The organism is Nostoc sp. DedSLP04, assembly GCF_034530775.1.
In the GTDB taxonomy this organism is placed as follows: Bacteria; Cyanobacteriota; Cyanobacteriia; order Cyanobacteriales; family Nostocaceae; genus Nostoc.
Genome location: NZ_JAVRCL010000024.1, coordinates 1 through 108,315 on the forward strand (window position 1 = coordinate 1; position 108,315 = coordinate 108,315).

The window sequence follows — 108,315 nt, forward strand, 5'->3', positions numbered from 1 at the left end:
TTTTCTTTTAATCCTTTTATTCAGAATACTCGGAAAGTGACAGAAGAGGGGTATAAGCCAAAAACCTTGTAGAGACATAGCACTGCTACGTCTCTACAAGGGTTTCGGATAACGCATATTTAATTTCTGGATATGACCTTCTCAGCAACGCCTGAACTCAAATTAAAATCGCTGCCCAATTCCCAGATGCACTTTGCTTTCTCCCTGGTCGTTAATGCCATAGTCAGCCCGAATTAAGCCTAGTGGTGAATTTAATCGCACTCCCGCCCCATAACTAAAACCATAACCTGGTTTATCCCGTACACCTGCCGGATCTCCTAATACAGTATCACCAGAACCTAAATCTGAGGCGAAGTCGGCAAACAATACACCGCCTACGATTGGTAAGACGGGAAAACGATATTCTGCGGAAGCCAACACGTAACTGCGACCACTGCCAACTTCTCCAGAATCGTAACCGCGCACTGAGTTGGAACCACCCAAGTTAAAACTTTCGTAGGGCGGTAAATTTCCAAGGACGGTACCAGCTTGGACATTCACCGCAAATACTTGTGGCTGTTTGCTGTTAAATAACTGCACTGGTAAATATTGGCTGTAGTTGGCTTTGAGACGATTGAGGGAAATATTACCTTCGCCGATGGGTATAGATTGTTCTGTACTCAGACTTAGAACGGAACCTTGAGTTGGATTGATGGGATTATCTCGTTTATCTTTGGTGGCGGTGAAGGATACGGTAGTTAGGTCGTCAATACCAGTTCCACTCGCAGAGAGGGGATTGCCCTGAACGTCAGTAGGGGTAATATTACCTTGGCGATCGCGAATACTAGTTCGGGTATAGTTTAATCCTAATGAGGTATTCCAATCGTCAATTGGTCGCTGCAAGCTGACACCACCGCCAATTTGACCTTCTCGCACTTTATCGCCGTTAGCTAGCTTAATCTTGTCATCAAAGGTTTCCGAAAGTTCCTGACTACGAAAACCATTTACAGTGTAGCCCAAGCGATCGGGGTTAGTTATTCGATAGGGGCTAATAAATTTGGTATTAAATTGTAAGTCTCGGCTACTTACCCCAACATTCACACCTAAAGTATCATTAACACCACCGACATTCTGATCTTGATAGCTGATTGTACCTACCAATCCTTGATCGGCATTGTAACTTCCACCTAAGTTAACACCACGCGCCCCAGTTTCTTTGAGTTGGTAGACTAAATCAAGTTTTGTCGCATCACCTTCTAAAGCAACATTCACAGTTTCAAATAAACCTGTACGATATAGCTGTTGAATGTCTTGTTTAACGACATTTTCTTGGAAAATTTGACCGGGTTTCAACTTGAGTTGTTGTTGTAAGAAATCTGCTTTGGTGCGTCCTCCGACGGGATTTCCCTTGCTATCAAGGGTTTTACCCTCATCGTTGACAAAGCGAAATTTGATATCACTCACCAAACCTTCAGCGACATTCACAGTGAGAATGCCTTGAGAACTGGGTTTAATTGATAGCACCCGCGCTAAGTTATAACCATTGTCGGCGTACCACTTGTTAATTTGTGCTACTGCTTGTTGCAATCCACTGGGACTAATAGTGGTTCCAATCTGAGATTGCAAACGTTGTTGAGCGACTTGATAGGTAAGTACTTTAGCACCAGATAATTGTAGCGATCGCACAATCACTGGTTGAACTTGGTATACTACATTCAATCCAGCCTGAGTGCTAAAGCTATTCACACTGACACTACTAAATAAACCTGTATTTAAAATTGCTGTTACATCTCTTTGCAGCTGGCTTTGACTGGTTTCTCCACCCACCTGGGTTTTTATTACCTGGCCAATGATTTGCTGTAATTCTTGATTGGCTCCCACCACCCGTACATCTGTAGCTCTGACTACCAAATCGCTTTCAGTAGCAGGAGTTTTGGGGGATGAAGGGGAAAAAGAGGGAGTGGGAAGAAGCGTTACTGATGAATTTCCCTTGTCTGTTGATTTTAAGACTACTGGGGAATTTTTGTTTGCACCTGTTTGCACGGCGACAGGATTTTGGGAAAATTGTTGTGCAACTATAGTTTCTGGGGAAGCAATTGTCTCTACCCGTGCGGGAGTGTCTTCAATTATCGGTACCACCAAGTTACCAGCTTTTGCAGTTGGAGTAAGGGTTTTAGCAGGTGCAGCCGTTGCTTGCTGAGTAATATTGCCAGTAGCTAATGTAGCTAATGTAAAAATTGCAGTAGCAGAAACTCGCATAAATATTTAACCTAATTAACTGGGAGTTATACTAATTTTGGATTTTAGATTTTAGATTTTTGATTAAAAGTATTGACCAAAAGGCTGTTCTAGAAATTTCAAACAATTACATTCCTATCCAAAATTGGTATTAGTTGTAGGGAAGTAAAGGAATAGGGAAATACTAACTTCCAGCTTCCTTGTCGATTTCTCTATTTATACCTCTTACCCAAACAGACAGTTAATTTTGATATTTTGTTTCTTATGAGTAATCTATCTCGGTCATCTTTAGCTTCTAACTCCCAATCCGCAACTTCTCCTTTGCGGTTACTTGTATTAAGTAATGGTCATGGGGAAGATGCGATTGCAGTTCGGATTTTGCAAGAACTCCAACGACAACCAAACCCACCAGAGATGTTTGCTTTGCCTCTGGTGGGTGAAGGACGTGCTTATGAACAGTTGGATATCCCCTTTATCGGTTCAGTCCTGAATATGCCTTCTGGCGGCTTTATTTATATGGATGGCCGCGAATTAGCGCGGGATGTACGCGGTGGTTTATTGCAACTTACCCTCAGCCAAATTAAAGCTATTCGCCGTTGGGTAAGTTCTCAAAAAAAATTAGGTAATAGAAGAGCGATTTTAGCAGTGGGAGATATTTTGCCGCTGTTGTTTGCAACATTTAGTGGCGCTAATTATGCTTTTGTCGGTACGGCAAAATCTGAATATTATGTGCGAGATGAAGCTGGATTATTACCACGAAAATCTAAAGACGCGGGTTGGGAAAACTTTTCTGGTTCAGTTTACCATCCTTGGGAACGTTGGTTAATGAGCCGTCGTCGCTGTAAGGCTGTGTTCCTGAGAGATGCGCTGACCACAGAAACATTAAAACAATGGCCAATTCCAGCTTTCTATTTGGGTAATCCGATGATGGATGGTCTAGAATCGAGGTTTTCACGCCAACAATTTTATAGTCAGAATATCCAACAGCAAGAGACAGTTCGACCTTTTGTAGTGACTCTTCTTCCTGGTTCTCGTCCGCCAGAAGCATACGCCAACTGGGAAACAATTATGATTGCTGTATCTGCATTGATGACAAGTTTTCAACAGCGAGATTCAATCTTTTATAGTTCTAACAAAGTAGTGTTTTTAGGTGCGATCGCTCCTGGTTTAGACTCTAATATTTTATCCCAAAGTGTACAATCCCAAGGCTGGCGCGCTGAATCAGCATCTCCTATCAAACTAAGCGATCCAAATGTCTTGACATTTAAACAAAGAAATGCTTATCTGCTATTAACACAACAAGCCTATAATGATTGCTTGCATTTGGGAGATTTAGCGATCGCAATGGCAGGTACAGCCACAGAACAGTTTATCGGTTTAGGCAAACCTGCGATCGCAATTCCCGGTAATGGCCCACAATATAACCTTGGCTTTGCTGAATCTCAAAGTCGTCTACTGGGATCGTCTTTGATTTTAATCGATCGACCAGCAGATGTAGCGAAGGTTGTACAATCCCTATTCAAAAACCCTGATAATTTGCAAATTATTACAGAAAATGGTGGGCGACGCATGGGTAAACCGGGAGCAGCACTACGTATTGCTAATTGCTTGCGGGAAAAATTGGGATAATGGGCAGTGGGTATGGGGCATTGTGGCAGGTTATTCTCCTTATCCCCTTTGTCCCCTCATCTCCCTTGTCCCTAATTCCTCACGCCACCAACCCAGAACGTAAGGCCCTCACAGCAGCTTGGGTACGGTCATCAGCACATAGTTTATTTAGAATATTACGAACATGGGTTTTTACAGTACCAACTGTAATGTAAAGTTTCTCGGCAATTTGACCATTACTACACCCAGCTACAATCAACTCTAGGATTTCCAGTTCCCGTTGAGTCAGAGGGTATGTTTCCAAAACTTGCTCGTATTCTGTCGCCAGCGCTTCAATTTTTACAGTCTTCGGCTTGTCAGAACCTTGACTTTCTCCAGGAATACCTTGGCGCATCTTCCGCAATACCACGTTGGCAATTGCCGGATCGATCCAAGAGTTACCGCCGTGAGTTGCTTGAATTGCCTCAGTTAATTTACTGATGCTGGTTTCTTTCATATAATAAGAATCAGCGCCAGCTGCAAAAGCTGCAAGTACAGCATCCTCTGTATGATCCATTGTCAAGATCAGAATCTTTGTAGTAGATTGCCCATTTTCAGCCTGGGAGCGTTTGAATTTCCGAGTGAGTTCGATGCCATCCATGTCAGGCAAGCCGATATCTACTACCGCTACATCTGGCTTTGCCGTTTCTAAAAGTTTTAACCCTTGAGTAGCATTTGCCGCTTCCCCAATTACTTTCAATGCACTATGAGACTGTAATGCTGCTCGTAGCCCCATTCGCGTTAAGTCATGATCTTCAATTAAAATAATACTAATTTCATTCATTGCTACACTCACTCTTGCGCTGTTTGCATCTTTCAAAATATTGCCTTTTGTAACTATTATCTATTATTTTCCCAAACTCAAGATAGATGATATTTCAACCTGTCTGCATCCACCGATAGAAATAACAAGTAGCCAAAATTTTTACATTTAGATAGAGGACAAATCTAGCTGGAGATATATAGATACTTACACAAAAAGTATGAAATATTGAAACGAATGCCAAATTGCTGTTCCTTGCTGATAATTCAGCTTTGAATTGTCATGTTGCATCCGTTAATTACTATTATTTTGGAGCAAACTTTAAAAAAAGCTTACGAAAATGAAAAAATTACACCGTGTGAAAGTTGCTTTACGAGAAAGTAAAAGATGGTTGGGAACGATTTTTAATCAAACCTTTGGATTCATCCGATTGATAGAGCCAATAGAGATCGTCATAGAAGGAAGGGAATCAGCCAGCGTTAAAATTTTCTGAAATCATAAACAACAAAGTAATTAGTAGTCCTTTGTAACGAACTTATCCGTCTGACTTTTCACAGGATATAATACAAGCCGCTCTGTGCGAACCTCTTCCCTTTTAGGTTTTGAATTTTTGCCTAACTTTTGTCGGGAACCTTTCTTCGGAATTAAACTTTGGTAATTTTGCGAACATCTATAAGTTCAATATAGCTGGATAAATACTAACACAGATGTGGCGATCGCTAAGAAAATTGTCGAATTTTCAGGAGGTAGGATTACTTCAGATTCACAAATAGGTATAGATAGTACTTTTTTATTTATTTAGTCTAACTAACCTGATAGTAAAACTGTTCAAGCTTATGGTACACGATAATGGGATGCAACTCTCACCAATGACTGACGACGGTGGCTTCCTCACTCATCTACAATTGTTTTAAGCTTGGTAAAGTATTTTATTTTACTTTATATCAGTGGTGTCTGGTTGTTAATTACTAATTTTTGCAGGACATTGGTCATTTGTTAGGAGTTTAGTTACCATCTGGTAAATTAACCAGATTGAATATCCAACAGACTCAATTCAACCCAAGGAAAGACTCGAAGGAGCGACCGACATACTACTAACGGAGGATAAGGAAGTTAATGCGATCAATGTCAAGCAGGTATTAAAGTGGTCTTATGCAAAATATCTTAATCAATCAAATTACAGGTTTTAGATGAAGGGAAATCTTATATTCTTTAGTTGGATAATCTAAAAAGATAAAAGATAAATATTATACATCAACCTATGTTTGGCGGCGAAAATTAAAACCGATGGAAGAGACGCTGAAAATTTTGGTTGTAGACGATGACGAAGTAGACCGGATAGCAATCTGTTCTGCCCTGACTAAAGCAGGTGTTCAGATAGAACTGTCTGAAGTAGGCAATGGTAATGAAGCATTCTCTGTCTTAAGCATTACTACTTACGATTGTGTTTTCCTCGACTATCGTTTACCAGATCGGGACGCACTAACCTTGATTCAACAGCTACGTTCTTCAGAAATTAAAGTTCCTTTAGTAGTTTTAACTGGTCAAGGAGATGAACAAATTACTCTCGAATTATTGAAAGCTGGTGCTACAGACTATCTCTCTAAGTCTAGAATATCCCCAGAAAGTTTGTCGCAAGTTTTACGGAGTGCGATTCGGATTTATCAAGCACAAATGCAGGTCGATTTGGCAAACCAGCACCTTAGAGAAACTCATGAACAACTCATTTGTAAGAACCAAGAATTGGAGAGACAACAGCAACAGATTCAAATGCAAAACTTCAAGTTATTGGAGGCATCACGTCTAAAATCACTTTTTTTGGCAACTATTTCCCACGAACTTAGAACGCCGATGAATGCGATTATTGGTTTTTCACAAATACTCTTGCGTCCTAAATTCGGTCAACTAACGCACCAGCAAGCAGATATGGTTGAGCGCATTTTGAATAATGGGAAGCATTTACTGATGCTACTCAATGAAGTTCTCGACTTTTCCAAGCTGGAGGGAGGAGGATTAGATTTAAAGGCAGAAAGATTTGATATATCAAAGGTAATCAATCTCGTTGTCAGTGAAATGCGTTCCCTAGCTGATGCTAAAAATCTTTCATTGTTAGTACAAACCGATTTGCAAAATCCTTTGATATTTAACGATCCAGTTCGTGTCAAACAGATTTTGATTAACTTGCTTTCCAACGCCATTAAATTCACAGAGTCTGGTGAAATCTGGGTTGAGGTTAAGGAACTACCTGGAAACCGAGTAGTAATTATCGTTCAAGATACAGGTATAGGCATAGCTCCCAGAGATTTTAAACATATTTTTGAAGCATTTCGGCAAGTAGATCAAACTATCACTCGCAAATATCCAGGTACAGGTCTGGGTTTGGCAATTATAGATTCGCTAGTGCGAATGATGGGCGGTAAAATATTTCTTGAGAGTAAATTGGGGGTGGGTTCAATGTTTAAAATTGAATTGCCACGTCAAATTACATTACCGACTGTAGCCGCAAATGCTCCAGCTTCACAGTTAGATAACGATGATTTTTTTTCTCCTGCGCCAAATCCTCATCAGTCATCTTCTCAAGCCAGAAAAGCACCAATAGAATATCCTAAATTTAAAAATTACTTCCAGAAAAACTGATAAAAATTTATAAATCATGTCTGTAGTTGAAAATAATAAAATTTATCGGATATTAGCAGTTGACGACACTCAAGATAATCTGATTTTGGTTCAAGCCATTTTAGAAAGTGAGGGGTATGAAATTGATTTGGCTTCAGATGGAATAAAAGCTTTACGGAAAATTGAGCAATCTCCACCCGATCTGATTCTGTTAGATGTAATGATGCCGGGGATAGATGGCTATGAAGTCACACGTCGGATTCGGAATAACCCTGCAATTTCTTATATTCCAATTCTATTAATTACAGCCTTTCATCAATCCAGCGTTGTCGAAGGTTTGGATGCTGGTGCTGACGATTTTATTCGTAAACCATTTGATACTGATGAACTACTAGCAAGGGTGCGATCGCTATTACGTCTCAAGCACAGTCTGGACGAACAACAAAAAATGGCCCGCCAACGGGAAGATTTTGTTTCCCGTCTGACTCATGATTTACGAACTCCCCTAGTAGCCGCCGATCGCATGTTGAATTTGTTTGAAATGGAAACATTCTGCAAAATTTCGCCGGAAATGAAACAAGCGATCGCAGTCATGATTCGCAGTAACCAAAATCTGATGGAAATGGTCAACACCCTATTAGAAGTGTATCGCTTCGAGGCGGGTAAAAAAACCTTGAATTGGGAGGAATGCGATTTATGTGAGATAGCTCAAGAAGTAGTCAGCGAACTAAGTCCTCTAACTAATGAAAAAGGCTTGACTCTGGAAATTGATACCCATCAATTAGATCCACTGAGTCCAAACGCTGCTATTATCATGGGCGATCGTTTGGAATTACGGCGAGTGTTAAACAACCTGATTGCAAATGCCATCAAATTTACAGATACAGGAGGCATAACAATCCGCATTTATGAAACATCATCTAATCCAGGAGATCCAGATTCGGTAATACTTGAGGTAGAAGATACAGGATATGGAATTGCGCCAGAAGATCGGGCAACAATTTTCGAGCGATTTCGCCAAGGCAGAAATAAACGCTCGGGTAGTGGCTTAGGACTACATCTATCCCACCGCATTATAGAAGGGCACGCAGGAACTATCAAGGTCGCGTCTGAAGTAGGGAAAGGTAGTTTATTTACTGTGCAACTACCTAAAAACACTTAAGTTTGTCTCCTTCACCACCGATTATTTTGTGGATATCTCCCAAGAAATTACATTTAATTTTGGATGTATTTTGATGCACCCAGCAAAAATAAAATTAGCTTAAATTATTTAGTTTAAATTATATAGATTAATTACAGCAGCATTTGAAGGTTAATTCAATCCAAATATTGCCAGATAACTTGCCTCTTCCAATATTTGTATACTCCCAACGGTAGATGTATTGCGCGACTAAAATAACTAAATCTACTTTTGTATCATTCTATAGATAGTAGAAATAACTATTTTACAAAGTTATTATTCAACCTATTAATGCCTGAAAAACGTGTATGCACCCTGGAATCATAACCCAGGGTCTTTTTTATAAAAACCTAGATAATCATCATTTTTTCATCATTGACTACTGTCCATGTCCACCCTATTAAGAGTTGAGGGTGGATATGGACAGCAGTTAAAAAGGATTATAAAGTAAACTAAAATACAGACCGTTTTCTTGTAATGTTCTGTCATTTGAGTCAACAGATACTAAAGGAATACCCCAGTCAAGACGAACGGTGAAGCGATCGCCCTGTGCCCAACGCAACCCCAGACCAACAGCAGCTAAAGTATTGCGATCGGGATTCTCTTTACCAGAACTGTTCCAGCCAACACCAAAATCCACAAAGGGGATAACCTGTAAGATGCTATTTATCTGAGGTAAGCGCAGAATCGGTACTTGAACTTCCGCAGAAACAAAAGTACCATTATCCGTCAGCAGATAATCTTGACGGTAGCCGCGAATGCTATCCTGCCCACCTAAGCCAAACTGCTCTATAGGCAAAAGTGTTGTAGATGCAAGTTGCGTATTTAAACGTAATAATAGTAAGGTTTCAGGAGCTAAAAGGCGGGCCCACTGTGCTTGCCCTTGCCAAGCAAAAAAACGGCTATCAGGAGCATCTTGATTAACCGTGGCATTCAACACATCTATGCCCAAACTGAATTGAGAGCGTAGGGCGATGACTTCCCGACTGTTACGACTCGTCCATTCTTGAAAAAATCGCAACGCAGATACCCTGGTGCGTCCCTCTTCATCAGCACCAGGCGAAAGTAGAGAAGGGGGAAACCCTCCTTCGCTCTCTTTTTGTAGTTTCCATGAGATATCACTTTCGCGCCGGGAGGCTGTCAACCCAAGAGCGAACTCTTGTGTAGGAGTTTGAATTATGGGCTGGCGGAATGTCAGTTCGTAGTAGCGAGAAGCTGATTCGATATCTAAAGTGTCGAAAGGAGGCTCAATAACATTGCTCGACGTAGTGCCATAGTTAAAGGTAAGCGTTCCGTTGCGGGGATTAAGAGGCAATGTGTAACTAGCGTCAAAGGAGTTGCTACCATCAGTATTGGTGTAGCCTACACTCAGACCATCTCCCAATCCAAGTAAGTTGGCTTCATTCAATCTTAACCCGCGTCGGAAACTGCCAACACTAGGCGATCGCCCATTATCAAGAACTATTTGACCGCTAAAGGTTTTTGCCTCACTGATTTTAACTTCTAAAAGACTCGTACCCGTTTGCGATCCTGCTGAGAGTTCAGCAGTCACGTTTTTAATCAAAGGATTAAGTTGCAAAAGTTGCAGGGCTTCTAATAAACGCTGGCGATTCAGAGGTGGTGATGTTGCGATTGCTAGTCGGCTACGGACATAATTCGGATTCAGCCGCCGAGTCCCAGTTACCTGAATATCTTCTAATTTACCTTCGACCACCTGAATTTTAAGAACACCAGATTGGATTGTTTGAGGTGGAATATAAGCACCAGAAGTAATGTAACCATTTTTGACATATAGCTCGGTGATTTTAGAACGTGCTTGATACACTTGGGTCAGTGAGATCGGTCGTTTGGTAAATTCAGCAGTGGCTTTGGCTAATTCTTGGGCACTGAAAACTGTGCTACCAACGACTTCAAAGCGTTCAACAACAATAGTTTGAGGAAAGTTGCCAGGGAGTGGTGTATCAGGTGTAGGAGTTGGGGCAGAGGGTGGAAGTAGTTCTGCTGGTGGGGGGAGTGGCTGTGGCACTTCCGGTGAGGGAAGTGGTGAAGGTGTTGTGGGTGGTTGGATATCCTGTGGTGGTGGAATTTGTTGTGATAGGATGAAATCACCACTTGGTAATTGTGTAGTATCAACAGCCTGAGCTTGCAGTGGACTTAAAAATGTACTGCTAAGTAATAGAAACATACTCAGCGGTAAGCAGGACACTATAAGATTCTGAGGGTATTTATCAATCATCGCACTGGACTATTTTTGTCAGTAACTATGGGATTATACGGGGACTGCTTCAGATGTGAATCTTACTTCATCTTTTGTCGTTAAAGTTGATGTCTTGAGCAAATCGCAATTTAAAAGCTAAATCATCTGGTGATTGCAGACTTAAAAGTATTAATGAGATATCTGGTGAAATTAAATTAATTATGCGTTGCCCAAAATCCTTGGTAAGCAAAATTTATGTAGTCAAAGGCTTTCCGTACCACTACGTGGAAGCAAACTATGCGTAGTATCTCCGTGCTTTTTTTACAGTTTAAATCTGATACCAAATTTCTGATGAGAGTGTGCTGCAATCAGTAGACGTCTTGCAAAAGTAACTTTTGCCTTGAAGTTGGGGAAAGGTGAAAGGTTAAAGGGTAAGGGAAAATTCCATCCTTTCCCCTTTACCCCCAAGAGTGCAAAAGTGCTTTTTGCAAGAGGTCTACTCCATACCACTTTCCTTAAACATTCCCATCAATTTACGTTTACGAGCGTGAGTTTGCATCAAGTTTTCCCGATAGCTTAACCAGTCAGCTTTCTTCCCAGATTTCAGGTAGGCATTACGCGCCTTTTTCAACCATTCAACCGCGTAATAATAGTATTCGGCTTTACCTGCATCCATAATCTTTTCGGCACGGCGACGAGCATTAGCAATTACCCAACCAGGATTATGAGGAATAGCAGCATCCATGACTCGGTGAATTAACTCTGAACGATCGGAACTTAGTTCGCTAGCGATCGCAATTGCATCATCAATTAGCCCTTCATACAAGAATATATCCACCTTGGCTGATTCTGTTCCCCAACCATTACAAGTACGGACAATTCTCAGCAGGTCTGTTTTGACACTTTCCCAGTTTTCCCCAGCCAATTCTGCCATCTTTTGGTAATCCACAAAGCAGGGCTTCATTTGAAAAGCCGCCTTGATTGCTGATAAAGCAGCTTCACTATTACCTAATTTAATAGCTAAATCACTTGTCCAAATTGCCAATTCATACTGACAATTACCCGGTAAATTTAATCCACTCTCGGCTATATCTAGTGCTTGCTGTAATGCTCCCTGAACGCTGAGTGTTTTCGCTAGGGCAAAGGCTTCTTCCATTGAGTTCATCTGGGTTTGAGCAGCATCAATTGCTTCTTCCACCCTGCCTAAACGCCCCAACATTGTCAGATATTGCTGGGTTTGCCCTTCCGCTTCTGCTAAATACAGGTATTCTTGATAACGTTCTTGACGTTCGAGAATTTTCAGGCGAATTAATGCCAAATCATCAGCATAATCTGGTACGTCTTCTTCCCATGCTCCCCTTTCAGTAATGTTACCTTGGAGAACTTGTACCAGTGGCGGATAATCCCAACCTTGGCGTAAAGCCTCCATAACTAGACCAAAATCAGCATTCCACTCATCTTGCCAAGCTTCCAAATTTATTTGAATATCAACTTTTTCTTCTGGAGTAAGTTCGGCGATTAGAATTGCTTCACACCAAGCATTATTTAATTCGCCGACAACTTCATCATTTTCAGCGCCGTATTCGGCAACATCATCCCAATTTTCCGCACAGGTAGAGGTAATCGCCTCCAAAATAGCGATCGCATTTTCACCTTCTCCCCGTTCGCTAAAATCTACCGCAGTTTGCACTACACTCAGCAAATCTTCGCCAATCGGGTCATCTTCGTATCCCTCCTCAAAGTAGCGCACGGTATCCTTGAGAATCTGCCGTACTTGCCGCCGAAAGGGAGCCGGATCGAGAGTATTGCGGCGCACGAATTTTATGGTTGTTTGATTGTCAGCAGGATTCGTCATCCAACTTACATGACGGTCAATCGCCTCAATTAGGGGGGGGTATTCCGCTACCAACTCTTGCAGTAGCCTTTGAGTTTCGATATAATTCAGGCGATTTAGTAGTTCTTCCAGGGTGGGGCGCTGCTCAATATTTTCTGAGTTACGCGCACAAACGAGCATCGTCGCTACAATGTGTTTGCACCAACCTTCATAGTTGTAGGCACAGGTGCATTTTACTGAGGTTAACCCACTGCTATCGAAATTCAGGCTGACATGATAAGGTCTAGCTTCAGTGCCTACAACATCTGCCTGAAGCAGATGACCGCGTTGGATAACGGCATTAACAGCACCAGCGTTATAATATGCCTCGCCTCGCTGGAAAGATTTGGCGTTGGCATGACGGCGGATAGTAAATTCACTAATTTGGGGAATAGACATCGAGCGATCGCCTGCGTAAATCTTCTGGATCAATCCTAAATCCAGCTTAGTGTTACGCTAACGCGCTGTAAAGAAAAAGGTGTGGCGATTCTGAATGAGACTGCAATTTCTATTCATTAACTAGCTCAGAACTGGAAATAAGTTTCATTGTCCTGCAAATACTCACTTAATTTATTGTCGCTTTTCTGGGAAAACCAACCCATATAATGAAAATATCCATATTTTCGCCAGAAGTGAGTGAATCATAATTTGAGTTAGCAATACCCAAACCTGAAATCAGTGAACAGTCAACAGTAAACAGTCAGGGTAATGTAAGGTAAGGGATTTAGAGTTCAGCGATAAAACTGATAACTGATAACTGTTAAAAGGGTTGCGCTGATTGTCGGTCAAGTTGAGAATAAATAGGCGAAGCAGACGGGGAAACTAACGTGAGTCAAGGATATGATTACGATTTAGTAATTATCGGCGCTGGTGTAGGCGGACATGGCGCAGCCTTACACGCCGTAAGTTGTGGTTTGAAAACAGCAATTATTGAAGCTGCTGATATGGGAGGAACCTGTATTAATCGGGGCTGTATTCCTTCTAAAGCGCTGCTGGCAGCATCTGGACGTGTGCGGGAGTTACGCAATGCCCACCACCTCAAGTCACTGGGAATTCAAATTGGTAGCGTAGAATTCGATCGCCAAGCGATCGCCAATCATGCTACCAATCTTGTCTCGAAACTTCAAGGCGACTTAACCAACAGTCTCAAGCGTCTAGGGGTCGATATCATTAGAGGCTGGGGAAAAATCGCTGGCGCGCAAAAAATCTCTATTACTGGAGACGGCGGTGAAAAAACCATTACAGCCAAAGACATTATCCTTTCGCCAGGTTCAATTCCTTTTGTGCCTCCAGGGATTGAAGTAGACGGTAAAACTGTCTTTACCAGCGACCAAGGTGTGAAATTGGAATCGCTACCAGAGTGGGTAGCAATTATTGGTAGTGGTTACATCGGCTTAGAATTTTCTGATATTTACTCAGCTTTGGGTTGTGAAATCACTTTGATTGAAGCCCTAGATCAGTTAATGCCAGGATTTGACCGCGATATTGCCAAACTTGCCGAACGGGTGCTAATTACTCCCCGCGATATTGAAACAAAAGTCGGGATATACGCCAAAAAAGTCATTCCCGGTTCACCTGTGGTAATTGAGTTAGCAGATTTCAAAACCAAGGAAGATATAGATGTCATTGAGGTAGATGCTTGTTTGGTGGCTACAGGACGCATCCCAGCGACCAAAAATCTTGGTTTAGAGTCTGTGGGTGTGGAACTCGATCGGCGGAATTTTATTCCAGTAGACGATCGCATGGCAGTACTATCAGCAGGTGAAGTCGTACCGCATTTGTGGGCAATTGGCGATGCTAATGGGAAGATGATGTTAGCACATGCGGCTTCTGCTCAAGGCATCATCGCGGTAGAAAATATAGTTGGGAGGGAAAGAATAGTAGACTATCGCAGCATCCCCGCAGCAGCATTTACCCACCCAGAAGTCAGCTATGTAGGCTTAACTGAAACAGCAGCTAAGGAGTTAGGACAAGCCGAAGGGTTTGAAATTGCCACAAGTAGGAGTTACTTCAAAGGAAATTCCAAAGCGTTGGCAGAAAATGAAGCTGACGGTATTGCCAAGGTGATATATCGCAAAGACACCGGAGAAGTCTTGGGCGTCCACATTTTCGGACTGCACGCCTCAGACTTAATTCATGAAGCCTCAGCTGCGATCGCCAACCGTCAATCTGTGCAAAGTCTCGCACATCTAGTTCACGCCCACCCGACACTCTCAGAAGTCCTGGACGAAGCTTATAAACGAGCCATTTAGTCATTTGTCCTCTGTCATTTGTCCTTTGTCAATAAACAAGGACAAATGATCAATGACAAATGACCAATGACTAATGACAAATGACCAATGACTAATGACTAGTGACTAATTATGCAAATCCGTCGCCGTTCACCTAACCCAGCTATTTCCGTGTCCATGTTACGTTATCAGGCTGCCGTACCTGATGCAGCGCCAAACAATATTTTGGAAGAAATTGTCTGGCATAAAGAAGTAGAAGTTGACCAAATGCGTGAAAGGCTGCCTTTACGGGAATTGCAACATCAAGCACTCTCTGCGCCACCAACCCGTGATTTTGTTGCCGCTTTGCGTCAAGGTAAGACAAAGCCAGCATTGATTGCCGAAGTGAAAAAAGCTTCACCTAGTAAAGGCGTTTTACGAGCAGATTTTGACCCAGTAGCGATCGCCCTGTCTTATCAGCAAGGAGGTGCTAGTTGTCTTTCTGTGCTGACAGATGTCAAGTTCTTTCAAGGTAGTTTTGACAATTTAGCCAAAGTCCGGGCTGCCGTAGATTTGCCCCTACTGTGTAAAGAGTTTGTCATCTATCCTTACCAGATGTACTTAGCGCGGGTTCAGGGTGCAGATGCTATTTTGTTGATTGCAGCTATCCTGAGCGATCGAGATTTGCAATACTTCCTGAAAATTGCTAATAACCTGAAAATGGCAGTTTTGATTGAAGTCCATAGTTTGGCAGAACTTGACCGGGTGTTAGCCTTAGATGGAGTCTCCTTAATAGGTATCAATAATCGCAATTTGGAAGATTTCTCTGTCGATCTGCAAACTACTTGCCAACTTTTGGCTGCAAGAGGTAGACAATTGCAAGAGAAAAATATCCTTGTTGTCAGCGAGTCAGGACTACACAACCCAGAAGATTTGAGTTTAGTGCTGACAGCAGGTGCATCTGCTGTACTCATTGGAGAATCTTTGGTAAAACAACCAGATCCCGGCGCTGCGATCGCTCGTATATTACCGAGGAATTTTTAAAATAAACACCCACCTGCCCTAAAAGGCGCAGGGCAACTGCACATAATAGTTAAGCAATTGGGCATACTATGCGTATACACGCAGCACTTTGCTATCAAATATCATCAATATCTTTGCCAAATCTTCATTGCTAATCAAACCAAAGCCATAAGCAACTAGTTATTTATTATGTAACAATTTATTAACAAGAAATAAACTGTAACTCATACAAAATCCCAAATATGAAATCAAAAGTTAACTTCATGGAGCAAATTCCTCTACCTTCGCCTATTCACTACGAACTTATACTTCAACTCTTAGAAAGACAAACTATGTTAGCAGTCAATGATAACCCAGATTTACGGCATCAGGTGAATCAGCTAATTATTACTCTCCGTAAAGCTGCTGTACAGCAAAAGCGACTAGAAGAAATTTGCGAGTTTTCCTCTGTAACTATCGATCACCGTTGGTCAATCAACCATCATAACGATAGCAAAGTTGTTGCCCCCGATTGAAAAAGATTGTCATCTTTATAAGATTTTAGTTCAGAGAAAGTTCATCTTGATTTAGACAAAACTGTAGATCGGTTAAAATAAAAAATTGATGAGATTCTCTCTCGAATTTGACGAAAGATGAAATACAACAGCATTGATGAACTCCTCAGAAATAATCAGGCTTGGGTTGCCGAAAAGCTAGCTCTAGATCCAACTTACTTTCAAGAATTATCTAACGGACAAACACCACCTTTTCTATACATTGGGTGTTCTGATAGTCGTCTGGCATTAACAAAATTTACCCGTACAGAACCAGGAGAGCTATTTGTACATCGTAATATTGCCAATCAAGTTTCTCTAACGGATATAAACTTTTTAGCCGTTTTAGAATACGCAATTTTACACCTAAAAGTGGAACACATTATCGTTTGTGGTCACTACGATTGCGGAGGAATTAAGGCAGCTTTAGAAGGGCGAACGATTGGAATTCTTGATAACTGGGTAAATCCAATTCGGGAACTGTATCTACAGAAACAAGAAGAAATTGATGCTTTGCCAACAAGAGAAGAACGTTTGAATCGCTTGGCAGAAATCAATGTTGTGGCGCAAGTAAAAAATATTTACCAAACTTCCATCATGCGTCAGGTACTCCATGAGCGAAAAGCGCCTATGGTTCATGGCTGGGTACTAGATATACACACTGGGTTAATCAAAGATTTAAACGTTTCAACTGTGCAATGGCAATTGCACATTTGCCCCTTGCTTTTAGAGTTTAGACTCTATGCCATGTTAACACATGAGAGTTAATTCGGTATTTTCAGCCACACCGAAGCCTGCATTATAGAGTTGATAAATCGTGTTTTTACAAATCTTATTTAGATATCGAGTTTTATTGGGCAGTGCTTACGTGTATTTAAAAAATAAAATAGTATTTTTAGAGTTTTTTGTTTATTAAAGTAATGTCAAGATCGGGTGATTACTGATAATAAAATCTAGCAATATAAGTTGGATTAAATGTCAGTGAAACTGAACATAAACAAGCATCAAATATTGACTTTTCTCTTTCAAGAGAACCTACAAACATTATAAGTATTAAGTAAATCTGATATTACGAATGAATATAGAACAGAAAATTTACTAATATTTTTTATAGAGGCAATTCATGAATTGCCTCTATTAGAATTAGTAACACCGATATGGATACGCTTAACCTACTCCGACAAAAAATTATTTCTTCGCAATTATCCACACTGCATGAATAATTCCAGGAATGTAACCAAAAAGCGTCAAAAGTATATTAATCCAAAAGTCTATACCAAAACCTACTTGTAAAAAAACTCCCAAAGGTGGCACGAAAATGGCACACAGAATCCGAACTAAATCCATTTAAACCTCCTGTTTATCTCAGAAAAGACAGCTTGTTGGCAAACTGATTCACCACTGTTCAAGCATATTTGTACATTTCAAAGATAACATTTCCTCTCTTCATCTAGATCGCGGTTTATATACGGTAAACCGCACTCAAGATTAGCCACCGCTAATTTTGACTTTGTAACCTAGCTTGGTCAAAATCTCAAGAATTTTCTGTTTGTGTTCGCCCTGAATTTCAATTTCGTTATCTTTAAGTGTCCCGCCTGTCCCACACTGGGTTTTTAACTGCTTCACCAAATCTGCTAAGGTTTCCGGTTTGGCTTGAAAACCGCTAACGACTGTGACGGTTTTGCCTTTGCGTCCTTTGCGGGAAGCTTGTACTTTCAAGTTTTGTTGTTGTGGGGGTAGTTCTGGAATTGGTCTTTCTGTGGCGGCGGAGTTGTCGTTGCCAAATTCACGGTAGACAAAGCTTTTGTCAGAAGATTGAGAATTGGAAGAAGACATAAATGAATGTTTAAGAAAAATTTCAAAAGCAGTGGAAAGTTCTACGCAACTATTCTACTGGGATACAATTTATAGGCTAACATTACACTTCCATACATCATAACCAAATTGACGTAATACTTGAATTAATCTTTCCTTCAGTAGAAAGTAGATTGAAATGGTTAAACTGATTCCAGAAAATGGCTTGTATATATCTATAATTCAACCTAATTTTACTTAAACCATCTCAAACTCTAATTGATGACTCTTGAGAAAATCATGGGTGAAATGATCCACCATATTTGTATCAGCCAGTTCCAAATTATAAAAATCCACAGCTTCATGGTCAAAATGAGGACCAGCGTGCCAAGTACCCTCATGTAGCTTGATAAAACAATTCCCCGGAATGCGGAAAGCAGCAATTTCTTCTAATGTTGGTTCACTCACATCATTATGAGGAGGACAAACTGCAATTAACCAATCCTTCCCTTCCAAAGAACCCAGACATTGAGTGCATTGCATATGGCGAGTAATTTTGTGGAACTTTCGTCCTATTTTCTCCAACCGCATAAGATAAAATCGTGGAATCCCGTTTTGCAGGTTTAACTGGGCATCTTCCCCATCGTAAGTTTTGCCATCAAGACTTGCAAAAATAACCTGTCCATAACGCCGAAAGTTTTCAGGAGTCACCCATTGCACTTGCAACTGTTGCACTGTCTTTGATGTGCTCATATCAAATCATTAAGAGAGATTATCTAAGTTTATTTTCGGCCATAATGACTGAATTTTACATAGTTATGATGGTGACTTCCTGAGTTTAAATGCCCTAAACTCTGAAAAAATAACCTCAGCTAGCTAGATAACTACGTACTTGTTCTTTTTGGCGCCGGAGGAGACTAAGAGCTTTTTGTTCTATCTGACGCACCCGTTCTCGACTAATACCCATGCGATCGCCAATCTGTGCTAAAGAAAGTTCATACCCATCCGTTAGACCAAAGCGCAGGGTTAATATTTCTCGCTGCTGGGGAGACAGCTTTGCCAATAAGTCTTGTAAGTCTTGGTGGAGAGATTCTTCAACGGCATAATCTTCGGGAGAAGGGCCATCATCCTCCAGTATGTCTTGCAATTCTGTATCTTGTTGTTCGCCAACTCGCGCCTCTAAAGAGAAGGGTTGACGAGCTAAGTACAAACACTCTCGAACTTGGCTAGGTGTCAAAGATAAGGCAGTGGCAATTTCAGCAGTAGTAGGAACGCGACCTAAGTGTTGAGATAATTCTCGCTGTACCCGTTTAATTTTGTTCAGTTTCTCAAAGACGTGGATAGGTAAACGAATTGTACGTCCTTGTTGAGCGATCGCCCGTGTAATTCCTTGACGAATCCACCAGTAAGCGTAGGTAGAAAACTTATAACCAAGGGCGGGATCGAATTTATCTACCCCTCGCTCTAAACCTAAAGTACCTTCTTGAATTAAATCCATAAATTCCAGATTACGGTGCTGGTATTTCTTTGCCACAGCTACCACTAACCGGAGATTAGCCTGAATCATTTTCTGCTTGGCCTGGTGTCCTAAATTTAGCTGTTGCTCTAGCACCTCCACACTTAACTCCACCCGATCTGCCCATTCTTGTAGCGTGGGTTCGTGGTTTAATTTGACAGCCAATTCTTCCTTAGCAGCTAATAAATTCATCATCTGCTGCACTTGTTGGGCAAAAATAACCTCTTGTTCGCGAGTCAACAAATCTACACGCCCGATCTCTTGCAGATAACTACGCACAATATCATCTGTAGATCGAGGCTTTTTATCTGCGGTTAAACTTTTTTTCTTCGTTTTTTGAACTTCGGTATGTGGAGATGTTAAGTTGCTCATGGTTATTTGCTCCTCTGTAACCTCATCAATTTATTGGTATCAAGTCTAGATATTCAGACCCACAGCCATTTCACACTGCTAATCATAGATATCTTGCAAAAGTACTTAACACCCCATCCTTTAATTTCCTTCCCACTTTTGGGGAAGGTAGACAAAGCTACGCTTTGGCGAGGTGGGTTTATTAGTTTGTAATTTATGCAAAAGGTCTAATCAATTTGCAACACTGATGAATTCTGGTCTATGATACATTACAAGTTAATTGTTGGAGATAATAAACCCAAAATCAACCTACCCCTTAATAATAACATCATCACCGATCACAAATCAAATACCTAAAGTATCATTAGCATATCCTTGGAAGTGATTACATTCCTCTATCATTGATTTTTGCATATTTTAAAATACAATTAATAATTAAATTTAGTCTAGTTATCCAATGCGTTTACTGTAAAAGTAAAAAATCCTGAGCCACAATTCTATTTTCTAAGAGATAAATTATTAATACCAATTTTTAAAATATCACAAAAACTTTATTTTTTTAATTTTTCATAGTCTACTTATCAATCAATGTAATCTCATTAAATAAAAATTTATTAAGTATAAAATATCCATTTCTTAACTCGTTTTTTTTGTAATACAATCTAAGCATATCAAGCCAGATATATAGTGGGCGATCGCTAAACATGAAAGAACTTCTCCTGCTTCCCTCTTTAATAACCGCTTTCTTTAAGAATATGGTCAAATACTTTAGTAATCAGGCATCTGGTGAAATTAATTATGCGGTATCCAGAACACTTGCACAGACTAGCACTGCTACATCTGTACATTCATTCTTACTCATATCTCTTTCCTGGGATTTAGGACGATCGAGAAGACGCAGATATCTGTGACAATTGCACTTATGTTATAATTTAACGCAGACATCTCTACTGGATGCGGTATAATCAACTTGATTACTTCTAGAGAAATTTTATGGACTAAAAGTGCTAACGTGGTAACACTAACATCAAGGATGATACTTGGCAAGACAGTAACACCCGCGATCGCCCTAACTAATATCCTCTTGAAGCGAAAAGATTTTTGTGTAAGGGTATCTAGTTGATTGTTATGCAGCATAGCTTAAACAACAACATTCCCACTTTTTGGAGAAGTCGGAAATAGTCTGAAACTCCTAATGAAGGAATATCTCACAGCTTTCTCGCTTACTAGTTTCAACTTTTAGTTGCACAAAAGCACAGTTATGTATTTACATAGATGGTTGGCTGATTGCAAATATTTTTAGGAAAATGGTATGATATTAAAGTTTTAATCTAACTCTTCAACTATGACTTTAGTAGATATTGGCTAAGAAAAGCATTCACCTCATTGGCACATAACCCAACATTAACTATTTTTCCTGCAATTCTGAGAATATCTAATCCTTTACCATTATTGCGGTGGTCTGGATCGAGTATAGATACATATATTTCATGTATCCGACAATCTTTAGCGATCGCTAAAGCACATGCAGGTGTGCGTCCATGAAAAGAACAAGGTTCAAGAGTTACATACATTTTCAACGAGTTGAAAGCTTTGCCTTGAATCTGTTTAAGTGCGTCAGCTTCAGCATGGTGTTTTCCTGGTGCTTGCGTGTATCCTTGAGCTACGATCTCTTGGCCATCTACGATGGCACAGCCTACTGGTGGGTTCGGCAAACATTCCGGCAAAGCTTTTCTACTTTGAGCTAAAGCAGCCAGCATAAATATTTCATCCATATTTGAGCTTAAATTATCTAGATAAATCACATAACCAAGAATTAGCTATTTTTTGTTAAAAAAGTTCCCATATCAAAATTTAGTAACTGTCACACTAATACCAGAATCCAGTTTCGGAACCTTGAGATATTCAATTGGTTCAGTACTTGGAGTCTTGATTGGCTCCTGACATTGCTTAAAAAAAGCGCTTGGGTTATTGATGAACTCAAGCGGGTTAATTTTTTGGCATCCTCGCTCCTGCATTAGCGAAATTGATTCAGCAGTTTGTTTTGAATTATTAGTCTGTCCGAGAAAATTACTCCATGTAGTATTAATCGTAGCTGGTTCTGTCAATAAAACTCCAGCGCGATCGCGATCGCCTATTGTTATGGAAACATTTTCTTGATTAGCATAGGCACTCTTACTGAAAGTGAGTGCGCTAATCACAACGGCTAAGATAATAGAAGAGGATTTCATCATTCAATCTCTCAACATTTAATGTCAGTTTAATAATTACAATTGCCTAGATACAAAAACCAAGAAATAGCAGCCTAGCTTGAGTACCTTAGATTAACACAGGTAATAATAAATATAGGGAAATTTTATTAAAAATATAGTAAAATCTGACGGAAGTTTGCCTACGTTGAACAAGTTGTTTGAGCTATTTGTCTGCTTAATTGAGATAGTAGCTGGATTTTTGCTATTTTGTACTAGTCTGATGTAAACTAATTTTTTGCTCTAACCACGCTGTTATTTGATACTCCTTTGCTAGGCTACGTTAAATCTAAGCTGAAGCCAATTTACTTACTAGCCGTCTATATTTCATGCGTGTTACCATACAGGTACATTTATATTAAAAAATGTAATGTGTTTTTACATAAAGGCAAATTAAACTGATTGCGAACCTTTATAGGTTCAAGGCTCAAATCATGCAATTTTATGATTGCTAGTCCTGTATTATTCCCAAAATTGACTATTATTTAGAGCAAGAATTAATTGTTAATTAAAGTTTTGAACTAGCTTATGTAAAGATTCATCCAGTCTTTATAAGTATGTGTTTTCACTGTCCAAAGTCTATCTCTGAAGTGCTTCCATTGTTTATAGAATGGCACAATTGCTCTATTCCTTACCCTGAAGGAATTAACTCCTCTTGTCTTTTCAAAATCAGCAAACCGAGACTGAATATATTAGTATATTGTATAAATTTTTTGTAAAGATATAAAAATCAATGTTCTTACATAATATGATAGTGATTGTTAGCTTACTAATCAATACTTGTATTAGTAGTAAGACAAAACGAAATTAACCAAAATTAAGCCCTAAAAATGTAAAGTAACTAAATCAAGGATAAAATTGTGATTTATCCTGTTTTTGCTCTCACTATAATATCAATTTAAGTTAAAATTGCGGCTTACAAAAGTATATAGGTTACTTCAGATATTGAAGAAATCAGCAGCAATATATTAACTAAGAATTAACGCAAATATTAATATCGCAAACTAGACTTCATTAGCACTGTAATCAAAATTCTGAGAACAATTTTCTGTAAATAAATAGTCTTTTTATAAAAGTTTAGATATATTATGACGATGGAATCTTTACCCAGTTTTGAAGAAGTAAATATTCAGAAATACTTAGAAGTTATTCGACGGCGTTGGCTACCTCTAGTTGGAATTTTCACTATATCTGTTAGCCTTGGATGCTTGTATGCATTTTCACTAAAACCTTCATACAAGGCAGAAGGAAGTTTGATGATTAAAACAAATCGCTCTTCTTCACTCACAGGCTTACCAGATGACATAGGACGCCTAGAAGCTTTAAATGTGAACGACAATCCCCTGGAAACTCAGGTGAGAGTTATTGGATCGAATCCAGTAATTGAGAAAACGATTAATTCCCTCAATCTTAAAGATAGCCAAGGCAAACTGCTCTCGATTCCCGATTTGGCAAAACAACTAAAAATAGAAGGAATTAAAGGCACTGATGTTGTACAACTTTCTTATAAAGGTGGCGATCCAGAACTAGCTGCCAAAATCGTTAATGAAGTTATTGACAGTTATATCGATCTAAATATCAAGGCTAATCAGAATGAAGCGCGAACAGCCAAACAGGTTCTTGTAACGGAAGTACCTAAAGCTGAGGAAGTTGTCAGAAGAGCCGAATCAAAACTGCGGCTATTTAAAGAAACGAATAAAGTTGTTGTTTTGGAACAAGAAGCAGCTGCAGCAGTCGATACCATTTCTAAGTTAGGAAATCAAATTTCTCAAGCTTTAGCTCAACTAGATGATGTGAAGGGTCGTCTAGAACAGTTAAGCAGTGAAGCTCAGATAGATTCACGGCAAGGTGTAATCGAATCTGAATTGAGTCAAGCACCTGGAGTTCAGAAAGTGCTAGCCCAACTTCAAGAAACAGAAAGCCAACTTGCACTAGAGCGTACCCGTTTTTCACCTGAACACCCTACAATTACTAACTTAGAAGAAAAAGTCTTAGCTCTTAAGAACTTGTTAAAAGAGCGGACAGGACAAGTAGCTGGTGGAGCACAGATAACACAGGGAAGTTTACAGGTTGGACAACTGCGGCAAAGCCTAATTGCAGATATTACTCGTGCTCAGGCAGAACGTGTTGGTCTGGAGAGACAAATTGTCACACTCAAACAACAGCAAAATGCCTATATCAAACGAGCAAATAATTTGCCAAGGCTAGAACAAAGTCAACGAGAGCTAGAACGGAAACTGCAAGCAGCTCAAACGACTTACGAAACACTCTTAAAGAAACGCCAAGAGATTGATATTGCACAGAATCAAAAGATTCCTAATGCTCGTGTTATTTCCTATGCTTTAACCCCTGATAAAGCAGAAGGGCCTCGGAAAATGCTGTTTATTATTGGTGGAGCAGGAGTTGGTTTTTTCTTAGGTATCATTGTCGCCTTTACTTTAGATTTGATAGACCGCTCAGTGAAGACCGTCAAAGAAGCCAAAGAAGTCTTGAGATACAGTGTTTTGGGAGTGATTCCTACACAAGGTAGAAATGGTAAAGATCATTCTTCTATACCAGGACTGGATAGAGCCATTCCCAAAGTTATTGGCAGAGATATTCCTTACTTCCCTGTTGGTAATGCATATCAAATACTACAAGTGAACTTGAAGTTCCTCTGTTCTGATAAACCGCTCAAAAGCATTGTAATTACAAGTTCCGTTGCCAAAGAAGGAAAGTCTGACGTATCTGCAAATTTAGCTGTGACTATGGCTCAGGCGGGGCGTAGGGTGTTATTGGTGGATGCAGATATGCGTCATCCCATACAGCATCATATCTGGGGGCTAACAAATACAATGGGATTAAGTAATGTACTAATTAATCAAGCTTCTTTAGATACAGTTGTTCAGGAAGTCATGCCTAATCTGGAAGTTCTTACTTCTGGAGTTTTGCCTCCCAATCCAGTGGCAATGCTAGATTCTCAACGTATGGCAACATTAATTAGTAACTTTGGGAGAGATTACGATCTTGTAATTTTTGATACTCCTCCATTGTCAGGAATAGCAGATGCTGCTGTTTTAAGCACTTTGACTGACGGTATCTTATTAGTCGTTCGTCCTGGAGTGGTTGACTTGAACAGTGCAAATGCAGCTAAAGAGTTTTTAACTCAGTCAGGTCAGAAGGTATTAGGAATAGTCATCAATGGTGTGAATAATAAAAATGAACCTAATAATTATTTTTATGACACTAAAAAACGACAAATTGAACAAGATTTGGTATTTTCTAGCAGCTTAACTAAATTTCGCCAAGAGCGTTAAGTTTTTTTATAAATTGTGAAAGCTAGCATCACTACAACTATCTCAATCTAATTTTTTGACTATAGTAATAATGGATAAAACTAAAATTAAAACTTCTTGTTTAATTAATAATTACAATTATGCTGAATTTTTATTTGAGGCAATTGATAGCGCTTTAAATCAGACAGTCAAATTTGATGAAATTATTATTGTTGATGATGCATCTACAGATAATTCTGTGGAAATTATCAATAAATTTACTCAAGTAGCTAATGTTAAGGCTATTTTTAAAGAACAAAATCAAGGACAATTATCATCTTTTAATGAAGGTTTTTTAGCTGCTACTGGTGACATTCTATTTTTTTTAGATGCCGATGATATTTATGAACCTCAATATTTAGAAAACGCCCTAAATTTTTACAATAGACGCAGTGAATGTGATTTTGTATTTTGTGCGTATAAAAAATTTGGAGCAGTAGAAGGCATATTTCAAGACGATCTAGTTGATTTAGATTTGGGTTATTCAGTAATTAAAACTTTATATAATGGTGAATGGATTGGTTCTATAACTTCAACATTATCAATACGTAGAGAAATAGTCAGAAAATTTTTACCTATTCCAAATTTAGAAGATTGGCGTGTAAGGGCTGATGACTGTTTGGTATGGGGAGCTTCTTTGGTGGGGGCTAAAAAGTTTTATATGTCTAAACCTTTAGTAAAGTATAGAATACATGATAATAATAAATATCATAATAATACTTTTTTAAAGGTAGACAAAAACTATGAATACAAAAGATTCTGGAAACGTAATTCACTGTTTAATTACATTATGCAAAAAAACAATTTTAGCTCTCCATTATTTTTAGCTTTTACATCTATCAATGAGTTCCAAACAATACCATGCCCAAAATATAAAGATTTTCTTATTTACTTGAAAATAATATTTTTATTTGAGCATAGTTTGTATTGGAAAATCAAAGGCATTGTTTTCTTATTTAGCTATTTCTTTAAAATTTTGATCGATGGTAAATTAAAAACCTTGTAGGTGATAAATAATGTGAGTTTTGGAATAAATAAACTTTATTTTGTATATGAGAATATTATAAATTTACATAAGCGAGATTGATAGGTATAAAAAATATCATATGATTAATTTATAAAAATAATGTTAAGCAAATTAAAAATTAAAAACTTATCGAAATTTAAATCTCGTTCTGGGCTGCGTGCAATTATTGCTAATACAGGTTGGTTATTTGCTGATCGCATTCTACGTATGGGTGCAAGCTTAGTTGTAGGAGTATGGGTAGCACGTTATTTAGGAGTGCAACAGTATGGTCTATTTAACTATGCTTTAGCTTTTGTTGCCTTATTTAGCCCAATTTTTACTCTCGGACTAGACGACGTAGTAGTTCGCCATCTTGTTCGTCAATCATCAAATAAAGAGGAAATTTTAGGAACTACTTTTTGGCTAAAATTTTTGGGTGGAATTGCTTCTGTTTTATTGGCAGTTAGCACGATGTTTTTCTTAGGTGAGCATGAAACACTAAAGATATGGCTAGTGGCAATTTTAGGAATAGCAGGAGTTTTTAGGGCATCTGATACTATTGAACTGTGGTTTCAATCACGGGTACAGTCGAAATACAGTGTAATAGCTAAAAACACAGCATTTCTACTAAATACTGTCATTAAAATCGCACTAATTTTAACAAAAGCACCATTGCTAGCTTTTGCTTTGGTAACATTAGCAGAATTTGCAATGAGTGCAATTGGTTTACTGATTGTTTACCAAGTCAAAGGATCTTCTTTGTGGTTATGGCGTTGGAGCATTGCGGCGGCCAAAACTCTTTTGAAAGAGAGTTTACCTCTAATTTTTTCGGGGTTCGCCATCATGATTTTTATGAGAATAGATCAGGTGATGTTAGGTCAAATGATCGGAGATAGTGAGGTTGGAGTTTATTCTGCTGCTGTGCGTATTTCTGAAATTTGGTATTTTATTCCAGGGGCTATTGTTTCTTCTGTTGCTCCGGCAATTTATGCAGCAAAAGAAAAATCAGAAAGTCTTTACTATCAGCGAATAGGACAATTATTCAGTCTAATGACATGTATATCTTTAGCAATTGCTCTTCCAATGTCCTTTTTATCTGACAAGATAATTATAGTGATGTTTGGAAGTGGATATGCAGATGCAGGAGCAATATTAGCAGTTCATATTTGGACTTCTTTGTTTGTATTTATGGGTCTTGCAACATCACCTTGGTTTATTGCTGAAGGTTTGAACCACGTTTCTTTAGGTAAAACTTTATTTGGAGCAATACTAAACATTATTCTCAATTTATTACTTATTCCTAAATATGCAGGACTTGGAGCTGCGATCGCAACAATAATATCTCAAGCTGCTGCTGCTTTTATATGCAACGCATTTGATTCCAGAACACAAAAACTTTTTAAGATTCAGGTGCGCTCGCTTATTCATTTTTACAAATACTGATCGTTATTATTTAACTTTTATATGATGCAAACACCAGTAACTTTTATTATTTTTAAACGCCCCCAAATAACAGAAAAAGTTTTTGAAGCCATTCGCCAAGTAAAACCAACAAAACTTTTTGTAATTGCAGATGGGCCCCGCACTGACCGCGAAGGTGAGGCAGAAAAATGTGAAGCGACTAGGGCAATTATTGAGAAAGTTGATTGGGATTGTGAAGTAATAAAAAATTACTCTGATATTAACTTAGGTTGTGCAAAACGGGTATCAAGTGGTTTAGATTGGGTCTTTAATAATGTTGAAGAAACAATTATTTTAGAAGATGATTGTATCCCTCACCCAACTTTTTTTAGGTTTAGCGAGGAACTGCTGGAAAAATATAGAAATGATACCAGAATCGCCACAATTTCTGCTCAAAATCTTCAACTTGGACAAAAACGTACAAATTATAGTTACTATTTTTCTCGCTACAACCACTGCTGGGGTTGGGCAAGTTGGAGACGTGCTTGGCAACATTATGATTTGACTATCAAACTCTGGAAAGAGGTGCAAGCAGAAAACCTTTTACATGACATTCTTATAGATCAAAAAACGGTAAATTCTTGGCAACGAATATTTCAATCTGTTTATGACAATCCTACAGGTATAACCTGGGATTACCAATGGACGTTTGCTTGTTGGATGCAGGGAAGCTTAAGTATTATTCCCAATGTCAATTTAATCTCTAACGTTGGTGTTGGTGCAGACGCAACTCATTTCAATTCAAATCAAGAATTTTCTTTTATCAATATGCCCATGCAGGCGATGGAATTTGCCTTAAAGCATCCACCATTTATTGTCAGGAATGTAGAAGCAGATAAATTTATACAAAAAACAGTTTATAAAGCAAATGTATTAGATATTCTTAAAGAAGAAGTAAAGAAAAGATTGAATTATTCAACGATAAAAAATAGAGCAATCAAATTTCAGAAATGAAAATAAAACTAACAGAAAAAATATTAACTATTTTGCTACTACTAATTTCTGTAGGGGCATTAACAATACACCCTGCACAAGAAGTTTCAATGTCTACACTTGGAGGTGATAAGCTAGATACCTTGTTCAATATAGTTTCATATTTAATCCTATTTTATTTCCTAATTTTATACTGGAAAGGTTTTATTTATGTAATTATTAGAAGTCCACTACAGTTTTTATTACTAGCAATAGTTATATTTTCTCTTTTATGGTCAGAAGACCTAAGTTCTAGTCTCACTTATTTAAGAGGTCTAATCCGAATATATTTTCTTGCCATCTATTTAGCAATGCGTTATCCCCTTAAGGAACAAATTAAGCTGATAGCTTGGGCACTTGGGGTAGCTGCATCATTATCTATGCTATTTTCTGCATTCGTACCAGGTTATATTCACGAATCACCTGAGTTACTAGGTATGTGGAGTGGAATTTATGGTCATAAAAATGAATTAGGTTACATGATGACTTGGAGTGCAGGAGTTTTTTTGCACCTGGCTCTTAGTGGTCATCGATATCGTTGGTTGATGTGGGCATTATGTGGGATATCTATATGTCTAATTATCCTTTCACGTTCAACAACATCTTTAACGATTTTATTGACAATGATATTACTTTTACCTGTCTATAGATCCCTGAAGAAAACTAATTATAAGTTACAAGTTATTACGATCACTTCAACTTTGATGTTGCTGATGATTTCTTCAATATTACTTCTCAATAATGCCGAAACTGTAGTTGGTACTTCTGGTAAAGACCTTACCTTCAATGGACGCTCTGATCTCTGGGAGCTAGTAATTTCTAAGATTTTGGAGAGACCTTGGTTAGGTTATGGATTTTCGGGATTTTGGACTAGTAATGCTGCATCCAAATTAAGAGCTACTTACGATTGGGCAAGTAACGCCCATAATGGTTTTTTAGAATTATTATTAGAATTGGGATTCTTAGGGTTTTTGACTTTTGCAGCAGGGTTTGTCCGGTTTTTCGTAATGGCACTGACTCGAATTATTTCTATCGCTAAAAAGCCAGAAGATTATTGGCCAATGCAGATGCTAATTATCATTGTCATAGTGAATTTTTCAGAAGCCAGATTATTAACTCCTAGCTGGAATTGGTTAATGTATATCACCACATCATTATCTTTGACTATTGAATCTCAACGAAATTATAAAAACATTTTATTCAATTAGTTTTTATGACAATCAGAAATAGTTTTAGTGAATACTAAGTTAATAAAAATGAAAATTTTACATATTAGTACCCATGATATTAGTGGCGGTGCAGCTAGGGCTGCATATCGTTTACACACAGGTTTACAGAATATAGGACTACAGTCACAAATGTTAGTACAGGAAAAATCTAGTAATGATAAAACAATAGTTGCACCTAAAATTAGACTGTTTCAAGGCATCGCTAAGGCAAAGCTGACAGTTGAAAGTTTGCCATTAAAGCTTTATCGTCAAAAGAAAAATACCCCATTTTTTACTCAATGGTTGCCAGATAGAGTTATTCCTAAAGTTGCTCAGATTAATCCAGATATAATCAATCTGCATTGGATTAGCGGAGGTTTTATGCAAATAGAAACCTTTGCTAAACTGAAGCGCCCTTTAGTTTGGACTCTCCATGATATGTGGGGGTTTACTGGAGGATGTCACGTTACTGGAGAATGCGATCGCTACAAAGTATCCTGCGGGGCTTGTCCTCAACTCAACAGTGGTAATGAATGGGATTTATCCCGTTGGGTATGGCAACGCAAAGCAAAAGCTTGGAAAAATTTAAATTTAACCCTGGTTTCACCAAGTTCTTGGCTAGCAGAGTGCGCTTGTTCCAGTTCTTTATTCCAGAATTTGCGAATTGAGGTAATTCCTCACGGATTAGATACTCAAAAATATCGACCGATTAATCAATATTTTGCCCGCGAAGCACTCAATCTACCTCAAAATAAAAAGCTGATACTATTTGGAGCTATAGAAGCGACAAGCGATAACAATAAAGGATTTCATTTGTTGCAACCAGCTTTACAAGAATTGAGTAAATCTGGCTGGAAAGATGACTTGGAAGTTGTGATTTTTGGAGCATCTCAACCCGAAAATCCACCTGATTTAGGCTTCAAAACCCACTATTTGGGACACTTACACGATGCTATATCTTTAGCAACTGTTTACTCAGCTGCTGATGTAATGCTTGTACCATCTCTTCAAGAATCTTTTGGACAGACAGCTTCAGAATCATTCGCTTGTGGTACTCCAGTTGTGGCGTTTAATTCTACTGGCTTAAAAGATATTGTCGATCATCAGCAGAACGGCTATTTGGCTAAACCTTATGAAGTTGAGGATTTTGCCAAAGGAATTACCTGGGTTCTTGAAAATGAACAGAGATTACAAAAACTTTCATTTTATGCACGTGAGAAAGCCGAGCAAAAATTTACCCTGGAACTTCAAGCACGTCGTTATTCAGCCTTGTTTCAGGAAATATTGATGATAGCAAATAAATCTTCATTGAGTAATTAACTTATTAAATCAATACTTCATACTATGTCAATACCTATAGCTTTTATAATTTGTACAGAACCTGGTCGTTTAGAAGGTCAATCTTTGATGCTTGCAGAAAGTATTCGTAAGTTCTGCGGCGAATTGAAAAATACACCTATATATAGTTTCCATCCTAGAGTAGGTGAACCGATTTTAAAGCAAACCCAACAAGCCTTTGAAGCATTGCAGGTGACTCATCAACAAATCCCGATAAATCGAGAATTCCATGAATATTATTTAGCTAATAAACCCCTAGTTTGTGCCTATGCAGAAGAAAATATCGATGCAGAAATATTGGTTTTTTTAGACAGTGACAAATGCTTTTTTTCTGAACCAAAAGAATTTTTATTGCCCGTAGATTGTAATGTGCGGATGCGTCCTGAGTATGGACAAGGAATTGGTTCTACAGGTTTGCAAGATCCTCAAGAATGGTATTGGCAAAAACTATATGAAGTACTGGGAGTAAAGCGTGAGGTATTTGTTGACACACCCATTGGTAATAAAAGAATCAGAGCCTACTGGAATTCTGGTTTGATTGCTGTAAGAAAAAGTGCAGGTATATTTAGAACTTGGAAAGATAACTTTGAAAAAGTAATGCGCTTGGATATTACTCCTCCCCAGGGTATTTATTTTGTTGAGCAGTCTGTTTTGTCTGTAACTTTATGTGCCTTGGAAGAAAACGTTGAACATCTTCCCCCTAATTATAGTTATCCATTACCTTTACATAACCGTTTATCAAAAGAACTACAAATTAAACATTGGGATGATATTGTATCCATTCATTATTTCAACTTATTTTTTTATAACGATTGGCATGGGCAAATAAAAAATTTGAAAAACTTTAATGTCAATTCAAAGAAATATCAATGGTTATCTGAAGAGGTTGTCAGACTTAATATGCCTCGTGTATCAGTTTGGCATAGATATTTGTTGGGAGTCAGAAGAATGGAACAAAAACTAAAAAGCTTTAACTTAGATATTAATTTCAGTAGATGGATAGAAAACAGGGCGAAATTTTAAACTGAAATCACGATATATGAAAGTTAAAATTTTGGTAATTGAGATTATGAATAAAATCCATCCAAAACGTATCTAAATTTATTATTTAGATTAACTCTTTTTGTACATATTATTATCAGGAAAATGAGATGAAGAAAGCGAATATAGCTGTAATTATGACATGTTATAACAGACGGAATACAACTCTTGCCTGTCTAAATGCTTTATATCAGCAAAAAAATTGTTGTGATGTTTATTTAACTGATGATGGGAGTTCTGATGGGACTACAGAGGCTGTTAAAGCAGAATATCCAGAAGTACAAATTCTTCAAGGTAATGGCAATTTATTTTGGGTGGGAGGAATGCATCTAGCTTTTAGTGAGGCAATCAAATATCAATACGATTATTATCTGTGGTTGAATGATGACACATTTTTTGAAGCCAATGCTGTGAGTAAACTATTACAGGTTCATCAAAATTTGACAGAACTTGGTTATCGAGACTCAATTGTAGTTGGTTCAACTAAAGACTCAATTACAGGAAAAGCAACCTATGGAGGAGCGGTAAAATCTAAAAAGTGGTATTCTAATAAATTTGAATTTTTAGAACCAAGCTCCGTTATCCAACAATGCGATGCTATGTATGGTAACTGCGTGCTAATTCCTAAAAGTGTTGCTGCCAAAGTTGGTAATATTGATACAGCTTTTGTTCATAGTTTAGGAGATTTAGATTATGCTCTGAGAGCGCGTAAATTGGGTTGTAAAATATGGGTAGCTCCTGGGTATATTGGTACTTGCACTAAAAATTCTATCCGCAATAGTTGGGCAGATACCAATTTAAATCTCTTAGAACGCTTGAAAAAAGTACTACAAATCAAAGCTTTTCCATTGAAATCATGGACTATATTTTGTAGCAGACACTCTGGGCCATTTTGGATATTGTACTGGTTCTTACCCTATATTAGAGCAATTATTGGTTATAAAAATTTAGCAACTTCTCCGACATTTTCTGAGGATATTAATCAAAGTAACTCAGAAGCTTAATAATTGCACGATAGTTATTGATAGATGGTATTTAGAGAAATTATAACTATCTTAATCATTTGATAAATGTAATTTAAAATTATAAAATAACCACTAATTATTTTATGGGTAAACGCTTACTGATTGTTTCAACCCTCGATTCTAGTCAGCCATTTGGTGCATTTACTAGACCTTTTTATCTAGGACAATATCTTACTAAATACTTTGATGTTTTTCAGCTAGGTTTAGATTGTTCATCTGTTAATTATGCACCTTCTTTTTCTACTGGATCGAGAAGCTTGAAGTCATATATTCAATCCATAGAAAAGTGCATTGACGAGTTTTGTCCAGACATTGTGTATGCTCAAGAAACACTACCTGGATTGGCTGCTTTAATTTCACTAAAGCTTAGAAAACACAGTAGCTCCTCTCTTGTCTTAGATTTTCATACATTTTCGCCTTATGAATACTGGATGCGCTTGTTTTCAGTTGCCAATCCTTTCAAAGAGTTTGCACAATGTATTAAGACATATATTGCTCAGGGAATTTTAATATTTTCTGGTAGTCCAATTATTGCAGCAGGTGAATCAATTCCTAAACTAATTTCCCAATGGTATGGAAAAACTCCACAACAAATTTATTCTATCGGGAATGGAGTTACTGAAGACTTACTCAATACTGAAGTTTTTCCAGATAAAGACCCCTATCAGGCATTCAGACCAGCTAAAATAGTCGTTATCATTGCTCCCAAAACATTTCAATTTCCAACTAATGATATGTCTGTATCAATGGCTATTGAGGTTGCTAAATACCTTGAAAATTATCAGGAAAAAGTACATTTTGTTGTCATTGGTAGGGATAGTAGCGATATTTCAGAACCAATACCCTCTAATATTTCTTGTTTAGGCTTTTTACCTAAAAGGGAAGATTTTATCGCCCATTTGAAATATGCAGATATTGCTTTATTGCCATTTTCAAAACAAGCAGTAGCAGGTGGCGCTCGCAATAAAGCACTAGATTATTTCGCTAGTAGAAAATTAGTTGTATCAACGCCAGAAGGTTTGCGAGGTTTAGAAGAATTTCGCCACTTGGAACATCTGTTAGTAACAGGATACTCTAGCGAAGAAGTCGCTAACACAATACTGGATGCTGTTTCAAATATTGATAAATATCAATCACTTGTAGATACAGCATATAGTTTAATTACCGAAAAGTATTCGTGGAATGCAAAAGCACAAAATATCGCAGACATCCTTCTAAGGATAAGTGCTTTTTAGTTATATTCAAAAAATAAGTTTTAACTAAAAAACTGAGATATTTCAATATTTAAGTACTTTCGTATTGAAATATTGCTGATTGATTTTACAATATTTACCTTGACTTTGAGATAACATCTCATATTTATCAAAAGAAAAATAAGATATGAAAAAGCGATTTTCTTATAAAATTATTGGTGCTCAAGTAGATGCACTATCTATCCTTGACTTAAATTCATTGATTAAAGAATCTATTGATCGGGATGAAAAATGGATTATTGCTAATCACAACTTACATAGTCTTTATCTCTTCCATAACGATCTAAAAATGCAAGCTTTTTATTCCAAGGCAGAATATACCCATATTGATAGTATGCCTTTGGTGTTTATTGGAAAGCTATTGGGTTTTCCAATTAAACGCGAACAAAGAGTAACCTATGCTGACTGGGTATGTCCTCTAATGGCAGAAGCTGCTACTAAAGGCTGGCGTGTATTCTATTTAGGTTCAAAGCCAGGAGTTGCTGAAACAGCAGCAAATATTTTATGCCAGAAATTTCCTGGTTTACAGATTGCTTGCGCTCATGGCTATATTGATATAGATAAAGATAGTCAAGAAAATCTCGCCACTGTAGCTGCAATTAATGCTTACAAACCTCATATATTAATGGTGGGAATGGGTATGCCACGCCAAGAGTATTGGATTTACGAAAATCTTGAACATCTTCATACCAATACTATTTTGACTAGTGGAGCCTGTATGGACTATATAGCAGGAGCAATACCTACTCCTCCTCGCTGGATGGGAAAGGTGGGATTAGAATGGTTGTATCGCTTGTTGTCTGAACCGAAAAGACTTTGGAGACGTTACTTACTAGAGCCTTGGTTTGTTGGCACATTATTTTTACGAGAAATTTGGAGTATCTCAAGTAAACGAAAAAAAAATAACCTCCTGGTATTTATAAGTACGAAATTTCAAAAGTTCGTAGCTTGATCGAGTCTCTTAGACTCTTACCAGTAGGTCGCTCAATTTGTCACGAATTTATGAAATGTTGTACTAAGGTTTAATGATTGATTAGTCAGGAAGCCTTATTCAACTTTCATAATCGTGAATAACTAAAAATATTTGCATTTATTTTGTTTAGAATAATACTTAAAAATCCTATAGCAGTTCCCGGCATAGTGAGGTACATTTTCAAAGCTACTAAGCTTGGTAAACAAGATTTGGGTGTACCTCAGTTGCTGAGTAAATACTATGTTTATGCCTAAGTGGAGTATTAAGTTGATTCCTGAAAAGCCTGGGCTATAGCATCGCGAGCTGGTTTAGATTGCAGGTTCTCATCGAAGGGAAGCGGACGCAGAAATTTCCAGAGACTTGGATTGTTTCTAAAGGTTTTTCTTGGCATCCATTCAGGGTGACGTATCCAGGTATGACGGTCGGTAAGTCCCCATGTAATCACAGTATCGACTTGATTCTCAAAGCACAGGTCAAGATATCGCTTGTAACTATCGGCTACCATTTGGTCTAGGCTTTTGATACTATCGGGTAGCGGGGTATCAATGATAATATCTAATTCTGTAATTATTGGTTTCACTTCAAGATCGTTAAGCCGTTTTAAGACCGAATTAAGTCCTTTCTCGTCAAAAGGATATGCAGTAGAAAACCATAGATGTGATTGGAGACCTGCCCCATCAATTTTTACGCCACTATTCTTCAGATATTCGACCATTTTTAAGAAACGATCTGATTTCCATGTAGCGCCTTCGATGCCGAAATCGTTTAAGTAAAATTTCTTGCTGTTATCAATTGAAGCGGCAATTAAAAATAAGTCTCGAATCAATTCTGGTTTTACCCCTTTACGCAAACCGATTGTTGCATTATCAGTTTCATTTTCACTATCAGCAATAATTTCATTGGCAATATCCCATGACTTTAAAACGGGACTATTGCGATAATGCCCCATGACTCCTTTGACATGGCGTTCGATCATCTTAAGTGTAGGAGGGTATGTTGCCCAGTCTGGTCTTCCCATATGCCAGAAAAGAGTATGCCCGTGCAATTCTATCTTATGTTTTTGGCAGAAATTAGCGATCGCATCTGCTGATTCAAAGGTAAATTGTCCTGGCTGTGGTTCAGTGGCGTCCCATTTTAATTCACCATTCGGTGTCACAATCGAACATTCACGAGCCATGAGGTCCGCGTAATCCTTATCTTTGAGCAAAAATTCACTAGAAATTGCTGCACCATAACGCTTTCCTTTGGCGGCAGCTAATTGCCGAAGGGGAGAATTTAAATTTTTACTTGTATAATCTGCTGCAATAGCATTCGTGTTTTGGTCTTGTTTTTGGTTATCCTTTTGTAAAAACCCCATAGTTAATAAGGCAGAAAGGGTTGTGTATCCTGCTCTCCTTAAAAAATTTCTCCGATAAGTCATAAATTACACTTAATAAAAAATCCATTGATTATTATTTTACCGTATAAAAATATATTGATTCTTATTTGACCATTCTACCTCCAGAATTTACGGAGTTTTTCCAAATCAAATCATAGTTTCATACTTAAGTGGCAAAGATGAAAATTGAGAAATATTACATCTAGGGCAAAACTAGATTAAACTATAACGCATGTTCGATTTAGATCGAAAGTTATGGGGTGATGAAACAATTGATTTTATGGAACAATGTGCGTTATTAGGCAAAATGCTTACGGCATATTTGCCGCAACATAGGGTAATAGTGAAGAGTTAGATTTGATAACTAAATAACAAAATATTTATCTTTAACAATTATTAATTATTTGATATTTATTGATGGCTAATAATTTGTTTATCCGCGATTAACTCAGTAGATAAAAATTTTATAGAGAGTAAAAAATATTGTTTAAAAGCTATCAAAAAAGCTTTTAATAAAGGGTTAGTTGCATTAGTAATTGCAGCTACTGCTATTACGGGTGGAATTATTGTTTATGGGATTTCTCAGTTTGGGTTAGTTGGTCAACCTGAGAAATCTGAGCCAGTAGAAACCACGCCCAAAAGTCAAAAAGTGGCTGCGTTAGGACGACTAGAACCGGAGGCTGAGGTAATTAGCTTGTTTGCGCCCTTGGCATTGGATGGCGATCGGGTTAAAGCCGGACAGGTGGTAGCAATTTTAGATGCACGCGAGCGATCGCTTGCAAACTGCTGTACTACAAGCCCAACAACAAGTCAGAGTTGCTCAAGCTAAACTCGCTCAAGTGCAAGCTGGAGCAAATGCAGGAGAAATTCAGGCCCAGCAGGCAAGTGTTGAACGTCTCCAGGCCCAATCCCAAGGAGACAGAATAGCGCGAAGCTAGCTAAAGAACAAGGATGTACGATTTTGCTAGTTACCCACGACAATCAATCCTCGATATTGCCGATCGCATCATTTATATTATATGGAAGATGGTCAACTGAAGACTGGCAGCAAGTAATACCAATTCGTAGTTCGTCAAACTTACTTAAGAATGGCTGTTTAAAAGTCATTTATAAAGTCAAACTCAAGATAAAGTCGAATTTAGTAAGCAAAATACCTAATTGCTTTCTCAAAATACTTAAATGCTTTCTCAAAATACTTCAATGCTTGCTCATTTCAGTAGATTCAGCAAGTAAAAAGGCATATTGCTTTATCAAAATGCTTAAATGCTTTCTCATTTCGGTAGATTCAGCAAGCAAAAAGGCATATTACTTTCTCAAAGTGCTTAAATGCTTTCTCATTTCAGTACATCGCGCATTCATTTTGGCGTATCGTTGAGCCATTAGCTAGCGATGTCTACGACGGGCTACGCCTACGCCTTCAATTCATTCAACAAGAATCCTGCAACGGCTGACTGTACTAATATAGTTGTGTAAATTAGGTTTCTAACTCTTGTGATGTCAACTCAGTTTTCATGGACTAAACAGTGGTATCCTATTATTCCTTTAAGCTACTTAGATAATTTGAATCCTACTCCTATCACTCTTCTGGGGAAAAAATTGGTGATTTGGAGAGACAAAAATCAAAAGTGGATAGTAATGGATGATGTTTGTCCTCATAAGTTGGTGCGACTATCTATGGGAAGCGTCACTGAAGATGGAAACTTAATGTGTAGACATCACGGTTGGTGTTTTGATGGTGAAGGTAAATGCACTAAAATTCCCATGTTGGCTGGTAGCCAAGCAGAAGTAACTGCTTGTGATAGTTTCAGGTCAAGAGTTACAACATATCCTACACAAGTTATCCAAGAATTGCTTTGGGTATGGGCAGATGATAGTTCAACAGCCTTTGAGGATTGTAATTCAAAGCAGCCAGCTACCATCCCTGCATCAGAACTAGATATATCTTCCTCCTCCTGGCAGATGACAGAAGTTCCGGTTGGTTACACTGTGTCTGTTGAAAGTACTTTTGATCCTTCTCATGCAGAATTTCTTCATGAAGGAATAGGTCTTTTTTCACCTAAAACAGCTGTGCCTATGGAATATTTTGAATCTGTTGGAGAAATATCTGCTCAAGAAGGTTTTACTCTCAAACATCAAGGCTACAATCTCTTCAACAAAGATATGGAGGCGATACGAAAGTTTACTCCACCCTGTTCTAATACTACTATATATCGTTACCCCAACGGCAAAACTAATATTTTTCAGTTGTATTTTGTTCCTACACAACCAGGTTATTGTAAGTATATTGGCAAGTTGATTTCTGATGGAAGTGCAGTTAAAAGAAATTTTTGGTTTAAGATTCTCCCAAAGGATTTACAAACTGGGTTACAGCACTTATCCACATACAAGCTAAGTGACCAAGATTTATCAGCTATGCATTCGCAGGAAGTGAATCAGTCATCATTAGATAAAAAATGGCAAAAGGCATACTTTATGCCTTCTCCTTCTGACGTAGGTATTATAACTTTCAGAAAATGGCTAGATGAATTTGCTGGAGGTAGTCCTTCATGGCAAGGATGCCAAGAAGGCAGTATTAAACAATTGAATGATGAACAACTATATGACCGATGGCATAGACATACAAAGCATTGCCCAAGTTGTCGTAATTCTGTGGTTTTTCTAGAAAAGGTACAAACCTTTAGTAATATTGGCATTCTGGTATTTGCACTATTAACACTAGTTTTTGTTTCAATAGGTGTGAACGTAAGTCTAGTGATTATATCAACAATAATTGCATTCTTGAGTTATTTTTTATCAGATAAATCTAACAATATCAAACAACTTTTTTTTAGTAGTATTCCCCAGAGAGGTTTACCTTTGGTTAAACTTTATGGCAGCAATAAGAAAATCTATGAATAAGGAATCGCCTCAGTTCATCAGCCATATTGTTTCCAGTTTGCGGTCAATTGAGGGAATTATAGCGATCGCACTGGGTGGTTCGCGGGCACGAGGCAACCATACCCTAAAGTCAGATGTAGATTTGGGGATTTATTACAATCCAGAAAAACCGCCCGATTTAATTGCTCTAAATCGCCTCGCCTGTGAGCTTGATGATAACCATCGCGTAAATTTGATTACTGCGATCGGCGAATGGGGAAAGTGGATTAACGGTGGTGGTTGGCTAAAGGTTCAAGGTGTAGGTGTGGATTTTCTCTATCGCGATTTGGTGAAGGTAAATCGTGTCATTGATGATTGCCATAACGGACGCATTACTATTGATTATCAACCAGGACACCCTCATGGGTTTGTGTCCTCTATTTATATGGGGGAAATTGCTCTTTGTCAGCCACTTTACGACCCCGATGGTGTTTTAGAAGCTTTGAAGGTAAAAACAAAACCGTATCCAGTTGGGCTGAAACAGGCAACTATTGATACTTTCGCCTGGGAAATAAGTTTTTCGCTGTTGGTCGCAAAAAAGGCGATCGCACGCGATGATGTTGTTTACGCAGCAGGTTGTTGTTTCCGCAGCGTGGCGTGTATGAATCAGGTTTTATTTGCGCTCAATGAAGATTACCTGTTGAATGAAAAGGGAGCAATCGCAGTTGCTAATAGGTTTGCTATTTGCCCGCAAAACTATCAACAACGGCTTGAGCGAGCGTTTGCACTTTTAGCTGCCGATGCAAAATCAATAACTGAAGCGATCGCGATTCTTGAGGCGATTGAGGATGATTTGAGTCAATGGTATGGAAATCGGCGATTAGTAATGTAATATTCCCGTCCCTATACCCCACAAAAAAGAATAAATTATCTAAAAGTCTTTTAAAACAAAGACTTTGGTCATTGAGTACATTATTAATACATATTAATAGATGCAGTATTGCAGATGAGATATTAATAGATGCAGTATTGATTGAAAGTTAATTTAAGAGCCTAAAGGTATCAACAAACTATGCTTTAAACACGGAGTAAATCCTACCGTGAAATTTTTAATGCAAATAATACACTTACTTTCTAGTACTGGCTATTTCTGATTCTTATATTCACGTGTTCTGAATAATGCAGCTTAAAGGCGGGGACAAAAATCATATTATGAACAAAACCTTTGCAACCATCGACGGGAATGAGGCTGTCGCCCGTGTTGCTTACAAATTAAATGAAGTGATTGCCATTTATCCCATCACCCCCTCTTCAGCAATGGGTGAATGGGCAGATGCTTGGTCAGCAGAAGGTCGTCCCAACCTCTGGGGTACTATTCCTAGCGTCGTGCAGATGCAGAGCGAAGGGGGAGCGGCTGGTGCTGTACATGGGGCTTTGCAAACAGGTTCTCTGAGTACCACCTTCACGGCATCTCAGGGATTATTGTTGATGATACCCAACTTCTACAAAATTGCTGGTGAGTTGACTAGCGCCGTGGTTCACGTTGCCGCCCGCTCTTTGGCTACTCATGCTTTATCAATTTTTGGCGACCATAGCGACGTAATGGCAGCTCGTGCGACTGGCTTTGCTCTGCTGTGTTCCGCTTCGGTGCAAGAAAGCCAAGATTTTGCTCTTATTGCTCATGCTGCTACTTTAGAGGCGCGAGTCTCCTTTATGCATTTCTTTGATGGCTTCCGCATATCACATGAAGTGCAGAAAGTCAAACTGCTTTCAGATGATGATTTGCGATCGCTCATCCACGATAACTTAATACTCGCTCACCGCAGCCGCGCCCTTACCCCAGATCGTCCAGTATTGCGCGGGACTGCCCAAAACCCCGATGTCTACTTCCAAGGACGTGAAGGTGCTAACCCTTATTACAACGCCTGTCCAGAAATTGTCCAACGGATCATGGATGAATTTGGAGAACGCACGGGAAGGCATTATAAAATCTATGAATATTACGGCGCTAAGGATGCCGATCGCGTTATCGTTCTGATGGGTTCAGGTTGTGAAACCGTCCATGAAACAGTAGATTACCTGAACGCCCGTGGTGAAAAACTTGGTGTAGTGAAAGTGCGACTTTACCGCCCCTTTGATGTCCAAAGGTTTGTTGCAGTATTACCAGCTAGTGTACAAGCGATCGCAGTTCTCGACCGCACCAAAGAAGCAGGTAGCGCTGGTGAACCTTTGTATTTAGATGTAGTGGCTGCTATTCATGAGGCGTGGGGAGATAAAAGAGCAGGGGGAGCAGGGGAGGCTGGGGGAGAAAATACTTGCTCATCCCCTAAAGTCGTTGGTGGTCGTTACGGTCTTTCTTCTAAGGAATTTACTCCGGCTATGGTGAAGGGCATTTTTGACAATCTTGCTCAAGCTAAACCGAAAAATCACTTTACGATTGGGATTAATGACGACGTTAGTCATACTTCTTTGAGCTTTGACCCTAATTTCTCTACAGAATCGGATAATGTTGTTCGGGCAATGTTCTATGGGTTAGGTGCTGATGGTACAGTTGGCGCTAATAAAAATTCTATTAAGATTATTGGTGAAGAAACTGACAATTACGCCCAAGGCTACTTTGTCTACGATTCCAAGAAATCTGGCTCGATGACTGTCTCTCACCTCCGCTTCGGTAAAGAGCCAATTCGCTCTACCTACTTGATTAACCAAGCTAACTTTATTGGTTGTCATCACTGGGGATTTTTGGAACGCATAGATATTTTGAAGTCTGCTATTCCTGGAGCAACTTTGCTGCTTAACAGTCCTTATGATGCAGATACCGTTTGGGAATATCTGCCGCTAAAGGTGCAGCAGCAAATTATCGATAAGCATTTGAAATTATATGTGATTAATGCTAGCCAAGTTGCCCGTGACAGTGGCATGGGTGGCAGAATTAACACCATTATGCAAGTATGCTTCTTTGCTTTAGCGGGTGTCTTGCCGCAAGAAGAAGCGATCGCTAAAATCAAACAAGCAATTGACAAGACTTATGGTAAAAAAGGTGCAGAAGTTGTCCGTATGAACCTGCAAGCTGTAGACAACACCTTAGACAACTTGCATAAAGTAGATATCCCACAAACAATCCACATTTCTAACTCCTCACTTCTAACTCCTAACTCCTCACTTAACTCTGCTCCCGAATTTGTGCGAGAAGTTCTGGGTAAAATCATGATTTGGGAAGGTGATGACTTACCTGTTAGCAGACTACCATTTGATGGTACTTTTCCTGTAGGTACTGCCAAGTGGGAAAAACGTAACGTTGCCGAAGAGATACCTGTATGGGAACCGGATGTCTGCGTTCAATGCGGTAAGTGCGTCATGGTTTGTCCCCACAGTGCCATCCGTGCAAAGGCTTATCAAGCGGATGAGTTAATTAATGCACCAGCAACCTTTAAATCAACTGGTGCAAAAGATAAAGACTTTGCCAATCAAAAATTTACCATTCAAGTTGCCCCAGAAGACTGCACGGGATGTACGATTTGTGTAAATATTTGCCCTGCTAAAAATAAATCTGAGCCATCGCTGAAAGCAATTAACATGGCAAAGCAGTTGCCTTTACAAGAGCAAGAGCGGAAGAACTGGGATTTCTTCTTGAATTTACCTAATCCTGACAGGCGATCGCTAAAATTAAATCAGATTCGTCAACAACAACTGCAAGAACCTTTATTTGAATTCTCTGGTGCTTGTGCAGGTTGTGGTGAAACACCTTATCTAAAATTATTAACACAATTGTTTGGCGATCGCGCCGTCATTGCCAATGCAACAGGTTGTTCTTCAATATATGGTGGGAATCTTCCTACAACTCCTTGGACAACTAACGCCCAAGGACGCGGCCCCGCGTGGTCTAATAACTTATTTGAAGATAACGCCGAATTCGGTTTTGGCTTTCGTCTTTCCCTCGACAAACAAGCTGAGTTTGCGGCACAATTGTTGCAACAACTGGGAAGTGGGGAAATAGTTTCTGAGGATTTAGTTCAATCTATTCTCAAAGCTGAACAAAAATCTGAGGCTGACATTTGGGAACAGCGCGAAAGAATAGAACTGTTGCAGCAGAAGTTAGATGAAATCGTAACTTTCGATCCTAATCTCAAATCTAAAATCCAAAATCTCAAATCCCTTGCAAATTACTTGGTGAGAAAAAGCGTCTGGATTGTTGGTGGTGATGGTTGGGCTTATGATATTGATTTTGGTGGTATCGATCATGTAATTGCTAGTGGTCGAAACGTCAACATTTTGGTGATGGATACAGAAGTGTATTCTAATACAGGCGGTCAGTCTTCCAAAGCCACGCCACGAGCCGCAGTTGCTAAATATGCCGCTAGTGGTAAGCCAGCACCTAAAAAAGACTTAGGGATGATTGCGATGACCTACGGAAATGTCTACGTAGCAAGTGTAGCCCTTGGTGCTAGAGATGAACATACCCTGAAAGCATTTTTGGAAGCAGAAGCTTATGATGGGCCATCACTGATTATTGCTTACAGCCATTGCATAGCCCACGGTATCAACATGACCACAGGGATGAATCATCAGAAAACTTTGGTAGAATCAGGTCGTTGGTTGCTGTATCGGCATAATCCAGAGTTGCTTAACCAGGGTAAAAATCCATTGCAATTGGATATGCGATCGCCTACGCAATCTGTAGAACATTCGATGTATCAAGAAAATCGCTTCAAGATGCTCACCAAGAGTAAACCCGACGTTGCCAAACACTTATTAGAACAAGCCCAAGCTGAAGTAGATACACGTTGGCAAACGTACCAATATCTGGCAAAACGCGATATTCTCTGAATATTAACCCTAATTTTAGTTATAAAAATTGCGACTTAACTAACTCAAGTCGCAATTTTCGTTATAAAAACCCATTTTTTTTGTTACAAACATCAGAATTTTTGTTACAAAAAACCATTTTGGTTACTAAATTCATTATTTTTGTGACAAACATTAGAATTTTCGTTATAAAAAAACCATTTTGGTTACTAAATTCATTATTTTCGTGACAAACATCAGAGTTTTCGTTACAAAAGCACCATTTTAGCTACTCAAATCGTTATTTTCGTTACTAACGCTATGGTTTAAGGTGTGTTGAACCCAAACTTTAGTCAACAAACGCGCAAATGTTGGGTTTCATTCCTCAACACAATCTATAAAAAGAGTGCAATGTCTACGATGGACTGTGACGCTCGAATGCAAGAGCCTGTTGCAAACCAGACTCACTAACGCAACTCTTGGAGACGCTGCGTGTAGCTTGTTTCCCCGTAGAGATACGCTATCGGTGACGTAAAAACTTTATATAGCACTTCCTAAAATTCACTATAACTTTATCAAAATCACACCCAGCCTCTTGACAATGCTTAGATATTTATAAGAGTATTTAAGTGATTTAACGGTTATCAAAGTAATTTTTGCTTGCAAAGTCAGATCGGTTAACTAGCTGACACCAAAAGAGCACTATCAATACAATTCGTAATTGTAATCTTGTAATTCGTGATTAAATTTTATAATTACGAATTACAATTACGAATTACAAATTATTCAATTACTGCGATCGGTCAGATGTGGCAGCAGAGAGGCATCAAAGAGAGTAAGCGGGGAAATATTAATAGATAGCTCAATTTTAGAAGAGAGCAGGTGCGATCGCCCAATCTACAACGCAGTAACAAATTGACAATTTAATGGCAGTGCGGTAAAGGCTGGAAGAGCAAATTAGATTAGGATTTTCGTAAAAAATTCTGACCAAGCAGCTTGGTACTCAGCCTCATAGTACAGATTGGTGTAAATGAGCCACCCTTATAAAATGTCTAAAATCCTTATGCAATGGGAATTACGAATTACCCGTTCATGCAGCGTCTTGTAGAGAAGCGGTACAAGTGTCTTTGCTAATGACCAAGGACAAATAACTTATAAAAACTAAACTGGAGACATGATGGCAAATTCAACTTTTAACCTTTTAAATCTCAACGCCACTCAGGGCTTTGCTATTAACGACATCAATAAAGGTGACAGTGCACGAAGTTCTGTCAGCAATGCGGGAGACATAAATGGCGACGGCATCGACGATGTGATTATCGGGGTATTCCTTGCTTCCCCCAACGGCTTATACAGTTCAGGGCAGAGCTACGTGGTGTTTGGCAGCAAAGGCGGTTTTGATGACGAATTCAGCCTTTCCTCCCTCAACGGCACCAATGGCTTTACTATCAACGGCATCAATGAAGGTGACTTATTAGGCTCTGTCAGTAATGCCGGAGACATCAACGGCGACGGCATCGACGATGTGATTATTGGTGCACGCTCTGCTGACCCGAACGGCTCCAATTCAGGGCAGAGCTACGTGGTGTTTGGCAGCAAGTCTGGTTTTGATGCCCAATTCAACCTCTCTACCCTCAACGGAACTAATGGCTTTACTATCAACGGCATCAATGAAGGTGACTTCTCAGGCTGGTCTGTCAGCAGTGCCGGAGACATCAACGATGACGGCATCGACGACCTGATTATCGGGGCAGGCTATGCTGACCCTAACGGCTCTAATTCAGGGCAGAGCTACGTGGTGTTTGGCAGCAAGTCTGGTTTTGATGCCCAATTCAACCTCTCTACCCTCAACGGAACTAATGGCTTTACTATCAACGGCATCAATGAAGGTGACTTCTCAGGCTGGTCTGTCAGCAGTGCCGGAGACATCAACGGTGACGGCATCGACGACCTGATTATCGGGGCATTCCTTGCTGACCCCAACGGCTTCGGTTCAGGCTTCGGTTCAGGGCAGAGCTACGTGGTGTTTGGCAGCAAGAACGGTTTTGATGCCCAATTTAACCTCTCCACGCTCAACGGCACTAATGGCTTTATTATCAACGGCATCAATCAAGAAGACCGTTTAGGCTCGTCTGTCAGTAGTGCGGGAGATATCAACGGCGACGGCATCGACGACTTGATTATCGGGGCACCAGATGCCAGGCCCAACAGCAATTACTCAGGGCAGAGCTACGTGGTGTTTGGTAGCAAGGGCGGTTTTGATGCTCAATTCAACCTCTCTACCCTCAACGGCATTAATGGCTTTACTATCAACGGCACTAATATAACTTACTACTCAGGCTCGTCTGTCAGCAGCGCGGGAGACATCAACGGCGACGGCATCGACGACCTGATTATCGGGGGAGGATTGGGTTTAGGGGAGAGCTACGTAGTGTTTGGTAGCAAGGACGGTTTTCGTCCCCAACTCGACCTCTCCACCCTCAACGGCACTAATGGCTTTACCATCAAAAGCGCCACAGGTAGCTTATTTAGCTCCGCTGTCAACAGCAGTGCGGGAGATATCAACAGTGACGGCATCGACGACCTGATTGTCAGCACACTATATGGCGACTTCAGCGGACCTTTTTATAACTCATTGCAGAACACCTACGTGGCGTTTGGCAACCGCGCTCCCGTACTCGATCTCAACGGCAATTCAGAGGGAATTGATTTTAGCACTACCTTTAGCGGTACTCCCGTCTCCATCCTCGATCGCAATTTCACCCTAAGTGACAATAATACCACTACCTTAGCTGGTGTCACCATTACCATTACTAATCTTTTTAATGGCGCAGCCGAAAGTCTTAATGCCACTGCTATTGGTAACATCACTTCTACCTACAACCCCACCACGGGCACTCTCACCCTGAGCGGCACAGATACCATTGCCAATTACCGACAAGTTCTTAACAGCCTTACCTACAATAATACTGCTGCCGCTACTGCTAACACTACAATTGAGTTTGTCGTTAATGACGGGCAAGGTTTTAGTAATACCAGTGCAGTAGCAACTACCACCTTGGGTATTGTCCAGAAATTCATCACGGGAACTAAGAGTGCAGATATCCTCATCGGCACACTCAACAACAATATTATCGATGGAAAAGCTAGTAACGATATCCTCACAGGTAACGGTGGTCAAGATAAATTTATCTTTCTCCCTGGCGATGGTATCGACACCATCACGGACTTTGGCGGCATTGGCAAAGGCACAAATCCTTCATCAGGGGTGATTTCTCAAGTTGACACGCTGAACTTTACAGGATTGGGATTGACTGCTAAAAATCTGCAATTAACTCAAAATGGTAACAATCTAGAAGTCACTTTTGAAGATATCGCCAACACCAAAGTCATCCTGCAAGACTTTCAACTAGAATACTTGGATAATTTACCAGTATTAGGTAGCAGAGCTGCGATCGGCAATATCCTGTTTGATGGACAGACCAGCATCGCTGACAGTTTTGATGTCTTCGATGCCAACTCCACTCAAACTAACTTGTTTAATAAGAACACGGTGACATTCCTCAATGACCTTAACAATAACATCACAGGTTTTGACGATTCCAATGATGTGATTAATGGTCAGGGAGGTGATGATATCATCAACGGCAAGGGTGGCAACGATTTGCTACGAGGCGGCGCTGGTAATGATACCCTCATTGGTAATGATGATACCTTCATTGGTAGTGAAGACTATGATACTCTCGTTGGCGGTGCAGGTGCTGATAGATTTGTGTACAAAAAGGATTTTTCCAAACTTTCTCCTTCTACTTTTGTAGTAAATACCATTAGTGACTTTAATAGTTCTGAAGGTGACAAGATTGTACTGGATATAACTTTCTTTAATGCCATTACCTCTGTTGCGGGAAATGGTTTTAGTAATACCAGTGATTTTCAAGTCACTAATTTAGCAGGCACTAGCACGGCGAAAATTGTCTATGACGCTGTGAGTGGGCAGTTGTTTTACAACCAAAATGGCAGTGCGGCTGGTTTTGGCAGTGGTGGTCTATTTGCAACTCTAACCGGTGCGCCAACTCTCACTGCATCAGATTTTGTCTTGCAAGTGTAGTTTGTCCAAAACACGAAACTACTAGCTCGGAATTTTGAAATTGAATCCTTTACTAATACCAATTCAATTAATGATTGCAACACATTTTTGGGTAAAGACGCGACGCCAGTCGCTACAACGGGGAGCCACTGCGGTCTTCTCCCAAGGGGAGACGCCAAGGGCGATGGGGTTTCCCCAAGTGGAGCAAGTGGCGTGGGAACCCCCGCAACGCGCTGGCTTATGAATCGCGTCTCTACAAATGGTCTATTTGTTGCATTCTTTTTTCCAATTGGTATAACAACTCTCGGCTATTTAGATAGACGAGTCATTTCAAACAATTGTTGGGCATTACTTCCTAGAAAAGCATCGAAAAGTACCTGCTTTCCAGATTCCATTTCTACTAGATAGCGCTGGGCAATTTCATAATAGGCGTAAGTCCAAGGAATCTGAATTTCTGCACCACTGTTATCATCTAATACTGTCACTATTTCGGTGACTGCTTGAGTCGCAGTTTGCCGCAAACCACAAGCAATATTTCCCTCTATCTCTGCTTTCATTGGTACACCCAGGTTAGCTAAAGCACTGGCGGTGGTATCAATATCTGGATATTCTGGAGTATTTTGGCCGTTGACGTAGCCTGTAAAGTGGTTGACAGCATATCCATGCAGCAACACCCAAGCCCCATACTGAGTAACCTGATTCACCTCTTCGACAACAGAACGCTGGGGAGGTAGCCAAGGACGGGTGAAGACTTGTTGGAGTTGTTTGGCGATAATTTCCAAGTCCGCATCTTTTTGTAGAAGAGTAAGGGGTGAGATGAGTTTGTCTGGGATTGAAGATACTGTTTTAGAGATGAGTTGAGCAATATTATTAGGCAATTCTTCGACAATTAACTCGCTGATAAACAGCTTGGGTAAATTAAATTCCTCTTGCTGCGGATGATGATAATGACGGGCGTACAAATGAGTTTGAGCAAAAGTATACTCTCCAGCCGCCACATAACCCAAAGCTTCTGCAAGTTGTGCGAGATAGTCAATTCCTAAGTTAAGTTTACCTTGTGGAGTATCTACTAATAAACGCAATGACCGAAAGGCGATGTGGTCGTTGGCGACAGTCCCACCCGCAGCAGTAATCATTTGCTGGTAGGTACGAGCATGATTTACCCTAGCGCTGTATTCTTGCCAAAGTAATTTCCATAAATTAAGGGCTATTTTATTTGTCATTTGTCATTTGTCATTTGTCGTTGGACATTAAGCACTGGTTATTTCTTTTTTGTTCTTCCTAATATTTTAAGAGCTTAAAATCTCGCTGATAATCTGAAGGGCAGTTTGAATTTGGTTGCTGTCGATAACTAAAGGGGGACAGAAACGAATTGCTGCTTTACCGCAACCTAGCAATAATAAACCGCGTAAAAAAGCTTCTTGAATAATGCGATCGCGCAATTTATAATCGAGATTACCCTGTTCATCTAATAAATTTACCGCTACCATCAAACCTTTACCTCGTGGTGGTGATACTCTGGGAAATCTTTGATGCAACTCGGTAAGACTAGCTTGTAAGAATTCTCCCATCTGGGTAGCGTTGGTCATTAAACCACTTTCTAGCAGTCGCAATGTGGCAATACCAGCAGCACAAGCTACGGGATTACCGCCAAATGTAGTAGCGTGAGAACCAGGAGGCCAAGTCATTAACTCTGGTCTAGCAAGTATCGCTCCTAACGGCATACCACTGGCGATACCTTTAGCAGTAGTAATGATATCAGGCATCACATTCCAATGCTCGATCGCAAATAAGCGACCAGTCCGCCCCATTCCTGCTTGTACTTCATCCACTACCATCAGAATACCGTGGCGATCGCATATCTCCCGAATTCGCTGCAAGAAACCATCTTCGGGTACGATATATCCACCTTCTCCTTGAATCGGTTCGACGACGATCGCCGCTACTTCTTGCGGTGGTAAAATCGTCGTAAATAGCTGTTGTTCCAAGTAATCTAAGCTAGCGTGAGTGCCATAAGCGATATGAGTTACCCCAGGAACTAAAGGCCCAAAGTTAGCTCGCTGCACTGCTTTGGAACCAGTCAGAGACATTGCCCCATAAGTGCGTCCGTGAAATGCACCTAAGAAGGCTACGATTAGCGATCGCTTGGTGTAATATCGAGCTAGTTTGATGGCTCCTTCGTTCGATTCTGCCCCGGAATTGGTAAAAAATATCTTTGCAGGAAACCCAGCATTACCTTGTAGATGGGGAAAGGGAGCGCGAATTGCTAATTGTTCCGCTAGTTCCACCATCGGCTCATAATAGAAATCTGTCCCTGACATGTGCAACAGCCGCGCCGACTGTTCTTGAATTGCTTTGACAACTTCTGGATGAGCGTGTCCGGTAGCGGTGACAGCAATACCTGCGGTCATATCCAGAAATACATTGCCATCCACATCTTCTACCATACAGCCCTGACCGCGAGATACAACTAACGGATAATCGCGGGTGTAAGAAGGAGAAGTTACGGCGCGATCGCGTTGTACAATTGCTTGAGCGCGAGGCCCAGGTAAGGAAGTTACTAAACGGGGTATAAGAGGTAAATTTAGGTTAATAGGAATACTTAACATAATTTTTTCTATTTTTTAAAGATTACTGATGATTAAACGCTAAAGCTTGATTGCTGACAGTAGCATTTGATTCTATTACTGTAAGAATTACGCATTTACCGAAAAAGCTTTATAGTAAAGATTTTCGTATTTTGTAAGACTTTGCCCGTGTTTATAACACAACTTCTGCGATCGCGTCATATTACATTTTTTGAAGCAAGCATAACAGCTGTACAAGCTACAGAACATTTATTGAGAGAACCTGTATTACATCCACAGGAGAATTGCTGTATGCAAAAATTAATATAACTTTCTGAGATAATCAACGAATGACTTGGGCATCTGGACAAAAGTTACACCGCGATCGGTATGAAATTAAGCAACAGTTAGGACAGGGGAACTTCGCTATTACTTATCTTGCTGAGGATCGGGATGGCAAGAATGTTGTGATTAAAACATTGGATTCCAATTTGCTCAATCAATTAAGTAACGAAGACCGCGATCGCTTAAAATCAGGTTTTGCAGATGAATCCCGTAAACTAGCAATATGCAAACATCCGAATATTGTTCAAGTCATTGATACCTTCGAGTCAGGTGATTTAAAATGCATGGTCATGGAGTATATTCAAGGAGATAATTTAGCCAATATTGTCCAACCGCGAGGATTTCTCCCAGCAAAAGAGGCTCTAGATTATATCCAACAAATTGGGAAAGCACTCATTGCAGTTCATAAACAAGGATTTTTACATCGAGATGTGAAACCTGAAAATATCATTTTGCGGTCGGGTACGCATCAGGTTGTTTTGATAAACTTCGACTTAGCACGAAGATTCGTTGATAACCCAGTATCAAGTCGCGGTAACTTAGTTGACAAATTTACACCAATTGAACTGTATTCCAACTCTCCTAGACAACAGGCGCGGCGTAAACCTTGGACTGATATTTATTCTCTTGCGGCAACTTTATATTTTTTATTAACAGGAAAACTGCCAGAAAGTGCTATTGAGCGCCAAGATAACAATAAGCGTTTAATTCCACCTAACGAATTGAATGATAAGATTAGCGATCGCGTCAATCAAGCCATTCTCCACGCAATGGAACTACAACCCGACAATCGTCCCGAAACAGTAGAAGACTGGTTAAAAGAATTAGGTTTAAACACAGCAAGTCTTTCTCTTCCCAAACTTCTTTGGGCACAACCTCTGTGGGCACGTATATTAGAGATTATGGGTGTATTAGCATTATTCGCAGCCTTGATATCAGGAGTCAAAGACGGCACAGATTTATTCAAAGATTGGTTCCCAGACAAATCAGCACCTACCAATCCCCTAACACAACAAACGCCATCATCTTCTGCTAGACCACAAAATAGGTAATAGGCTAGACTTACGCAAAAGTTAGTTTTAGAGTTGCATTAGCTGCTTTTGCAACTCCAAAAGTTAGTTTTCAAGTCACATTAGTTGCTTTTGCGACTCCAAAAGTTGGTTTTCAAGTCACATTAGTTACTTTTGCGACTCCAAAAGTTGGTTTTCAAGTCACATTAGTTGCTTTTGCGACTCCAAAAGTTGGTTTTCAAGTCACATTAGTTGCTTTTACAACTCCGATAGTTAGTTCAGCAGTAGCCAGAACACCTCAATCTTCTTCTCTGCGCCGGTCACTGAGCGTAGTCGAAGTGCTGCGTGAGCTTATTCAGCAACACCAACCACGAGAACTCACAAAAAGCGTGTCACAATCAACATTAGCCATTTATAAATCTGGGCGTATGTTCTGGCAAGACGGACAGCTAATATACAACGGCAAATACAAAATAGAAAAATACTTGGGTGGTGGTGGTTTTGCACTTACCTACCAAGCAATGCATACCAAGCTAAACCGCCGAGTCGTCATCAAAACCCCCAACATCAGCGTCCAACGAGATCCAGATTATCCCAAATATGTTGAACGCTTCAAAAAAGAAGCACAGATGCTAGCAATGTGTTGTACAGACCCACATCCCCATATTGTGCAAGTATTCGACTTTTTTGTTGAAGAAGATGGTCGCTACTGTTTAGAAATGCAATATATAGCAGGCGAGAGTTTATTGGAATATGTGCAACGCCAAGGGAAATTACCCGAAACTGAAGCTGTAAGATACATCCGCCAAATGGGTTTAGCTTTGGTAGAGGTACATAAAAAAGGAGTTTTTCATCTCGATGTCACTCCCCCCAATATTATGCTCAACTTTAATTCAGAGATTCCTAACTCAGGCAAAGCAGTATTAATTGACTTTGGTATTGCCGGCGATATGTCCCCACCGAGTACATTGTCTAGGTCTTTTGGTAACAGGGTATTTGCGCCCTATGAGTTAACATGCAAAGGGATTCGTCACTCAACAGTTGATATCTACTGCTTGGCTGGATCATTGTACTATGCCATCACTGGACAACGCCCTACCAATTCCTTTGACCGCAAGTATGAGCAAGAGGAATTAGTACCACCAAAGCAACTTGTCCCTAGTCTTAGTGATGCTGTAAATGAAGCGATTCTGCAAGGCATGGCATTAGAGGCAAAAGATCGACCTCAGACAATGGAAGAGTGGTTGAATTTTCTCTCCTCCTCGCAAGCTAATCTAACAGAAGTGATATTAGCTTCAGATGTAGGGGTAAATTACCAAAATCTAGAAAATTTACTCAAAGCGGGTCAATGGAAAGCAGCAAACCAAGAAACCATCAGAGTCATGCTGAAAGTAGCCAAAAGAGAACAGCAAGGCTGGCTTAATTATGAATCCATTGAAAATTTTCCCTGCACAGATTTACGCACAATTGACCAATTGTGGGTAAAATACAGCAATGGTCATTTTGGCTTTAGCGTACAAAAACGTATTTGGCTAGAATGCGGTGGCAAAGTAGATTATGAAACGGAGTGTCTTTTGGGCGATCGCTTAGGCTGGCGCAAATTTGAAGGCTGGTTAGAAGAATATGAATACAACTATTCGCTAGACTCTACCCAGGGGCATCTCCCCGCGGTTAGAATACAACTATTCGCTAGACTCTACCCAGGGGCATCTCCCCGCCATTCTATGTTTTTTGGCTTTCGCTTTTGGCTTTCGCTTAGGCAAGGCTGGCAACAAATTCTTCTCTCGCGTCCAGACTTGTAAATTGTAATGTATAAAGGTTTACGAAATTTGTAAAACTTTGTAAACAAGATATATTCCACGAAGCCTTGTGGGTTTTAGCTTTTCGTTATCTGGCACTGTTTAAATAAGCGAGGTACTCAGGCGCACGCTTTGCAAACACAAAAAGCCGCAATCAATATTAGATTAGGATATAAATTGAATACCCAGTTTTTCAACCATGTAAATACAGGGGTAATAATGACTATTAAAGAACAAATTAACCAAGAACTAGAAAAATTACCCGAACCCTTATTGCAGGAAATTTTAGACTTTGTACAATTTTTGCAAGTCAAATATGAAAAAAATAGTCTATCTTCATACACCCAACCTGCTCAAACGGTTACAACAGAGCATACCTTAACAGGTTCTACTGCTGAAGATTTATTAGAATTTGTCGGTAGTTGGGAAGGTTCAGATATTAGAGAATGCCTACAACTAGTTCATGACAGTCGGATACCTCTAGAATTTTAATTATGTATCTACTAGATACTAATCACTGTTCTTTCTTGATGGAAGGTGTACCTAGCGTTGTAAATCACTTGCGATCGCTTGGTCAGGTACAATTAGCAACCAGTGTTATTGTTGCTGGTGAGTTGCACTTTATGGCACAAAACTCACATTAAAAAGCTGCTAATTTAATAAAAATTAGTGCATTTCTCAAACGAATTAATTTATACGGGATCGACAAAGAAACAACAGAAATCTACGGTGATTTTAAATCAGAAATTATCAAGCAATTCGGCCCAAAAGAAAAAAATAAACGTAAAACAACCAAACTAAATACCATAGGCATTAGTGAAAATGACCTCTGGATAGGTGCTACAGTTTTACGTCATTCATTGACTCTTGTTTCATCTGATAGCGACTTTGAGTGAATGCGACAAGTCAGAGAAATTTCTTGGGAAAGTTGGATGTAAATTAAGCAGGGTAAAAAAACATCTAATTTACACCTACTCAATTAATGCAAAAACTTCTCCACACATCTTACAAATATTTCCACACCCATTGCCAACGCCGTACTTGTAGAAAATATTCCCCATTTCCCATTCCCTATCCCCTATCCCCTCTATGGGAACCACCAACTTCCTCTATCGCTGTAAAACTGAAACCGTGCAAAGCCAAGAAATTGACCGTGAGATTTTTCACCTACAGGGAATGCAGTAACACCCAATAAGTAAACACCAGAAAAGCTGGGATTACTTACAGGGCGGAGGGCGATGGTAATTGTCTGTCCTGGAGTTACAGGTGGATCAAAGATTACAGAAACAGTGCGTATCTTGCTCTCGTTGATGACTGAACCTAGTTGCAGTTGCGTTTCTTTGCGATCGCGTGTGCCGACAAATGCACGGGTATCATCAAGATTGTAGCGGATGTATTCTGACCCCTCTTTTTGGGCGATCGTTACCTTCTGGAGGGATTCTCCAGCATTTTCCGGCACATTGATGGTGAAATAGTAAGTTGCGCTCAAAACATTAACATCTTTGTAAGTAGTTATCGCTTCAACAAGTTTTGGCGGTTGGACGAAATAGACTAAGCCATCTCTAAGCTGCACAGCTTGAGCCACCGGCAGCGTAACTTCTCCAATGCCAATTGTTAACGAGAGTGTTATTCCAAACAAAGTTGTAAGGCGCATAATTCAGATATAAAAAAACGCACTTATTCTTATTCTAGTTCCTTGGGAATCAATGACTGAGGAACGATCGAAGCTTGTTTTTCCCCAAAGGAAGATTTTGTATACCACCAAGCCCAAGCAATTAAAACGGCTTGAAGGGGAAGCCTAACTACGTGTACCCAAGGTGAATTTGGTATATGTTCAATCTTAATCAGATTAGCCGCCATGTAAATATTGGCAGGGTAAACAGCAATAAAAAGAGCAAGAAGTCCCCAAGCAGCAGCTTGACTTACAGGCGGAACTAATAACCCGATGCCACCCAAAATTTCATAAAAGCCACTGAGATAAACTAATCCTAAAGGATAAGGTAGTTGTGGCGGCACGATTTTGACATATTCTTGTGGAACAAGAAAGTGTGTTACTCCAACCACAATGATAGATATAGCAAGGATGACACGTAATGTTTCCTTATGCTTATTCATGGTTTTTGCCTCTTTATATACTTGCCCTATTACTTCAGTTTGACTGATGGATGTTAATCTGCATTGAGTCAATAGGAGTAAAAATCGACAAAATTTTCCCAAGTACTTACCAAAACAATGCTGAGTAAAAAAGCAATAATTGCACTCAGCACGGGCTAAACCTAGCTATCCGCTAACGGAACTCACAACTGGGCTACTCCTGAAAAAAGTGATTGCAACTATAAATAAAACTGATGCACCGGACTGTACTAAAGGATTTATTAACTATGTCACGGCTCGGTTAGTAAAGCAAAACCACATTTTTATCAAAATTTTTTTAATTACGCTTGCATTTTTAACTACTCTTGTATTAGTATAACTACGACAGCGCAAAACAGTAATATTTGCTGCTTAACAATACTTTTGCCAAAATAGCCTAAGACAAGCGCTTGCTTGAATATGAGGCAGAAACTAGAATCTGCACTAAGATGTACACGACAGTTAAAAATACTTCTGTAAAACCATACAGAACAAAATTTTCATGACGGAATTTTTTGTTACATGGCAAAAAGGAGCATTTAAAATCTTAGGTTTGTTCGATGTCAAGGCTCATAATTTGGCGAAGGTATTGTTAATTGTGCGTAATTTTTTCCAAATCAAATTGGATTGCTATAGATTCACTTTGACTAAACAATCAAAACTTTGGAGGAAAACAATGACAGCTACAACAACCACTAATGCTAATAATCTATACAATGTACAAAATCAGTGGGGTGGTGCATCTGCTCCGTGGAATCCTGGTGGAGTATGGGTAATTGGAGCTAGAGCAGATCAGCGCATTGTCGAACTCAAAGTTTCATCAAGTGACAACGGCAAAACACTTAATGGAACTACGACTTATGCTGGTGAAGGCCCCATCGGTTTTAAGGCTACCTTAACTGGAAGCGACAACTACAACGTAGAAAACCAGTGGGGAGGCTCATCTGCTCCGTGGAATCCTGGCGGGACTTGGGTACTTGGCGCTCGATCAAATCAAAATGTTGTTGCGATCGATATTACATCGAGCGACGGCGGTAAAACCCTGACTGGAACTATCACTTATGCTGGTGAAGGCCCCATCGGTTTTAAGAGTGCTGCTGTTGATGGCCGTGTCTATAATGTGGAAAACCAATGGGGAGGCTCATCTGCTCCGTGGAATCCTGGTGGGACTTGGGTACTTGGCTCTCGATCGAATCAAAATGTTGTTGCGATCGATATTACATCGAACGATGGCGGTAAAACCCTGACTGGAACTATCACTTATGCTGGTGAAGGCCCCATCGGCTTTAAAGGTAACATTGTCGCCGGCAACAACTACACAGTAGAAAACCAGTGGGGTGGTAATACAGCACCCTGGAATCCTGGTGGGACTTGGATAATCGGTGCTCGTGTGGGACAGAATGTAGTAGCGCTCAATGTCACATCTAATGATGGTGGGAAGACCCTAACTGGAACCACGACATATTCTGGTGAAGGCCCTATCGGCTTCCGATCGCACCAAATCTAAAAAGGCGATCGCCCTATATAGGTTTTCGGTTAAGTAGGTACTGAACCGCACCCCTAACCCCCTGCTCGCTGTTTCGTGGCAGGGGGTTATGATGTAACTATAGGGTAACTCAGCACTCAGCACAGGCTAAACCTTAGCTATCCGCTAACAACACTCCTGAAGCTAAATCTAATTTTTCTCGAACTATTCTCTCATCTCTAAAGCCGACCAACACAGCTTTTCCATCTTTGACGAAAAGTGGACGTTTGAGCAGCATCGCATCGTGAGTGAATGCATCAACCCACTGTTCATCAGCCCAAGTCTTCTTTTCATCTCCTAAAGCGCGGTAGGATTGACCAGAGGTGTTTCGCATGGGAGCAAAACCCAAAGACTTTACCCAGTTTTGAATCATCTCACGAGTCGGCGGAGTATCTTTGGTGTTGATAAATTCATGGTCAATGTTGTTGTGTTGGAGCCACGTCAAAGCTTTTTTGCAAGTGCTGCAATTGGGAATTCCGTAGACTTGAATAGACATAAAATAATTAAGCAACAATCTCCATATATGACATAGTAGGTGGAACTTCTGCTATCAATGCTCTTGTCGTAGAGTCTCTACGACAGAAATTTAAGAGTAGCGATCGCTTTTAGCAATCGGTAATTCCAAGTATGGAACTGGTTGATCCATAATTCGAGGATTCTGAAATACCAAGGAATAGTTTTACTAAAACTTTTATCCATAAAAAATATGAGCGATGCCTTTAACCGACTTGCACCCTTCATCCAAGAATATATTTATCATCACCAGTGGACTGAATTACGACCAGTTCAAATTGCCGCTTGTCAAGTTATATTTGACACTGATGCTCACTTGCTAGTTACTGCTGCAACTGCTGCTGGTAAAACAGAAGCAGCTTTTTTACCAGTTTTGACTCTATTACATGAAAACCCTGCTGCCACAATTGGCGCATTATATATTAGTCCAATCAAAGCTTTAATTAACGATCAATTTGAGCGTCTCAACGACTTACTCAAAGAAGCAGATATTCCAGTTTGGCACTGGCATGGCGATGTTTCCCAAACTAGAAAAAACAAGCTTTTAAAGAATCCTCAAGGGATTCTGCAAATTACTCCAGAATCTCTGGAAAGTTTGCTAATTAATAAAAATAACGACTTACTTCGCTTATTTGGTGATTTAAAATTTATTATCATTGATGAAATTCACGCCTTTATGGGTTCAGAACGCGGTTGTCAAATTATTTGCCAATTACAACGTTTAGCAAAGTTGACGCAAAAACAACCGCGTCGTATTGGTTTATCGGCAACTCTTGGGGATTACTCAATAGCAGAAAATTGGTTGCGATCGGGAACAGATAAGCCAGTAATTACACCAAAAATTGATCGTATAAAACGCCAGATAAAACTAGCTGTAGAACATTTTTATATTACTGATGAAATAGATGAATCAGAAGCAACAGCAGATGAACAATATATTTTCAACCTCAGCAAGTCTCGCAAATGCCTGATATTTGCTAATAATCGCACACGTACCGAATCTGTAATTGCATCTTTGCGACAAATTGCCACAGAACAAGGACTACCAGATATATATCATGTGCATCATGGGAGTATATCTGCTAGCTTACGGCAAGCTGCTGAAAATGCGATGCGTGAACCCAACAATCCAGCCGTTACCGCCGCCACTCTAACTCTAGAATTAGGCATAGATATCGGTCATTTAGAGCGAGTGATTCAGTTAGAATCACCCTTGTCTGTAGCTAGCTTTTTACAGCGCTTGGGACGAAGTGGTAGAAGAGGAGAAGCTGCTGATATGCGTTTTGTCTGTGCTGAAGATAAGCCACTAGCAGAAGCTTCTCTACCAGAACAAATACCCTGGCAACTTTTGCAATGTATTGCTATTATTCAACTTTATTTAGAGGAACAATGGATTGAACCAATTAGACCAATTAAATATCCTTTGAGTTTGCTCTATCACCAAACCATGAGTATTTTAACAGCAGCAGGGGAAATTTCAGCTAATGCTCTAGCTAAACAAATTTTTAGTCTACCCCCCTTTAATGCTCTTTTAAAAGAAGATTTTCAATTATTACTACGCTATTTAATTGATATTGGTCATATTCAGCAGACTGAACAAGGTAAATTAATCCTGGATTTGGCAGGAGAAAAGGTGGTGAGAAAATTTCAGTTTTATGCTGTCTTTGCTGAACAGCAAGAATATATTGTTAAGCAAGGTACAACAGAAATTGGCAGTATTGTCACACCGCTTCCTGTTGGTAATCAATTTGCTTTAGCTGGCAGAAGTTGGGAAGTCGTAGAAGTTGACTTCAAGAAGAAGGCTATTTTTGTTAAACAAGCTGAGGGTAAATCTAGTATTTATTGGCGTGGTGGTGGTGGGACTATTCATACCAAAGTTTTGCAACGAATGCAGCAAGTATTATTTGAGAATATCCAGTATAGTTACTTACAAAAAAATGCTTGGAACCGGTTATGTCAAGTTCGCCAAATGGCGCAGCAAGTTGGATTAGATAAGCAGAATATTTTGCAATTAGAAAAAGGTAAATGCTGTATTTTTCCTTGGATGGGTACGGTTGCTTATCGCACCTTAGAAAGATTACTCAACTCATACTGTCGCGAATCGTTGGAAATTACAAGTATTGGCGGAGTAAATCCCTATTATTTGACAATTAAATTAGGCAAGGATAAATTGAAATATCTTTATCGTGAAGTTACTTCATTATGTGAACAAAGAATTATTCCAGAAGATTTAGTCAGTAGCTCAGAAGCACCGGAAATTCAAAAATATGATGGTTTTATTCCTCATTCACTTTTACGAAAAGCTTTTGCTACTGATTATTTGGATATGAATGAACTCAAAAAACAAGTGGCATTGTGGGAAGAATAAAAATATAATTCGGAACTCTTTAAAAGCAGCTATTTTTTAATTAACTTTTGGAGCGATCGCAAATCATAATTTAAGATTTTTCCAGTCTTCAAAAGTTTTAAATTGGAATTTGAATCCAGAATTCTGTGCCTTTTCCTGGTTCTGATAGACAATTCAAAATTCCACCATGTTTTTCTACTATAATTTGGTAGCTAATTGATAGTCCTAAACCTGTTCCCTTACCTACCTGTTTTGTGGTGAAAAATGGATCGAATAACCGCTTTTTAATATCTTCTACCATTCCTAATCCGTTGTCAGCAATTCGGATGACAACAAATTTACTCTCTAAAATTTCAGTACGAATTACAATTTGCGGTTTATAATTTGTTTTTATTTTGACCATTGACTCTTCTAAAGCATCGATCGCATTAGTTAAAATATTCATAAACACTTGATTTAACTGGCCAGCATAACAATCAACTAAAGGCAAATTACCATATTCTTTCACTATAGATATATCCAAGCCAATTCCGTTATTTTTCCAACGGTGATGCAAAATTAATAAGGTATTTTCAATTCCTTCGTGAATGTCAACTAATTTTTTATCTGCTTCATCATGGCGAGAAAAATTTCGCAATCCTAAAACAATTTCACGAATACGATTAGTACCCATATTCATCGATGATAGAAGTTGAGAAAGGTCACTAGTAAGAAATTCCAAATCAATTTTTTTAGCGAAATTTTCAATTTCTACTTCCGGATGGGGATAATGTTGCTGATAAAGGTGCAAAAGAGTTAACATCTCTTGAAAGTATTCATTAGCAAAGGTTAAGTTACCATGAATAAAATTAACTGGATTGTTGATTTCATGAGCAACTCCAGCGACTAATTGCCCTAAGCTAGACATTTTTTCGTTTTGGATCAGTTGAGATTGAGTTTGTTGCAATTTATGCAAGGTTTCGGTGAGTTTTTCAGCTTGGGTTTGAGCTTCTAAAGTAGCAGTGCGACTTTGGGTATAAAGTTGTGCATGATCGATAGCGATCGCTAGTTGATCGCAAACAGCTTGTAACAGGTTAATTTCACTGTTAGTCCAAATGCGATCGCCACTACAATGACTGCACACAATTGCTCCAATTTCTCCAGAATTACTTTTAACTGGTAGCATTAGTTGAGATGTGATGCCAAACTCAGTTAAAAGTTCTTGTATATCATAATCAAGTTGTGATTTACTATTAATATTTTCGATGCAGATTAGCTCTTGAGAGAGAAGATTTTGAGTTAAAAAATTGCTTTTTTGCAGTGGAATACTGCCTAACATACTTGTTAAGTTAGGGTTTCGTGCTTCATAGGTAATAGTTAGGCTTGCTTGGGATGGGTGCGGTAAATAAGAAAGAAAGTAGCAACGGTCAATTTGTAATAAGCTGCGAATTTCATTCACAGCAGTTTCTAGGATCATATCTAGGTCAAGAGAACTGCGAATTTGACTAGCTAGACGCAGTAACAAAGCTTCCCGACGGCTGAGGAGTTCTTCTCGTGCCCAGATTCGGTCAATAGCCACAGCAATATTATTAGCAATCCAATTTAATAGATTATGAGTTGGTTCGGTAAATAATTGTTTGCTAAATAAAGCCATTATACCGATTATTTGCTGCTCTACTATTAAGGGATAAGCAGAAAATCGAGAAATTGAGAATGTAGATTCTATAAGCTTTTCTGAATGATTAACAGATAATTCTTGGTTAAAAATAGCTTGATGGTTTTGAATCATTAAGCCAATAATATTATTGACTAAAGCAATATGTTCTGGGAAATCTTGGGTATCGTTCAAAGCACTACAAGTAATCTCTGTGCAATGAACGCCAGCTTGCAATTGTAGCTGGTTTGTCTGGCGTTCAAATGTCCAGATACAAACGAAGCCGATATCAAGGTATTGGGAAATAGTATTTGTACAATTTTGCAGAATTTCTGGAAGCGTGCCACTTTGAGATAAAGCTAAACTGACTTCTGCACTCAAAACTGACAAGCGCGATCGCTCCAATAAAGCTAACTCTGAAAGCTTACGCTGTGTAATATCTGTACGAATTGATACATATTGATAGGGCTTTCCATCTTGTCCCAACATTGGGGCGATCAAAGTATCAACCCAATAAAAAGTTCCATCCTTGGCTTTATTTTGAATTTCTCCTTTCCAGATTTTTCCTTGGGCAATAGTTTTCCATAAACTTGCAAAAAATTCTTTTGTGTGATATCCAGAATTGATAATCCGATGATCTTGCCCTAAAAGTTCTTCTGAAGAATATTTAGAAACTTCACAAAATAGGTCATTGACATAGGTTATTTTTCCAGTTATATCAGTAATAGCTACCAGTGAATGAGCATTTAAGGCAAATCTAAAAGCTTCTAATTCTTTGATAGATTTTTGTAGAGCTATCTCATTCTCTTTATTAAGAGTTATGTCACGAGCTACTGCATAAATCAATTGTTCTTCACTGAAAGCAGTCGCATTCCATGACAGCCATTTGTAAGAACCATCCTGACAAAGATAGCGGTTTTCAAAGCTGACTGCATCTACAGATTGTGCAATTTTTTCAGCTGCAACAATAGTGGATTCACGGTCTTCAGGATGAACAAATTCGATAAAGGGTTGAGCAACAAGTTCCTGAATTGACCAACCTAGTATTTTTGTCCATACCGGATTTAAATACTTAAAATAACCATCAAAGTTAGCAATACACAATAAATCTAGAGAAAGTGAGAAAAAGCGAGAGTATTTTTCTTCAAATTGTTTGAACTCATATTTAACTAGTTTCATCAGCTTTTTAGGTATGAATCTTTTTTGAAAAATGTTAAATAAGTTAATATATGTTTTATTGAAGTTGAATGATCATTTTCATGTAATATATCAACCTAGAGACTTACCTAATGTCAATTCTAAGCAAGACTGTTGAGCTGACCAATAAAAACGTAATTAACTTGATGTAGAGCCAATAAGTATCTAGTAGTTTCTACTGAGTAAACTAGCTAGCTATCGAGTTAATTCTCTACTGAATAAAGTTTTCCCTAAAAAGCTGTAAAGTAAACATTTAGATTTAAAATTTAAAATAAGAAGTGTTACGTAAACTGAATTAATCAGAATTTTTATTTGTAATTGTCCTTAAATAGCTAAGGCATTAGTACCACAAAGCGTAATTCGTAGTTAAGAATTCAATTACGAATTATAAATTACGTTAAGCGTTAGCGAAAGCGTTGCGGTAGCGAGTATTCAAGCGTCCGCAGGGGCGTCATTACAAATTATTTTTAAGCAATACTCCCGCGCTTTCTGGCTTCTTTGTAGGAAGTTCCCACGTTTTTCAAACCAGCTTTAATCATTTGTTGTTCGAGAAGAGCAAAGAAACGCGCTTTATCGCCACCTTTTACCACTGCTTGATTGTGCGCTTCGGCGATCGCTACAGGGTAGCCATATCCTTTTTGCACTTGTGCTAACATCAGTCCCAGTGCTTGGTCTAACATGGTTGCATTCTCGGCTACCCATACCGGAACTTCGATTCGGGCGATTTCGGTGCCAACGTGGACGTAGCAAAAGTAAATTGTTTGATCGCCATAAAGTTCGAGAATAGGAGAATTACTGCGCCACAGAGTACTGCGTTGTCCTGGTTTGAGTCGGGTTGACCAAACAGAAGTATCTCGCAACTGTTCAAAAATTTTACAAGCTACTTTTTCTAACTGATTTGGGCAATAAGTTTTACAGTCTGGCACTGGATGGGGACAAGCTAATAACCGTAAAAAGTTCATTGTTTCGATGCTGCGAGAGGCGCTAAGATAGCCCATTAAAGGAATTTGAGCATCACGCATCTGCTGCCAAGCTTCTAGGATGGGGGGTAAAATGCGATCGCGTGCATCCATCGGCAACTGTTCTAAAAACCAGTAAATTAGCGAACCATCTACCATCGCTAGCGCTGGCGTTTCCGCTTGTGCTGCATCACACGCAAGTTCTGCTAACACCGTTGTTTCGGAAGCAGTGCGGCGAAAACTCATCCATTCCTCGGTTCTAATTCCCCATTGCCGAGACATATATAAATCTTCTGGACGATAAAATACTTCTGGTAAACTATCGAGTAGCGGATGGCGATTTTGTCCGTAGTGCAAGACGACTCTGCCAATATTTAGCAGATAACAGTAAGCAATTTCATGATGGTTGGGGGCAATTTGAGAACCATCGGTAGCGATGACAGTATGAATTTTTGGGGGAACTGGGATATCGATGCAGGTTTCTAGCGGCTCAATTGGGGTAGCATTAGCAAAGAGAATGCGATCGCGCCATTTTTCCTGGCGATCGATTAAATCTTGTTGACACTCGTAAGCATTTTTTAAATGTTGTTGTGCCAGTTCTAAACGCTGACGACTAGCAGCAGCTTCTAAGGTAAGATGCTGACTTAAACCCTGCATTTGTCGCGCCAGTTTTGTTAGGTCAAGCATAAAAGTAAGTGCGAAGTGAGGAGTGAATACTTGTGAGTTATTATTTCACCTAAATTGACAAAATACATATGTGATTTATATAAATACGTCAGAAATTAAATATGCATTATTCAAAATCTTTATAGAGACGTAGCACTGCTACATCTCTTTTTGACTAGATATTTAATATATTAAAGCCAAGCTGAGAAATCTTTGGCAAACTGAGAAAGTGATAACAACTGAATTCGCGGATCGTTTTGAGCAGCTTCTCGTTCTACTTGGGTATTATAGCCCCAGTCTGCAAGAAAAAGTTTCACATCTTCAAGGTCTGCTTGCTGTTGGACTAATTGTAATGTCTTGAGTCTATCTTCTACAAACCAGAGACTAACAGATTTGTCTTCTGATGACTGAATTAATTCTCGCAAAATTTCATATTTGGGACGCTTAACTTCTTTCCCAAAGATTGATTCTGGTGGTAAATTTACTCCTTCTTGTTGTAACAACTGCTGTACAAAACGCCCTTCTTTAGTTGTCACAATGTATAGCTTAACTCCACTGTCGATAGTTAATTTGATTTTTTCTACTACAGCCGGATAAAATCTATGCAGACTCAGCCAACCACTTAAATCCGTGGTAATCCATTCATCTCGTTGGTTATCTAGTTTTACACCAATTTCTCTTGCTTGAAGCCGATCGTTTAACAAAATTTGTGGGGCAATGCTCCCCCATTCATGAAGAATCTTTTCGTCAGAAATTCCATCTATCAAGGCTTTAATTAAAATGGGCATTTCCCAACCTGTTTCAATAACAGGTCTTAGTCGATAGAATCTTAAAGCCAAATCATCTGGCGGTGTGTCGTTAGCAGAAGACCAAATTTCACAGTAGGTACGCCATGCTACCTCAAAATATTCAATTAATCCGTCGCAAATCACTCCATCAAAGTCCAGGGCTAAAATTTGGGGACTACTTGTGGTCATTGGTTTGAGAATAAAACTGCTGTTGTCAGCTTACCCGACAAATTTAAATCATGCAGTAATTTTTGTTAGTCTTTTATAATTCATAAATTTGCTGAAAAACTGTGGTGGCATTGTAAAATTTGATTTGTTAATGGTAGGTTAACGAGGATCTACAGCAGGTTTGCGATCGACTAAACGAATTTGATTTTGCTTGACTACTACGGTGATTAGTGGTAGAGAGCGTTTAGCTGGCCCACGAACAACTCGGCCTTGAGAATCGTATTGAGATCCATGACTTGGACAAATAAAGTGATTCTTCTCAAGATCCCACTTGACTGTACATCCTAAATGGGTACAGATTGGACTGATAGCGTACTCAGCAATCTGTGGCCCGTTTTGAATAATCAGATAATTTTACCATTAGTAGAATAATCTTCCATGATGATTGGATTTAGCCACAAAGGTCTACTAATATACTACGGTGCGATCGCATTAATATTAATATACATTTGTGTTTACTGTGGGTTGATTTTCATAAAATTAGTTTTTTAAGAGTTGCGCCTAAACTGTAATTTTTAATTATTATTTATTTCTGGAGTAGGAGGTTATTTATAAACCTCAGAGCTAAACTATAACCTCAGATATGCTCCTTAAAAAAAAATTCTTCAAAATATCTTCTCAAACTCTCTCCAGAGAAAGAACTCTTTATGTCTTTAATTTTTTAAGCTGTTGTTAGTCGAGTTCCATTTTTGAATAACTGAAAGCGCCATGAGTGATAAAAATCAAGAAAATCAAATTAATCAACCAGTAGGCGAAGATCGGGATTCTCGTGAAAAGCCAGATGTGAACGAAAGAAACTTAACCGCGAATCCAGGAGATAGAATTTCTGATAAGCCTCAATCAGTTGAAGAGAAGGCTAAACAGGCAGCTGTTGATGATGTACCAGATATTACAGGCGACAAAATCACAGTACCAACTTACTTCGTTGTGGATGAACCTGATGGTGAAAAAAAGGCACTCCACCACGTTAAAGATGCTGAAGAAATTTCCGACATGATTCGGGAAGCACGAGTTGACGAAAATGGAAATCGAGTTTGGTGGTAGTTGTCTATTAAATACGCACAGACGCAGAGAAGTTATCAAATACTCTCTGCTTCTTTGCGTCTCGCGCTGACCACGTTTTGTTTGGTCAAGTTAGTCTTGCTTGATTTCGTTTTGCTCATCTACTGTTTCTCCAAGTGGATCAATTATTTTCCCCTCAAATTTTGCACCTAAACCGAGTCCTAATTCAATTTTAGTAATCGTTTCCAATTCAGCTTCTAACTGCTCGATTGTTGGCAAATTACCTTGCAAAGCCTCTGGCAAAATATCTTTTAGCTGATACACAGAGACACCAATTGGCTTATGCATATCTCGGAGAGAATATTCGGCAATTACCTTATTTTTACTCTTGCATAGAATCATTCCAATAGTAGGCTGATCGTCTGGGTGTCTCAATAAATCATCCACCGCGCTAACATAGAAATTCATCTTGCCGGAATACTTTGGCTTGAACTCTTCAACTTTCAGGTCAATCACTACATAGCAGCGTAAACGCAAGTGGTAAAACAATAAATCGATATAAAAATCTTCACCCCCAACTTCAAGATGGTATTGACTACCTACAAAAGCAAAACCAACTCCTAACTCTATTAAAAAATCGCGGATGTGTTTGATTAAAGCACGTTCCAAATCACGTTCCAGAAAATCTTCTCCTAAATTGAGAAAATCAAAAGTGTAGGGATCTTTCAACAATTGCTGTGCTAATTCTGATTGTGCTTGAGGTAAAGTGCGGTTAAAGTTGGTGGTTGCTTTACCCTGACGATGATACAACTTGCTTTCAATCTGGTGAACTAAAATATTCCGACTCCATCCATGCTGGATAGTTTGTTGTACATACCACAAGCGTTCTGTTTGGTCTTTAACAGTATCCAAAATCCGAACATTATGACCCCAGGCAATTAATGCAACAACTTGTTGCACTAATTGCTCATCTGGATAAGCTTCGGCAAATGCTCGCATATATTTAAGGTTGCGAAGCGAAAAGCCTTTCATTTCTGGAAAAGCTTTCTGCAAGTCAATTGATAACTTTTGCGCCCCAACCCTGCTGCTGTTGACGATTCAGAATATCTCGCCCAATTTGCCAGTAGAGTAATAGTAATTCTTTATTGACTGCAACTGCGACTCGTAACTGAGCGCTAGAAATTCGCGTTTTTAGTTCGTTAAAAAACCTTCATAACCAAACGATCGCAGATGCACTCTTTTGTGAAGTTTCGGATTTATCGTCTCTAGGCATAAAAAAGAATTAGTGCTACTTTTATTCTGCCACCATCACACCAAATTCTGGTATCAGATACAGATACAGCAGAATTTAGAAGTAAAACACTCTTTCTATCTGGGTAATAGACTTAGTTTGTGTACTTCACCAACTTGAAACCTACTGTATACAAGTATCCAGCATTATGGCAGTATTTTTGCTGTATCGGTTAAACAGGATGTGAGTGGAATTTGCCAGAATTTACGCAAGAGCGATCGCCACAACTTCAATATTTTTTTATTAAAAACCTTTTTTAGCCCCGAAAAATTAAAGGTTCTAAGAAGTCGTCACTTGTACCTTTGACATCAGAGTGTATAGCCTGAATAATATTTTTACGTAAAAATCCATACTTATATAAGACTCATATTTGATTTTTGCTAAATATACTGAGAGCAAAACCCGATCGGGCTTGCTCTCAGTTAGCTTGGCTTTTAAAAATCAAATGTGATTGTTATATAAACTGGTATTAATAGGGTTGCATTATGCATTTCTCGAATTCAAGAATCAGTTTAAAAACTCGTCAAAAAAACAATAAAATAGGTACATTTATTTTGACTCATAGCAACATTTTACTGCTGACTGGATATATAATCACTCTACCAATTGGTACATTGATAATTTTATCCTTATTATTACCCTTATTCAGTGCTAGCTTATTCGCTTCCATTGGAAACTCGTATCACTCTACATCGATTCCTTGGATAGATAATGCATCTGAATGCGAACATACTGGCAGAAATTGGAGCGATCGCAAGTGTTGGGATAATGAACACAATCCCATGTTTTGAATGGTGATTGCAAAAAAGCGTAGGCGCAACCCGCACTTCGGCTGCGCTCAGTGACCGTCGTAGACATCGCTCTCATCCATGCCACTGAGTAAATTCCGATCTAACTCGCCAATTGCAAAATAATCATCATTAATATGCAATTATCGCATCAATACGGATTTACTATAGCTTCACAGATGCGATTCTAAATGAGGGAATAAAGATGGATACCCCTGGTAAACACCAGGGGCTTTTTATTTGGCAGCTACCCCTTAAACGTCAACACCGGACTCAATCGCGCCACAACGTTTACCATTTCTGCCTCAACTTGCACATCAATCACAGACTGAATCGGTTTGTAGGCAGCAGGTGCTTCCTCAATTCGGCGTTCTTCACGCAAGGTGATGCAGTCTACTCCGGTTAATCCCAGTTCTGCCTGACTTTGAGATGCACCTTTGCGACTGAGGTCGAACCGAGAACGAATTCTTCCCGCCCCATGTGAGGCCGAATTACAAAATGCTGGATTCCCTCTACCCACCATCAGATAAGAATAAGCACCCATCGAACCAGGGATAATCACTGGTTGTCCTATATGGGCAGGACAAGCGCCCTTGCGTGTTACCCATCCCTGACCTTCTGGTAAAGTGATGTTATGGGGCAAGTCATAAACTAAAGGTGCTTCCACATCTTTGTATACTTCCCGCAAACGCAGACGTAGCAATTCCGCTAACAGCAGGCGATTGATAAAGCCATAGTTAGCAGCAGTTGCCTCAGCTTGTAGGTAACTGGCAACTAGTTCCGGGTGAGAAGAAGTAGAGAGAGGAAAAATCTGAGAATCAGGGTACTTTAGACCTTTTTGCCAAGTCGCCTTAGCTTTATCTCGCCACATTCCCCCAATATACTTACCCACGTTTCGAGAACCAGAGTGAATCATAAAAGCTAGCTGTCCCTCGCGCACTCCCCAGGCGTGGGCAAGTGGGCGATTTTCAACTTTATCAACCCGTTGCACTTCGACAAAATGATTGCCGCCGCCAATGGTTGCCAGTCCGCCATCGCGTACTAGTCCAGCATCGGGAACCAATTCTTCAGGCGCTAGTTTCCAGTCACCATCCATTGAACCATCTAAGAAAATGCGTTCGCTCTCTTGGGCAAGTTGTGACAAATCAGATTTGATTACACTCCCCGTAGGCTCGTCTAGCATGGCATCCAGCCAACCGGGAACTCCGTACTGAAATAGCGATCGCATTGCTTGAGCAGTCATTGTCACATCACGCGTACCGAAGAAGTAATCCCCCTTCATCCGTTCTACGAATTGGTCGCGCTTTGCCAGGAATTCGTCGATTGTCAAATCAACAACATGCAGGCGCATCCCACAATTGATGTCAGAACCGACAGCACCAGGAATGACTTGACCCACCGTTTCTACGACTGAACCAATGGCAACACCCGCATCACCTGGGTGAAAGTCAGGCGTAGCACAGGCACGACAAACGCATCCACCTGACGGGTGACGGACGCTTGCTAAATTTGCTAACTGCTTCAATGCCTTAGCTTCTACGGGGAAGTCTTCTGGCAGCAACACTTCTGCTACAGGAGCATCAGGAGAATTAACTAAACGAACTGAATAAGTGCGATTGTTATAAGTTACATCTAAACCTTGTCGCTCTAAAGCACGCAGGAGACGTTTAAGATTTTTTGGCTACATGAAAACTCCAAATAAGGTCTTAAAAAAGACCTCTTGTTGTGAAGAGAGGAGGAGACTTGGTTCAGCAGCCGCGTCTCAATTAGTGCAGAAGGTCATTTTTCCAGAACTGTGGGCAAAACAACAAGTTAATTCTGACTAATGTGGTTATATAGCCTTAATAACACACTGTTTCATCAAATGACAAGTGTTTTGTAGTACGTTGTATTTTTGATGGGCAACGGTTACTCAGTCAAACCAAAGTTGTAAATAAATTTGAAGTTTGGCGAAAAACTTTTAAAAATCTCTAGACTCTCCAGCCGGCTAGAGAGTCTAGGATAAATTCAAGGCGACTCTCTTTCCAGTTATTTCTAATGTGTGAGAGATACGTCTCAATCATCCGTTCATTTTATCCCGTAAATCTATGACTCTCCAACTCACAGTTCCCAACATGGCTTGTTCTGCTTGTGCAAGCACCATCACCAAAACACTTCAGGCAGTCGATGCCAATGCTAGCGTTCAGGCCGATCCAACAACCAAGCTTGTCAATGTTGAAACTCAAGCATCAGAAACAGCAATTAAGGAAGCGTTAGCTGCTGCGGGTTATCCAGTTGCTTAATTTTTAGCAAGAAAGGCACGAGGTGGTGTTTCGACTACGCTCAACAACCAGACAGGAGGCAGAAGGAATAATTCTCTGGAGCCTCCTGCCGCGTTAAGTCCCTAATCAAAATTTATGATTTGGTGGCTTGCAATTAGATGGAGTTGAGAGCAACAGATAATATTCCTGCCTCCTGCCTTCTTCACGCTCCTCTCACACCAATTACAGGGGTTCATCTAGTTATGGATACTCTCACACTCAAACTTCGAGGCATGAGTTGCGCCGCTTGCGCCAACAATATCGAAAAGGCAATTCGCTCTGTTTCTGGGGTAATTGACTGCAACGTTAATTTTGGAGCCGAGCAAGCTACCATCAAATACGATCGCTCTCTAGCGAATTTAGAGAAAATCCAAAGTGCGATCGCTGCTGCGGGATACTCTTCCTACTCACTCCAGGAAGAATTGCTCACTGAAGAAGATGATGCCGAGATTGCCAGTAGGCAAGCATTACAACGCCAACTCTCCCTCAAAGTAGCGGTGGGAGGTGTAATCAGCATTTTCCTATTTTTGGGGTCGTTGCCCATGATGACTGGGCTAAATTTACCCTTGATTCCAAGTTTCTTACAAAATCCTTGGATACAATTACTGCTGACAACACCCGTCGTGTTCTGGTGTGGTGGATCTTTTTACCGCAATGGCTGGAAATCCCTTAAGCGCCATACAGCGACGATGGACACGCTGATTGCTTTGGGCACAAGCGCAGCATATTTATATTCTTTCTTTGTCACTGTTTTCCCGAAATTTTTTATTGCTCAGGGCTTAATACCTCATATTTATTACGAAGTAGCCGCCATTGTCATTACCTTAATTTTGTTGGGGCGGTTGCTGGAAAATCGCGCTAGGGGACAAACTTCTGAAGCCATCCGCAAACTCATTGGACTGCAAGCTAGAGATGCCAGAGTCATTCGCGATGGTAGAGAAATTGATCTTCCCATCGCCGAAGTCAGAATCAACGATGTAATTTTGGTGCGTCCTGGTGAAAAAATTCCGGTAGATGGCGAAGTGATTACAGGCGCTTCGACAGTAGATGAAGCGATGGTGACGGGTGAAAGTTTGCCAGTCAAAAAGCAGCCAGGAGATGAGGTAATTGGGGCAACGATTAACGGTGCGGGTGCATTTCAGTTTCGGGTGACACGAGTCGGAAATGATACGTTTTTGGCTCAAATTGTCAAATTAGTGCAACAAGCACAGGGTTCTAAAGCACCAATTCAGCGCTTGGCAGATCGAGTTACAGGATGGTTTGTACCAGCTGTGATTGCGATCGCGATCGCTACTTTCATCATTTGGTTTAATTTCACGGGCAACCTTACCCTAGCAACAATGACAACGGTGGGTGTATTGATTATCGCTTGTCCTTGTGCTTTGGGTTTAGCTACTCCCACTTCTGTCATGGTGGGGACGGGCAAAGGTGCAGAAAATGGCATTTTGATTAAAGGTGCTGACAGCTTAGAATTAGCACACAAAATTCAAACCATCGTTTTAGATAAAACTGGCACTTTGACTCAAGGGAAACCGACAGTTACAGACTTTGTAACAGTCAATGGCACGGCTAATGGTAATGAAATCCAGCTTTTACAGTTAGCAGCAACGGTAGAACGCAATTCTGAGCATCCTTTAGCTGAAGCGGTTGTGAAATACGCCCAGTCTCAAGAAGTGAGTTTAATAGAGGCAAACAACTTTCAGGCTAATGCAGGTAGTGGTGTCCAAGCAGTTATTTCAAATCAGCTTGTGCAAATTGGTACACAACGTTGGTTAACCGAACTTGGAATTAACACTATGAGTCTCCAACAGTATAAAGATGCCTGGGAAGCTGCTGGTAAAACAGTCATTTTGATTGCTGTGGATGGCGAACTACAAGGAATAATGGGTATTGCCGATGCCCTAAAACCTTCATCAACAGCAGTAGTGAAAGCTTTACAGAAATTAGGTTTAGAAGTAGTAATGCTTACTGGAGATAATCGTAAAACTGCTGAAGCGATCGCAAGACAAGTTGGCATCCAGCGAATCTTTGCCGAAGTGCGTCCAGATCAAAAGGCAGCGATTATCCAATCTTTGCAAGGGGAGATAAAGAAATTTCCCAAATCCAAAATCCAAAATCCAAAATCTAAAATTGTCGCAATGGTAGGTGATGGCATAAATGATGCCCCAGCCTTAGCACAGGCTGATGTAGGAATTGCTATTGGGACAGGAACAGATGTGGCGATCGCAGCTAGCGATATCACTCTAATTTCTGGCGATTTGCAAGGAATTGTCACGGCTATTCAACTTAGTCGCGCCACCATCAACAACATTAGGCAAAATCTATTCTTTGCCTTTATTTACAACGTCATTGGTATTCCCATTGCGGCGGGAATTTTGTTTCCCATCTTTGGTTGGTTACTCAATCCAATAATCGCTGGCGCGGCGATGGCTCTTTCTTCGCTGTCTGTTGTTAGCAATGCCCTCAGATTGCGTAACTTTCAACCAAAAACTATCTAATAATTGTAGGGTAATTTAGGAAATGTTCACTCAAAAAACGCTTTGGGGAAGCCTTACAGCTTTAGTGCTGCTCGCAGGAACATCAGGCGTAACATTAGCAGAAGTGCCAGCCCATTCACCAGAGCAAAACAGCGAATTTCATAGTATTGAGCAACCTTTGGGCTTGAAAGTTGGTGTTGCGATCGCAGGTTTCGCCTTAATTGGACTAGAGTTGTGGTGGTTTCTTCTCTATAAAAGTCCTGATTCCTGATTAGTGTCAGTCCTGAGAGGTGTTTTGAATAATCGGACAAATAGTCTTCTCATGATGGTTGCTGATATTCTTCCAGCCTGAAAGTAATCCCTTAATTTCAGAGCGCAAAGTTAACAGCTGATCGATTTGGCGATCGATCTGCAAGACTTTATCTTCAAGCTTTTCTTTGATTTCACCACAGGGAGTTTGCCCTTGGTCATAAACTTGAAGAATATTTCCAATCTCTTCTAGGCTAAGACCAAGATTTTGTGCCCTTTTAATGAATGCTAGACGAGTTAGCACGTCCAATGAAAACTGGCGAAAGCCTCCCTCGGTTCGTCTTAATGAATTGATTAAACCTAAACTCTCGTAATAACGAATTGTTCTGATGGGTATTCCAGTTAAATCTGTTACCTGACCAATTAAAAGCAGTTTTTTATCTTGAGTTAACATGGTAGATTTTCCCAAGGCTTGTAAATATTATTACATATTTTGCTAAACATCAAGTGGTTTGAGAGGTAAGCGAAATATTATCACCAGTATTAGAACTTTTTATCGTAAATTAAAAGGCTTAAGACCCCTACATCTACATGTAGCACCAATTCTAGTCAGGGTTTAAATCCAGATATGAAATGTCTTTAATTTTTAATTTTTAATTGTTAATTTTTAATTGTTAATGGGTAGCTGTTTCTCATGGTACTGAAAGTAACTGTTTTTTTGGAGTTGCCATGTTACTTCTAGATTAACTGCTTCACTTCAAGTGAAACCATAAAAATGAATCTCAACTCGCAGACTTTTAGCTCAATCCGTAAACCTAAAATTTTCAATAATCCAGAGCGTTTTATTGAGGGATGGTATTGGGTAATACCCTCTCAAAATCTGCGGGTGGGTGAAGTAAAACCTGTCACGATTTTGGGTAGAGAATTAGTAATTTACCGTGGTAAAGATAAAATAGTAGTTACCTTAGATGCCTACTGTCCACACATGGGCGCTCACCTTGCTGAAGGCAAAGTTGAGGGTAATGCACTACGTTGTTTTTTCCACCACTGGAAGTTTGATGCTGAAGGAATGTGTACTGATATTCCGTGTTTAGATGTACCACCTTCCCTAAAGTTACAAACTTGGCCCACTGCTGAAAAGTACGGGATGATTTGGGTTTGGACTGGAGAAATACCACAGCAACCTCTACCTTTTGTTCCAGAGTTAGAGCAAAAAGAGTGTGATGTCGCCATCCATTCCCACTTCTTGCTGAACTGTCATCCTAATGTGGTGATGATTAATGCGATTGATGCTCAACACCTCAATACAGTTCACCAATTGCCACTAGAAATTATTTTTGAAAGACACGAACTAAACGAGAATGCGATTATCTTCAGTAATACTACACCCATCAAAGACAATTTCTTTTTGATTAAGCTCATCCGTCTTTTCTACAAAAATGTCATAACTTACAGTATTTGCTATTGGTTCGGTAGCATTGGCATTGTGACACTTGGGCCTGATTTCTTTCATGTCCACATGATGGTTGCAGTTCGCCTCCACGAAGGCGGAAAAACTGAAGGTCAAGTTCTGTTGATGACTAAAAAACGTAAAGGAGTTTTTGGTTGGTTATGCAATCGAGTTGTGCTATGGCTGACTAAGATTGCAGCTAAGTACTTTCTCATGGGTGACATCAAAATTCTTCAAACAATTCAGTTTGATTTGAAAACTCCCATCAAAGCAGATTACTCAATTATGCAGTTTATTAACCATGTTGAAAAACAGCAATCCCTAATGTGGGGGACTTGGCAAGAAGCGCGATCGCGCGATGTGGAAAGCAAGCCCAAGCGTGAGAGATGGGAAGATACAATGAGTAATGACTAACACCATGTTTATTATGACCAAAAGTTCGTCAGACTGCTTGGCCAATTAAATGCACGCATTATAACTATTGTCAACAATCTTTTCAAGAAATGAATCGTTTGTAGGGGTGTATAGATGTACGCCTCTACCAATGTATGTCTAGCAAGTATTTTCCGAGATGATATAACAATTAATAAAAATTAAAAGTTTAACAAAGTTACTTTTTTACTGGATTACTAGATAAATAAAAAGAAGTGGCAAAGCCACTTCCTAATTCCCAGGTAGAACCTAAGTTATGAGTATAACGACTACAAAAAAATGAAATAGTATAAACAAACACCAATTAACTGAATATCTCTATTTTCCTTGTTTCTAGGTGAGTAAATCCTAATTTATATGCACTAAATAACTGTATATTTACATAAGTCTCATAATTGTAATGCAGATTCAAGTTTATCAAGTTCATCGTTAAGATATGCCAGTTTTGCCTCTTCATCAAGAAGCTGCTGTTCTAATTGAAACTTGACTGCCGTACCAGCCTCAATAGCCAAAGCTTTCTTCATCTGCCTTAACTTCTCGCTGCGGATGTCAAACTCTGCCTGAAGTGCGTCTAGTTTTTGTTGCGATCGCCGTCGTTGTCCAGGAGTTAAGCTAGTAGAAACTGGACTAGTTTCAATAGTTGCTGCTTCACCAGATAAAAATTTACTTCCACCTGCGTAATAACAAAGGGGAAAATTATCGCCCAAATCCAGCACTTTATTTACAAACGGGTGTTGCGGCCCTGATGCTCTTTTAGGTACTTGGTGAAATAAGTAAACTAAAATATCAAGAATACGTGCATATCCATCCTTATTCACGGCTCCTTTACCTTGCAAGGCTTCCACCAAGCAATCTGTAAAAGCACTGTAGGGTTGACCTGTGTAAGAATATTCATCTTCTCGCGAAGAAGCAACTACAACTCGACCGCTTCCTGTTCCTAGCACATTTAACAGTTCTGGCGGTAAGGGTGATTTTACAAAGGTTTCTCCTGGTTCCTTCAAAGCTGGAACGCCACTTGCATGACAGCAATCTAATAAAACTACGAGTTTACGCGCTGTAATTGCTTCAATTTTTTGGGTAAATTCTACACCTGAGATAGCTGTGTTTGCGCGTTGACTGGGGTCATAGCCGAATGGTACAAGGAAAGTAGAGTCTTACCGCATCCTGGTTCTCCCTTCAGCAATAACGGTCGTTCCAAGTAAATCGCCAAGTTGACTGCTTCTACCAGTTCAGGATTAGGCAAATAGGGATATAACAACTGTCCATTCGCCCCCCTTTCTCCTAGTTGGGGCTGGATTTTACCTGTATATTCCAAGAATTGTCTCCCTACAGCCTTAACCATTTTTCCTCTTCGTCATACCAATTACAGCCAGACAGGTGACAAATTTCGCCCAATGCGGGTTCTGGAATGCCATTATCACTATTTTTCAATATTGTTTGTACTGTTTCATCTAACTGATCTATTAGTTTAGTCGGCAATTCATCTGCTGCATACTCTAGCCAGTTAGTCAGTTCATCGTCAGAAAATTGATTAATCTCAGGTAGTTTCACAGGATTATCTGGTTTCCAGGTAGGGTCGAGCCGTTCTACAAAAGGAATATTCCAATTACCTACGCAGCCATCATAATCTACTAGGAACATTAATAATTTGAATTGACTCGCTTGCGGGCTAGCCGCCTTAACTTTAGTCGCTAATAGTAACCAGAAATCTCGGATCATCTCTTGCAAAAAAGTTTCCGAAAGGCAATCGACATCATAAAAAATTAATAAAACATTCTGAGTTCGCCACCATTGATAAACTCGTTCGGCAATTTCAGGAATTGAGCTTTGCCTACCTAGACCAACTCTACCACCAAGTTCACGCCACAATGCAGCACTGTCACTCCTCCGAGCAATCCGACTGAGTTCAATTCGTACAACTTTTCCCGTCATAATATTGGGAACATTTTGTACTACTAGCCGATTCAACAACCACCGTTGACCATAGTAAAGTGAACCGTGGATTAGGAAGGCTGCTACTGAATGAGTCTCAATAAATCTCCGAAATGCTCGCGTCTGCTCTCGATAGCCCAATTTCAACAAAGCACGATACACTCTTCCACTAGATAAAGCTCGTTCCAGATCACCAAGCTGCTGATCCAATTCGTTTAGTTCAGCTTCAGTTTGTTCAATTTGCTTTTCTAGTTGAAAGCGAATGAGAGTGTCTGCTGCGATCGCATAATCACGACGCAACCTTTTTAACTTCTCGGCTAGCAGGTCATAATGTTCCTGTAGTGCATGGCGTTTGTGCTGTAGATGCTGCTCGGAAGACATCCAGGTACTTTTTGAGTCAATAATCTTTACTCAAGACGACTAGCCAGATTATCCATCTAGCAATCTGGTTTACTGTATTTGGTTTCAATAGCTGAAACATGATTGCAACATGAGATGTCAGTTATGTAATTTCTTCTGTCAGTAATTTACCAGTTCCAGACTTAATATGAGAACGTCGTCTTCATAGTTACTCTACGCCCTAGCAAGCAAACAGATGTTTAGCATACCACTACTCACTTTGATTCAATACAACGATAATTTCTGCTAGCCTAATTCCCAAAGGTTTCCAGTGGGGATTGCTGGAGGAAAAAGTACCATCCCCTGACACTGCTTGGTAGTCATTGAGAAACTTTTCAGAAGCATTGGGAGCAGCGTCTACTCGGAAAATGATTTTGCCTTGATAACGGGATAATTTACTACTATCTAACAAAATAGTGCCGCCGTAATCCCAACCCAATCCATAGAGTTTAAAATTACCTAATTTTTTACGTAACTCGCTCAACGGGGTTCCCACTCCAATACCTTCGCGGGTTTTCCAAGCTGAACCCAGGTTACGCACATCTAAAGGTTTGGTACGAGTATTATCACTCCAAACTACCAAAAGCGATCGCCCCTGATTTAGATTTAACTGAGTAGCTGCAAAACTACCTATTCCTTCAGCACCAGAGATAGTTTTATCAACGAGATGGGATGCACCAAACAGTTTGACTAAATCCTGCTTGGTGGTTGTGCGTGTTATCGGCCCTACCCTTTCCCCAGGAACAATTAAGGTATCTTTTAAGGGTTGCGATTTAGCAACAGTAATTGGGTGATTGATTTTCTGGGGTAGTGCAAAGGCTGGGTTTGCGGAATAGTTTAGCAGTAAAGCTAAAGTAGCTGTAACAATCCCTTTGATTGATGAATTCATGGGTTTTACTATTGGGTAGCAGAATATGAGTGAGAAGTTCTCATATTTTAACTACTACAAATTACCAATTAAAGATTCCCGATTTTCTAATAACTTTATTTCATCGCTCTAGTCGCGTTTAAAATTGCCAGCATTGCTACTCCGACATCAGCAAATACAGCTTCCCACATTGTCGCTATCCCGAAAATACCCAATCCAATAAATACACCTTTAATTGCTAACGCAAACCCAATATTTTGCCAAACAATTTGCCTTGTTTTTCTGGCGATTTGGATTGCCTCTGCCACTTTTGAGGGTGCATCTGTCATAATCACAATATCGGCAGTTTCGATCGCTGCATCTGAACCTAACCCACCCATTGCCATACCAACATCTGCTCTAGTAATCACTGGTGCATCATTAATCCCATCCCCAACAAAAGCAACTTTACCATGCTTGCCTGCGGTGCTGAGTAACTTCTCAATGGCATTAACTTTTTCTTCAGGTAATAACTCTGCTTCGTAGGTATCTATGCCTAGCTGTTGAGCAACTTGGGAAGCGATCGCTTGATTATCTCCTGTCAACATTACTGTTCTCTCTACACCCATTCCCTTGAGTGCTTGAATAGCAAGTCTCGCATCTTTTTTGAGTTCATCAGCGATGACAATATATCCAGCGTAAATATTATCCACTGCTAGATGGATAACTGTTCCCTCTAACTGGCAATTATCGTGAGAAATCTGCTCTTTATGCAATAGGCGATCGCTTCCCGCTATCACTACTCTATTTTCAATCTTGGCTCTAATTCCATAACCTGCTATCTCTTCATAATCTCTCACCTCAAATTCATCTATTTTTCCACCATAAGCCTTATGTATCGATTGAGCGATGGGATGATTTGAGTGTGATTCTACTTTGGCAGCTAATTGCAGTAATTCTTGCTCATCCCAACCATTTAATGGTACTATTTTCGCTACTTGAAATACACCTTTCGTTAATGTTCCAGTTTTATCAAAAACAACTGTATCGACTGCATTTAAAGTATCTAAAAAAGTAGAGCCTTTCACCAGAATACCACGTCTGGCTGCACCTCCCACACCTCCAAAGTAACCTAATGGAATACTAATAACGAGTCCACATGGACAGGAGATAACTAGTAAAATTAGGGCCCGATAAATCCATTCGGAAGATGTTGCACCCGAAATGAATAACGGAGGTAATATTGCAACTGCTAGAGATATAAAAACTACGATGGGCGTATAATATCGGGCAAATACAGTAATAAATTTTTCTGTTTCTGCTTTTTTACTTTTGGCATTCTGCACCAAATCTAAAATCTTAGCAATGGAAGATTCATCAAATAGTTTTGTTACTTTAATACTGAGAACACCTATTTTATTGATCATCCCAGCTAAAACTGTCTCTCCCAGTCTCACCGTTCGTGGTACAGATTCTCCAGTTAAGGCAGATGTATCAACTTGTGAATTACCATCGATAATTTCGCCATCTAAGGGAATCTTTTCTCCAGGCTTGACAACGATAATATCCCCAATCTTTACTGTTTCTGGTGATACTTTTGTCAGTTCTCCATCTATTTGGATATTTGCATAATCTGGGCGGACTTCCAATAATGCTTTGATGGAATCACGGGAACGACTGACAGCAATATCTTGGAACAATTCTCCAATTTTGTAAAATAACATTACCCCGACAGCTTCGGGTAATTTATGAATTCCGATCGCTCCTAATGTCGCCACTGTCATCAAAAAGGTTTCATCAAATATTCTGCCTCTGAGTATATTACGCCCAGCAGTTTTTAAAACACTCCATCCGCTTAATAAATAAGCAGGTATGAAAAGAAGATATTCTCCTATCGAGTAGAATGTATTGTGTAATTGATTTTCAAAAATTACACCAGGTGCATATAAACTTAAAATTCCTACCAGAGGCAATATCTCATTTTTGAGATTGAATTCTCCACCGTGTTCGTGATTGTGGTCATGGTTATGATTCTCATCATGATTGTGATTATGAACATGGTTATGATTCTCGTGATGATCATGTCCACAGTTGCAACAATCTGAAGATTCTGAATGTACTTTCTGCTTCATTTTTTCTATGCAGGCTAGTAAGTTAGTTGATATATGAGCCTTTTTACAAATGTAATGAAAAAAATAAATTTTTACAAGTTGATATTTTAAGAACGAGAATCTATCTCAAAACTATTGCTAAATATATGTATTATTTTTTGATTCAAATTAAAATTGATAAACTTGTAAAGATAGTGGTTCTGAATTCTATAAAACAATCTAAAATGTAACTTTTGTTCGTAGTAAGCGATTTATCGCTCTGTATAAGAAATTAGAGGGTTGCGTCCGCTAATTACGAGCTTTAATTTAATTAAGCTCTTATACTTGCATCAAGCGAACAATCACGCTCTGGGGAATATCAGCAGATTTAAATTTGCTGAAGTACTCAACTTGCGTCTCAAAGCTAGACATCGAGCATGTTTGATTGCTGAATTATGATGTAACAAATAATTTGCGATCGAACTAGGTAGATATGGAACTTTCCTGAGCAACAAGTGTCTATCTAGCTATTCTTAGGGAAAAGTCACTTGAAGTTTGAAAGTTAATGGAATACCCTAAGCTAGTAGACAATTTTTTCAAGGAAATCTATGAACAAAAAAATTCTTCTGAATTTGCTTTCCAGTTCCTCAATCTTTGTGTCGATGATGTCTACGCTGGTGACATTCCATCCTGCCCATGCAAGTGGTAGTATTACACAGCGATTGATGCACACACAAGATGGTCGTACCTGTATCACTAACCCACATGGTGGAAACGATTTTGTCTGCATTCGAGATTCAGAGAGAAAGAAACCGTATACCTCATCTGGACGTTCCTCGACCATTGTCACATCAGTATCAGATCAAAATGTTGCCATGTTGAATTTTACTGACGAGGAAAGCGATATGGCAATTAAAGTATTTGGCTGCGACTGTCCATTATGTATGAATTCTTTGCGTCAGTTGCAGGGTACTGGAAACTTGGTCTACTAACATTCAATAGCGCTGATAGCGACTATAAGTTTTGTTAGATACACGCGATCAATCACGTATAGAAGATATACAAAACCAAAAAGGCATTTTTAACTACGTACCACTACTATTATTTGGGTAACATTTAAATTTCTTGTTGGGGTAATTCATGAATTGCCCCAACAGCATCTAATTTTGCTTAAGTCCTGAGAGAAAAATACGCAGATAAATTATCAAATATTCTGTGTGCGTCAGAACATCCTATTTATTCAACCACCTCATTCACAGGGAATCTATCAATCAACTGCATCGCCCGATAGGCATTGCGTTGGAAAGAATCTGGCAAATGGGGAACGTGGGGTATTTGTGATAATAAATCCAACGTCCGCCGTAAAATTCTCACCACATCACCTTCATCCAAAGTGGTGTTTTCGCACAGTTCTATCCACTCCATTCCTAGCGCCCATTGTTCCACTATGGCAATTAACTCAAATTCCAACCAGATAGGCAGCGCCACATTATAACGCCGTTGTAGTTGGAACATTTGGCGGCGAATTCCCCGCAATTTTGCCAAGGCTTCTGCAACTTCATTACTGAGGTCAAAGTTAACCTTGCTATCTGGACGGGGCGTTTCCATCACCAAAGCGGCGGCGGCGGCGGCTAAATGATGCGGGTCTAAGTTATCCAATTCGCCGCTAGCGAATACTAAACCTAGCCACAATTCATTCTCGCCTCGAATGGCGGCAGCGATTTGCCCTAATTGTGTGGGAACTAAGTTATCCAAAGCGCCAAAGTGTTGCAGAATTGCGATTAAATTCAAAAACTCTTCCCAATGACGTTGTGATTGTTGCTCTACTTGCCCTTGCAACTGTTCGAGTTCGGCTTCTAGTTCGACATAGCGGGCGCGGCGCTTGAAAAGCGTTGCCGCATTGCCTGATTGATGTAGGGGATGAGCTTCTAATTGCTCTTGGATGGCGGTAGTGCGACTGAGTTGTTCTGCTACTTCTGGGGCTAGATGCAAAGATTCTATCGGATCGGGAATACGCGTGGCGATCGCAAAGCTTTCTTCGTTACCACGGCGCGATTGTCCTGGCTTCAAAGGCATCTCTGGTGGTGGTAATACATTAGGTGGCACTTCAATTCGTGGCAGTTCGGCATACAAATCGACTACATCCCCTGTGGTTGCCACATACCAGCGGTTATCGTGCCCCAAGCATACCAAGTAAGGAGCTTGACCAGAACCAGGTGATTTTCCCACCAAAACTGCCGTTACAGGTGAAGATACTGTGATATTTTTGCCCTTGAGACTCAACAGAGTTCCTGACACTGCAAAGCCCAACATCATCACCAATTCTTCTTGGCGGTCTTCTTGTGCTTGCTCTTGCAAGGTTTTCAATATCTGGCGTTCCACCTTTAGGCGTTGCCGCAATTTTTCATAAATAGCCAGTTCATTTTCATCAACTGCGGCAATTTGCTCATGTAATTGAGCTAATTGGGTTTGCAATTCGGCAATCTCATCGTATTCTGGGCGTAAATGCAAGGTCGCCATGTACTGCCCAAAACTGCGCTCTATCAGTTCCCTGGTTTGCTCTAGGGTATGGGTTTGCAGCAAGTTGAGTACCATGCCATAACTAGGCGTAAACTGGCTTACTAGAGGGTCTGGCTTGGATGTTCCCAAATACGCCGCTTCTTTGGCTCCTTCAAAGGGAGTTTGGACTGTCACCACATGACCTTGTTTATCCATCCCCCGGCGGCCTGCTCGTCCCGCCATTTGCAAAAATTCGGAAGCGTTCAACAGGCGGTGTCCGGTGTCAGTCCGCTTGGAAAGGGTAGAAATTACCGTTGTCCGGGCGGGCATATTAATTCCTGCTGCTAGCGTCTCGGTGGCGAATACTACTTTAATCAGCCCTTGCTGAAATAGTTCTTCTACCAATGCTTTCCAAGCAGGTAAAATCCCAGCGTGGTGGGCAGCAATTCCCCGATACAGGGGGGCAATTTGTCCAGAACGTCCGGCTTCAGGATTGCGGGCTAAAAAGTCATCAATTTGTTGCCGCAAAATCTGAGACTCTTCATTATTTACCAGCCATAAATCACCCACTTCCGCCACCGCTTTATCACATCCCCGGCGGCTGAAGATAAAGTAAATTGCTGGTAGCATATCCCGTTGCTCTAACTGGCTCAAGGTATAAATTATACCAGGAGCCTCTGGTCTGCCATTTCTGCCCCTATCCCTTTCTCCCCCTTTCCCCTTTTTCTTCTGAAGTCGAGGGTTAATTTTGGTTTTACTATCATTCAGCAGGGGAAATAACCCTTTAGGATTGCAAAAGTGAAATTCTAAGGGGACTGGGCGAAAATCGGAGTAAATTAGGTCAGTTGGCCCGTGAACGCGATTTAGCCAGTCGGTGAGTTGATCGCTATTGGCAACCGTTGCTGAGAGGGCTGCCAGTTGCACTTCACGAGGACAATAGATGATTGATTCTTCCCAAACTGTACCGCGCTGGCGATCGTTCATGTAGTGGCACTCATCAAGGATCACTGCTTCAACATCTACTAATGAGATGCCGATTTGCCCAATGGGTGTGCCATAGAGCATATTTCGGAAAATTTCTGTGGTCATCACCAAAATCGGTGCATCTCTGTTAATGGAAGCATCTCCAGTTAACAGTCCGACTCGATCGAACCCGAATTTTTCTCGAAAGTCACGTAATTTTTGATTCGACAGCGCCTTCAGGGGAGTAGTATAAAACACGCGTTTTCCTCGCGCTAGGGCGCGATAAATGGCGTATTCCCCGACTAATGTTTTGCCCGAACCTGTGGGGGCACATACGACTACGGAGCGCCCAGCGTTCAGGGACGCGATCGCTTCTTTTTGAAACTGATCCAGTTCAAAGGGAAATATAAACCCTAAGTCAAGTTCTGGAGACGGTGCAGGATAATTCACTCAATCACATTTGCAACCAGATTGTTTACTATACTAACGAGTCTTTTGTCAACTTCGTTAGTGGTCATTTGTCATTTGTCCTTTGTCTTTTGTCTAAAACTAATGACCAATGACAAATGACAAATGACTCTTATCTATTTTCCCAGTTCTTGCGATCGCTCTGTGGCAGCTTTGACTGCTTCAATTAAAGCTGAACGAAATCCTGCCTGTTCTAGCTTGGCAATCCCCGCAATGGTTGTACCGCCGGGACTGGTAACACGATCTTTGAGTTCTGCTGGGTGTATTTTGGTTTCCTGCAACAGTTTTGCTGTTCCTAGTACGGTTTGCAAGGCTAGTTGATTGGCAATTGTTCTAGGTAAACCTGCGGCTACTCCGCCATCTGCAAGTGCTTCTACCATGAGCGCCACGTAAGCGGGGCCGCTACCAGATAGCCCTGTAACTGCATCCATCAGCCCTTCTGAAATTTCCACGACTTCACCGACAGCAGCAAAAACTTGCTGTGCTATTTGGTAATGCTTGGCATTAGTATATGCACCTAAACAAATCGCAGTAACTCCTGCTCCCACTGTTGCCGGGGTGTTGGGCATTGCTCTAATCACTGGCAATTGCACAAATGCAGCTTCTAGCTGACTTAAAGGCACACCCGCCAAAATAGAAATGATTAGAGGTGTATGTTCTCTATTAAGAATATCAATATCTGCTAATTCTTGAGCGATCGCGCTAAACACCTGCGGTTTTACTGCCAAAAATAGAACTTCTTTTGCTTCAGTGAAAACCTGGCTATTATCTGTCGTTACAGCAACACCGTATTGCTGCTTTAAAAAATCTAGGCGTGAAGATAGTGGTTCGCTAACTATGACTTCTGATGATTGATAAATTCCACGCGCGATCAGGCGGGATAAGAGCGCTTCTCCCATTACCCCACCACCAATTAAGCCAAATTTTATAGTCATTAGTCATTAGTCATTAGTGAGCCAGCGCGGTCTTGGGGGTTTCCCCCATGAGTGACTGGCGAACCCGTAAGGGTCATTGGTCATTAGTCATTAGTCGTTTGTCATTTGTCACCATGAGCAAAACCCAGGACAAATGACAAAGGACAAAGGACTAACTACTAATTTAACTTTATTGTGCCATCCGGTTAGTTTCGTTGCCCCAGGTTTGATTTGGAGTACCTGTTGTCGGACGAGAGGGACGTACTGGTGGTTGTGGTACTTCATGAAGAACGCCACCTTGGGTGCTAACTTGGACACAACTTGGTGTAAACAAAAAGATGCTCTCACCGATGCGCTCTTGATGTCCATCTAGTGCGTAAGTACCACCTGCAACAAAATCTACTGCTCGTTGAGCTTGATCTGGGTCCATGATTGTCAGATTTAATACCACTGACTTGCGTTCGCGCAACGCTTGAATTGCCTGGGGCATTTCTTCAAAGGTGCGTGGTTCGAGTACTAAAACTTCCGAAATTCCGTTAATTGCTCCTGGCATACCAATCACATTCCCCATTGGCTTTGAACCTGCTGTCATATCATCTCCCATTGTAGGCACTGGTTCCCGCCAGCGTCGATTTTGAGCGGCTGGACTCTCTTGTGGTGCTGGCTGGGGATTTTCTTGCTGATACAGATTTTGGTAATTATTATTATCTGTTTCTGGTTCTTCTTCGTAATACTCGTATTCTACTTGCTCATTTAGACCCACAAAGTCTCTGAGTTTGGAAAATATGTTGTTCATGGTGCGTGTACTCTCCTGATGCGAATTGCCTGCATTGACTTGGCTGAGGATTGATTGAGTTAAGAGCGATGCCTACGGCGGTATACGCTACATCAATGGATACTTCAGCAACTTTACTGCTAGTTGTAGCCTATATTACGAGTTTTGGCGATGAACTGACACTTATTGGAAAGGTCTGTGCATCGCCCAAACACAATAATGAGTCAAGATTATATCCTAAGGTTTATCCGAAGGAAACTTCTTTATACCCCATTTTCTCTTGGCTATTGCTCTTGTCAATACTATATCCTTTGTTTCCGATTGCACCAGTCTGTTACAAAATTCTTGTCATCAAATCCTTAGCTTCTATTAATTTCTATTAATACTGAAGAGTAAGGCTGATGATTAATCGGCTAAGAGCGATCGCCAAACAATATGGTTCCTAATCGTACCATCGTTGCGCCTGCTTGCACTGCTAGTTCGTAGTCGCCTGACATACCCATAGATAGGTGCTGCATTTTAATATGCGACCAGTTTTGCTCCTGGATTTCTTTGGCTAGCTGACGATTGCGATTAAACACACTGAGAATTTCAGAATCATTTAATCCTGAAGGTGGAATTGTCATCAAACCTTGAATTTGTAAATTTTTGTAAGAATTGAGTGTGGGTAAATCAGCCAAAAGTTCTGGCACACTCCAACCAGACTTGTTGGCATCGGGGAGAATTTTCACTTGTAAGCAAACCTGGGGACTCACTCCTAGCTGTTGCGCCAATTGGTCTAAGCGCTGTGCCAGCTTCAAATTATCCACGGAGTGAATCCAAGGGAAATGCTCAATGGCTTTTTTGGCTTTATTGCTTTGCAAATGTCCAATAAAGTGCCAGGTAATATCCGGTAAGTCTTGCAACTCGGCTTGTTTGCTGGCAGCTTCTTGGATACGACTTTCCCCGAAATCACGAATTCCGGCGTTGTATGCAGAGCGAATGGCCTGGACAGAAACTTGCTTGCTAACAGCAATCAATTTGACTGAAGTTGGCAGTGAGGAGCGAATAGTAACAATACGTTCGGAAATCGAACTGTTCATTGGAAGGTGCGCTGGAAAACACTCTGAAGCTGATCGTACTCCTGAGAATGCCCACTGCGCCGCAGGGTACGTAAGCGATTTTCCAACATCATTCTTGCCTCAGTACGTCCTAGAGACTGGAATTTAACACCTTTAACGTCATTTGCCACCAAAAAAAATAAGCGCTGGGCATAAAGTGTGGTGAACAAATCCTGGTTCTCATCAACCATACAGATTTTGTAGAGTAAACCCCAAGTTGGATGGTTTATGTAAGTTTCTGCGTTTTCTGGATTCATTTAAGAGTCAAGGTGTAGTCAAGGTGGAAGTATATATATCTTTTCGCAGTGAATTCCAAACATTCAGACGATAATACCAACATTCGTCAGAATATTTGGTTAAAATGCGAAGCTGCGGTTACGAAGACCTCGATCTAGTTCCTAATGGGCAGATGAAGCTAGTGGTAGTGAAGCGCAATGGTACAACAGAAGCCGCGAAGCGTAGATTCAAAGAGTAGAGGCTGTTTGACAAATATCACCATCTGCTTTGGTGACTTCAATTTAGCAATCTGTGGGGACAAGGCACAAAACATTGCCGCTCCTCTGGTTGAAAGTTCGACGTGAGAAGGAAAAACACCCTTTGAAGTTCCCAACGGCAACGGCGAATTTTTCAACTTCTTTCCATACTGCCACAACTGTTGCCCAATGGCACAAAATTGGGGAAGGTGGGGTTCCCTCTGGGGATAAGGGGTAATGGGGATTGGGTACTGGGTACTGGAAGAAAACTATCATTTATGCAAAAGGTCTATTGATTATCCAGTATTTTCAGTGGTGCAATTTGTGCCTGAGCATTGTGCAGAGATTTATAAGGGTACTCGATCGAAAATCTTAAGATTAGTTTGTAGTGTTCGCGTAAGGCTGGTTAATAGCTAAAATCTACAGGAAATGGTAGGGGATCAATTTTATGGCTGGGTAGCTATTTAAATTACCCTACCATATTGTTACTTATAGCTCAATACTGTTCGGTTAAGGCAAGAGACGCGATGAATCGCAGTCTCTACAATAATTAGTCTTTGGTAGAGACGGCAATTTAATGTTTTACTTCTGACTCCTGAATTCTGAATTCTGCTGTATTACCTCTTACCATTTTTTCGGTGCAAAATTACGCCTGAGTTCCGATAGCTAGCCGTATTCCCCAGAATAAGATTAAAGTTGCGATCGCCAGCCAGTCACGCCCTTTTAATCGTAAATCGTGCCACTGGACTCGATGCTCATTGGGACTGGTAAAACCCCGCACCATCATGGCATTTGCCATTTGGTCAGCTCGTAAGAGCAGATTTTCTAAAAGTCTCTCTGCGACTGTCATCCAAACCTTGAATGCTCCTTTCAATCCCAGCTTTTTCCAATTAATTGCCCTTGTCATCACGGAGCGAAATAAGTTTTGCACTTCTTCTAAAACCAAGGGAATGAAGCGCAAGGACAAGGTTAAAGTTAAAGCAATTTCTGTGACAGGCAACTTGAAGCGTCGCAAGGGTTGCATTAAGCTTTCTATGCCAGATGTGATTTCTTCTGGTGCGGTTGTCAGCAGATAGAGGTTAGTGCTGTAAATGACGGTAAATATAAGTGTACTCAGGCGTACTGCCAAACTCAATGAGTAGCGAGTTACTTTAACCGGGCCTTTATGAAATAGCACGTAGCTGTATGCTTTTTTCTCGGCTGGTGGCTCTTGAATATTATTAGAGAATGCTTGCTGGGTTAATATTTGTTCATTAGCTGGCAGGCGTGACTGATAATCTACACCCAATCCATCAGGACTGATGGCTGCGATCGCTAGCACAAAAAAAGATAGCATTAATAGCCAACCCATTTGCTGCTGCCATACACGTCGGGGAATTCTGGCAATCAAGGTGGCAATAATCAAAATTACCACCAGCAGCACCCGCCAAAAGTTGTTGGCTAAAACATAGCTAGTTAAAAAGCTCATCAACCAAGCGAACTTGACTCGCGGATCGATTTTATGCAGCCAAGTTTGGGGTTGTTCTAAATAAAGTCCAAGTGGCAGCGATCGCAATAAATCCATTTTAGAGTTAGGAGTTAAGAGTGAGTAGTTAGGAGTGAGGAGTTAGGAGTTTTGACTTTAACTCATAACTTTCACCTTCTGCCGCTATCAAACTCAAGTCGATAGGGTTCTATAGTTAGCAATTTTGACTTTAACTCATAACTCTTGTACAGACGCGATTAATCGCATCTCTCTTGTACAGACGCGATTCATCGCGTCTCCTAACTTATTTTGACGCGAGTTGCTCTATTAACATTACCACTTTCGGCATCACGAACTTTCTTGCTCCGCCACAGCAAAATAATTGGTGTGCCTTTAAATCCTAGCTGTTGCCGGAATTGGCGTTCAATGTAGCGGCGGTAGTTGTCGTTGAAGCGTTTCGAGTCGTTGACAAATAGGGCGATCGTTGGTGGTTGGCTACTTACTTGTGTACCATAATAAATCTTCCCTTGACGCCCACCACGGGATGCCGGCGGTGAATGCCAACTCACGGCATCGGTTAAGACTTCGTTAATTACTGATGTGCTGACACGGCGTTTGTGTGATTCAGCCGCCGTTTTCACCAATTCCAAAATCTTTTCTACCCGTTGCCCTGACAAGGCACTTACAAAAATTGTTTCTGCCCATTCGGTAAAATGTAACCGCGATTGCAGAGTTTTTTCGTAGTCGTAGATTGTGTAAGAGTCTTTTTCGACAGCATCCCACTTATTAACGACGATGATGCAAGCTCGACCATCTTCGATAATCCGCCCAGCTAATTTTTGGTCTTGCTCGGTGACTCCATCTAAAGCATCTATTACTAATAAAACCACGTCAGCGCGGCGAATCGCTTTGAAAGCCCGGTTAATACTAAAGAATTCTGTGCCGTATTCGATGTGTTTCTTTTTACGAATGCCGGCGGTATCAATCAAGCGGTAGGTTTGTCCGGCTCGTTCAATGACGGTATCAATAGCATCGCGGGTTGTGCCGGAAATAGGGCTGACAATTGCCCTTTCTTGCCCGACAAAAGCATTGAGTAAACTCGATTTGCCCACATTTGGGCGTCCCACAATTGCTACTTTGATTTCATTCGTTTCTGGAATGTCTTCAATAGCAGGGATGTGATTAACTAACTCGTCGAGTAATTCTCCTGTGCCACTGCCATGAATCGCGGAGATGGGGTAAGGCTCGCCCAATCCCAATTCCCAAAATTCGGCAGCTTGCATTAAGCCTTGTTCTGGGGATTCACATTTATTTACAGCTAGTAGCACAGGTACGGGTTGTTGGCGCATCCATTCGGCGATTTCTAAATCTGCCGATGTCGGCCCTGTTTTACCATCGACGACAAAAATAGCGGCACACGCTTCTGTAAGGGCTGTCATTGCCTGTTGGCGAATCAGTGGTAAAAATTCGGTATCATCATTAAAAACTAAACCACCGGTGTCTACCACTAAAAATTCGCGACCATTCCAGAAAGCTGGTAGATAAGTGCGATCGCGTGTCACTCCCGGTTCATCATGGACAATCGCCGTTTGTTCCCCGGCGAGTCGATTAACCAGGGTGGATTTGCCCACATTTGGGCGTCCGATAATTGCAACAATTGGCAGTGCCATAAAACCAGGGTAAGTGAGAGACGTAGTATATCACGTACTTACATTTTACTCGCTTTAAACTTGAAGTTTTAATAATTTACCATCATCTGAGGCGATGTCTACGACGGTCACTGAGCGCAGCCGAAGTGTGGGCTGTTTGGTAATACCATACTTTGAAAAATAAAAAAGGTAGGAAATTTTCCTACCTTTTACCCAAAAAAAGCATTTTGTAACCAAATACCAAATTAAATATCACACACGCTTTTGACGTATCTATTGCAAACCTATGACGAGGGTATGACGTTTAATTTGTAGTTGATTTCGCGATTACTCCCAGTTGCAACCCTGGTGGATAGCTACCTTCTTCCTTGATGCGCTTAATTTCAGCATCGGTTATCTGCAAATTTAACTTTTCTACCAGCGATCGCACAATATCTCCCCGATCGATTACACCAGCTACAGCACCAGCCGGAGAAAGGACGGTAATTCTCGGTAACTGCTCATTTTCTAGCTTGTTAATTACCTCAGCGATCGATGTGGATTCTGTGACGGTAGGTATTTCTGTCAGCGGACGCACTATGCTGTGTAAGGTTTCGGTTTCCCATTCACTCCTTTGGGTTAAACGGAAATCGTCAATGGAAACTAGACCCCGATAACGTCCATCAGAAGCGGCAAAATAAACCTGTGAGGGAGTGGTTTCTAGGAGGTATAAATCGGCAAAGGAACGCAATGTCTGGTCAGCATCAATTACGCGAAAATCACGGGTCATCGCATCGGCCGCTACCACTTTGAGTAAGCTTTCTTGCAATGTGGTCATGTTGTCATAGGTGTTAGCATTGCGGACAGCAAACCAACCTAACAGCGCAATCCACAAACCAACTACTAACTCTCTGGTGACGAAATCTACAACAAATCCGAAAGCGATCGCAGCATAACCCAATATTTGCCCAGATTTTGCAGCCAAGTGTACGGCTTGAAAACGATTACCTGTGATTTGCCATAGTGCTGCTTTTAATACTTGCCCTCCATCTAGAGGTAAGCCGGGAATCAAGTTAAATAGAGCCACCACTAAGTTAATTCTTGCCAAATCTCCGACCATGACACTGAGGGGATTAGTATCAGGTATCGCCAAAGCTGCCAGACGGAGCAGGAAAAATAGAATGATACTTACCAAAGGCCCAGCGATCGCTACTTGAAAGGCTTTAAAAGGAGTTTTAGATTCTTCTTCAATGGCAGCAATCCCGCCAAACATAAATAGGGTAATTGAATTAACTCTAATACCTTGCGATCGGGCTACCAAGCTATGACCCAACTCATGCAATAGCACCGAACCAAATAGCAGCAGTGCCATAACTATTCCAGCACTCCAAGCTATAACAGGCCCCCATTCCTGGTAAGCTACCCCAAAATTCAGGGTTGCCAACCCTAAAATCACAAACCATAACGGGTCTAAAAACAGGGGAATTCCAAATAATGACCCAATTCTCCAATTTGTTTGCATTACATTGCCCTAAAACTAGATATCGCCAGTACTTTTTATACCGAAATACTTCCTTTGTTCCTATACACATCTATATTGAGTATCGATTCGGTAGTAACAAGTGACGAAATGCTCTTATTTCTAGAATAGACAATTAATGCCTGTGAGCAAAACTCTGGAATTGGGAATTGGGCATGAGGTTAAGGTAAAGGTGAGAGGTAACAGGTGACAGGGAATAATCTATACTCTTTACCCTGTAACCTATTCCCTTCTTCACCCCCTACTCCCCCTGCCCAAAATCATTTTTAGGAGTTTTGCATCGATAGCGGGGTTACAAGTAACACCTCTGTCATCACAAAACTATAGACGACCGATGTTAGTCAATCCTAAAACAATGCCAACGCCGATAATATGACCAAAAGCCATCGCTGCAACGAATGTTGGAATACTAATCGGCAGGATAGGGAACTTGGGGCCAACTAAGGGTTTTTCAATTCTAGTACTTAGTAAAACTATTACTAAGCTACTGATGCTGATGATGATTCCTACTGTGGGATTCCACGCGGGTGTTGCGGGAACAGTTTCAGCTGCTGCTAGTAAAATAGATGAAATCAAGCTTTTGTCTCCTAAAATATAGACCTACAAGATTATAAAATTACCAAGGCACAAAAGTTTTTCGGATAGTTTAGACTTTCTTGATATTATTTTAAATTTGTTGTTAAATTTTTTATGCGCGTTAAGATTTGCGGCATCACTCAACCACAGCAGTCTATAGCGATCGCCTCTCTAGGCGCAACGGCACTAGGATTTATTTGTGTGCCAAACTCACCTCGTTACGTGACTAAATCCCAAATTCGGGCAGCAGTGGCAGAACTCCCAGCAAATATTGACACAATTGGGGTTTTTGCCAACGCTAGTATCCCTGAAATCAGTCAGATAGTTGCTGATTCTGGATTGACTGGTGTGCAGTTGCACGGAGATGAATCAACAAATTTTTGCTACCAATTACGTCAAGCTTTACCCAATGTCGAAATTATTAAAGCACTGAGAATTCGTAGTCTTGAGCATCTTGACACAACGGCTGATTACACCAAATTTGTAGATACTTTGCTACTTGACGCCTACCATCCGCAACAACTAGGTGGTACAGGCAAAACTTTAGATTGGACGATGCTAGAGCAATTTAGCCCTAGTTGTCCTTGGCTTTTAGCAGGAGGATTAACAGCCGATAATATTGTGCAAGCCCTAAATCAGGTCAATCCTAGCGGCGTTGATTTATCTAGTGGTGTGGAACGGACACCAGGAGATAAGGATTTAGATAAAGTAGCCAAGTTGTTTGAGAAGTTGGGGAGGAGGTAGTGAAGAAGGCAATAGGGTACAGGTAACAGGGTACAGATTATTCCCTGTCACCTGTTACCTGTCACCTGTCACCTCTCCCCTAACCCCACTCCCCATTTATTAAAAGAATGCTGGTTGGTGGCGAATCAAGTTGAAAAATTCTTCGCGGGTTTTGTTGTCTTCTTGAAATACACCAAGCATTGCGCTCGTGACAGTCCAAGAACCTGGTTTCTGGACGCCACGCATCACCATACACATGTGGCTAGCTTCCATCACTACAGCAACGCCTTGAGGTTCTAAAATGGTCTGGATTGCTTCGGCAATTTGGCGGGTTAGTCTCTCTTGTACTTGTAAGCGACGGGAATACATCTCAACAATCCGGGCCAGCTTACTCAGTCCAACAACTTTTTGGTTAGGAATATAAGCAACGTGCGCTCTACCCATAAATGGCAGCATGTGGTGTTCGCACAGACTAAAGAAGTTAATATCTCTAACAAGTACCATCTCGCTATGCCCTTCATCAAAGATGGCATCGTTAACAAGTTCTTCAAGAGATTGGTTGTAGCCACTGGTCAGAAACCGCATTGCTTCGGCTACTCGTTTGGGTGTTTTTAGGAGTCCTTCGCGTTCGGGGTCTTCGCCAACTCCCAGTATTAGTGTCCGCACGGCGTCTTTCATTTCCTCCATCTGTTCCTCTGTTGGCGGGAACACATCCGGTTGTCGCCCGTTGTGGGTGTTGCGATCGGGTCTAGGAGTTATGGCTTCTGCCAAATCGGGAATCAGAGGCGATTGAGAGCAATTGGAACCGTTGGAACTAGCAATAGTCATGATTCAGTCTTGGTTATGGTTTAGTCATCAGTCATTAGTCATTAGTCATTGGTCATTGGTCATTGGTCATTTGCAAAAGACAAAAGACAAAGGACGAAGGACTAATTTAGAGTGCGCCAGCGCTGGGCATCAGAGTCAATTCATCAATCACTGCCTGTTGTGGTAACAGAACTGTGTAGAGAATTGATTGAGCCACAATTTCCGGGGTTAACATTTTGGAACGGTCTAAGTTGACATGGACTGTTTCTGTATCCCAAAGTTCGGTATTGACTGCGCCGGGACAAATAGCTGTGACACGAATACCGTGAATGCGTTCTTCTTGTGCCAGGGTTTGAGAGAGGGCTATCAAACCAGCTTTGCTGACGCTGTATGCTCCCCAACCGGGAAAGGGTTGCTTGGCGGCAATTGAGGCGACGTTGATAATTGTGCCTGTGCCTCGATCGCGCATTGAAGGTAAAATCCCCACAATGCACTGAAACACACTGGTGAGATTCAAGTCAATTACCTGCTGCCAGTCTTCTAGGGGAATTTCGCTCAAAGCGCCTGTATAAGCGATGCCAGCATTGTTTACCAGAATGTTTATATCACCAAAGTCAAGGGCGATCGCTTGGATCTTGTCTTTGACTTCCAAAATCCGCGCTAAATCTACAGCGTAAGCTTTCGCTTCCACCCCAGTATGCTCTACGGCTTCTCTTACTGCCTCCAACTTATCCAAAGAACGGCTGACTAAGGCAACATCTATTCCCGCTTTTGCAAAGGCTAAAGCTGTTGCTTTCCCAATTCCACTACTGGCCCCAGTAATCAGGGCGCGTCGTTTTTGCTCAACACTCATAGTGTCTCCCAATGTTTTGGCAGTTCCCAAAGCCTATTACCACCCCATTATTCACACTTCTCGGTTTGGATAGATTAAAGGAATCTAAAAATCTGATGATTTTCATTAAGCAGATGTTATGATGCAGCACAATAGTAACCATATTGTGGTTTTTAACAGTAAAGACAACAAATTGTTGCCTGGAAAACCACGCGGTACATCGTACATTCAAATTAGATTATTTACATAATACAAAATCCACTCAATCAAATTGAGTAGACTTGCAAAAAATGCAAATGCCTATGGCTAGATTGTTAAAAATCTTTAAGCACATAGGCAATTATAGCATTGCTGTTTTGCTAATCTATCATTATAGAGTTGCTTTAGTGGGCAACTTCTGTAAAGACACCAATTTTGCGGAATTTTTCATAGCGCAGTTGGCGGCGTTCTGGAGCGGTTAAACGATTGAGTTCGTCTAAGTTTTCCATCAGCACTTGCTTAAGAGTAGTAGCGGCTTTTAAGGGGTCGGAATGAGCGCCACCAGTGGGTTCAGGCAGTATTTGGTCGATAATTCCCAACTTTTTCAGGTCGTGGGAAATAATTTTTAGCGCCACAGCGGCTTGGGGAGCCTTACCAGCATCTTTCCACAAAATTGCAGCGCAGGCTTCGGGAGTGGCGACGGTATAAACGGAGTGTTCAAACATGAGTAAGCGATCGCCTACACCAATACCAAGTGCGCCGCCGGAACCACCTTCACCGATAACTGTGCAGATAATTGGCACATCTAAGCAAAACATTTCCCGTAAGTTGTAGGCGATCGCTTCTCCTTGACCTTGGTGTTCTGCTTCTACCCCAGACCAAGCTCCAGGTGTGTCGATAAAAGTTAGTATCGGCATACTAAACTTGTTGGCGTGTTCCATCAACCGCATGGCTTTGCGATAGCCGCCAGGGTAAGGCATTCCAAAGTTACGGGCAATATTGTCTTTAGTATCGCGTCCTTTTTGATGACCCAACATCACCACAGGTTGTCCACTCAGACGACCAACACCACCAACTAAAGCCGGATCGTCACCACCACAGCGATCGCCATGCAATTCCATCCATTCATCACTAATTGCCTGAATGTAATCGAGAGTACTGGGGCGACGCGGATGACGAGCGACTTGTAATCGCTGGGACGGGGATAGACTAGTGAAAATTTCCTCACGTAGTTGCATGGCGCGTGCTTCTAGTTGACGAATTTGACCAGAAACATCAACGCCATTTTCTTCTGCAAGTTGCCGAATTTGATCGATTCGGGTTGCGAGTTCTGCTAGGGGCTTTTCAAAATCTAACAGTAGCGGTTTACGCTCGGTAGTTGCCATCGTAGGGTTTATAAGTACGAGTTATAAGTTATCTATCCTTTGTTTTTTGTCTTTTGTCCTTTGTCCTTTGTCCTTTGCAAATAACAAATGACCAATGACCAATGACCAATGACTAATGACCAATGACTAATGACCAATGACTAATAACCAATGACCAATGACCAATGACTAAACCAACAGCGGTCTAAATCCATGTTTCACTGATACCTTACCAATCTGCTCCATTTTGTCTACGGTAATCTGATTCCGTCCCCAGGAAAAGTTCGTGTATAACTTCTCAAATTCCAGCAGCATTGATTCGGCAAAACAAGCAAATAACTGGCGGGCTGGCACGTCCATATTGACGATTTTCATTATTTTCCAGTCAATATCCAGGGAATGCTCGACAATCCCACCATTTAACACATATACACCAGGATGCTGAACTTTTGTTGCTAAGTTTTTCGGATAGCCACCATCAATCAATAAACAGGGTTGTTTCAAAGTGGCGGGGTCGATTTCCACGCCTCTGGGCATACTCGCAACCCAAACTACAATGTCAGCTTCAGGTAATGCTTCTGTCAAACCCATGATTTTTCCTCGCCCCAGTTCGCCTTGCAGTTCTTTGAGGCGTTCTTGGTCGCGGGCGATCAACAGAAGTTCTTTGACATCTGTTTTCGCATCTAGCCAGCGGGTAACTGCACTACCAATATCTCCAGTTGCGCCACATATAGCAACAGTCGCTTTTGACAGATCGATTCCCAATTGTTTTGAGGCTTCTTCCACCTGCTTACAAATAATGTAGGCAGTATGTGTGTTTCCTGTAGTGAACCGTTCAAACTCTAGTTTAATGTTGCGGACTTGGCTAAACTGGTCTAACTTAAAGTTTTCAAAAATAATTGAGGAAAATCCGCCTAAAGCTGTAATGTTAATGCCATGCTTTTGTGCATGGGCCATCGCGTTGAGGATTTTGCGTGTTGCAGCTTTGATGCGCCTACTAGCAAGCATCTCTGGCAAAAAGCAAGATTCTACATACCGTCCTTCAATTTGTTGCCCAGTTATACTGGTGACAATAATGCTATCGACAATTTGCGGTGGGGCGCTGCACCAAAAGTCTAGCCCTTGATCGGCATATTCTGGGTATCCCAATTCTTGAGCTACCGATTGAGCGTGTTCTAAACTAGTCAAATGTCCAATTAGACCAAACATGTAGTGATTATTAGGCTTATGCTGTCTTGAGGGCGTGGAATTTAGTAGAGTTAGGAGTTAGGAGTTAGGAGTTAGGAGTACGATTCATAATTTCTCACTAATCATTTCACTAATCATTCCTCACTCCTAACTTTTTTAAGCGGCTATGAGTCCGTAGGCTGACAAGCGCATGATGTCGCGAGTCGTGAAGCCTATGTTACTTAATGCTTCACCGTATTGAATCATAAAGTCTTCTACTAAAGCATCTTTTTCCATTGCCATTGTGTGGGCATCACCCTCTACTTGGTTGAGCATTTTCCAGACGATGGGTAGGTTATGGCGATTTGCAAGTTCAAGTTCAGCTTTGGATTCTGTGAAGTGTTCTTTCAACCAAACTTCTCCAAAGTTGAGGTGGCTATACTCATCTTTTACTACTCCCTCCGTGATTTTGCGGGCAAAAGCATCGGCGACGGGGATGTAAATGTTATATGCTGCGATCGCAAAACATTCGATAATCAAAGACTGAATCAACAGACAAGTAACGACCTTCCCGGACGCTGCTGCTGTTTGGAAATTTTGGTGTAGTCCAGAGAAAAATTCCTTGGCAAATTGCAAATCTGGGGTAACTTCCAAATTCCGCCCACAAGCTTCAAATCCTTTCTTGTGTCGGCTTTCCATCTTGGAGAGGCGAATCAATTCATCATGAGATTCTGGCAGCAGTTGGGCTAATGTGATGTAATTTTCATGGGCTTCTTGTTCCCCTTCAATCACGATCGCATTAATCCGGCTATAAGCATCTTTGTATGTTTCGCTCTTGAAATCTAATTCTTTAAATTGGTCTGCAAGCTGCTGCATAGTTATCTTTACTCCTGTAAACCTGAGTTATTTGACACCAAGTATTGATTTTCCCTATGAACTAAGAGTAACAATTACTGTGGTTTAATTTAACTTAACAAGTAGACTATGTTTATAGATTAATTGTTGCTGGGGGCAATGTTCTAGTACTAGCGAAATAAATGCTTTGCAGTTTAAGTTTATGTTCAAATCAAACCCGAATCTGAAATCTAGCGATTTTTTGAGCCTAGTAATCTTACTGCTAGGGGCATTTATCGTTTTACTACCATTGTTTGTGGTCTTTCTCACCTCCTTTGCACCGACATCCGCCAGCCCAGAAAATTTGTTCAAAAATAACTGGTCTTTAGCAAATTACCGCGTTGCGTGGCAACAAGGAAAATTTTTGCTGGCGTTTGCTAATTCTACCTTGGTAGCGATCGCTGTGACGGCGTTTCAGATTGTCACTTCTGCTTTGGCTGGTTACGCCCTAGCACGGTTGAAGTTTCGGGGACGCCAAGCACTGTTATTAGTCGTTTTAGCAACTTTAGTGATTCCCTTTCAGTTATTGGTGATTCCCATCTTTTTGGTGTTGAAGTGGGGACACCTGATAAATACATACTGGGCGCTGATTTTACCCACTGCGGTTAGCGGATATGGGATTTTCTTATTACGTCAGTATTTCCAGACAATTCCTGTAGAGTTAGAGGAAGCCGCAGCGATAGATGGGGCGAACCGACTGCAAATTTTGTGGCGGGTGATGTTACCTTTAGCTCGTCCGGCCTTGCTAACACTTTTTTTGTTCACCTTTATCGGTGAGTGGAATGATTTATTTAAGCCTCTAGTATTTACGACAAGACCAGAATTAAGCACAGTGCAACTAGCATTGGCTGAGTTTCAGGAGCAATTTACGAATAATTGGCCCTTGATGATGGCAGCAGTAACAATAGCCACAATTCCAGTGATGGTATTATTTCTCATCGGTCAGCGTCAATTTCTTCAGGGTATTGCTGCGACAGGGATTAAGAATTAGTGGGGAAGGCGGTAAGTAAAAGCCCGATTTTAGTTACTAGAGATGCCCACTCGACAAGAAATAATTTGAATTGGTATTAGTTAAAAATAGCTGTAAAGAAAATCTCGCAGGAAAATTATGAACTTTTATGACACTGAGCGTAATCATTGCTAACTAAACTGAAGCAATAATTATACACCTCCCGTCAGGAACGAAAACACTCATGAGTTCTCAACAAGTCATAGATCCTCAAATATTACAGCAGTTACAAGAAGAAATTCAGCAGAAAATGAATGAAAGCTTAGAAAACGCTGACTTACACTCAGTGCTTGAAAAGTACGGCTTATTAGAATATAGAGTCTTGAGAATTCATTGGCAGTGTAATCTCGATCCAAATCAACTCCAATCTGATGATGCACTTGATGAACAGCAACCCAATGCATTATTGGCAGAAACTTCAAGACCTTCAATACCAGAAATTGTGTTAGTCAAAAAAGCATTGTGTATCCCTTGTCCATCAACTGGTAGCCCTTTAGGCTGTAACTGCTAAATAATTTTATCTTCGGACTGCAAAGAGTTTATTCTAGTGAATGTAAAAATACTAAACTTTGCTTTTATGTAGTAGCTAGGCTACAAAGATAACATCAGCGTACTAACATCACTACTTAGCAAAAAGCAGTATTTTAATAAACTCTGATGTTTTGAGCGCCAGTTTTTCATGTCTCAAAATCGAAGCAGTTGCCACTGGAAGTTAGGAATAGTGAGTACTTTAGTAATTGCTAGAGTGCTCACTTTTGCTGAGAGTTTTGCTCTAGCTCAAATTCAACAAGATGCTACGCTTGGATCTGAAAGTTCAATCATTACACCAAAGCTAATCGATGGTCAGCCTATAGACCAGATCGATGGTGGAGCAGTTCGTGGTACAAACCTGCTCCACAGCTTTGAAAAATTTTCTATCTCTGCGGGAAGGACAGCCCATTTTAACAATGCAATCAATATTCAGAACATTATCAGTCGGGTGACAGGCAATTCTGTTTCTAATATAGATGGCATTCTCAAAGCTAACGGCACAGCCAACGTATTTCTGATTAATCCTAACGGCATCGTTTTTGGGCCTAATGCTTCTTTAAATATTGGCGGTTCATTTGTGGCTAGTACGGCGAGTAGTTTGAACTTTGCTGATGGTACAAACTTTAGTGCTACATCACCTCAAACTGCACCTCTACTCACAGAAAGTGTTCCTATAGGTTTACAATTCGGAACAAATGCTCGACCTATCCGCAATCAATCCCAAGCAAGTCCCAATAATGCAATTAATACCTTTGGACAAGGTGTTGGTCTACAGGTGCAGCAAGGCAAAACCCTAGCACTTATAGGCGGCGATATAACGCTAGAGGGCGGGAATTTAACAGCAAGTGGGGGAAGAATTGAGTTAGGAAGCGTTGCTGGCAATAGTTTGGTCAGTCTTAATTCAACGAATCAAGGTTGGGCGCTAGGATATGAAGGTGTTCAAAATTTTCAGAACATCGAACTCACCCAGCAAAGTGAGATTCCATCTACTGTAGATACCAGTGGCAAAGGTGGCGGTAATATCCACCTGCAAGGACAACGAGTACTGGTAACTGACGGTTCACAAATTTTGGCTTTTACCCTGGGAGCGCAACCAGGAGGAAATTTAACAGTGAACGCTTCCGAGTCTGTAGAACTTGGACTAAATACGTTCTTGTCTACTGGAACTTTCGACACTGGAAACTCTGGAGATATCAATATCACTACCAGAAAGTTGATTGCCAAAGATGGAGCGCAAGTCTTAATGTTCAATGTTGGTTCGGGATTGGCCGGACAATTGACCATCAACGCCTCAGATTCCGTAGAACTAATTGCAGGTATCCCCATTTCTCCTTTGCCAGATGGTAGTGATTTAATATCCAGTGGATTATTTAGTGCAACTTATGGCGCTCAAAATGCTGGCAGCATAATAGTTAATACTGGAAAGTTACGTATCGAGGGAGGGGCAGCAATATCAACAAGTTCTGAGGGTGTACTTGGGCGTTTTTCTAACCAATTTATACCAGCTACCGGAAATGGAGGAGATTTGACAGTGAACGCCTCTCAGTCCGTAGAATTAATCGGAACCTCAGCAAATGGTTCTAGGCTCAGTAGCTTATTTGCTGGCACTCAAGGGCCTGGAAATGGCGGTAACTTGACCTTAACTACAGGGCAATTAATTATCAAAGATGGGGCGGCAATAACTGTGAGCAGTGAAGCTCGAAACAATGTTAACTATCAAGGGGGTGTATCCAATTTCGGTCTAGCAGGCGAACTCAATATAAGCGCTCGTTCCATCCTGCTGGATAAAGGAGAACTCACATCTAATAGTGAGTCAGGTAAGGGCGGTGATATTGGGGTACAGGTGCGGGACTTGTTACTGATGCGTCGCAACAGCCAAATCTCTACTAATGCTGGAGGTGATAAAACTGGCGGTAATATCACCATCAATGCACCTAATGGCTTCCTCGTCGCTACTCCCTTCGGAAATAGCGATATTACCGCCAACGCCAACTTTGGTTCTGGTGGTAAAATCGCGATCGCTGCTAAGAATATCTTTGGATTTGTGTCACGCACCCGTGCAGAGGTGGAGAGGCTAGATCCAAAAGATATAAATCCGAATAATATACCAACAAGTGATATCACTGCATTTTCTCAGCAAAACCCTTCATTAAGTGGCACTGTACAAATCAACTCACCGGATGCTGACCCCAGTAAAGGATTAGTGGAACTACCTGTAAATCTGGTTGATGCTTCGCAGCAAATTGCTGCTGGTTGTAGTTCTGGTGGAAAAATAGGAAGAAGTTCATTTTTTACTACTGGGCGTGGAGGAATACAAGCCGATCCCACAGAGCCATTGATAGCTGATGATGCAGTGCTAGCAGATTGGATCGCGCTCCCTCCAGAGAGTCAGAATCGTGCTGGTGGTATTCAGAAAAGAGCCGTTGTTCAGGCAAAGCGAAACACAGAAGAAAAATCACAGAAAGTTAATTCTGTCAATGAACCTGCTCAAATTGTAGAAGCCCAAGGCTGGATTCTAGATGCCAATGGAAACGTGGTTCTGGTTGCTCAAGTACCCACTGCATCGCCCCATAACTCCTCCCTCGTCGCGACATCTTGCGGTGCTAATTAAAATTTGAGATTCTCGTAACTTTTGTTGGTGCGTTGGCGTAGCCCATCGTAGACATCGCTGATTTGCAATCAATTTTATATGGCTGAGGCGATCGCTTTTTTACTCAAATAGGTGTGAGTGCGATCGCTGATTCGCTATGGACTTTATGCAAGCGATCGCTCTTTTGAATGAATTCAGGTGTGTCAGTGCGTAGGCGTAGACCGTCGTAGACATCGCTGATTTGCTATGACCTTCGTACAAGCGATCGCCTTAATAAAGCCTGTGAGCTTATCCAAACCATAAGCAGAATGTGAGACTTGAGGAGATATCAATTACTCAATTCTCTTGAGCAATCAACGGTGAGTAGCCAGATTCATGAATACTTTAAACAAATTTGGCAGAAATATATGAAGTTTTGTAACACAGTGCGTAATTATAACTAGCCAAGCTGAATTCATAATTATCGGAGTTCACAAGAGCGTTAGAAACCTAATGCTTTCGTACCACTCTAGACTTTGTATTATTGATTAGCTCGTTGCCAAATTGTACTAATCAAACTTACGTTAATTTAGTACATCACAAGATAAGTTGACACATTTACCAGTCTGCAAGGAGAGCAAAAGTTATGGAATCTAAAACATTACAGTCAACAGTCATAGATAATCACACATTACAGCAGTTAAAAGATGAAATTCACCAGGAAATATGTGAGATAGTTAATAACGCTAACTTTAGCCAAATCCTTGCCAAATATGGGATTTTAAGACAAGAAGTGCTTCAATTTGAGTACAGAATCGATCTAAATAAACTCCAATTTAGTGATCCTGAAGAAAGCAACGAAACTCAAAATTTTTTACTAGCAACTTCGCAAGGTTGCCCCAATGGCACTTGCACTTGCTGGGACAAGAACCTTAAACAATGGGTTCCTTGCTGATGCACTGAACATTGAACAGTATAAATTTTGATAAAGAGCGCAACGCTGATTACCAGTTTTCATGTCGTCTCTTGTAGTCATTATGCTGCCAAAAACTATTGGAGTGGAAATGAAAGTGGTGATTTTTGCAATGATTTGCTAAGTTGCCAGAAGTATGATCATCCTATTTAGTAATTGGCAGTATTTCACTACTAAATTGTTTTTTTAGTGCAAATTTTGTGATGTATAAAAGCCGAGGTAGTCGTTACTGGAAGCTAGGGCTTGTTAGTGCTTTAGAAATTGCTGCAACACTCGCTTTATCAGGGAGTTGTGCCCTGTCCGAGATTATAAAGGATAACACTTTAGGATCTGAAAGTTCAGTTGTTACACCGCAGCTAATCAATGGCCGCCCTACTGACCAGATCAATGGTGGGGCAATTCGTGGTACGAACCTGTTTCACAGCTTTGACCAGTTTTCTGTGCCAGCTGGCAGCACAGCCTACTTTAACAATGCGCCAAATATTCAAAATATCATAAGTCGGGTAACAGGCAAGTCTATTTCTAATATTGATGGCATTCTTAAAACTAACGGCACAGCCAACTTGTTTTTGATTAATCCCAATGGGATTATTTTTGGTTCCGATGCATCTCTAGATATCGCCGGTTCATTTGTTGCGAGTACGGCAAGTAGTCTGAATTTTGTCGATGGGACTAAATTTAGTGCCACAAATCCTCAAACCACACCCTTACTGACAGTAAGTGTCCCCGTTGGTTTACAATTTGGAGCTATACCAGGAATCATCCGCAATCAATCCCAAGCAAATAATCCAGATGGTGTAACAACTAATACCTTTGGGCAACCCGTTGGTTTACAGGTAAAGCCAGACAGAACTTTGGCACTTGTAGGTGGTGATATAACCTTGGAGGGCGGGAATTTAACAGCAGAATCGGGACGAGTTGAGCTAGGAAGTGTTGCTGGTAATAGTTTGGTCAGCCTGAACCCAACGAACCAAGGTTGGGCCTTGGGGTATGAAGGTGTTCAGAACTTACAGAAAATTCAATTAATCCAGCGAATTGTTGACGGTAAAGAGATTCCATCTCAAGTAGATGCTGGTAATCAAGATAGCAATGGCGGTAATATCCAGGTACAAGGCAATACCGTAGAATTAATTGGCAAGGGTGTGTACTTAACAACTCAGACAATAGGTGCTGGAGATAGCGGTAAATTAATTATTAACGCTAATAAATTAAGTGTTCAACATGGTGCCCAAGTATTAACATCTACAGTAGACAAGGGTAATGGAGGAGATTTAATTGTGAACGCCTCTGAATCCGTGGAGCTAATTGGTAGCATTACATCTCCAAATAGTATTACTGGATTTGTTAGTGCAAGCGCTGATCAAGGAAAAGCAGGTGACATTACGATCAACACTAAAAGGTTGAGTATTCAAGGAGGAGCAAGGGTAACAGCAGAATCTAGTGCAGTAGTAGAAAATTCACAAGTGATACCAGCTCAAGGAAAAGGAGGCAATATAACTGTGAATGCCTTGGAGTCGGTAGAGATAACTGGCACCTCGACAACAAGTATTCCCAGCCTCTTGTCTGCTTCAACTCGAAATTACGGAAATGCGGGAACAATCAATATCACCACAGGACAATTGATTGTCAAAGATGGTGGTCAAATAAGTGTGTTCTTTAGAGTTGCAGATAATGCAATCTATTTAGGAGATACAAATAACCCAGGGACACCAGGCGCACTAAACGTAACTGCTCGTTCTATCTTGCTAGACAAAGGAACACTCACGTCTATTAGTGAAGAATCAAATCGGGGTGGTGATATTGGGCTACAGGTGCGAGACTTGTTACTGATGCACCACGAAAGTAAAATAACCACTAATGGAGAAGGTGATGCAGATGGCGGTAATATCACCATCAAAGCACCTGATGGCTTCCTCGTCGCCACTCCCTTCGGAAACAACGATATCACCGCCAACGGCTTCTCTGGCTCTGGTGGTAAAATCACCATCACCGCTAAGAACCTCTTTGGTTTTGTGCCTCGCACAGGTGCAGACGTAGAAAGACTCGATCCAACAGGCGAAACAAACCCGAATAATCTCCAAACAAGTGACATCACGGCATTTTCTCAGCAAAACCCTTCATTAAATGGCACTGTACAAATCAACTCACCAGATGCTGACCCCAGTAAAGGATTAGTGGAACTACCCGTAAATTTGGTTGATGCTTCGCAGCAAATTGCTGCTAGTTGTAGTTCTGGTGGAAAAATAGCAAGAAATTCATTCATTACAACTGGACGTGGAGGACTAGTAGCCGATCCCACGGAGCCATTGATAGCTGATGATGCTGTACTAGCAGATTGGATCGCGCTCCCTCCAGAGAATCAGAATCGTGCTGGCGGTATTCAGAAAAGAGCTGTTGTTCAGGCGCAGAGAAACACACAAAAAAAATTACAGAAAGTTAATTTTGTCAATGAACCTACTCAAATTGTAGAAGCCCAAGGCTGGGTAATGGATGCCAATGGGAACGTAGTTCTGGTTGCTCAAGTACCGACACAATCACCCCATAATTCATCGCTCACCAATACATCTTGCGCTGCTCATTAAAAATTGAGATATGGCAATATTTCGTAACTTTGCAGTCATCCGCGATGCCTACGGCTGGCTACACCTACGCAATTGCTGCTCTTGTTGCGATCGCTCTGTTTTCCACAAATCATGATGCAATGAGATTATGAAGAATTCACAGGCTTCTGAATTCTACAACAACGCAGACGATGACTTGCTTCTAGAGTATAACTTTGACTATCGCAAAGCCTTGCCCAACCGTTTTGCTAGTCAGCAAGAAAAAGCTCCTTTGACAGTTACTCTTGATGCTGATGTCGCTGAGATATTTAAAACATCAGAAGCTGTTAACAACGCTCTCCGTGCCTTACTCTCAGCAATTCCAAAGACTGAAAGATAAACTGCGATCGCCGAAATAACAAATGAGTACGTCGAAATAACAAATGGGTACGCCGAAATAGCAAATGCGTACGCCGAAATAACAAATGAGTACGCCGAAATAGCAAATGAGTACGCCGAAATAACAAATGAGTACGCCGAAATAACAAATGAGTACGCCGAAATAACAAATGGGTACGCCGAAATAACAAATGGGTACGCCAAAATAACAAATGAGTACGCCGAAATAACAAATGCGAACGCCGAAATAACAAATGAGTACGCCGAAATAACAAATGAGTACGCCGAAATAAC

At 40.5% G+C, this 108,315-nt stretch carries 85 protein-coding genes and 3 pseudogenes; 44 read left to right on the forward strand and 44 right to left on the reverse strand.

Features of this window, described 5'->3' with window-relative positions; genetic code table 11:
* Positions 1–162: 162 nt before the first annotated feature.
* Positions 163–2,238: an outer membrane protein assembly factor gene (locus RMX89_RS15555; protein ID WP_322689534.1), complete on the reverse strand. Its 2,076-nt coding sequence runs from the start codon at positions 2,236–2,238 to the stop codon at positions 163–165.
* Positions 2,239–2,481: 243 nt separating this feature from the next.
* Here RMX89_RS15555 and RMX89_RS15560 point away from each other — a divergent pair, with 243 nt between their 5' ends.
* Complete coding sequence (locus RMX89_RS15560) at positions 2,482–3,846, forward strand: lipid-A-disaccharide synthase-related protein (RefSeq protein ID WP_322689535.1); 1,365 nt, start codon at positions 2,482–2,484, stop codon at positions 3,844–3,846.
* Between the two features lie 79 nt (positions 3,847–3,925).
* On the opposite strand, the gene RMX89_RS15565 is transcribed toward RMX89_RS15560, so the two are convergent.
* Positions 3,926–4,648, reverse strand: a complete 723-nt coding sequence (locus RMX89_RS15565; RefSeq protein WP_104908003.1) for a response regulator transcription factor — start codon at positions 4,646–4,648, stop codon at positions 3,926–3,928.
* A 1,266-nt stretch (positions 4,649–5,914) separates the two neighbouring features.
* Here RMX89_RS15565 and RMX89_RS15570 point away from each other — a divergent pair.
* Both RMX89_RS15570 and RMX89_RS15575 read left to right on the forward strand, forming a co-directional pair.
* Positions 5,915–7,264 carry an ATP-binding protein gene (locus RMX89_RS15570; protein WP_322672103.1) on the forward strand — a complete coding sequence of 450 codons (1,350 nt, stop codon included), beginning with the start codon at positions 5,915–5,917 and terminating at the stop codon, positions 7,262–7,264.
* A gap of 16 nt (positions 7,265–7,280) precedes the next feature.
* Positions 7,281–8,405 carry a hybrid sensor histidine kinase/response regulator gene (locus tag RMX89_RS15575; protein WP_322689536.1) on the forward strand — a complete coding sequence of 375 codons (1,125 nt, stop codon included), beginning with the start codon at positions 7,281–7,283 and terminating at the stop codon, positions 8,403–8,405.
* Positions 8,406–8,853: 448 nt separating this feature from the next.
* Here the strand turns inward: RMX89_RS15575 and RMX89_RS15580 are convergent, their stop codons facing one another.
* Entirely contained in the window at positions 8,854–10,608 is a 1,755-nt protein-coding gene (locus RMX89_RS15580) for a ShlB/FhaC/HecB family hemolysin secretion/activation protein (RefSeq protein ID WP_416211985.1), read from the reverse strand.
* A 508-nt stretch (positions 10,609–11,116) separates the two neighbouring features.
* Entirely contained in the window at positions 11,117–12,892 is a 1,776-nt protein-coding gene (locus RMX89_RS15585) for an SWIM zinc finger family protein (protein ID WP_322689579.1), read from the reverse strand.
* Positions 12,893–13,320: 428 nt separating this feature from the next.
* Between RMX89_RS15585 and lpdA the strand changes: the two genes are divergently transcribed.
* From lpdA to RMX89_RS15605, 4 genes are all read left to right on the forward strand, one after another.
* Positions 13,321–14,745: a dihydrolipoyl dehydrogenase gene (gene lpdA / locus RMX89_RS15590; protein WP_322683857.1), complete on the forward strand. Its 1,425-nt coding sequence runs from the start codon at positions 13,321–13,323 to the stop codon at positions 14,743–14,745.
* A gap of 111 nt (positions 14,746–14,856) precedes the next feature.
* Positions 14,857–15,747, forward strand: coding sequence for an indole-3-glycerol phosphate synthase TrpC (trpC, locus tag RMX89_RS15595; RefSeq protein ID WP_322672107.1), 891 nt, complete (start codon positions 14,857–14,859; stop codon positions 15,745–15,747).
* A gap of 242 nt (positions 15,748–15,989) precedes the next feature.
* Complete coding sequence (locus tag RMX89_RS15600) at positions 15,990–16,241, forward strand: DUF5340 domain-containing protein (RefSeq protein ID WP_069072137.1); 252 nt, start codon at positions 15,990–15,992, stop codon at positions 16,239–16,241.
* 117 nt (positions 16,242–16,358) lie between these two features.
* Entirely contained in the window at positions 16,359–17,027 is a 669-nt protein-coding gene (locus RMX89_RS15605) for a carbonic anhydrase (protein ID WP_322672108.1), read from the forward strand.
* 420 nt (positions 17,028–17,447) lie between these two features.
* Here RMX89_RS15605 and RMX89_RS15610 read toward each other — a convergent pair whose 3' ends face one another.
* The 7 genes from RMX89_RS15610 to RMX89_RS15640 form a co-directional block, all read right to left on the reverse strand.
* Complete coding sequence (locus RMX89_RS15610) at positions 17,448–17,606, reverse strand: YqaE/Pmp3 family membrane protein (RefSeq protein ID WP_322672109.1); 159 nt, start codon at positions 17,604–17,606, stop codon at positions 17,448–17,450.
* A 141-nt stretch (positions 17,607–17,747) separates the two neighbouring features.
* Positions 17,748–18,095, reverse strand: coding sequence for a translation initiation factor (locus tag RMX89_RS15615; protein ID WP_322672110.1), 348 nt, complete (start codon positions 18,093–18,095; stop codon positions 17,748–17,750).
* A 216-nt stretch (positions 18,096–18,311) separates the two neighbouring features.
* Positions 18,312–18,806, reverse strand: a complete 495-nt coding sequence (locus RMX89_RS15620; RefSeq protein WP_322672111.1) for an ureidoglycolate lyase — start codon at positions 18,804–18,806, stop codon at positions 18,312–18,314.
* Positions 18,807–18,921: 115 nt separating this feature from the next.
* On the reverse strand, positions 18,922–19,941 hold the full coding sequence (locus RMX89_RS15625) for an RpoD/SigA family RNA polymerase sigma factor (RefSeq protein WP_322672112.1): 1,020 nt from the start codon (positions 19,939–19,941) through the stop codon (positions 18,922–18,924).
* An 837-nt stretch (positions 19,942–20,778) separates the two neighbouring features.
* Positions 20,779–21,057, reverse strand: a complete 279-nt coding sequence (locus tag RMX89_RS15630; RefSeq protein WP_322672113.1) for a hypothetical protein — start codon at positions 21,055–21,057, stop codon at positions 20,779–20,781.
* A 206-nt stretch (positions 21,058–21,263) separates the two neighbouring features.
* On the reverse strand, positions 21,264–21,695 hold the full coding sequence (locus RMX89_RS15635) for a bifunctional diaminohydroxyphosphoribosylaminopyrimidine deaminase/5-amino-6-(5-phosphoribosylamino)uracil reductase RibD (RefSeq protein ID WP_322672114.1): 432 nt from the start codon (positions 21,693–21,695) through the stop codon (positions 21,264–21,266).
* A gap of 72 nt (positions 21,696–21,767) precedes the next feature.
* Entirely contained in the window at positions 21,768–22,154 is a 387-nt protein-coding gene (locus RMX89_RS15640; RefSeq protein ID WP_322672115.1) for a hypothetical protein, read from the reverse strand.
* Between the two features lie 1,103 nt (positions 22,155–23,257).
* Here RMX89_RS15640 and RMX89_RS15645 point away from each other — a divergent pair.
* The 10 genes from RMX89_RS15645 (at position 23,258) to RMX89_RS15690 (ending at position 35,739) form a co-directional block, all read left to right on the forward strand.
* Positions 23,258–25,465 (forward strand): polysaccharide biosynthesis tyrosine autokinase, encoded by a 2,208-nt coding sequence (locus tag RMX89_RS15645; RefSeq protein WP_322672116.1) that lies wholly within the window; start codon positions 23,258–23,260, stop codon positions 25,463–25,465.
* A gap of 70 nt (positions 25,466–25,535) precedes the next feature.
* Positions 25,536–26,489 (forward strand): glycosyltransferase family 2 protein, encoded by a 954-nt coding sequence (locus RMX89_RS15650; RefSeq protein WP_322672117.1) that lies wholly within the window; start codon positions 25,536–25,538, stop codon positions 26,487–26,489.
* Positions 26,490–26,609: 120 nt separating this feature from the next.
* Positions 26,610–27,932: a flippase gene (locus tag RMX89_RS15655; protein WP_322672118.1), complete on the forward strand. Its 1,323-nt coding sequence runs from the start codon at positions 26,610–26,612 to the stop codon at positions 27,930–27,932.
* Positions 27,933–27,956: 24 nt separating this feature from the next.
* Positions 27,957–28,904 (forward strand): glycosyltransferase family 2 protein, encoded by a 948-nt coding sequence (locus RMX89_RS15660; RefSeq protein WP_322689580.1) that lies wholly within the window; start codon positions 27,957–27,959, stop codon positions 28,902–28,904.
* Complete coding sequence (locus tag RMX89_RS15665; protein ID WP_322689538.1) at positions 28,901–30,130, forward strand: O-antigen ligase family protein; 1,230 nt, start codon at positions 28,901–28,903, stop codon at positions 30,128–30,130. Before RMX89_RS15660 ends, RMX89_RS15665 begins: the two co-directional genes overlap by 4 nt.
* Positions 30,131–30,178: 48 nt before the next feature.
* Positions 30,179–31,450, forward strand: a complete 1,272-nt coding sequence (locus tag RMX89_RS15670) for a glycosyltransferase family 4 protein (protein ID WP_322689539.1) — start codon at positions 30,179–30,181, stop codon at positions 31,448–31,450.
* A 24-nt stretch (positions 31,451–31,474) separates the two neighbouring features.
* On the forward strand, positions 31,475–32,491 hold the full coding sequence (locus RMX89_RS15675; protein WP_322689540.1) for a hypothetical protein: 1,017 nt from the start codon (positions 31,475–31,477) through the stop codon (positions 32,489–32,491).
* Positions 32,492–32,619: 128 nt separating this feature from the next.
* Positions 32,620–33,513 carry a glycosyltransferase family 2 protein gene (locus RMX89_RS15680; protein WP_322689541.1) on the forward strand — a complete coding sequence of 298 codons (894 nt, stop codon included), beginning with the start codon at positions 32,620–32,622 and terminating at the stop codon, positions 33,511–33,513.
* Positions 33,514–33,617: 104 nt separating this feature from the next.
* Positions 33,618–34,769, forward strand: a complete 1,152-nt coding sequence (locus RMX89_RS15685; protein WP_322689542.1) for a glycosyltransferase family 4 protein — start codon at positions 33,618–33,620, stop codon at positions 34,767–34,769.
* A gap of 145 nt (positions 34,770–34,914) precedes the next feature.
* On the forward strand, positions 34,915–35,739 hold the full coding sequence (locus RMX89_RS15690; protein ID WP_322689543.1) for a WecB/TagA/CpsF family glycosyltransferase: 825 nt from the start codon (positions 34,915–34,917) through the stop codon (positions 35,737–35,739).
* Between the two features lie 283 nt (positions 35,740–36,022).
* Here RMX89_RS15690 and RMX89_RS15695 read toward each other — a convergent pair whose 3' ends face one another.
* Complete coding sequence (locus RMX89_RS15695; protein WP_322689544.1) at positions 36,023–37,180, reverse strand: endo-1,4-beta-xylanase; 1,158 nt, start codon at positions 37,178–37,180, stop codon at positions 36,023–36,025.
* Between the two features lie 424 nt (positions 37,181–37,604).
* Between RMX89_RS15695 and RMX89_RS15700 the strand changes: the two are divergent.
* From RMX89_RS15700 to RMX89_RS15730, 7 genes and pseudogenes are all read left to right on the forward strand, one after another.
* Positions 37,605–38,064, forward strand: a pseudogene (locus tag RMX89_RS15700) (HlyD family secretion protein); the annotation flags it as partial.
* 5 nt (positions 38,065–38,069) lie between these two features.
* Positions 38,070–38,193, forward strand: a pseudogene (locus tag RMX89_RS15705) (ABC transporter ATP-binding protein); the annotation flags it as partial.
* A gap of 439 nt (positions 38,194–38,632) precedes the next feature.
* Positions 38,633–40,036, forward strand: coding sequence for a Rieske 2Fe-2S domain-containing protein (locus RMX89_RS15710; protein ID WP_322689581.1), 1,404 nt, complete (start codon positions 38,633–38,635; stop codon positions 40,034–40,036).
* Positions 40,029–40,886 (forward strand): nucleotidyltransferase domain-containing protein, encoded by an 858-nt coding sequence (locus tag RMX89_RS15715; RefSeq protein WP_322689545.1) that lies wholly within the window; start codon positions 40,029–40,031, stop codon positions 40,884–40,886. Before RMX89_RS15710 ends, RMX89_RS15715 begins: the two co-directional genes overlap by 8 nt.
* A 320-nt stretch (positions 40,887–41,206) precedes the next feature.
* Positions 41,207–44,821 (forward strand): pyruvate:ferredoxin (flavodoxin) oxidoreductase, encoded by a 3,615-nt coding sequence (gene nifJ / locus RMX89_RS15720; RefSeq protein WP_322689546.1) that lies wholly within the window; start codon positions 41,207–41,209, stop codon positions 44,819–44,821.
* A gap of 1,132 nt (positions 44,822–45,953) precedes the next feature.
* The gene (locus RMX89_RS15725) at positions 45,954–48,887 is read left to right on the forward strand and encodes a hypothetical protein (protein WP_322689547.1); all 2,934 of its coding nucleotides are present in this window, start codon (positions 45,954–45,956) and stop codon (positions 48,885–48,887) included.
* Between the two features lie 70 nt (positions 48,888–48,957).
* A complete protein-coding gene (locus RMX89_RS15730) occupies positions 48,958–49,110 on the forward strand; it encodes a hypothetical protein (protein WP_322689548.1) in 153 nt (50 codons plus the stop codon).
* A 64-nt stretch (positions 49,111–49,174) separates the two neighbouring features.
* Here RMX89_RS15730 and RMX89_RS15735 read toward each other — a convergent pair whose 3' ends face one another.
* Both RMX89_RS15735 and RMX89_RS15740 read right to left on the reverse strand, forming a co-directional pair.
* The gene (locus tag RMX89_RS15735) at positions 49,175–50,089 is read right to left on the reverse strand and encodes a DUF1338 domain-containing protein (protein WP_322672130.1); all 915 of its coding nucleotides are present in this window, start codon (positions 50,087–50,089) and stop codon (positions 49,175–49,177) included.
* Between the two features lie 66 nt (positions 50,090–50,155).
* Entirely contained in the window at positions 50,156–51,475 is a 1,320-nt protein-coding gene (locus RMX89_RS15740) for an acetyl ornithine aminotransferase family protein (protein WP_322689549.1), read from the reverse strand.
* A gap of 308 nt (positions 51,476–51,783) precedes the next feature.
* On the opposite strand from RMX89_RS15740, the gene RMX89_RS15745 reads away from it, so the two are divergent.
* From RMX89_RS15745 to RMX89_RS15760, 4 genes are all read left to right on the forward strand, one after another.
* On the forward strand, positions 51,784–52,830 hold the full coding sequence (locus tag RMX89_RS15745; RefSeq protein ID WP_322689550.1) for a serine/threonine-protein kinase: 1,047 nt from the start codon (positions 51,784–51,786) through the stop codon (positions 52,828–52,830).
* A gap of 296 nt (positions 52,831–53,126) precedes the next feature.
* On the forward strand, positions 53,127–54,590 hold the full coding sequence (locus RMX89_RS15750; protein ID WP_322689551.1) for a serine/threonine-protein kinase: 1,464 nt from the start codon (positions 53,127–53,129) through the stop codon (positions 54,588–54,590).
* Between the two features lie 216 nt (positions 54,591–54,806).
* Complete coding sequence (locus RMX89_RS15755) at positions 54,807–55,079, forward strand: DUF2281 domain-containing protein (RefSeq protein WP_322689552.1); 273 nt, start codon at positions 54,807–54,809, stop codon at positions 55,077–55,079.
* A 2-nt stretch (positions 55,080–55,081) separates the two neighbouring features.
* A complete protein-coding gene (locus RMX89_RS15760; protein ID WP_322689553.1) occupies positions 55,082–55,231 on the forward strand; it encodes a type II toxin-antitoxin system VapC family toxin in 150 nt (49 codons plus the stop codon).
* 443 nt (positions 55,232–55,674) lie between these two features.
* On the opposite strand, the gene RMX89_RS15765 is transcribed toward RMX89_RS15760, so the two are convergent.
* Both RMX89_RS15765 and RMX89_RS15770 read right to left on the reverse strand, forming a co-directional pair.
* Complete coding sequence (locus RMX89_RS15765) at positions 55,675–56,241, reverse strand: DUF2808 domain-containing protein (RefSeq protein ID WP_322689554.1); 567 nt, start codon at positions 56,239–56,241, stop codon at positions 55,675–55,677.
* Between the two features lie 29 nt (positions 56,242–56,270).
* Positions 56,271–56,702, reverse strand: a complete 432-nt coding sequence (locus tag RMX89_RS15770) for a DoxX family protein (RefSeq protein ID WP_322672138.1) — start codon at positions 56,700–56,702, stop codon at positions 56,271–56,273.
* A 694-nt stretch (positions 56,703–57,396) separates the two neighbouring features.
* Here RMX89_RS15770 and RMX89_RS15775 point away from each other — a divergent pair.
* Entirely contained in the window at positions 57,397–58,227 is an 831-nt protein-coding gene (locus RMX89_RS15775) for a lectin ESA-2 (protein ID WP_322672139.1), read from the forward strand.
* 133 nt (positions 58,228–58,360) lie between these two features.
* Here RMX89_RS15775 and RMX89_RS15780 read toward each other — a convergent pair whose 3' ends face one another.
* A complete protein-coding gene (locus RMX89_RS15780) occupies positions 58,361–58,741 on the reverse strand; it encodes a Spx/MgsR family RNA polymerase-binding regulatory protein (RefSeq protein ID WP_322689555.1) in 381 nt (126 codons plus the stop codon).
* 210 nt (positions 58,742–58,951) lie between these two features.
* On the opposite strand from RMX89_RS15780, the gene RMX89_RS15785 reads away from it, so the two are divergent.
* Positions 58,952–61,126: a DEAD/DEAH box helicase gene (locus tag RMX89_RS15785; protein ID WP_322689556.1), complete on the forward strand. Its 2,175-nt coding sequence runs from the start codon at positions 58,952–58,954 to the stop codon at positions 61,124–61,126.
* 97 nt (positions 61,127–61,223) lie between these two features.
* Here the strand turns inward: RMX89_RS15785 and RMX89_RS15790 are convergent, their stop codons facing one another.
* From RMX89_RS15790 to RMX89_RS15805, 4 genes are all read right to left on the reverse strand, one after another.
* Positions 61,224–63,917, reverse strand: a complete 2,694-nt coding sequence (locus tag RMX89_RS15790) for a PAS domain S-box protein (RefSeq protein ID WP_322689557.1) — start codon at positions 63,915–63,917, stop codon at positions 61,224–61,226.
* Between the two features lie 485 nt (positions 63,918–64,402).
* Positions 64,403–65,581: a DNA double-strand break repair nuclease NurA gene (locus RMX89_RS15795; RefSeq protein ID WP_322689558.1), complete on the reverse strand. Its 1,179-nt coding sequence runs from the start codon at positions 65,579–65,581 to the stop codon at positions 64,403–64,405.
* 170 nt (positions 65,582–65,751) lie between these two features.
* Positions 65,752–66,537, reverse strand: a complete 786-nt coding sequence (locus RMX89_RS15800) for an HAD family hydrolase (protein WP_322689559.1) — start codon at positions 66,535–66,537, stop codon at positions 65,752–65,754.
* 138 nt (positions 66,538–66,675) lie between these two features.
* A complete protein-coding gene (locus RMX89_RS15805; protein ID WP_322689582.1) occupies positions 66,676–66,924 on the reverse strand; it encodes a Rieske 2Fe-2S domain-containing protein in 249 nt (82 codons plus the stop codon).
* 360 nt (positions 66,925–67,284) lie between these two features.
* On the opposite strand from RMX89_RS15805, the gene RMX89_RS15810 reads away from it, so the two are divergent.
* A complete protein-coding gene (locus RMX89_RS15810; RefSeq protein ID WP_322672145.1) occupies positions 67,285–67,620 on the forward strand; it encodes a hypothetical protein in 336 nt (111 codons plus the stop codon).
* Between the two features lie 90 nt (positions 67,621–67,710).
* Here RMX89_RS15810 and RMX89_RS15815 read toward each other — a convergent pair whose 3' ends face one another.
* A complete protein-coding gene (locus RMX89_RS15815; protein WP_416211986.1) occupies positions 67,711–68,460 on the reverse strand; it encodes a PDDEXK nuclease domain-containing protein in 750 nt (249 codons plus the stop codon).
* Positions 68,437–68,761, reverse strand: a pseudogene (locus RMX89_RS34520) (DUF1016 N-terminal domain-containing protein); the annotation flags it as partial. The pseudogene RMX89_RS34520 and the gene RMX89_RS15815, both read right to left, overlap by 24 nt.
* Before the next feature lie 662 nt (positions 68,762–69,423).
* Between RMX89_RS34520 and RMX89_RS15825 the strand changes: the two are divergent.
* The gene (locus tag RMX89_RS15825) at positions 69,424–69,660 is read left to right on the forward strand and encodes a hypothetical protein (RefSeq protein ID WP_322689561.1); all 237 of its coding nucleotides are present in this window, start codon (positions 69,424–69,426) and stop codon (positions 69,658–69,660) included.
* Between the two features lie 244 nt (positions 69,661–69,904).
* On the opposite strand, the gene RMX89_RS15830 is transcribed toward RMX89_RS15825, so the two are convergent.
* Entirely contained in the window at positions 69,905–71,317 is a 1,413-nt protein-coding gene (locus tag RMX89_RS15830) for an RtcB family protein (protein ID WP_416211987.1), read from the reverse strand.
* A 427-nt stretch (positions 71,318–71,744) separates the two neighbouring features.
* On the opposite strand from RMX89_RS15830, the gene RMX89_RS15835 reads away from it, so the two are divergent.
* From RMX89_RS15835 to RMX89_RS15845, 3 genes are all read left to right on the forward strand, one after another.
* Positions 71,745–71,939 carry a heavy-metal-associated domain-containing protein gene (locus RMX89_RS15835; RefSeq protein ID WP_322672151.1) on the forward strand — a complete coding sequence of 65 codons (195 nt, stop codon included), beginning with the start codon at positions 71,745–71,747 and terminating at the stop codon, positions 71,937–71,939.
* A gap of 221 nt (positions 71,940–72,160) precedes the next feature.
* Positions 72,161–74,455, forward strand: coding sequence for a heavy metal translocating P-type ATPase (locus RMX89_RS15840; protein WP_322689563.1), 2,295 nt, complete (start codon positions 72,161–72,163; stop codon positions 74,453–74,455).
* Positions 74,456–74,477: 22 nt separating this feature from the next.
* Positions 74,478–74,705 (forward strand): hypothetical protein, encoded by a 228-nt coding sequence (locus RMX89_RS15845; RefSeq protein ID WP_322689564.1) that lies wholly within the window; start codon positions 74,478–74,480, stop codon positions 74,703–74,705.
* A 6-nt stretch (positions 74,706–74,711) separates the two neighbouring features.
* Here the strand turns inward: RMX89_RS15845 and RMX89_RS15850 are convergent, their stop codons facing one another.
* Complete coding sequence (locus tag RMX89_RS15850) at positions 74,712–75,137, reverse strand: heavy metal-responsive transcriptional regulator (protein ID WP_322672154.1); 426 nt, start codon at positions 75,135–75,137, stop codon at positions 74,712–74,714.
* 321 nt (positions 75,138–75,458) lie between these two features.
* Between RMX89_RS15850 and RMX89_RS15855 the strand changes: the two genes are divergently transcribed.
* Complete coding sequence (locus RMX89_RS15855; protein WP_322689565.1) at positions 75,459–76,547, forward strand: aromatic ring-hydroxylating dioxygenase subunit alpha; 1,089 nt, start codon at positions 75,459–75,461, stop codon at positions 76,545–76,547.
* Positions 76,548–76,954: 407 nt separating this feature from the next.
* Here the strand turns inward: RMX89_RS15855 and RMX89_RS15860 are convergent, their stop codons facing one another.
* The 5 genes from RMX89_RS15860 to RMX89_RS15880 all read right to left on the reverse strand — a co-directional run bounded on the left by RMX89_RS15860 (position 76,955) and on the right by RMX89_RS15880 (position 81,875).
* The gene (locus RMX89_RS15860) at positions 76,955–77,662 is read right to left on the reverse strand and encodes a caspase family protein (protein WP_322689584.1); all 708 of its coding nucleotides are present in this window, start codon (positions 77,660–77,662) and stop codon (positions 76,955–76,957) included.
* Positions 77,650–77,907 (reverse strand): hypothetical protein, encoded by a 258-nt coding sequence (locus RMX89_RS15865; RefSeq protein ID WP_322689566.1) that lies wholly within the window; start codon positions 77,905–77,907, stop codon positions 77,650–77,652. The genes RMX89_RS15860 and RMX89_RS15865 overlap by 13 nt, the downstream gene beginning before the upstream one ends.
* Positions 77,892–78,878: a hypothetical protein gene (locus RMX89_RS15870; RefSeq protein ID WP_322689567.1), complete on the reverse strand. Its 987-nt coding sequence runs from the start codon at positions 78,876–78,878 to the stop codon at positions 77,892–77,894. Before RMX89_RS15870 ends, RMX89_RS15865 begins: the two co-directional genes overlap by 16 nt.
* Positions 78,879–79,107: 229 nt before the next feature.
* Positions 79,108–79,785, reverse strand: coding sequence for a hypothetical protein (locus tag RMX89_RS15875; RefSeq protein WP_322689568.1), 678 nt, complete (start codon positions 79,783–79,785; stop codon positions 79,108–79,110).
* A 95-nt stretch (positions 79,786–79,880) separates the two neighbouring features.
* A complete protein-coding gene (locus RMX89_RS15880) occupies positions 79,881–81,875 on the reverse strand; it encodes a heavy metal translocating P-type ATPase (RefSeq protein ID WP_322689569.1) in 1,995 nt (664 codons plus the stop codon).
* Between the two features lie 566 nt (positions 81,876–82,441).
* Here RMX89_RS15880 and RMX89_RS15885 point away from each other — a divergent pair.
* Positions 82,442–82,825: a hypothetical protein gene (locus RMX89_RS15885; RefSeq protein WP_322676543.1), complete on the forward strand. Its 384-nt coding sequence runs from the start codon at positions 82,442–82,444 to the stop codon at positions 82,823–82,825.
* A gap of 244 nt (positions 82,826–83,069) precedes the next feature.
* Here the strand turns inward: RMX89_RS15885 and RMX89_RS15890 are convergent, their stop codons facing one another.
* The 9 genes from RMX89_RS15890 to psaK all read right to left on the reverse strand — a co-directional run bounded on the left by RMX89_RS15890 (position 83,070) and on the right by psaK (position 94,234).
* Positions 83,070–85,745, reverse strand: a complete 2,676-nt coding sequence (locus RMX89_RS15890; RefSeq protein WP_322689570.1) for an RNA helicase — start codon at positions 85,743–85,745, stop codon at positions 83,070–83,072.
* A 134-nt stretch (positions 85,746–85,879) separates the two neighbouring features.
* Positions 85,880–86,698, reverse strand: coding sequence for a pyrroline-5-carboxylate reductase (gene proC, locus RMX89_RS15895; RefSeq protein ID WP_322689571.1), 819 nt, complete (start codon positions 86,696–86,698; stop codon positions 85,880–85,882).
* Between the two features lie 169 nt (positions 86,699–86,867).
* Positions 86,868–87,473, reverse strand: coding sequence for a cell division protein SepF (locus tag RMX89_RS15900; protein WP_322659462.1), 606 nt, complete (start codon positions 87,471–87,473; stop codon positions 86,868–86,870).
* Positions 87,474–87,865: 392 nt separating this feature from the next.
* The gene (locus RMX89_RS15905) at positions 87,866–88,534 is read right to left on the reverse strand and encodes a YggS family pyridoxal phosphate-dependent enzyme (RefSeq protein WP_322689572.1); all 669 of its coding nucleotides are present in this window, start codon (positions 88,532–88,534) and stop codon (positions 87,866–87,868) included.
* Positions 88,531–88,809: a transcriptional coactivator PipX gene (gene pipX / locus RMX89_RS15910; RefSeq protein WP_069068710.1), complete on the reverse strand. Its 279-nt coding sequence runs from the start codon at positions 88,807–88,809 to the stop codon at positions 88,531–88,533. The genes RMX89_RS15905 and pipX overlap by 4 nt, the downstream gene beginning before the upstream one ends.
* 862 nt (positions 88,810–89,671) lie before the next feature.
* Complete coding sequence (locus RMX89_RS15915; protein ID WP_322684505.1) at positions 89,672–90,589, reverse strand: energy-coupling factor transporter transmembrane protein EcfT; 918 nt, start codon at positions 90,587–90,589, stop codon at positions 89,672–89,674.
* A 200-nt stretch (positions 90,590–90,789) separates the two neighbouring features.
* Entirely contained in the window at positions 90,790–92,160 is a 1,371-nt protein-coding gene (gene der, locus RMX89_RS15920; RefSeq protein ID WP_322689573.1) for a ribosome biogenesis GTPase Der, read from the reverse strand.
* Between the two features lie 283 nt (positions 92,161–92,443).
* Positions 92,444–93,640 carry a site-2 protease family protein gene (locus RMX89_RS15925; RefSeq protein ID WP_322689574.1) on the reverse strand — a complete coding sequence of 399 codons (1,197 nt, stop codon included), beginning with the start codon at positions 93,638–93,640 and terminating at the stop codon, positions 92,444–92,446.
* 339 nt (positions 93,641–93,979) lie between these two features.
* Positions 93,980–94,234 carry a photosystem I reaction center subunit PsaK gene (psaK, locus tag RMX89_RS15930; RefSeq protein WP_322672169.1) on the reverse strand — a complete coding sequence of 85 codons (255 nt, stop codon included), beginning with the start codon at positions 94,232–94,234 and terminating at the stop codon, positions 93,980–93,982.
* A gap of 114 nt (positions 94,235–94,348) precedes the next feature.
* Here psaK and RMX89_RS15935 point away from each other — a divergent pair, with 114 nt between their 5' ends.
* Positions 94,349–94,978: a phosphoribosylanthranilate isomerase gene (locus tag RMX89_RS15935; protein ID WP_322672170.1), complete on the forward strand. Its 630-nt coding sequence runs from the start codon at positions 94,349–94,351 to the stop codon at positions 94,976–94,978.
* A gap of 99 nt (positions 94,979–95,077) precedes the next feature.
* On the opposite strand, the gene folE is transcribed toward RMX89_RS15935, so the two are convergent.
* The 5 genes from folE to RMX89_RS15960 all read right to left on the reverse strand — a co-directional run bounded on the left by folE (position 95,078) and on the right by RMX89_RS15960 (position 99,982).
* The gene (gene folE, locus RMX89_RS15940; RefSeq protein ID WP_322672171.1) at positions 95,078–95,785 is read right to left on the reverse strand and encodes a GTP cyclohydrolase I FolE; all 708 of its coding nucleotides are present in this window, start codon (positions 95,783–95,785) and stop codon (positions 95,078–95,080) included.
* A 106-nt stretch (positions 95,786–95,891) separates the two neighbouring features.
* Positions 95,892–96,617: an SDR family oxidoreductase gene (locus tag RMX89_RS15945; protein WP_322672172.1), complete on the reverse strand. Its 726-nt coding sequence runs from the start codon at positions 96,615–96,617 to the stop codon at positions 95,892–95,894.
* Positions 96,618–96,979: 362 nt separating this feature from the next.
* Positions 96,980–97,960, reverse strand: coding sequence for an acetyl-CoA carboxylase carboxyltransferase subunit alpha (locus tag RMX89_RS15950; RefSeq protein ID WP_094349744.1), 981 nt, complete (start codon positions 97,958–97,960; stop codon positions 96,980–96,982).
* A 168-nt stretch (positions 97,961–98,128) separates the two neighbouring features.
* Entirely contained in the window at positions 98,129–99,148 is a 1,020-nt protein-coding gene (locus RMX89_RS15955) for a long-chain acyl-[acyl-carrier-protein] reductase (RefSeq protein ID WP_322672173.1), read from the reverse strand.
* 135 nt (positions 99,149–99,283) lie between these two features.
* The gene (locus RMX89_RS15960) at positions 99,284–99,982 is read right to left on the reverse strand and encodes an aldehyde oxygenase (deformylating) (RefSeq protein WP_322689575.1); all 699 of its coding nucleotides are present in this window, start codon (positions 99,980–99,982) and stop codon (positions 99,284–99,286) included.
* 181 nt (positions 99,983–100,163) lie between these two features.
* On the opposite strand from RMX89_RS15960, the gene RMX89_RS15965 reads away from it, so the two are divergent.
* The 6 genes from RMX89_RS15965 to RMX89_RS15990 all read left to right on the forward strand — a co-directional run bounded on the left by RMX89_RS15965 (position 100,164) and on the right by RMX89_RS15990 (position 108,022).
* On the forward strand, positions 100,164–100,991 hold the full coding sequence (locus RMX89_RS15965; protein WP_322684503.1) for a carbohydrate ABC transporter permease: 828 nt from the start codon (positions 100,164–100,166) through the stop codon (positions 100,989–100,991).
* A 202-nt stretch (positions 100,992–101,193) separates the two neighbouring features.
* Entirely contained in the window at positions 101,194–101,520 is a 327-nt protein-coding gene (locus RMX89_RS15970) for a hypothetical protein (RefSeq protein ID WP_322672176.1), read from the forward strand.
* Positions 101,521–101,688: 168 nt separating this feature from the next.
* Positions 101,689–104,151, forward strand: a complete 2,463-nt coding sequence (locus RMX89_RS15975) for a filamentous hemagglutinin N-terminal domain-containing protein (RefSeq protein ID WP_322689576.1) — start codon at positions 101,689–101,691, stop codon at positions 104,149–104,151.
* A gap of 604 nt (positions 104,152–104,755) precedes the next feature.
* Positions 104,756–105,064 carry a hypothetical protein gene (locus RMX89_RS15980; RefSeq protein WP_322689577.1) on the forward strand — a complete coding sequence of 103 codons (309 nt, stop codon included), beginning with the start codon at positions 104,756–104,758 and terminating at the stop codon, positions 105,062–105,064.
* 221 nt (positions 105,065–105,285) lie between these two features.
* A complete protein-coding gene (locus RMX89_RS15985) occupies positions 105,286–107,664 on the forward strand; it encodes a filamentous hemagglutinin N-terminal domain-containing protein (protein WP_322689578.1) in 2,379 nt (792 codons plus the stop codon).
* 127 nt (positions 107,665–107,791) lie between these two features.
* Positions 107,792–108,022: a hypothetical protein gene (locus RMX89_RS15990; protein ID WP_322684497.1), complete on the forward strand. Its 231-nt coding sequence runs from the start codon at positions 107,792–107,794 to the stop codon at positions 108,020–108,022.
* Positions 108,023–108,315: the final 293 nt, after the last annotated feature.

Bases quoted from the DNA above. Each gene is read 5' to 3' on its own strand.
- RMX89_RS15905 (WP_322689572.1), bottom strand. From the start codon at position 88,534: ATGAACAGTTCGATTTCCGAACGTATTGTTACTATTCGCTCCTCACTG.
- RMX89_RS15965 (WP_322684503.1), top strand. From the start codon at position 100,164: ATGTTCAAATCAAACCCGAATCTGAAATCTAGCGATTTTTTGAGCCTA.
- RMX89_RS15870 (WP_322689567.1), bottom strand. From the start codon at position 78,878: ATGTCTTCCGAGCAGCATCTACAGCACAAACGCCATGCACTACAGGAA.
- pipX (WP_069068710.1), bottom strand. From the start codon at position 88,809: ATGAATCCAGAAAACGCAGAAACTTACATAAACCATCCAACTTGGGGT.
- RMX89_RS15970 (WP_322672176.1), top strand. From the start codon at position 101,194: ATGAGTTCTCAACAAGTCATAGATCCTCAAATATTACAGCAGTTACAA.
- RMX89_RS15735 (WP_322672130.1), bottom strand. From the start codon at position 50,089: ATGACAAATAAAATAGCCCTTAATTTATGGAAATTACTTTGGCAAGAA.
- RMX89_RS15605 (WP_322672108.1), top strand. From the start codon at position 16,359: ATGAAATACAACAGCATTGATGAACTCCTCAGAAATAATCAGGCTTGG.
- RMX89_RS15800 (WP_322689559.1), bottom strand. From the start codon at position 66,537: ATGACCACAAGTAGTCCCCAAATTTTAGCCCTGGACTTTGATGGAGTG.
- RMX89_RS15980 (WP_322689577.1), top strand. From the start codon at position 104,756: ATGGAATCTAAAACATTACAGTCAACAGTCATAGATAATCACACATTA.
- RMX89_RS15745 (WP_322689550.1), top strand. From the start codon at position 51,784: ATGACTTGGGCATCTGGACAAAAGTTACACCGCGATCGGTATGAAATT.
- RMX89_RS15555 (WP_322689534.1), bottom strand. From the start codon at position 2,238: ATGCGAGTTTCTGCTACTGCAATTTTTACATTAGCTACATTAGCTACT.
- RMX89_RS15935 (WP_322672170.1), top strand. From the start codon at position 94,349: ATGCGCGTTAAGATTTGCGGCATCACTCAACCACAGCAGTCTATAGCG.
- RMX89_RS15725 (WP_322689547.1), top strand. From the start codon at position 45,954: ATGATGGCAAATTCAACTTTTAACCTTTTAAATCTCAACGCCACTCAG.
- RMX89_RS15855 (WP_322689565.1), top strand. From the start codon at position 75,459: ATGAATCTCAACTCGCAGACTTTTAGCTCAATCCGTAAACCTAAAATT.
- RMX89_RS15915 (WP_322684505.1), bottom strand. From the start codon at position 90,589: ATGGATTTATTGCGATCGCTGCCACTTGGACTTTATTTAGAACAACCC.
- RMX89_RS15885 (WP_322676543.1), top strand. From the start codon at position 82,442: ATGAACAAAAAAATTCTTCTGAATTTGCTTTCCAGTTCCTCAATCTTT.
- RMX89_RS15845 (WP_322689564.1), top strand. From the start codon at position 74,478: ATGTTCACTCAAAAAACGCTTTGGGGAAGCCTTACAGCTTTAGTGCTG.
- RMX89_RS15635 (WP_322672114.1), bottom strand. From the start codon at position 21,695: ATGGATGAAATATTTATGCTGGCTGCTTTAGCTCAAAGTAGAAAAGCT.
- RMX89_RS15570 (WP_322672103.1), top strand. From the start codon at position 5,915: ATGGAAGAGACGCTGAAAATTTTGGTTGTAGACGATGACGAAGTAGAC.
- RMX89_RS15975 (WP_322689576.1), top strand. From the start codon at position 101,689: ATGTCTCAAAATCGAAGCAGTTGCCACTGGAAGTTAGGAATAGTGAGT.
- RMX89_RS15710 (WP_322689581.1), top strand. From the start codon at position 38,633: ATGTCAACTCAGTTTTCATGGACTAAACAGTGGTATCCTATTATTCCT.
- proC (WP_322689571.1), bottom strand. From the start codon at position 86,698: ATGACTATAAAATTTGGCTTAATTGGTGGTGGGGTAATGGGAGAAGCG.
- RMX89_RS15765 (WP_322689554.1), bottom strand. From the start codon at position 56,241: ATGCGCCTTACAACTTTGTTTGGAATAACACTCTCGTTAACAATTGGC.
- RMX89_RS15575 (WP_322689536.1), top strand. From the start codon at position 7,281: ATGTCTGTAGTTGAAAATAATAAAATTTATCGGATATTAGCAGTTGAC.
- trpC (WP_322672107.1), top strand. From the start codon at position 14,857: ATGCAAATCCGTCGCCGTTCACCTAACCCAGCTATTTCCGTGTCCATG.
- RMX89_RS15655 (WP_322672118.1), top strand. From the start codon at position 26,610: ATGTTAAGCAAATTAAAAATTAAAAACTTATCGAAATTTAAATCTCGT.
- RMX89_RS15660 (WP_322689580.1), top strand. From the start codon at position 27,957: ATGCAAACACCAGTAACTTTTATTATTTTTAAACGCCCCCAAATAACA.
- RMX89_RS15715 (WP_322689545.1), top strand. From the start codon at position 40,029: ATGAATAAGGAATCGCCTCAGTTCATCAGCCATATTGTTTCCAGTTTG.
- RMX89_RS15620 (WP_322672111.1), bottom strand. From the start codon at position 18,806: ATGAGCACATCAAAGACAGTGCAACAGTTGCAAGTGCAATGGGTGACT.
- RMX89_RS15950 (WP_094349744.1), bottom strand. From the start codon at position 97,960: ATGGCAACTACCGAGCGTAAACCGCTACTGTTAGATTTTGAAAAGCCC.
- RMX89_RS15900 (WP_322659462.1), bottom strand. From the start codon at position 87,473: ATGAACAACATATTTTCCAAACTCAGAGACTTTGTGGGTCTAAATGAG.
- RMX89_RS15850 (WP_322672154.1), bottom strand. From the start codon at position 75,137: ATGTTAACTCAAGATAAAAAACTGCTTTTAATTGGTCAGGTAACAGAT.
- RMX89_RS15560 (WP_322689535.1), top strand. From the start codon at position 2,482: ATGAGTAATCTATCTCGGTCATCTTTAGCTTCTAACTCCCAATCCGCA.
- RMX89_RS15835 (WP_322672151.1), top strand. From the start codon at position 71,745: ATGACTCTCCAACTCACAGTTCCCAACATGGCTTGTTCTGCTTGTGCA.
- RMX89_RS15925 (WP_322689574.1), bottom strand. From the start codon at position 93,640: ATGCAAACAAATTGGAGAATTGGGTCATTATTTGGAATTCCCCTGTTT.
- RMX89_RS15665 (WP_322689538.1), top strand. From the start codon at position 28,901: ATGAAAATAAAACTAACAGAAAAAATATTAACTATTTTGCTACTACTA.
- RMX89_RS15625 (WP_322672112.1), bottom strand. From the start codon at position 19,941: ATGAGCAACTTAACATCTCCACATACCGAAGTTCAAAAAACGAAGAAA.
- RMX89_RS15670 (WP_322689539.1), top strand. From the start codon at position 30,179: ATGAAAATTTTACATATTAGTACCCATGATATTAGTGGCGGTGCAGCT.
- RMX89_RS15785 (WP_322689556.1), top strand. From the start codon at position 58,952: ATGAGCGATGCCTTTAACCGACTTGCACCCTTCATCCAAGAATATATT.
- RMX89_RS15955 (WP_322672173.1), bottom strand. From the start codon at position 99,148: ATGTTTGGTCTAATTGGACATTTGACTAGTTTAGAACACGCTCAATCG.
- RMX89_RS15810 (WP_322672145.1), top strand. From the start codon at position 67,285: ATGAGTGATAAAAATCAAGAAAATCAAATTAATCAACCAGTAGGCGAA.
- RMX89_RS15730 (WP_322689548.1), top strand. From the start codon at position 48,958: ATGATTGCAACACATTTTTGGGTAAAGACGCGACGCCAGTCGCTACAA.
- RMX89_RS15760 (WP_322689553.1), top strand. From the start codon at position 55,082: ATGTATCTACTAGATACTAATCACTGTTCTTTCTTGATGGAAGGTGTA.
- RMX89_RS15565 (WP_104908003.1), bottom strand. From the start codon at position 4,648: ATGAATGAAATTAGTATTATTTTAATTGAAGATCATGACTTAACGCGA.
- RMX89_RS15580 (WP_416211985.1), bottom strand. From the start codon at position 10,608: ATGTTTCTATTACTTAGCAGTACATTTTTAAGTCCACTGCAAGCTCAG.
- RMX89_RS15685 (WP_322689542.1), top strand. From the start codon at position 33,618: ATGGGTAAACGCTTACTGATTGTTTCAACCCTCGATTCTAGTCAGCCA.
- RMX89_RS15600 (WP_069072137.1), top strand. From the start codon at position 15,990: ATGGAGCAAATTCCTCTACCTTCGCCTATTCACTACGAACTTATACTT.
- RMX89_RS15960 (WP_322689575.1), bottom strand. From the start codon at position 99,982: ATGCAGCAGCTTGCAGACCAATTTAAAGAATTAGATTTCAAGAGCGAA.
- RMX89_RS15640 (WP_322672115.1), bottom strand. From the start codon at position 22,154: ATGATGAAATCCTCTTCTATTATCTTAGCCGTTGTGATTAGCGCACTC.
- der (WP_322689573.1), bottom strand. From the start codon at position 92,160: ATGGCACTGCCAATTGTTGCAATTATCGGACGCCCAAATGTGGGCAAA.
- RMX89_RS15865 (WP_322689566.1), bottom strand. From the start codon at position 77,907: ATGGTTAAGGCTGTAGGGAGACAATTCTTGGAATATACAGGTAAAATC.
- folE (WP_322672171.1), bottom strand. From the start codon at position 95,785: ATGACTATTGCTAGTTCCAACGGTTCCAATTGCTCTCAATCGCCTCTG.
- RMX89_RS15615 (WP_322672110.1), bottom strand. From the start codon at position 18,095: ATGTCTTCTTCCAATTCTCAATCTTCTGACAAAAGCTTTGTCTACCGT.
- RMX89_RS15690 (WP_322689543.1), top strand. From the start codon at position 34,915: ATGAAAAAGCGATTTTCTTATAAAATTATTGGTGCTCAAGTAGATGCA.
- RMX89_RS15680 (WP_322689541.1), top strand. From the start codon at position 32,620: ATGAAGAAAGCGAATATAGCTGTAATTATGACATGTTATAACAGACGG.
- RMX89_RS15945 (WP_322672172.1), bottom strand. From the start codon at position 96,617: ATGAGTGTTGAGCAAAAACGACGCGCCCTGATTACTGGGGCCAGTAGT.
- RMX89_RS15740 (WP_322689549.1), bottom strand. From the start codon at position 51,475: ATGTTAAGTATTCCTATTAACCTAAATTTACCTCTTATACCCCGTTTA.
- RMX89_RS15630 (WP_322672113.1), bottom strand. From the start codon at position 21,057: ATGCTGCATAACAATCAACTAGATACCCTTACACAAAAATCTTTTCGC.
- RMX89_RS15790 (WP_322689557.1), bottom strand. From the start codon at position 63,917: ATGAAACTAGTTAAATATGAGTTCAAACAATTTGAAGAAAAATACTCT.
- RMX89_RS15585 (WP_322689579.1), bottom strand. From the start codon at position 12,892: ATGTCTATTCCCCAAATTAGTGAATTTACTATCCGCCGTCATGCCAAC.
- RMX89_RS15755 (WP_322689552.1), top strand. From the start codon at position 54,807: ATGACTATTAAAGAACAAATTAACCAAGAACTAGAAAAATTACCCGAA.
- RMX89_RS15675 (WP_322689540.1), top strand. From the start codon at position 31,475: ATGTCAATACCTATAGCTTTTATAATTTGTACAGAACCTGGTCGTTTA.
- RMX89_RS15695 (WP_322689544.1), bottom strand. From the start codon at position 37,180: ATGACTTATCGGAGAAATTTTTTAAGGAGAGCAGGATACACAACCCTT.
- RMX89_RS15875 (WP_322689568.1), bottom strand. From the start codon at position 79,785: ATGAATTCATCAATCAAAGGGATTGTTACAGCTACTTTAGCTTTACTG.
- RMX89_RS15610 (WP_322672109.1), bottom strand. From the start codon at position 17,606: ATGGATTTAGTTCGGATTCTGTGTGCCATTTTCGTGCCACCTTTGGGA.
- RMX89_RS15840 (WP_322689563.1), top strand. From the start codon at position 72,161: ATGGATACTCTCACACTCAAACTTCGAGGCATGAGTTGCGCCGCTTGC.
- RMX89_RS15645 (WP_322672116.1), top strand. From the start codon at position 23,258: ATGACGATGGAATCTTTACCCAGTTTTGAAGAAGTAAATATTCAGAAA.
- RMX89_RS15780 (WP_322689555.1), bottom strand. From the start codon at position 58,741: ATGTCTATTCAAGTCTACGGAATTCCCAATTGCAGCACTTGCAAAAAA.
- RMX89_RS15990 (WP_322684497.1), top strand. From the start codon at position 107,792: ATGAAGAATTCACAGGCTTCTGAATTCTACAACAACGCAGACGATGAC.
- RMX89_RS15650 (WP_322672117.1), top strand. From the start codon at position 25,536: ATGGATAAAACTAAAATTAAAACTTCTTGTTTAATTAATAATTACAAT.
- nifJ (WP_322689546.1), top strand. From the start codon at position 41,207: ATGAACAAAACCTTTGCAACCATCGACGGGAATGAGGCTGTCGCCCGT.
- RMX89_RS15770 (WP_322672138.1), bottom strand. From the start codon at position 56,702: ATGAATAAGCATAAGGAAACATTACGTGTCATCCTTGCTATATCTATC.
- RMX89_RS15795 (WP_322689558.1), bottom strand. From the start codon at position 65,581: ATGCTTGACCTAACAAAACTGGCGCGACAAATGCAGGGTTTAAGTCAG.
- RMX89_RS15775 (WP_322672139.1), top strand. From the start codon at position 57,397: ATGACAGCTACAACAACCACTAATGCTAATAATCTATACAATGTACAA.
- RMX89_RS15985 (WP_322689578.1), top strand. From the start codon at position 105,286: ATGTATAAAAGCCGAGGTAGTCGTTACTGGAAGCTAGGGCTTGTTAGT.
- RMX89_RS15880 (WP_322689569.1), bottom strand. From the start codon at position 81,875: ATGAAGCAGAAAGTACATTCAGAATCTTCAGATTGTTGCAACTGTGGA.